We start from the raw sequence: 86,396 nt of genomic DNA, 5'->3' as shown, positions 1-86,396 counted from the left end.
AGTCTCTTCCCTTCCCTGTTGAAGTACAGATGAAAATTCAAACGGAATCAAAGTCCATTACCAAGCCTGCCCTCAACCTCAAAAGACAGCAATTGAAAGAAGAACAAAAAGAACAACAAAGCACAGGCGATCGAAGTGATGTTTCTACTGTCACAAGTGCCACAATGATAAGGCATTTACAAGATGAAATAAAGAAAGAAGATGTGCACGTGATGAACTGGCTGTCTGTGATAGTCGTTCATGGAAAGACAAAAAAAGAATGTGTGGGGAAAGCAACGATTGTCAAAAGGCATTTAAAAGGCGCTGGCATTACATGCCGGCTTCCGGTGGCTGATCAACTAAACCTTTTTTATAAAATGCTTCCTGGTGAAAAGTTAGATATAACCGATAAGAACTGGATTCAAAAAACGACACAAGATGGAGTTGCAGAAGGTCTTTTCGCTGTTAACTCTGATATTGGTTCGAAAATTGGATTCTTTCTCGGTTGGGTTGATCGTTTTCAAGAGCACACAGACTTAGAAAGTGCCATTATGTCCAGCCGTGATTTTGTCTTATTCCATCCTTTCTTAGCGAATCAACAGTTAAAAGGTTCAAAGACACGTTCTCCCCACTGCTTAATCACAGGAGACACAGGAAACGGCAAGTCATATCTGGCAAAATTGATCTTTAACTATATCAGCATGTTAAACATCAAATCTCTGTATATAGACCCTAAAAAAGAAATGAGAAAGTGGATTCAAAGAGTCTTGAATGATGAGTACATTCGAGAGAATTTCCCCTTATATATTGCACATTTAGAGAAATACAACTATATCACGCTAGATCATGAAAATACGCACAACTGGGGAGCGCTTGATCCTGTTTCTTTCCTCCCTCCTATGAAAGCAAAAGAGCTAGTTCAAGTCATTTTTGAACAAGTATATGACTTTAAAGGGAAAGACGATGTGAACACAGCTTTCCTTCGTGCTACGTCAGAAGTAATTGAGTTGAAGCAAAAAGGCGAACAGGTCGGCTCACTTGATATTATTCGGAGGATGCAGAACCATCCGGAAGAAGCTGTACAAAAAGCTGGCGACTATTTAAATGAGGTTGTGTCAGATTCCATTTTGAAACTTTGTATTCATGATGGTTCAAACCCTGCATTGTCACTTGAAAAACGAATCACCATTTTAGAGGTTGAAAATATGGATTTGCCTGATCATGCTGAGCGACTTGAAAACTACACCATATCACAATTAAAGTCTAGTGCCGTCATGTTTGCGCTTGGTAAGTTCTGCGAACTATTCGGTATGAATCAAGATGAACAAACTGTTGAATTTATAGATGAAGCATGGATATTCACCACTTCCCAACAAGGAAAAAAAGTAGAAAGACAAATGCGCCGGATTGGTCGTTCATACAACAATGCGGAATACTTCATTTCCCAATCCACAAAAGACGCTTTGAAAGAAGAAGATTCCGGAAACTTCGGTGTTGCCTTTGCCTTTGACGAACCAAACGAACGTGAAGAAGTGTTGAAGTGGATGAATATGGAGGTCACAAAAGAAAACCAAAAAATGATGGAATCCATGTTCCAAGGTCAATGCTTATTTAAAGATTACTATGGCCGCACCTCCAAAATTTCGATTGAATGCCTATTCGAAGAATGGCAAGGTGCTCTGAAAACAGTTGAGAAAAAAGCCGTCGCATATGCGGAAGAAAAATATTTGTAAAAGGGGTTGAATCGTACATGGAAATAGCTTTCTTAAACTCTCTTGTTGTCACGAGTCCAGGCTTTTATAAAGCTGAAAAAATCACATTGGACGAAGTTAAACAATGGTTGAGACATTATGACGGACGATACAAAAGTTTTATTGGGCATAAATCAACGGCACAGTTTCTTCAAAAATTATTAGGCATCAAGATTGAACAAAACCGAAAGACTTTCAGACATATGAAATATCAAAAAGCCATCTGCTTCTCTTTGTATGAGCGATATCCCGAAAACGTACTGCTAACGCAGAGAGACTTAGAGAAAGCCAGATACCAATTTTATTTATTAACTCGGTTAGATTAGGAGGTGGTTGTAATGAAAAAGAAAAGAATTTTGATTGTGTCGGCTATTGTGTTGCTGTTTTTAACTGTTGCTTCAGCTGTAACAGTATTTTCGGCTGATGGAGATACAACGACGCAGCCAAAAATCGAAAAAGCTGGCGGCGTGGAATTGAAGGTGATGAGGTTTCCTATCTCACGCTATCAAGCGAATAATGAAGCATCTGACGATTTAATCAAGGGGGCGTTTGTTGGACTGACAAACGTCACTTTTTCTTTTGCAGGCAATATTGTCCGTGTGGTTGATGCGGGAATGGATATTTTGTATAACTTGCAACCGATTGACGAGTTCGCAAACTCCATTACAAACGTCTCTAAAACAGTTTATAAAACCCTGAAAAAGAATTTCGGTGAAGCCTTATTCATCCTCACGTGCGCCTATGTTGTCTACCTGTTCTGTGTGAGAGGTAGCGTAAAAGAAGCAATGCGACGGAGTATTCTATTTATTTGTGTCATGGTGATCGGCGGGCTTTGGATGTCAAACGCTGGTTATTACATGAAAGCGTTGAATGCCTTGTCTGTAGAAGCACAAGGAAAGCTTTTAACTGCGGGAAATGGATTGGTGGGCATTGTTCAAGATGAAGGGAATTTTGCTGACAGTTCTGCTATTGAAAAAGGAAAGGAAATGGAAGGCACAGTCGCAGTTATGCGTAATCTATACTTTGACATTGCTTTGATGAAGCCATTTCTAATCGTGAATTTTGGAGAAACAAGTGAAGCAAAAATTAATGAAAAAGGTGATTCGAAAGAGAAATTATCAAGGGTCGATAAATTGCTTTCATACAAGCTGTCAAAAGACGGAGAAAAAGAAAAACAGAAGCATATAAAGGATACTGAAATTGAAGAATATGAAAATGAGTCTATGACCTCTGGGAATGTTTTTAATCAACTCGGAGAATCTTTTATTGCTGTGGTCGCTTCTATTGTCATTGGGATACCATTTTTAGCATTAGCGTTCTTTAACTTCTTGCTCCAAATAATCGCTCTAGTGATTGTATTCTTTGTACCATTCGCTTTCATCTTAGCGTATGTTCCCCAATTAGCTTACTCGGGATTTGTCACCCTTGGACGCTTGGGGAGTGTTTACCTACTAAAAGCAATGTTAGGGGTTATCGTTCTGTTTGTGTACGTGACTTGTTTTATCGTTGACAAGTTAATACCGCCAAATGGTTTTGGAATGTATCTTTTAAATGTTGCTGTCCTTGCCTCAATCTTGTGGATTGGTTTTCACAAGAGGGATGCCATTATCAAGTTTGTGACTGCTGGAAAAGTTGTTTCAGTTGATAATAATATGATGGAAAATATGAGACAAAACATTGTTCAGCCTGCTTGGGAACAAGCAAAAAAAATAGGTGGAACATTGGGTAACGGTGGGGGCGTATTTACTGACTTTGCAAAGAATTTTAAGGGGAGAAAAGATGGTTCGAATGCTGATGGCGTAAATGGTGCTCCAAGTGGAAGTGGTGGTAATTCACCGAGTGGTGCTGCTATGGGGTATGATAATACTCATGCTATTTCAAGAACCCCGCAAAAAGAGACTGCTAACGGAATATCTAATCATAATAGCCGAAACTTAAAACGAAATCCTCAAACTCTGTCGAAAGAACAAGAGAAACAAAAAGAAGCATTTGCGAATGCAAAAGAAAATAAACAGCAATCCCATTTAGATAGATTGAGAAAAGACGGAATAAACTCTCCTATGCTGAAGGACGTTTTGCAAGAAGGTAATGAAGAGTTATCCAAAAGAGCGCCTATATTACAGGATAAAAAGGATGAATCAGCTAGAACAGATCAAAAAGAATATGTTGAACAGCTTCTTAAACAGCCCAATAACCAGCAACAAACTGATAATGCATCATTACAACATGAAGAAGAAACTGCTTCTGATCGAGCACCAGTCTTACAAGAGAGTGATAAAGACACAGAACGTACTGATCAAAAAGCGTATGTTTATGAAGAACAAAACCAGAATCCTGAAACAGATATGCAAAAAGATTTTGAAGTCCAGAAAGATGATTCTGTCTCAAAAAGTGAACCTGTAGCACAAGAGAGATTAGCAGACATCAAACGTTCAGACCAAAAAGTCATAACGAGTCAATCTGAACCACAGAATGGCTTTGAAAGCTCTCAACCTACAAAAGTAGAGAATCAACCTGTTGTCAATAATGAACGAAAAACCAGACCATCTGAACCCGCAAAAGTTCATTCAGATGGTATTCGTGCTGAGAAAAAACAGACGGATGCACCTGCTGAAAGTAAGACTGTTTTAAGAGAAAATCAGCCTTCATCACAAACGATTAAGCGAACTGAACAAAACGTAAATACATTTGAGCAAGTGTCTTTAAATGATATTAGAAGGCGCACCTCGTCAAAAGTTGAAGATCGACTGAGAAGGGATGAAAGAACAAGATGATAAGTAAAAAGGTAGTTCTTCCTTTGGTGTTCTCGGCTCCTTTTATCTTCTTTTTTGTTTTATGTATCGTAGTGGTTATGACGATTTCAAGGGAAAATCAAGTTGGAGACGATTTTATAGGCGGCGGGGATGGCGAATATGAAACGGTCGGTATTGCACCGGAAGTCGAACGATTTAGGGCTGTATTTGAGAAGTACGCACGTCAGGAAGGTGTTTTTGATCAAGTGAATATTATTATGGCGCTCACCATGCAAGAAAGTGGTGGGCGTTCTTTAGATATCATGCAAAGTTCCGAAAGTATCGGCTTACCTCCCAACTCCATAACTGACCCAGAACGTTCGATTGAAGTAGGCATTAAACATTTTAAGAAGGTTTTTAAACAGGCTGGCGGTGATGTTCGTTTAACCTTACAGGCATACAACTTTGGTTCTGGCTTTATAGACTATGTCAAAAAGAATGGCGGGAAATACACAAAGAAATTGGCACTTGATTTCAGCCGATTGCAAGCTTTTAAAATGGGCTGGAAAAGCTACGGTGACCCAAGTTATGTGGACCATGTCATGAGGTATGTGAAAGGCTCTGATAAAAATGTGAAGCCTGTGAATGGTTCTATGGATTTCTATGAAACGGTCATGAAAGAAGCTTTGAAATATGAAGGGCAACCGTATGCCTGGGGTGGTTCAAACCCGAAAACTGGATTTGATTGTTCGGGCCTTGTTCAGTGGTCTTTCGCCAAAGCCGGAATTACTCTTCCGAGAACAGCACAGGAACAACATGGGGCAACAAAGAAAATAAGTGAAAAAGAAGCGACTGCGGGTGACTTAGTGTTCTTTGGTGGCACATATGAAGGAAAAGCCATTACTCACGTCGGCATCTATGTAGGCAATGGCAGAATGTTTAATTCAAATGACAGTGGAATCGAATATTCTGATCTGAAATCAGGTTATTGGAGAGATCACCTTGTATCTTTTGGACGAATTAAATAACTAGGAGTGAAAACATGAAAACACATATTGCATGGACTTCGTCTTGTTTGTTATTAATATTGTTGACGGGATTTTTCACGAATGGACAGCAAACGTATAAGATTGAAAAGTTAAAGGATAAGAATGAAGTTTTGACAGAAAAAATTAAGGAATTGAACCATATAGAATCAACAAGCAGCGCTTCGGAAAACAAGGCATTTTTTGAAGCGTTTTTTAATTACTCGGACATAGATAAGCGATATGAGACAGTTAAGAAGCATACAACTGGAAAAGGATTTGACTATGCATTCCCTTCTCGCTCTGATCAAAAGCACACAGTCAGTGTGCAAAGTGAATTACTTTCTTTAGAGAGTTATTCAAAACCCCTAGATCAATCCCATGAATTGTTTTTGAACATTGTAGAAATCTCAACGACTGCAAATTCAGTTACTACGAATCAAGTGTTAATTGTTCAAACGACTATGAAAAAAGAAAAAGATGGTTGGTTAGTTGATAATGTGCAGGTTAAGGGAAATGGATAAAAGGTGGAAAAAATCGAAATGTTTGTTTATACTAAATATTGAAAAAGGAGGTAATGTTTATTTTGAAAAACCTTTTTATTTTCCTTAGTTTGATGATGATGTTCGTTTTAACTGCGTGCGGCGGCAATAAATATAATGATGCGATTGATGATGTAATCAATCAATATAAAGAATATAAAGGCGATGATACTAGAATAAATGTTTCGAGGGCTAATTCTATAGTTCGGGTTTACGATGGAGGAAAATATATTCAGTTCGCATTTTATATGCCTGATGATTCTTCTCGTGAATTAACTACTTTTAAATACTATGAAAAACTTGGAGACGAGTATAAAGAAATGAGCGACATGCCTGGAAATGGTGAAAATGATCGTCTTGGCTTATCAAAGAAAACACCTGACTATGAAGAAGCCAAAGGTAAAGAAACAAAGTTAGAGGAGTAAACCATGTGTTTGCTCCTCTTTTTTTCTGTTTATAAAAGGATTGCCATGATGATAGCGTCAAGTCGCAGAGTATCGCTCACGTCTGAAATCCAGTTACTATTATTTTAAATAGATAAGGTTAGTGACACCGTTTTATCTTCCGTAATTTCTATAAATAGGAAATTTGCCCTATTGTGTTTGTTAACTTTAACTGTTTAAAATATAAACCGAACGGTCTGTTTAAAAGGGAGATGATAAAAGTGAGCGAAAAACATGTTTTAATTATTGGTGGTGGAATTGCAGGAGTTGCAATGGGGATTTTCTTAAAAAAACAAGGAATTAGTTGCTCCGTGTATGAGGGTTATCCAATTAAAAAAGATGCTGGTGCTGCTTTTGGTATCTTCCCAAATGGAATGAATGTATTAGAATCACTTGGTTTAAAACAAGAAGTGCTAAAGAACAGTTGGTCCATTAAAGTGTATGAAACGATTAATATGTATGGGACTGTTATGTCAACTTTTACTCTAGTGGATGAGGAGAATCATTATTACCCCATGCAATATATAGCTAGGTCAAAATTAATGAACATATTGCTAGAAACAGCGCAAAATGAGGGAGTTTGTATTCATTACGGAAAGAAACTAATAAATTTGCATCAGGATGAAACCTCGGTTACAGCTTATTTTGAGGATGGAACGCAAGAGACAGGAACTGAACTAGTTGGAGCTGATGGTATTCATTCAAAAACAAGGCAAAATATATTTAACCAATGCTCAATGTTTTATGCGGGATACTCAATTATTCAAGGAATTGTTTCTTCGCAGGATTTATGCGGCAAGAATTATGAGAGTTTTGCAAGTTACGTAAAAGGAAACAATATTATGGGGATAGCAAGATGTCATTCTGGAGATATAGAGAACTATCATTGGGTTTGTTCTGTTTATTCAGACAGAAAAATTTCTTCAAAGGAGCTAGAGCAAAAAACGACCGAAGAGCTGAAGATAGAGTTGCTAAAATTATTTAAGGATTGGAGCGAACCTATTCCTAGTATGATTGAAAATTCAAGGCAAATACATGCAAGAAGCCGATTTGAATTTAAGCCATTAGAAAGTTGGTCAAAAAATAGAGTCGTGTTAATTGGTGACGCTTTGCACGGTATTTCTCCTGATACAGGTCAGGGAGTGTCCCTTGCACTTGAAGATGCAATGTATTTATCCAAATTAATGTCTGAACATGATTATAAAGATGCTTATCATTATTTTGAATTCGATCGTAAAGCTAGGGTTCAAAACATTAGGAAAATGGCTGAGATGGAGAACCCGATGTTATTGGGCTTTGATATCTTTAAAAATCCAACTAATGTGGCTGCAAGTACAATAAGCGCTATATTAGAAAGGAAAGAAACGGTGAACGAGTGACTCAATAAAAAAAGAAGATACCTTTCGGTATCTTCTTTACCTTACTGTGATGATATGATTTTTCTTGAATTTAAATTTATTTTTAGAGATCATTTTTTTGAAAAGTAAAGGACAAAGAATGCTTCCTGCTAATCCCATACATTCGAAGAAAATATTATTTTTGTATTTGAAAATCCAATATCCTGTTGAGCCAATAATAATATCAAAAAAAAAGAATTCTTTTAACTGTTTTTTTGTTAAAGATATGATTAAAACTTTTGTCGGTTTTATTTTAATCATGATAATCATCTCCTTTTCGATCAAATGTATTCAATGAAATTTATATTAGACACATAGTTTAATGAGGAATAAATTCAGAAATTCAACAATAAAAATAAACCGATCGGTTTGTATAAGTACATTGCGAGGAGAGTGAAAATGGCAGAAAACCAAGAAGTCTACACGAAATCGCTTTTAAAGTCTCGATCTTTTATTTTTGTTTTTCTGGCGGGTATGTTTGCTATGCTTGGTTATAGTATGTATTTAATAACGGTATCCTGGTATGTTATCAATGAGTTAAACTCCCCATCATTAGTTGGTCTTACATTGCTTGCTGCAACAATTCCAAGACTAACTATGATGATTTTTAGCGGTGCTTTATCAGATAAATATAAAAAAACTACGATCATGTTCATCACACATATACTTCAAGCGGCGGTTCTATTTTGTTTGTATTTGCTTTTAGTAAGTGGTTCTTTGACATTCATTATATTATTATTGATTTCAGCTTTGTTTGGTTTTCTTGACGCATTTTTTGGCCCTGCAAGTTCATCCCTGATTCCAAAAATCATTCATAAATCGCTTCTACAAAAGGCGAATGCATTTTATCAGGGAGGAAACCAAGTCATGTTTATTATTGGTCCTATTATTGCGGGAGTAGTTATGGAATCAGCTTCAATTAGCCTTAGTTATTTAATTGCCGCATTATTCGTTTTATTGTCTGGTATTCTTATTTATCCAAAACTGATTAATGAGCCTGAATCAGAAAATCAAAAAAATGACCAGGGAACTTGGGAAGATATCAAGGATGGAATCAGATATGTTAATAAAACAAATAATTTAGTCATAGGTATTTTAATATTTATCACATTAGAGCTGTGTGTGATAGGACCTTTAGAAATCGGAATACCATTATTAGTAAAATCATTCAATGGAACCCCTATACAATTGAGTCTGTTAGAATCAGGATTGGGTGTCGGAATGGTCATAGGGTCAGCTATATTATCTATCTGGGTATTTAAACGGAATAGAGGTGCAGTAACGGTTTACGGGCTATTACTTATTTCTGTATTCATGATTTTGTTTAGTCTAGCTAATAGTCTGCTTATTCTTATACTTTTTTCAGTACTAATTGGATTTAGTGCTATGTTAATCTTTATCCCGTTTTATACAATAGCCCAAGAAAGCACTCGACCGAATATGATGGGAAGGGTCATGAGTATTGTGTTTTTAGCATCACATGGATTTAACCCTGTGGCCTTTGCTATTATTACCCCGTTAGCTGCCATCGGAATCGATATTCAAGCAGTTATGTTAGCAGCTGGAATTGTTTGTTTAATAGCGGGGATCATTATATTTTTCAATTCTAGGTCTTATCAGAAATTTTAAAGGGCTTTGCAAAATGAACGTGTTTTGATTTAAATATGGTAAAATGACGAAAAAAGGACTGAGTAAAGACGTCTATAATGAAAGGATAGGGAGTATGACAAGTAACTCATCTGGAAAAGGAAAAAGCAAAAGTACAAAGACAAAAAAAGAGTTGATAAACGTTGCTCGCGACTTATTCGCAAAAAAGGGTTATTCAGAAACGTCTATTAGAGATATTCTAACTGCAGCCAACATCAGTAAAGGGAATCTTTATCATCATTTTAAAGGGAAAGAGTTTTTATTTCTGCACATTATGGAAGAAGACACTCAGGAGTGGGTTAATCTTTGGACTGAAAAAAAAAGGCAATATAAAAACGCGATTGAAAAACTGTATGGTTTAGCAGAATTTATGATTGATATTAATATTAATTACTCTTTATTAAATGCCAGTGAGGAATTTTTCACTAGTGCTTTTTCATCTGAAGAAGTAGTGGAGCGACTAACTAAATTAGACGACCAATACTATGTGATTATGGAAGATATCTTGAGAGAAGGCATCAACGATGGAAGTTGGGTTATTGATAACATACAAATCACTTCAAAAATTCTTGCCGGATTATTTTACAGTATAGATACATTATATCGGAATGATTCCATTCAACAAAAAAAAGAGATGCTGACAGAGGCAACGAAGATTTTTATTAAAGGCATTAAATAGAAATTTTGCGAACTGTAAAATAACTTGACTATAGGAGCTTTATAATTTAAAAATCCCCTCATTTAGTTTAAAATAAACCGTACGGTCTGTTTATAATCTCTTTGATATAACTGATTGAGTTTTAAATAGAAAATAGTGATGGGGGGGGAGTACGTTTTGAACTATATACCATGTATCATTACAATAGGAAACTTTATTTGTGGACTATTGGCTATTTATTCATTATTAGTTCACGATATTTATTCTGCAGTGACTTTTATTTTTACAGGTTTAATTTTGGATTTCTTCGATGGCATGATTGCACGTAAGCTTGATGCTGTTTCTGATATAGGGAGAGAGTTAGACTCATTTGCAGACTTAGTTACCTTCGGTGTAGCACCTTCTATGTTTGCTTATAGTATGGTTCTATCGGCAATACCTTTTATCGGAATTTTATGCGCACTTGCATACAGCATTTGTGGAATGGTTCGGCTTTCGAAATTTAATGTTGAACAAAGCAAGCTTTCGACTTTTATTGGAATGCCGATTCCATTTGCTGCAATCTGCCTTATAATATTAAGCTTTGTAAATAATCCGATTCTATTGGCTCTTGGTACATGCGGATTATCTTATTTAATGATAAGCGAAATTAAATTTCCTCACTTTAAGAAGCATACAGTGGAAAAATTGGAGACAAGAAGATGGAATTAATCCAACAAATCATTGCAGACTATGGATACGTAGCTATATTTTTAATGTTGGTTCTTGGAATTGTAGGATTACCGATACCCGATGAGATCATGATGACAATTGTCGGTTACTTTACTAATATTGATGTGTTGAATTATCCGCTGGCCATTATAATCAGTTTTTTCGGAGCGATGCTAGGCATGATGATTAGTTATTTGATTGGACGAAAAGCCGGACGCCCTTTTATCGATAAGTATGGAAAATGGGTTGGACTGAAAGAAAAGAGAATGTTAAAAGTTGAAATATGGATGAAGAAATACGGTCCATATTCTCTTATTATCGGTTATTTCATTCCTGGCATTAGACATTTAACCTGTTATTTTTCAGGGATTGGCAAAATGGAGTTAAAGACGTATATCTCGTTTGCAGCTATCGGTGCCTTTTTATGGTGTTTTATTTTTATTACAATCGGTAGACTTATAGGAGTTATTAAAATTTGATACCAAATTTCTTCACCACTTTTTAATGATTTCAAACAGTTAATATCCTTTTGTATTTGAGTAAACTAAAGATAAGTGAAAAAAAGAGAGGCGTTAAGTCTTTCTTTTTTTTGTTTGCAAATGTTACTGTCAAGTCGCAAAAGAATTGCTATGACCGCAAAAAAACCGCAAAGGAGTAGATATAATGTACCCTTTTGCAATTCGTCTTTGTAAAATAAAGGGTGTTCTGACATAATACAATTAATGTAAATATTCACATAATTCACGTAAGGATGGGGGGCTTTTTTTGCGGGGTGTTTTCTTAGATAAAGATAAAATTCCGTACGATATAGTCACAAAAAAGTTAAATGATTGGTATACATCAATAAAAAATGATCAAGTTGAGCAAGCAGAGATTATAAAAAAAGAAGTAGAGAAAGAATTGCTAAACATGGAAGAAAACCAAGATGCTTTGTTATATTATCAGCTATTGGAATTTAGGCACGAGATAATGTTGAGTTATATGGAATCAAAGGAAATAGATGATCTGAACAGTGCTTATGAGACTATAAAAGAGATTGAAGAGCAAGGGCAATTAACCGGAATGCTGGAATACTATTATTATTTTTTTAAAGGTATGTATGAATTTAGACGTAAAGAATTGACTACGGCGATAAGCGCCTATCGAATAGCAGAATCAAAGTTGTCGGAAGTTGAGGACGAAATAGAAAAAGCAGAGTTTTTTTTCAAAGTGTCCTATGTGTATTATTATATGAAACAAACGTATTTCTCCATGAATTATGCAAATCGTGCCCTAAAAATATTCAGAGAGTATGAGGGATATGCTGTTCAAACGTTACGCTGTCAATTCATTGTTGCCGGAAATTATATTGATTCATTGGAATATGAGAAGGCATTACAAGTTTTTTTTGAATCATTGGAGATAGCAAAAGAAATAAATATTGATCATTTAATTGGAATGTCTCATATAAATATCGGTATATGTTTTGATGAATTAGAGGAATATACAAAGGCATCCCGTCACTTGGAATTGTCTTTAGAGTATTTAGAAAAATGCAATAATTCATTTGTGTCGAAAGCGTTATTCATTTTGACACATGTCAAAGCGAAACAGAAGAACTTTAATTTGGCTTTTGAATATTTTGAGAAAGGGAAAATGTATAGTAATAAAAATAATGATAATGAATACGCGGCGAAATTCAAAATATTAGAAGGACTTTACTTTTCAAATGGTGAATATCATCATATTGAAGATGCTTTTACTTATCTAGAATCAAAAAAAATGTATGCTGATGTTGAGAATTACGCCATAGAAGTTGGGGATTACTTTCACCAAACCGGCGATTTGGTGCTTTCAAACCAATATTATCGTTTAAGCATTGAAGCCAGACAAAAAATAAAAAAAGGAGAGATTATCAATGAAAATCACTCGGGCTCTGTTGGCAGTGCTGGTATTGAGTAGTGTTTTAACTTTGAACCATTTGCAAACTAAAATGGAAGCAAATCATGAAATAAAGATCGCATCGGACAGAGTTGCAGCATGATTTTTTGAATTGACAAATTCTAGATTATGGTATAAAATGAAATTTGTAAGACCATACTAAAGATTGGGCGCAATGCCATACGGTTAAAGTAGCACCGTATTCCCTTTCCCCTGGGACATAAAAAAAACTGGGGTGCATCACCCGTCCTGACTAGGGATAGATATATACTAGTCTGCTACTCTAAAAATTGAATTTTTAATATAGCCCTGATTTTTCAGGGCTATATTTTATATAAGGGGAAAATGATGGATAAAGACACTTTTGCTAATTTGACTTCTAAACCAAGCTTTGATCAAATTTCTATTCAATTACTTCAAGAATATTATGAAGCATATTTAACACCATATGTTTTCAAGTATGATGTGAATTTAAATGGTAAACATCAGACAATAGAATTGAAGTTTAATAGGGACAATTTTTGTCATTTGCTTGGTATAACGAAAATAGCGGAAGAGTCAAAAAATGTTCCTGAAAGATTGGTTAGAAATTATAAAGGGAATAGAGGCTACGATGGAATAAAAAAAGGTTGGATTACAAAGAAAAAATTAAATTTGCTACATAAATCTCGTTATAAAGATATGAAGAGAAAAATGGTTTGGTTTTATCTTGTTCATCGTCTACTTCAGTCACCTAAAGCCATTGATTATAAATACCAAGTGAATCAGATTGCTTCAGTTGATATAATTTTTTTTGATGAAATTCAAAAGGCTTTTATTCACTTAGGTATCTTGAAGAAAAAAGGCAAAGTTCCCAATGTATATGTTCCGTCAACTTTTTTAGTAGAACCTATAACTCAAAATAATGACGGTAAAAAGTTTATTGATGGTCAGCCTATTATTAGTGTAACTAGGTATGAAAAAACCTTAGCGAAAAAATAAACTGGTTGAAAAAATCTAATTATTTTGATGTTTAACGAACCGAAATTACTCGATATGTTATTCTTTAAAGTTTGCTATCTCTAACCTGCGATGAATTAAATTCTCATCCAGGCTTTTTTATTTGGTACAATTCATTCGTGCCAATGACATATGATCATTTATTAGTGGGGTATTTCAAGCCTCGTCCCGTGCCCATTTACTGCCCAGAATTAACAACAAATCATGAAAATAAGTGTAAATGAAATAACTTAATGCTATAAATAAAGGCTTTTGTAACCCATGACACGTTTTTACTAGGTTGAGGGCCTAGTGGGTGAATAACCCGTGGAGGTTCAAGTCCTCTCGGCCGCATCCCAATAATACCAAGGGTTTTAGACCTTTGGTATTTTTTTGTTTATTTTTAAATGATCTACTGGTGTCTCTACAATGATGATGGTTTATTTGTTTATACTGAAATAATTTATTATTCACCGCATGCAATAGTGGTTATAACCATTTCACTAAAGCAGGAGGCGGCGGAGATGGCGAATATGAAACGGTTGGCATTGCACCGGGAAGTGGAAAGAATTTTAGGGCTGTGTTTGAAAAATACGCCCGTAAGAAAGGTGTTATTGACCAAGTGAATATTATTATGGCGCTCACCATGCAGGAAAGTGGTGGGCGTTCTTTAGATATTATGCAAAGTTCCGGAAGTATTGGCTTACCTTCTAACTCCATAACTGACCTAGAATACTCGATTGAAGTCACTGATTATCTTCATGAACAAGGAAATTTAATGCTCTCTAATGAATATTATCGTATGAGTATTGAAGCAATACGAGATTATTTTGTTATACCGGATTTTTACAAAACAATGTCTTAAGTTATCATTGATTTGGGTGCCCAATTAGTGCCCTGAATTCATGAAAATGATAAAATAAGTGTAAATAAAAGTGGCTATTTAAAATTAGAATCAATTCATTATCGTAAAATAACTAATCGGCGAAGAAAGGATGATCAGTCAAATGAAAACATTAGTTATCGTTATACATCCTAATTTGGAAACGTCTGTTGTCAACAAAACCTGGATGAATCGTTTAAAGCAAGAGAATGACATTACGGTTCATGACCTGTACGGTGAATACCCTAATTTTATCATTGATGTAGAAAAAGAGCAGCAGCTCCTGTTAGATCATGAGCGTATCGTTTTTCAGTTCCCGATGTATTGGTACAGCAGTCCCGCGTTACTCAAACAATGGGAAGATGATGTGTTAACACATGGCTGGGCTTTTGGAACTGGAGGAACGAAATTGCATGGAAAAGAACTACTCTTAGCTATCTCCCTAGGTGCACAGGAATCTGATTATCAAGCAGGCGGAGAATATAATATCACGATCAGCGAGCTTACCAGACCGTTTCAAGTCACTGCTAACTATATAGGAATGCGTTTTCTTCCTGCGTTTACACAATATGGGGCACTTCACCTTTCAAAAGAAGAGGTTAAGAACAGTGCTGAGAAATTGGTTGACTATCTTAAGGCTGAGCATTGATCCGGTATTCGCGAGGGAAGCTGAAACAAATGAAGTGTAGTGAAAATAAGGGTTTGTGATAGATTTTAATTATTTTAATCAAACTTTATTTCAAAGTTTCATCGAATACTGAATGCAGGGGGGCATAGAGCGAGGGCTTAACATTAATGACAGCAGGGCAATGAGTACATATTTCTTGATGAAATGTAGAGTTCCTTGGTCCTTAATAGGTGCCCAATTTGTGCCCAGAATTCATGAAAAATGATGAAAATAAGTATAAATAAAATAAACAGATGCTTTGAATAAAAGCTTTTGTAACTCATGATATGTTTTTACTAGGTTGAGGGACTCGAATTAACAAAGAAGATACCAAACTATATTGGTATCTTCTTTTTTTTTGCATCAGAGTTATTAAATCTTTTTATATTGATGATGTTAAATTAATGTCCCATTTTTTAACACTAACGATGTGACTTATATGATAATTATATACAAAAATCACTTATATCTAGGAAATTAAACAAATTTACACAAAAAAGTATAAAATAATCTTTACAAATTACGACAAATACTTAATGTTTTTTGTAATCAACCCTTATTTTGTGACAAATATATCAACATTTGGTCACCTTGAAAAATATTCATAAATTGTATATATTTAATTCGAGAGGAGGCCATATAAAGAACGAATATTCCGATTTATGAAAAATTTATCGGGAGGTAGATTCATAAAACAATTAAATAGTGGGAGTGAGAGTCTATGAGAAAGGGCTTTGTGCCTAAAGCTTACATACTGAATCTTAGGAAAACCCTAATGATTCTTGCAGTCTTGTTATTGATTGCTGGCAATGTGTTGACAGTTTTGCCGAATCATATTCATGCTGAAGATAATACAAAGGTAACTCAAGCTGCAGAAAATACTTGCCCAGCCCCAGTTGCATTGATCAATGGGGGCTTTGAACAACCTAAAGCAAGAAATGTTGGGGATAAAGGTTCCACGGGAACTGACCCATACTGGATGTACTTTTTCGAAAATGAAGTTCCAGGTTGGGAAACAGATGCGTCCGACAACCGGATACAAATTATGCAAAATTCTAACGAATTTAAGGTGGGGCCTGAGACTGACAGAATGTCTGTTGTTGCTGCAGAAGGGACACAATACGCAGAATTAAACGCCAATGAACCAGCGATGTTATACCAAGATGTAAATACAACTCCAGGACAAACCATCTATTGGCGACTGGCTCATCGCGGGGAACTTGGCTATGATACTATGCAGATTCGAATAGGATCAGTGAATACTCCAGTTGATACACTTCCGGTTATTCAAAAAATGAGTAGTACATATGATAAATGGTACTATTATACGGGAACTTACACGGTGCCTGCAGGACAAACTAAAACAAGATTTGGTTTTGAGGCAGTTACAGCTTCGAGTGGTAGTGCAATGGCTGGAAATTTATTGGATGATATATTCCTTGGAACAGAACCATGTGTGACGGCAAATAAGTCAGTCTCTCCACAAGGCGAGGTGCATCCTGGAGATGAATTAACATATGCAGTCCAAGTCAAAAACCAAGGCGGAGACGTTGCTTCTGATGCAAGCTTTTCCGACGCAATTCCAGAGGGAACTGAATATGTTCCTGGATCATTAAAATTAATTAACGGTTCGACAACAAAGAATTTAACTGATGCATCCGATGATGATGAAGGCAATTTTGATGGTAATAAAGTAAATATTGCATTAGGAGATCTACCTAACACGAACAACTTGCCTAATGGAATGACTGTACAGTTTAAAGTGAAAGCTAAGACAGGTTATGTCGGCAAAGAAATTTCTAACAAAGCGCAAATAAACTATGACAGTTTATTAACGAATACAAGTAAAAAAACTGAATCAAACGAAGTAACGACTCCGGTTGTTTTTAAAGATCCTGTACTTGAATCAAAGAAAACATCTGCTATTAAGGCAAAAGCGGATGGAAACCAAGACACGGATCACCCAGAAGTTGGAGATACGCTTTCTTACAAGATTCAGACCCGAAATACTATTGAAGACAGTCAGGTGAAAAACGTTGCCATTTCAGATGCGGTGCCAGAAGGCTTAGAATATGTTCCGGGTACTTTACAAGTAGATGGCACATCAGTCAGTGATGCTCAGGATGATGACAAGGGACAGTATGCTGATGGGAAAGTATCAGGACAGATTGGTAATATAAGCGATACCGAATGGCATAATGTGACTTTTGAAGCGAAAGTGAAGTCTGGTCAAGCAGGAAAGGATATTATCAATAAGGCAAGCATTTCAGGAGATAATATTGAGACTCCGGATACACCGAGTAATGAAGTCAAAGTTTATCCGAGGAACCCTTCCTTAGAGTCAAAGAAAACATCAGCAATTAAGGAAAAAGTGGAAGGAAACAAATATCCGGATCACCCAGAAGTCGGAGACACGCTTCTTTACACAATCCAAACACGGAATACTGAAGAAGACAGTGAGGCGAAAAACCTTACAATCTCGGATACACTACCAGATGGTCTTGAATATATTCCAGGCACTCTGAAAGTAGACGGTACAGCAGTCAGCGACGCCAAAGACGATGACAAAGGTGATGTGACAGACGGTAAAGTGTCAGGCCAAATTGGTGATGTGACTGATACTGAATGGCATAATGTGACCTTTGAAGCGAAAGTAAAGGCCGGACAAGCTGGTGAAACAATTCAAAATACGGCTAGCGTTACTGGCAGCAACGTCGACACACCAGATAAGCCGAGCAATGATACCGAGATTTATCCAAGAAAACCGAATGTAGAATCGAAGAAAACTGCAAGCCTTCAGGAAAAAGCAGAGGGCAATAAAGATGAGAAACATCCAGAAGTAGGAGATACACTTCTTTATACAATCGAAACGAGAAACACAATTGAAGACAGTCTGCTGAAAGATCTCGTCATTTCAGATGAACTTCCGGACGGATTAGAATACGTTTCGGGCTCACTCAAAGTAGACAATAAAGGAGTCAGTGACGCCAAAGACGACGATAAAGGTGATGTGACAGATAGCAAAGTGTCAGGTCAAATTGGTGATGTGACTGACACAGAATGGCATACTGTTACCTTTGAAGCGAAAGTGAAAGCTGGCCAAGCTGGTGAAACGATTCAAAATACGGCTAGCGTTACTGGCAGCAACGTCGACACCCCGGATACACCAAAAAATGAAGTTGAAGTTTATCCGAGGAATCCTGCCTTAGAGTCAAAGAAAACTGCAAGTATTCAAGCAAAAGCAGAGGGCAATAAAGAAGAGAATCAGACACAAGTGGGAGATACACTTCTTTATACGATCCAGACAAGAAACACAATTGAGGATAGTCTGGTGAAAAATCTTGTCATCTCAGATGAACTTCCAGAAGGCCTAGAGTATGTTTCTGGAACGCTAAAAGTAGACAATAAAGCCGTCAGCGACGCCCAAGATGATGATAAAGGCGCTATGACAGACGGCAAAGTATCGGGTCAAATTGGTGATGTGACTGATACAGAATGGCATACTGTAACCTTTGAAGTGAAAGTGAAAGCTGGCCAAAGAGATCAGAAAATTGTGAATACCGCCAGCGTCACAGGTGACAATGTTGATAAACCAGATACACCAAGCCATGAGGTCAAAGTTTACCCGAAAAATCCAGTCTTAGAGTCAGAGAAGACAGCAAAGAATCTGGATTCCGATAAAGAGAAGTATGAAGCAGGAGATACGATTGTTTACACTATCAAAACAAGAAATACAGTAGCAGACAGTAAAGTAACTGATCTCGTCATCTCAGATAAACTGCCGGAAGGCTTAGAATATGTTCCAGGCACACTAAAAGTAGACAATAAAGAAGTCAGTGATGCCCGAGATGATGATAAAGGCGATGTGACAGACGGCAAAGTATCAGGCCAGTTTGGCGATGTGACTGATACAGAATGGCATACTGTTACATTTGAAGCGAAAGTAAAAGCTGGTCAAGCAGACAAAAAAATTGTCAATACGGCGAGCATTAGCGGTGATAATACTGATAAACCGGATACACCAAGCCAAGAGGTCAAGGTTTCTCCGAAAGATCCAGTTCTGAAGTCGGAAAAGTCAGTGAAAAATCTAGATTCAGATAAAGGGAAATATGAAGCGGGAGATACAGTTGTTTACACGATCAAAACAAGAAATACAGTAGCGGATAGTAAAGTAACTGATCTTGTCATCTCAGATAAACTCCCAGCCGGATTAAAGTATGTCGAAGGCAGCTTGAAAGCGAGCAACGGTGGAGAAGCAACCATCAAGGACGGCAAAATCACAGCTAACTTTGGTGACGTGACTGATACCGAGTGGCGTAGTGTGACATTCCAAGCGAAAATTGAGTCCGGATATGCGGAAAAAACGATTAAAAACGTGGCAACCGTTGACGGCGGCAATATCGACACACCAGATACACCGGGAACAGACATGAAAGTTGATCCTAAGGAACCAAAACTAGAATCAAAGAAAACAGCCTCCATTAAGGAAAAAGCTGATGGAAATAAAGATGAGGACCATCCGGAATCTGGCGACACGCTTCTTTACACAATCCAAACCCGGAACACGGTTGATGACAGCCTTGTCAAAGATCTTGTCATCTCGGATTCTCTTCCGGAAGGATTAGAATATGTTGCAGGAACATTGAAAGTGGATGGTACAGCAGTAAGTGATGATCAAGACGATGATCATGGATATTATGCCGACGGTAAGACGTCAGGAGAGTTTGGCAATGTGACCGATACGAAATGGCACTCTGTGACATTTGAAGCAAAAGTGAAGTCTGGTCAAGCAGGTAAAGATATCGTCAACACTGCAAACATCAGCAGTGACAATATCAAGACCCCTGACCAACCGAGCCATGAAGTGAAGGTATATCCACGAAATCCTGTTTTAGAATCTGAAAAGACAGTGAAGAACTTGGATTCAGATAAGGAAAAGTATGAAGCAGGGGATACGGTAGTCTACACCATTAAAACCCGAAATACAGTATCCGACGGTAAAGTAGAAAATCTGGTGATTTCAGATGATCTTCCAGCCGGATTGAAGTATGTCGAAGGCAGCTTGAAAGCGAGCAATGGTGGAGAAGCAACAATCAAGGATGGCAAAATCACAGCAAACTTTGGTGAAGTTACAGACACGGAATGGCATACTGTGACATTCCAAGCGAAAATTGAGTCTGGATATGAAGGCAAAACCATTACAAACGTGGCAACTGTAAATGGCAGCAGTATTGATAAGCCTGATAAACCGAAAGCAGAGATGAATGTTGTATCGAAAGGTTCCGAGAAACCAAATGAACCTGCTAAGCCAAGCAAACCAACGCCAGAAAAAACAGATGGAAAGACAAATGCAGGAAAAGAACTTCCAAATACAGCGACAAATACGTATAATCTGATCCTTGTTGGTTTGGTATTGTTAGTAGCAGGAACTGCACTTTGGTACTTTAGAAGAAAAAGAAATGCCTGATGTTGTATGAAGAAATATCTTCCTATATGCATCATTATTGCCGGACTCGCTTTTATAGGTTACGGAGTCTGGGAAGTGTTGGACAGCAGTCATAAAACAGAACAAACTTTAGATGAGGCAAAACTTGCACTAAAGAGCCCTTCTGGAAAAAAAGAAGGCTCAGATAAAGAAGGATTTAAGCCTAAGTTCGGAGAGGCAGTTGGCATTCTGGAGATTCCAAAGATCGACGCCGAGCTTCCGATTGTAGAGGGAACCGATGCGGATGATTTGGTAAAAGGAGTCGGCCACTACAAAGGCAGTTATTATCCAGATGAAAACGGGCAGATTGTTCTATCAGGTCATCGGGATACCGTCTTCCGCCGAACGGGAGAACTGAAAAAAGGTGATCAATTAAAGGTTAAGCTGCCATATGGAAGTTTTTCATATGAAATAGACAAAACAAAAATTGTAGACCAAACAGATAAGTCTATTATTACGCTGCAGCATGATAAAGAGGAGCTTATCCTTACTACTTGTTATCCCTTTTCATATATCGGTAATGCGCCAAAACGATATATTATTTATGGAAAACGGATATGAGAACAAAAATTAGGCTGACGATCATTTTCGTCAGCCTTTTATGAGTAAGCGTGTTATTAACTAATCTCATAGATATGGTCACTCTTTAAAAAGAACGCTACTCCATTTTTACTCCTCAATATGAATAAATAAATATAAAATGTCATAATCCAAATAAATAAACACTGATATATAAAGGTTTTGTAACAGAAAACACAGATTCACTTTATTGAGGGCCTAGTGGGTGAATAACCCGTGGAGATTCAAGTCCTCTCGGCCGCATCCCAATAATACCAAGGGTTTAACCACCTTTGGTATTATTTTTTTATGCGGAAAATACGGCTATGGATGAAGACTTACTCACCAACTCACCAGTACTTAAAGAGTAAGACATCCAAACGGTGGCAGTTTCCTACTATTTATTAGGAAAAAGATGTCCGTAAATATTCATTGTAAAAGAAACGGGACTATGTCCTAATCGTTCAAAAAAATAAAGGGTGGTACATACTATACATGACTAACATGCATTGACCATTTCCTTCTTTTTCAGCGCCCGATTGTTGAAGAACATAAGCTAATACAACTGACTCGACTTCTAAAGTTTGCTCCATTCTTTATTCAAACAACTCATCCACAACATGTTTTAAAATCTCGTAAGACTGAATTTCCTTGCTCAATTCGTAAATATTAGACAACACAATTAATTCATCTGCTTGATACATTTGTTGGAATTCAATTAGTTCGCGACGAATTGTGTCTGGATCACCCATGATTGTATACCCCAGTCGACGATGGAGAATTTCTAATTCAAACTGTGATAACGATTCTAGGAAGTTTTCAGTGGGTGGAATAAGCTTACTTAAATTATTTGTATAAATATCAATATACACCTGCAAATGACTGGCAGAAATAAAAGATGCCTCTTCCATAGATTCTGCTGCAATCACATTAATACAAGCGATCACATAAGGCTCTTGTAAATAAGAAGACGGTTGGAAATGTTCTCGATAAATAGCGAGCGCTTCTTCCATCGCATGAGGTGAAAATTGAGCGCCAAATGCATAGGGTAAACCAAGCTTTGCAGCAATTTCCGCTGAATCCGTTGAGGATCCTAATACAAAAACAGGCACATGCGTTCCAATACCCGGATAAGCGCGAACCTCTCCCTGCACACTCTTATCCCCAACAAAACGCAAAATATCATTTACTTCTCTTTCAAAGAAAAACACGCCATTATGGTTGGAACGACGAATCACATCGGCCGTTTTTTGATCTGTTCCCGGTGCGCGTCCTAATGCCAAATCTACACGATTTGGATATAATGTTTCAAGTGTTCCAAATTGCTCCGCTACAACTAATGGGGAATGATTTGGCAACATAATGCCTCCTGAACCTACGCGGATGTCCTTTGTATTTGCTAATATATGTTGTACAATTGATACGGTTGCTGCACTTGCATAAGCGTCGTGATTATGGTGCTCTGCAAACCAAATCCGTTTATAGCCCATATGATCTACAGCTTTAGCTAATGACACTGCAGAATCAATCCCTTGTTTCATTGTTTCTCCTTGTCTTAATGGAGCAACTGATAAAACAGATATATCAAATTTCTTCATAATTTCACCTCTAATTATAATGAACTTATACAAAATCAATGGAAAAAACCATTTTAAATAAATGTCTCATATTAAATGGTGTACATTCCTCTTTTGATTTGTACGCAAATAAATATATACTTTCTCAATCGATCAATACATAGGGAAAATAAAGTGATTTCACAATATCACTTTATTTTTAAAGTTTTAAGCAAACATAAACAAATTGTACAGCGAACAAACTATGTAAAATACATCTTATTTTTTCAGAAAGGATACAAGAAAATGATTGATGAAATAGATAAAAAAATACTTGATGAACTGTCTAAAAATAGTCGCATTACAATGAAAAAATTAGGGGAAAAAGTACATCTCACTGCACCAGCAGCCGCATCAAGAGTAGTAAAGTTATTAGACAATGACATAATAAAAGGATGCAGTATTGAAGTGAATCAAGTGAAATTAGGCTTCTCTGTACATGCTTTTCTTAATATTTATATCGAAAAAATCCATCATCAACCCTATTTAGCCTTTATAGAAACACAAGGTAACTTTGTAATAAACAATTATAAAGTTAGTGGAGACGGTTGCTATTTGCTTGAATGTAAATTTCCTTCAAACGAGGTATTAGATCAATTTTTAAATGACTTAAACAAACATGCAAACTATAAAGTGTCGATTGTTATTGGTAAATAGTTACCTTTATAAAACGGAGATGTGTGGTCATATAACATGATATATATCTGCTCTAAAAAAGCCCTAGTTTGGATATGAAACTTACCAAGCTAGGGCTTTTTTTATACATATGGAACTGCAGCTGCTGGCTATGTTAAGTGTACTCTCTCCCTGATCTTCATTGTAATTTGGCTATTATGACTTACTTTCACTACAATTTTTTATCTGTTTGATCTAGTTGAACGTTAATTCCTTTCGAAAATAAAGTCAAAGAGTTAAAACACTTTTTTTTATCTATGTATTTGAACACTGCTGATAGTATACACTTAACTCTGTCGAAGTAAGACAAATAAAAAAGAAAGTGAGTTGTAAATATGAATATTACACAAATTCGAAATGCAACAATTGTTGTAAATTACGCAAATAAAAAATTTTTAATAGATCCTATGTTAGCAGAGAAAGGTACGTACGCTACTTTTCCTGAAACTATCAGACAAGATTTATTTAATCCTTTGGTGAGTTTGCCAACATCAATTGATAACATTCTGGATGGCGTAGATGCAGTAATTGTTACTCATCTACACCTAGATCACTTTGATGATGTGGCAAAAAACGTATTGCCAAAAAACATCAAAATGTTTGTTCAAAATGAAGCAGATGCAAAAGAAGTAAAAGCAAGTGGTTTCAAAAATGTAGAAGTACTGCAACAAGACACTGTTTTTGAAGGGATCCAATTAGTAAAAACAAAAGGTGAACATGGCAGAGGAGAAGAGTTATTAAACTTAATGGGTGAAGTTTGTGGAATAGTATTCAAGCACCCAAGTGAAAAAGTTTTATATGTAGCTGGGGATACAGTTTGGTATGATGCTATCGAAGACGAGATTCATACACATCAACCAGAAATCATTGTGGTTAATGGGGGAGACAATCAAAGATTAGATTTAGGTTCACTCATCATGGGTAAAGAAGACATCTATGAAGTTCACAAGGCTGCTCCTCATGCTAAGATTATATCTGTTCATATGGAAGCTGTTAACCATTGGACACTATCTAGAGAAGAATTAAAAAACTTTAGTAAAGAAAAAGGATTCTCAAGACATATTTTAGTACCAGAAGATGGCGAGTCTTACACATTTTAATATAAATACCGAAAAATAATATTGTCTTGTTCATATTTAAAAATAAGAAATAGAAGAAGCTCATCATTATAAAAAATAATCATGAGCTTCTTCTCATAATGAATTAATTAAATTTTAAATATATCGAAAATGCAAAATATACGGAATAACAAAAATGGAATGTTCCAATGATGACAAAAAAACTTGAAAGCAACAAAGATTTGTCGTTAGGAGGTAGAATTCATGGTAATGACAAAAAAAGATACAAATATATCAACACAGCAGCCTGTTTGGTTACAAGATTATATTGATTCACCAGAAAAACAAAACCAACTTTATAAAAAAACATTAAAAATCTTGATTTTTTCACAAATATTTGGGGGAGCAGGACTTGGTGCTGGGATAACAGTTGGGGCGCTTCTTGCACAAGATATGATAGGATCGGAAAATGTAGCAGGAATTCCAACTGCCCTCTTTACTTTTGGATCTGCCGTAGCTGCCCTACTTATAGGAGCATCCTCACAACGTTTTGGCCGTAGAGCTGGACTTGCAGGTGGTTTCCTTATAGGTGGATTAGGCGCTATAGGTGTTATAATTGCGGCTTTAATCAACAGCGTTGCCCTATTATTTGTTTCCCTTCTTATTTATGGAGCAGGTATGGCTTCTAATCTTCAAGTTCGGTATGCTGGGACAGACCTTGCAAATGAGAAGCAACGGGCAACTGCTGCAAGCATGGCCTTGGTTTCTACTACTTTAGGAGCTGTAGTGGGCCCTAACTTAGTTAATACGATGGGAGAATTTGCAGATTCAATTGGTGTTCCCAATTTAGCTGGTCCGTTTATCATGTCAGGAGCAGCTTTTATAATTGCTGGATTTATTCTCTTCATTTTTCTTCGTCCAGATCCGCTGTTTGTATCTACAGCTATTGCGAATGCTGAGAAAAAAGACGATAAAGTACAAATAGGAGGAAGTCTAAAAAATCCTGCCATAAACAAAAAAGGAATAATGGTAGGAGCTGTAATTATGATTTTAGCTCAACTAATCATGACAGCGATTATGACAATGACACCAGTTCACATGGGTCATCACGGTCATGGTTTAAGCGAAGTGGGTTTAGTGATAGGGCTCCATATTGCAGCGATGTATCTTCCTTCACCATTGACTGGTTTATTAGTAGATAAGTATGGTCGCACTACTATGGCTATTGCTTCAGGTGCTACACTTCTTGCCGCTGGATTGGTGGCAGCTATTGCACCGGCAGACTCATTATCATTACTAATCCTAGCACTAGTATTACTAGGGGTAGGTTGGAACTTTGGTTTACTAACGGGAACTGCCCTCATTATAGATTCAACACATCCATCTCTACGAGCAAAAACACAAGGAACATTCGATGTTTTAGTAGCACTATCAGGAGCAGCAGGTGGAGCCTTGTCAGGAATGGTTGTCGCACATTCTAGTTATACAATATTATCAATTTCTGGAGCCGTTTTGTCATTGTTACTTGTTCCTGTAGTTATTTGGTATTTTAAAGGGAATCAGGTAAAAGCATAAGTTATATAATTTGCTAAGGCGGCAACGGAACCTCCTTTTTTTATTTCTTATAGTAAGGAGTTGACAGGGCATTAGTGCATGTGTGTAACTACACAATTATTTAGTTGTTCGTTTACAGTCTAAAAAAAGTGCCCGTTTTTCCCAAAAACGAATATAAAACGTTGAAAATGAGTGTAAGGAATGATATCAACAGGTTTTTTTGTAACTGATGATAAGCATCCGCTTTAATGAGGGATTCGAAGTAATAAAAAATACCAAGTCAAATTGGATTTTTTTGTTTTTTCTTTAGAGTTATTAAATTCCCTCTTAGGAGTACTGTGACTTGTCATCAAACACAAGTCATGATTTACTTCTTTTTGAGGAACTTCCTTATTTCGAAACCTTTTGTTGATTGATAACGTAGACTCTTAATAAAACATGAAGTTTTGTTATTGATTATGAAAGGAGAGTTAAAATGGATTACATTTATAAGGAAAAGAAAAATGGAAATCGTTTAATATCAATCAGAGATAAATGGGAGAATGCACTTATTGAGTTTGAGCAAAAAGGTAATCAAATTGATATAGTGATCAATTATCGTAACGAGAAAACAACTAAGTTTTCGTTGCCAATCGAGACTTTTGAGAGAGTATATCATGATATTAAAAATAAGTAGGAGAGACAGATAATAATACAGTTTGAAAGATTAAATTGTTTGTAAAACTATAGATAATATGGAGCTATTAAAGGATCAAATACTGGCTATTTTAATAGACATGGCACCACTGGCGAGTAGGATAACCAATTCTGGTAGACATAGATACTCGAACCAATATCGCTCATATTATAAAAGAAATTTGTAATGAAAAAAGACAACGATATGTTGTCCTTTTTTTGTCTTAGAAAGCCTCATTATTCTTCTTTAAGTTAAGCCCGAGAATTGTTAGCAAGGAGAAAAATAAAACAAATAAAGGTAATATGAAGTATGTAACATAAGGGGTATTAACAAAATCACCAATTATTAAAGATAATCCTAGAATTGAATAATAAGAAATAGCAATTTTTGAATTATTTTTAAATCCAGCCTTAAAAACTAACCACATGTATTTATCTTTATTAGTTTTAACAAGTAAAGCACACATAATACTCATAAAACCTAAGAGAGATAATCCCAACTTTTGCACCTCCTATTATTATTTTTAATAATAATACTATCATAATATTCCAAGGAAGTCTCTCTGTAATGGATCAAATTGGTTTGTGATTGTAAACAAGTTGGATCTCTGAATGTTTTTGGTTATTTTAGCAGACCTGCCACCAGTGACACGTGCAATATCATAAAAATATCCAGTGGTTTGAACAGTTCTCATTTTATTGAGGTACTTGAAGAAAGAGCATATAAAATATTGAAAAAAGGTAGTAATATTTATTTTGAAGTACCTTTTTATTTTCGATGCTCAAGTTGAGCAGCAGAGATTTTAAGTAGCGTATTTTCAATAACCTATTTGCAAAGTGAACATAAAACTAAGATCAAAGTGGCTGCAGATAGGGTAAGGGGCATAGGTTACTAAAATAAATTAAAAAAAGCTTAATCTTTTTGATTAAGCTTTTTTTAAAAGTTCTGTTAAAGTTTAATGTTGATTTACAGTCTAAGTAAAACTCTTCTCAAACTTTATTCATTTTAATAAACCATATTTATTTTTAATCACGGTTATTAGAGCTATTACTATAGTGTCTAGGCGAAAATACGTTTTTTAATGCACTTATTATTCCAGGCACTAGAAAGAAGGCGCCAAAAAAGACAGTAAGTAAATTTAATTGTGGTGTTTCATAAAAAGTAAACCATTCTATAAAAATTGACGATTCCGTAATTCTCCCAAATAGTGTTCCATCAATCTCTCTATAATTAGGTAACCATCCTGTTGTTTCAAATGCAATAAAAATGATCTGTGACAATAAAAACACACCAATTTGAGAAACCCAATATTTTTTCAGAAATGGAACACTTTTTTGCTTTTCAGCCAACTAATATCCCTCCCTGCATTAGATACCATTTTATATTGATATACGGAAAATCAAAGAACAAGTTTCAAAATTTAACATATTTTTCTATTGTTTATTTTCTTATTGAACTCAACTGCATGTTTAGTTTAATAACAAATGCGGTGTCGTCTGCAGAGCTTTATTCGAAACCAGTAGCGGTTATTACAGCTTCATGTGATGGGGAAAATGCGCATTAAGCATTACAACTCAATCTAAGTATGTTAAATGTGAATGTATTCAATGGTGGAGCGTTATTAATTTCACGAGCAAACAATAAATTGAACGAAGACGGGGAATTTATAGATAATGAGGTTAATTCCTCACTAGAGTTATTAATATCTAAATTGCTTGAAGAAGTCAAAAAGAAAGGTTCTTTTTAGAACAGGTGTTTAGATAAATAAAAAGGACAAAGGGTAATTGCCAGCAGATTAGTTAGTATGCTAAGTTTTTTGTTTTCTCCGATCTGCTCGGTTTTCAGCTCCAGATAACAAAGACTTTGCTTCAAATACCTTCATTGTCCAATCCTTTCAGTGATTTTATATCTAAATTTACCATGGAATAGATATGATAGTTTCAAAAATTGTTTTAGAGAAGTCACGAATGTTAAATCGTTTAATCCATAATGAGAAGTGGAGAAGTATAGGGGTGTTAATTGCTCACCAATTATTAACATAATTCATACAAGCTTATGACATGATGTAAAAAGGAGTTAGAAAGTGTAATGAAAATAAGCTTTCACAACCTGTTAAAGATTTACTATGTTAAGGGCCTAGTGGGTGAATAACCCGTGGAGGTTCAAGTCCTCTCGGGCGATCCCATTAATACCAGGGGTTCCATCACCTTTGGTATTATTTTTTTGTTGCAAGTGTATGTAGCATTAAAAAAAGTGCTGACCCCTGCACAACACTTGTTGCGCGAGTCTGCACTTTTATTCTTCAAGATACACTGTCCCTTATCTCGATTAAGGGAGGGTATTTAATCCGTTTTTAGCCGCACTGATACTTGGCTTTTAGGAGCTTTTTTTAAATGGCTAAAACCAACAAATTTTTTGCCTTCTTCATCCCATAGTCGGAATTTTAACGACTTAAGACTTGTTCCCAGTGTAATGGTCGGAACGTTTTGCAATGGTTCAGTGTTGTTATGTACTTCTTCAAGCTTATAGTTTGGGACTCTCGGGCTTAAATGATGGACATGATGGAAACCGATATTGCCTGTTAGCCATTGCATGATTCTTGGAAGCTTATAAAAAGAGCTTCCTTCCACTGCTGCTTTTACATATTCCCAATGCTCATCTTCTTCAAAATAAGAATCCTCAAACGTATGCTGAATATAAAACATCCAAATTCCGAGGGTTCCCGATATCATGAAAATTGGCGCTTGAACCAGCAGGAAGTTTTGCCAGCCGATAGCCCAACATAAAAGTGCTGCCAAAGCGACGATACCCAGGTTCGTTACATACGTATTCATCCGTTCTTTGCGTTTTGCCCCTTTACGATTAAAACGATTGGTAATCCCGAAGACGTAAATCGGCCCAATAATAAACATGACAAACGGATTTCTGTACAAACGGTACATGATTTTTGTCTTCGTTGAGGCTTCCTTATACTCCTCAACGGTCAGTACCCAAATATCGCCTGTACCGCGTTTGTCCAGGTTGCTGCTTGTCGCATGATGGACAGAGTGGTCGTGTGCCCAATGATCAAAAGGATGCAGAGTCAGAATTCCTGTTATTGTTCCAAGGATTCGATTCGCCCTTCTGTTCTTAAAAAAGGAATAGTGGCAGCAATCATGAAAAATGATGAAGGTTCTCACCAAAAACCCGGCCGCAACGACAGAAATTGCTAGTGTAAGGAAATAAGAAATTGACAAGCTCTTATATGCCAAAAACCATAACAGGAAAAATGGTACCAATGTGTTAATGATTTGAAAAATGCTTTTTTGTAAATCGGACTTTTCGTAAGGGGTAACCAGTTTTCTCAAAGTCCTTAGGTTTTCTTTACTCATTTATTAAAGTTTCCCCTTCCCTAATGTTCTTAATCTCAGTATAGAAAACGTTTTATTCCCTTTGAAGTCCCAGCTGTCATACTCCATATATGATAAGTATCATGGTTTTGTTATAACTTTCCAGCCGGCTAAGGATCCTTTTCAAAAGCTGTTAAATGGAGCGATTTTTCAATCCGTCTGTAAAATAATCGGAAATGTGAAACTGATTTCCATCTTAATTAAATCTTTATTAGCAGAGACAGCCTGGAAACAAAAGTTGTATAAAGATTATACCCATCTCTTTATCGAGCCAAACTCTCTCCCTGCTCTCCTATGGGAATCGGTTTATTTAGACTGTGAACCTTGATTGAGAAACAAACATGGTAATGAAGAAAAGGAAGATGATTTGAGATCAAGTTTTAATTTTTATGAGGATCTTGGCAAAATGGGGATATACCATGGTGACGTTTGCACATCTGCAGAAATAAAGCTTTACCAGTGAACAGCCCTGGTTTTAGCACTTGAGCCGAGCTTTGTAAAGAAATCCTTAACAATCAATAATGAAGTACGATTAAGCAAAGAAAAAGGGTTGAAGACACTCGCGATTCATTTTCACGGTGTTTTCAAACCATAGTAATTGAAGGCCTCTTTTTCTGCATGTTTAACAAATAATGCCACGAATAAAACAATAATATTAATTTGCATTTATTTCCGTTTCGTGTTATTCTAAAGAAGAATTATTTTTGTTCGTGTAAAGGATGAATATTGACTTTTCGTCTTGATGATACTTTGGGCAGGGATAGTAATTAAATGTGTGGTAACACACTAGGAGGCAACAAAAATGGAACAAGGTACAGTTAAATGGTTTAATGCAGAAAAAGGTTTTGGATTTATCGAACGTGAAAATGGAGACGACGTATTCGTACACTTCTCTGCAATCCAAGGTGACGGATTCAAATCTTTAGACGAAGGTCAAAAAGTAACGTTTGACGTTGAGCAAGGTGCTCGTGGAGCTCAAGCTGCTAACGTTCAAAAAGCTGCTTAATCTTAAAACGTTTATAGAAACAGGCTCTTTATATAGGGGCCTGTTTTTTTACGTTCTCTATAATACTAAAACTCAATAAAAAACCCTACTCAACGTGCGAGTAGGGAGATGTTACAAGGTAATAGCAAAAGATTTAACGCTTCAAAGGTTTGTTTATAGTATAACACACTGGATTGACAATATGCGGAATGTATATAAATTATTTATTTTTCTTTTCGAATACAAGTACATACTATTCTTTCTTTTTTCACTAACCTGTGGAGATCGGTTTATTTAGACCGTGGACATTGCTTGATTGAGACCATTAATACGAATTGAATGTTGAGTGTCAAAATTTTGAAAAGGATTTGGAAAGTGGTAATGAAGAAAAGGAAGATAATTTGTGGCCAAATATTTTTGGCGAACAGGGATAAACAATGAGTAACAGTTTGGAGACATCTGCAGAAACAGCTGAACTTTTTAAAAAAAATTTTGGGTTTTCAAACCGTAGATATTAATAAGCTCTCTTAGACCATGCTATACATTCGATGCGGTATTATTGACATTTTCTATTTAGCTTACCGCTTATGCACAGTATCCACACCTTTAACAAATATGCCATGACTAAAATGATAATATTTAATTGCAGTTATTTCTGAATCGTGTTATGATAAAGAAAGATTATTTTTGTTCGTGTAAAGGATAGTATGAATATTGACTTTTCGTCTTGATGATACTTTGGGCAGGGATAGTAATTAAATGTGTGGTAACACACTAGGAGGCAATAAAAATGGAACAAGGTACAGTTAAATGGTTTAATGCAGAAAAAGGTTTTGGATTTATCGAACGTGAAAACGGAGACGACGTATTCGTACACTTCTCTGCAATCCAAGGTGACGGATTCAAATCGTTAGACGAAGGTCAAAAAGTAACATTTGACGTTGAGCAAGGTGCTCGTGGAGCTCAAGCTGCTAACGTTCAAAAAGCTTCTTAATCTTAAAACGTTTATAGAAACAGGCTCTTATATTAAGAGCCTGTTTTTTTGCGTTCTCTGTATAATACTCAATAAAAAACCCTACTCAACGTTCGAGTAGGGAGATGGTACAAGGTAATAGAAAAAAGATGTAACGCTTCAAAGGTTTCTTTACAAGTATAACATAATGGATTGACAATATGCGGTAATGTATATAAGTTATTGATTTCTTTTCAAACATACCTACATCTTATCAGGAAGCAAACGGTTACGAAAAATTTTAAAAATCATAGCCAACTCTATGTGTCGTGTACCAACCGCCAAAAGCGCCACGCTAAACGGGAGTCATCCATGATAATTCCGACACTCTCCTTCCTTTTAATCCATCACCTCAGATGAATTTTATGTATATTCTCTTATTACCAACGGTGAACAAAAAGGACCATCCCTTTTGTAAAGAATCATCCTTTTTTAAGTATTCTTGAAATGAACATAACAGGTGATCCATCTGCAAGATTTCCACCCACTTCATTTTTTTCATAAGACTCCGTCTTATTTTTATCGTTGACCATATTTTATGAAAAGAACAATTTTCTGTCGCAGTGGATATAGGAAATTCCTAAAGATAGAGGGGAGATTGATTGATTTTTTTCTAGAAATAATCACTTAGCTATTCCTAACACGATGAAAGCCCTACCTCTCTTCCATCCTTACGGCTCCTTGTCCGTGCCAGTGTGAATCAGGATTACAAAAATCAAGTGACTATTTTATCGAGTTTTTGATAAAACTTCAAATGTTTGTAGAAGAAATTTAAACAATAAAAATGAATTAGCTGTAGGAATAACAAAAGAGGTTAATGTTCTAAAAGTACGTTGAAGAAGTAGAACGTCTGAAATGATTCCATTTAATCATAACATTCTGAAAAATCCAGGATGTTTATTGGAATGCCATACGTTTTCTATAATTAACTTTAACAGAAACTTTTTATTTGATTTTCAGTGATTCCTTTAATTACTTCCAGTTCACTAATCAAAAATTCATATGCATTATCCAACATTTTTTTTTCGCTTGAATTAAGTGCTTTTTCTTTCTTCATACGCATTAAATCACGTACAACTTCAGCACCTTCTTGTATTTCACCCGTTTTTATTTTGTTCGTGTTTACTTGATACCTTTGTTTCCAAGGCAGTAACCTATCTGATTCACCATGCTGAAAAATGTGTATAATACGTTTTAAAGCAAGTATATCAGTAACTGGTCGTATACTTGAACTCAATATTTTACGCGTTGGAATCATAACTGTCATATTACTGATTGACATTTTTATGACATAATACTGTTGTTTTTCCTCTAAAAATTCTTTTTCTTCAATGGCTTCAATTATTCCTGCGCCGTGCATTGGATAAACAATGTTATCGCCAATTTGAAACATATCATCCACCTCCATATATGGTAACCTTTTTAAGCTTACCATATATGGAGGTGTAATATCAAATATTTAATAATAACATGATAATATTTTTATTGTCAATAACTTTTTAAAAAATTAAATCGAGCAAAAACAACATCAAAACAATAGGCTACGTGTCGTATTCCCCAATAAAGGAAATGTCATTTGGTCCATGTATATCTTGAAACCTCGCCGATTTAACATAGATCAGTTTTCATTGAAAATGTGTTATGAAATCTCCTTTAGGAATTCAAGACTTGGCATCAATGACATGTTTGTTGGTTTATATTGGCACAAATTTAGTCGAGGAGTAGACCATGTGTTTACTCCTCGTCCTGAAGCTACTTCTGTATGATTTGAATAAGGTTGCCGCATGTATCGTCGAATACAGCTATTGTGACTTCTCCCATTTTTATTGGCTCCATAGTGAACTTCACGCCTTTTTCCTTTAATCGTTTGTACTCTTTTTGAATATCTGTAACGCCAAACATTGTTGCTGGGAAGCCCTCGGCGAATATCTTCTTTTGATACTCCTTAGCGGCAGGATGTTCATTTGGTTCGAGTAAAAGCTCGGTTCCGTCTTGATCATCTTGAGAAACAAGCGTTATCCACCTGAATTTCCCCATGGGAACGTCCTCCTTTTTTACAAACCCCAGTTTTTCTGTATAAAACTCCAGTGCCTTGTCTTGGTCTTGTACGAATATACTGGTAACAATGATTTTCATACTGTTTTTGCCTCCTTTGATATGTATGACGCATGGTACTGGCTGCAAGCAAACAACCCACACATTTGTCAGAAGTCCTGTTCCGAGTGTCATGAAACAAACGTATTCCTCCATGAATTAGGGAACGTGCACTCAAAACTAAAGAGCGTATTAAAAAGAAGCTACTAACAAAGACTTTATTTACTTTAACCTAGGTTGAAGCTAAATGACAAAATTATGTTGATTTGAAATACTTTAGGGAAGGGGATTTAATTACCGATAAAAGTCATGATAAAAATACTCAGCGAAATTTTTTTCTAATGGTGAAACTCAACTTCTATGAACTTAATGGGGTTATTTACTAATATGTAAATTTATGTATTGATAGTAAGGGGTGAAAAATATTACTTATAGCCCGTGATTTGGCTGCATAATCTTTCTCTGAATATAAAATGGAAAAAGGCAGTGCACGTTTATAGGTACATGTATAAAAAAAGGAGCCATAACAATGTTAAAAAGATTTCTTCTGGTTTTACTTACACTGATTATGTCTATAGTTGTTATACTAGTGGCTGCTAAAGATTCCCCTGGAGATAATGTCATTTCATTTGATGAGCCTATGATCTTAATGATATCCATTGGAATTGTTGTATTCTTATTCATCCCTCCATTAGCCTTGTCCTTTTTTGGAAACATGGTTGTAAGAATAATATCAGGAGTATACCAGTGTTTTATCGTTTTCACTTTTCTAGGGATGATTCCAATTGGATTTCTTATTCCCAATGGCTTTTTGACAATTCTTGTTTCTGTTTTAGGAACTTTAGTCAGCATAATTAGTGTTGTAGTAACCTTATTAATTGATAGGAATAAAGAAGTTAAATCTTAATATTGAAAAGCTTATCGCTCTTATCGAGGAAAGAGGCCTTTCATTGATCAGTGACATTAACATGATCGTGATAAAATGCTTTTGCTCCTTGGCACTCATTGTCATGCAAATCAGCAACAGCCTCAAATGCTTTTCTTAGATTTATCATTTGATTTTTCAATTCTTTATAATCTTTTGCTTGATTAAATGAGGAGGGTCCTGATGACAAATCGTAGAACGAATCCTAAGGTTGATGAATTTTTAAGTAAAGCTGAAAAGTGGAAGGAAGAATATGAGCGGTTGAGAGATATCGTTCTTGATTGTGAGCTGACTGAAGAATTTAAGTGGATGCATCCTTGCTATACGTTTAATAAGAAAAACGTCGTTTTAATACATGGATTTAAAGGATATTGTGCGCTTCTGTTCCACAAAGGCGCCTTGTTACAGGATCCTCATGGGATTCTCATCCAACAAACGGAGAATGTACACGCGGCGCGCCAGATTCGGTTCACCAATGTTCAAGAAATAGCTGAAATGGAACCCATCTTGAAAGCCTATATTAAGGAAGCCATTGAAGCTGAAAAAGCCGGTTTGGAAGTGAATGTTAAAAAGAATACGGAATACATCATTCCAGAAGAACTTCAACATAAATTCGATGAATTTCCTGCTTTGAAAACGGCTTTTGAAGCATTGACCCCGGGACGGCAAAGAGCATACATTCTTTATTTTTCTCAAGCCAAACAACCCAAAACTCGAGAGTCAAGGATTGAAAAATATATGAAGAAAATTCTCGCTGGAAAGGGATTAAAGGATTAGTATATTCGTCAGGAAGGCATTTTGATAAGTGAGATTTCTATGAATCTGTCATGAAAGAAGCATTGAAGGATGAAGGCAATACCAAGAATTTTGAGTTCCTTGGTATTTCTTGTGTCACAAAAAAATACAGAGGGGCGGTTCAAAGTATGAAAGAACCGCCCCTTATTTTGTTTGGCATTTTCGTTTAAATAAACCGATAACTGATTAATGAATAGCCATTATGTCAATGAGGCGCTTGATTTTTTCACTGTCTCCTGTATCAACGTGCACTGTTTTTGCATTTTTTATTATATCCTCAGTCACTTCCCGCATTACGCCTTTACTTACATCATCTGAGGAATCCCAGCGTAAAGGAACATTGTATACTTTAATCGTGCCATCGCCATTACCGCTATAAGTTACTGATCCATCCACTAAACGAGAGCCTGCTAACTGGATAACATCTTCCGGATAGCCAGCACTGGTTTCATCATTCGGATTGATTGGTTCGCCAGCCGAAATATGCCGAACATTCAGTTCATCTATCTCTTGATTTGCTCCAAGCTGCAACCAAACTCTGGCATATTCGATTTGCTCAGAAGAATATTCCGCCAATACATTGTCTTTTTCGCTGTTCGCCTCGTTTTTTTCTCCTTCTGAAGAGGTTTCTTTTGATTCATCCGTTGAGGATTCCTTTGAAGCATTTTCATTTGAATTCTTTGTTACGGATTCTTTTGATCCTGTTGTTGCCTCTGATTCATCCTTAGCTATTTGGTTGCTATCGTCAGTCTCATTATTATTTTCTTCAGATTGTAATGAAGAATCATTATTTGATTTTTCTTCCTTACCGCCCATACATCCAACGAGCAATAAGACGAGCAGCATCAGGACAGCATTACAATAAAAAATATTTCTCAGTTTCTTCATTATTTCATTCCTCCCCCTCATCAACAGCCTTACATGCTTTTCTTAAATTATTCAGTTGATTTTTCAATTGGTTATACCTAATATTACCATGGAATAGAAATGAAGTTCGAAAAAATTATAGGAGAGGTAACGAATGCTAGATCAATCGAGTAAATCTCGACAGCTTTTTGAAATGATGACCACACGATATACGGGTGGCATTTCATTGAGGAATTCCCTACCTTTTATCAACTATATTGAATGCTTTTTATTTATTTCATCATTTGGTGATGTACTAGAGTGTGTTAATATGCGGTCTAATATTTGTTCTGTAAATGGCATAAAGGAATTAAGGATTATCCCCCCTAAACAAACGGTTAATAAAGTCCCGACGCCAACTGGCCCATTTACAATGATTGCAGCTATCAAGAATAAGAGGTAAATGAATGTTCTCGAAAAAAAGATATTTGTTCTGGTTAATTCTTTTATGATGAATGTCAATCGGTCAATTGGAATCGGTGCAAAATTTGTGTGCAAATAGGTTGCAGTTCCTAATCCTATAACAACTAAGCCGATTCCAAAACAAATCACTTTGCTGTACCATAGGTCAGGTGTTAACAAATTGTGCAATAAAAAAAGCCACATATCAATGCCAATCCCCGTTATAAATGCTGTTAACATCCCCAAAACTTCTGGTCTTTGTTTTTTCAAAAATGAATTACAACATATCAATATAAATGCTATTATGATTTCCCAACTTCCCACTGTAAGCCCCACATTTTTAGACAGTCCTACTACAACTGCATCAAAGGGTGAAGTTCCAAGGTCTGATTGGATCGTGAAAGAAATACCCAGGGTTAAAATGAAAATTCCTAATACATAAACAATATATTTCACTGTACTCGACCTCTTTTTTGTTCATTTTATTGCAAATACAACAAAATTAATTTATATTTAATATATGGCATCTTTGTTGTATTTGCAACAAAGATATGTACTAAGGAGGTCATGATGAAGGAAATTCTTCGCGAAATCGGAATGATTGCCAGGGCATTAGATTCGATAAGCAATATAGGATTTAAAGAATATAACCTCACAAAAGGGCAGTATTTGTACCTTGTCCGAATATGTGAAAACCCAGGAATCATTCAAGAAAAATTAGCTGAAATGATTAAAGTAGACCGAACAACAGCGGCTCGTGCCATAAAAAAGCTTGAAATGAATGGTTTTATTAAAAAGATGGATGATGATCATAACAAAAAGATCAAAAAACTCTTTCCAACAGAAAAAGGGAAGGATGTGTTTCCAGTTATAAAAAGAGAAAATGATCATTCGAATAGTGTCGCATTAGCGGGATTTTCTGAAAAAGAAGCAGAAACCATTTTTCACCTTCTTCAAAGAATAAGAAAAAATGTAGAAGTTGATTGGGAATATGTAAAAAAGGGGAACAAGAGAGATTATTAATTTTAAAAGGAGCATATAAGAGCATGAGTATAAAACTAAAAAAGTGCAGCCATGAAGATTTAAAAATACTCCAAGAAATAAGTATTGAAACATTCAATGATACATTCAGGGACCAGAATTCGCCAGAAAATATGAAAGCTTATTTGGAACGTGCATTTCATTCTAAACAGTTGGAAAAGGAATTATCCAATACCTCTTCACAATTCTTTTTTGTTTATTTGAATCATGAAGTCGCTGGATATTTAAAGATCAATACCGATGAGGCTCAGTCTGAAGAAATGGGTGATGAATCACTAGAAATCGAGAGGATTTATATCAAGAACAAATTTCAAAAACATGGTCTTGGCAAACATCTGTTCAATAAAGCTGTGGAAATTGCGCTGGATTCTAATAAAAAGAAAATCTGGCTAGGCGTATGGAAAAAAAATGAAAATGCTATTGCTTTTTATGAAAAGATGGGGTTTGTTCAAACTGGAGTCCACTCTTTTTATATGGGTGATGAAGAACAAATAGACTTTATCATGATCAAAACACTCGTATAACTCTTTATGAAAGGCGGGTTTATATGTATATTCCAAAATACTATAAGGTGACAAATGTTGATGACATTTGGGACTTTGTTCAAAACAACTCATTTGGCACAATTGTCACAACAGCACAAGGGAAACCAATTGCCACCCATTTGCCATTGCAGTTAATAAAAGAGGGAGATACTTACTATATCACGGGGCATATTGCTTATGGGAATCCTCAATGGAGAACATTTGAAGCCTGTGAAGATGTGCTTGTTATGTTTCAGGGACCGCACGCCTATATCTCTTCCTCTTGGTATGAAAAGGAAAATGTCCCAACGTGGAACTATAAAGCCGTACATGTATACGGTACAGCCAGCATCTTGAACGAAGAAGAGTTAAAACATGACCTGACAATGTTGCTGCAAACATACGAAAAACACCGTAAGAATCCAGTTTTATGGGATAAGCTTTCTCCTCAGCTCTTAGAAAGCCAACTGAAAGGTATTGTCGGATTTAAGATGAAGGTGGGAGAAATTCAGGCTTCCTATAAATTAAGTCAGAACCGAAATGAAAAGGATTATATGAATATCATTGATCAATTAAGAAATGAAGGAGATTCAAACTCAAAACAAATGGCAGAACTGATGGAAAAGCGATTAAAAGATGAAATATAAGTCCACTTTTATTAGCGAACTTTGGATTATTGAATAGTAATCAAATTTTTGATTCTACGCCTTCAACTTGTGTGAAAGTTCAAGGAACACTTGATGTTTTTAATTCTATTAGCGGGTGCTTCTGGCGGGGCTCTTTCGGGGGTATTGATCTTTAATACAAGTTTGCCCTGCTATCTCGGAGTGATTGACTCTAATCTATTTTTTTATGCACTTCACGTATAGCATTTCCTATTAATTTCTCATCAGGTTTAACAAGTGACAATAGTAATAGAAGTAATCGGCACCTAGTTTGGGACAAGTTCCAAACAAAAGAACAAAACAGCGGGTGACAAATGCTTCCCACTGTTTTGTCTGTTACTTAGCTGATATTTTCTTTAATCGTTTTGGAAAATGTGATTGATTTATTCTCGCTAACAAATGTTGAGCCTAAAAGGAGTGCGCCACCTAGCATTTGAACAATGGTCATTTGTTCTTGCAGGATAATGGCAGAAATTAATATAGCTACAAATGGATCAACATAGCTTAGCATAGCAATACTCTGTCCTTTTAATTTTTGCATACCCGAGAAAAATAACCAAAATCCAATCCCAGTGTTTACAATCCCTAAAATGATGATAAAAGGAACGGATGATCCAGATACTCCAAAGATACCGAATCCTTCTGTGAAAAACACATATGGCAAGAGCAGGAATGCTGTTAATCCAAGTTGGATGATTGTAATCTCCAGCCTGCCCACGCGGTGTATAAATTTATTTAGTAACATCAATGCAGCGTAACATGCAGCCGCAACTAATCCAAAAAAGATCCCAAGCAAATCATCTGTTCCAGAAGCACTTATGCCATTTCCAACAATCAATACCATGCCTATGATCGCTACACCAATACACACCATTTTTTTGATAGATAATTCTTCCTTAAGGACAAATGGTGAGAGGATCATGACAAACACAGGTGCAAAGTAATACCCTAGTGTGGCATTAGTAAGTGTTGTATGATTGTACGATTGATAAAGAAAGATCCAATTTCCCCCTAATGCAATACCAGAAAGAAATAAAGTATAAGCATTCGCTTTGACTAATTTCCATGGAATGGTTTTCTTCATCATCATGAACACGACTATTAAAAATAGACATCCAATTGAACTGCTTAGTAAAGCTGTTTCACTCGAAGATAAATCAATGTATCTTACAACTAAACCCATTGTGCCGAAAATGATCATTGATAATATAAACTGAATCTTAGATTTCATTGTCTACTCCTTCGAATCTGCGAAACAGCTTATATTTCACAGATTCTTAATCTGTTTTATATATAAGCTTATTCACTGCTGATTCAACAGCTGGAGTAAACGGCGGTGGCGGTGAAGTTGAAAATGGCTTCCAAGTGTATAGAGTTGTATTTGAGTGTGGCATGCGAATCCCCCTATTGATATGCGTATTTTTGAAAAACTGGATATGACGAAAAGATGGTTATACTAGACTATACATGAAATTTTTTCCTGAAAGATGTGAATGTTTCATATTTGATTACGGCTCAAAAAATAACATCTTTTGGATAATTACTCTCCCTACACAAAAAGGAACCCTTGTCGCAGAACGGTTTTGCTAAGGTCTCTTTTCCGGAGTACTTTTTCTGCATTGACTTTTCAGATGTAAAAAAATACAACTTATTTACTTTTATCATACTATAATAGGCTATATCAATAGGATCGGAGTGTGATTGGATGCAAACGAAAAAAGTTTATCTTTATGTATGTAATACAATGTCAGACTGGGAATATGGATATTTGATTGCTGAACTAAACTCAGGAAGATATTTCAAAAAAGATGCAGCACCTTTAAAAGTAGTTACAGTAGGAGCTAATCAAGAAATGGTTACTACGATGGGAGGTCTGAGCATAAAACCAGATATTTCTGTTGATGATTGTACCCTTGAGAATAAAGATCTTTTCATTTTACCTGGAGGGAATACTTGGGGAGAAGATATTCATCAGCCTATCTTGAAAAAAGTTGGCGAAGCTTTAGAACTTGGCACTATTGTTGCTGCAATTTGCGGTGCAACGGAGGGCCTCGCGAATATGGGATACCTAGATTCTAGAAAGCATACAAGCAATGATGTAGCGTATCTTAAAATGGTCTGCCCTCATTATAAAGGAGTAACATTTTATGAGAGGGAGCCTGCGGTATCTGATGAGAATTTGATTACTGCATCAGGAGTAGCTCCTCTGGAATTTGCGATGGAAGTACTGAAAAAATTAGATGTATTTGCGCCAGATACATTATATTCATGGTATAACCTCAATAAGACTCATCAGCCTGAATACTTCTACCAATTAATGAATTCAATAGAGAGATGATCGAAATCATTCAACTGAGTTTTTCGATGATAAACTTATTTTAATAACACTAAGAATTGATGTATTGTAATAAAAAGCCTCTTAACCCGAAACTGATTGAAACATCTAGGTTCCTCCACCTCCATTGTTATGTGGCATACATGCCCTTAACACCACTACTACGGAGTATAAAGAAAATAAGCTTTGATTTAGGGGACTAGTAGGTGAATAATCCGTGAAAGTTCAAGTCCTTCGGCCGAATCAAAGATACCAAGGATTGTAGACCCCTGGTATCTTTTAATGTTCTCTTTAGACTTTGCAGTTTTTTCGTTACAACATTCAGTAAAAGTGAAATGGAATAAACAAAGGTTTTCCCCGTTTTTGCATAGTCTTTCTTACTTTGCGAATCGCCGAGCAGCTGCCACGCACAATATAACAGCGATATTCACTGCTACGAGTGCCCAGCCCACTTTCTCGTGCAGAATCACTGAGGCAAGCAGAAGTCCAAAGAAGGGCTGGAGGAGCTGCAGCTGTCCAACCGCCGCAATACCGCCTTGGGCGAGACCCCGATACCAGAACACAAAACCGATCAGCATGCTGAATAAGGATACATACGCAAGACTAAGCAGTGCAGGAACGCCGACACCCGACCATGAGTCCGGCGTAAAATAGAATGACAATGGCAGCATAAGAGGAAGCGACAGAACGAGAGCCCAAGAGATCACCTGCCAGTTTCCCAGCCGCCGTGAGAGCCGTGCTCCTTCTGCATAACCGAGTCCGCATACGACGATAGAAGCCAGCATGTACGCGTCGCCGATCGGGGAGGATACTCCGCCTTGGATGAGGGCGAATCCTGCTACTAGTAAGCTGCCTGCAGCCGAGAAAATCCAGAAGGCTGGCCGGGGGCGTTCTCCTCCGCGCAATACGCCGAAGATCGCTGTCGCGAGCGGAAGAAGTCCAATGAAAACAATGGCATGGGCGGATGTGACATACTGAAGCGCCAAGGCTGTCAGCAATGGGAAACCGACCACCACGCCGAACGCTACCACCAATAGCGCAGTTATGTCACCTTTGGCAGGTCGCTGCTGCCGGAAGATGAAAAGGAGCGCTCCAGCCAGTACACCAGCTATCGCAGCGCGGCATACGGTGAGGAACAACGGATCGAAGTCCGCCACAGCCAAGCGGGTCGCAGGCAGCGAGCCGCTGAAAATGAGCACCCCCAGAAAACCATTCATCCAGCCATTTGTTGCTTTGTTCATTTACAATCACTCCATCATATGTTTCTTCTCACAAGATCATTTTTTCTCTGTCAAAACCTGTATTTAAGGATTACAATGACTATAAACTGTAATTGACCTTTTAAAAACAGCCAGTTTTCATAAAAAAATGCATACCAGTTAGGGGAAACGAGCAAATGGATATCACGCCTTTTTTAAATAGAAATCTGGATATTCCGCTTTATCAGCAGCTTTATCAGTATTTCAAAGAAAACATGCATCAAAGGCGTATTCAAAAAGGAATGAAACTGCCATCAAAGAGGCTTCTGGCGAGTCAGCTTTCCATCAGTCAAACGACTGTTGAGCGTGCCTATGAACAGCTTGCTGCTGAAGGCTATATTGTGAGCAAGCCAAGAAGCGGATGGTTTGCTGATTACAATGATGCTGATTTTGTCCATAGTAAAATGCTTAGCACATCACCAGCGAGACAAAAAGCGCAGAAAAATGAACAATGGATTGATTTTCACTATGGAAATGTAGATTCTTCTCACTTCCCTTTTTCCGCTTGGCGAAAAAGTATGGTCAATAGTTTAGACCAATATGGCCAAGAGCTTTATCGGCCAGGAAATGCTCTAGGGGAGCTTGAGCTGAGAACACTTATTGCAGAGTACCTGTATCAATCACGCGGAGTTCATTGTGTCCCTGAACAAGTGATCATAGGTGCCGGGAACCCTTTTCTTCTGCAAATCTTGTGCCAGGTTTTTGAACCGGATATTTTCATAGGATATGAGGATCCGGGTTATCCAAGAGCTAGGAAGATTTTTGAAGCCAATCGTATGAATATCGTTCCTATACCGGTCGACGATGAAGGAATTTGTATACAGAAGATCAAAGAACATCAGCCAACCCTTGTTTATGTCACGCCTTCCCATCAATTTACGCTGGGAACAATCATGACGATTAACAGAAGAATGCAGCTTCTCAAATGGGCGGCAGACAATCAATCATTCATCATAGAGGACGATTATGACGGGGAATTTAGATACACAGGACAGCCGGTCCCCTCCTTGCAAGGGCTTGATCAGCATAACCGTGTCATTTATATGGGCACTTTCTCTAAATCTCTTCTTCCTTCGCTGCGTATCAGCTATATGATTCTCCCTTCGCCTCTTTTGGAAAAAGGCCATGACATCACTTCTTTATATAAGCAAACAGTGTCCTGCCACAGTCAGCTGACGCTGGCTCAATTTATAAAAAATGGAGAGTGGCAAAAACACATCAACAGAATGAGAAAGCTATACCGAAAGAAAAGGGCCATTTTATTAGAGACTGTGCAAAGAGAATTAGGAAAACACGTCAGGATTCGAGGGGAAAATTCTGGACTTCGAATCTTACTAGATGTTTTCTTGCCATTCAGTGAAAAAGAGTTAATTGAGAAGGCAAAGGAATATGGAGTCAAAATTTATCCTGTTTCTCTTTCTTATCAAAAACATCCTCCTACAAAAACGGTTTCACTTGGATTTGCAGGGGTCTCGGAAGTCAACATACGAGAAGGCATAAAAAAGCTGAAAGCTGCTTGGGAGATATAAGGGAGTTTTCAGGTTTGCCATTTGATATTCCTTCAGGTTGAATAAAAGAGCGAGTGACGGCGATTAACAATGTTGGCGGAAAAATCATACGAAAACGGTTTTTGCATTTTGCCTTTAATCAAAAAAAATTGATTAATTGTATTGAATTTCATGAAAATTTATGATTGTAATGAATACATCAAAAAAAATTGATTTAAGAGGGTGATATGATGAATGATACGAAATTAGAACTGCTTCAGAATTATGAAAAAGCATTTAAAGCTCTTGCAGATCAAAAACGGTTAGAAATCATGTATGAACTTTGTCAAAGAGGAAAAACCTGTGTTTGTGATTTGACTGAGATTTTTAACATGACACAATCAAAGCTTTCATATCATCTGAAAATATTGCTGGACGCGAACTTAATTACTAAAGAAGTTAAGGGTACATGGAGCTATTATGATTTAAATAATCCTGAGTTAAATCAATTGCTGTCAGAAGAGCTTTGTTGTGTATTTAGAAAGAGCGGGGAAGGAAGCTGCAGTTAAATTTTAACCATTAAATCAAAATTTCTTGATGAATATCAATAAGGGGGAATCATTATGAAGTATGTTCATGTAGGAGTTAATGTAACCAATTTAGGGGAATCGATCAGATTCTATGAAAAAGTTTTTGGAGTGAAACCTGTAAAAGTAAAAACAGACTATGCAAAATTTCTGTTAGATAAACCTGGATTGAATTTTACGTTGAATGTTCGTGATGAGGTACAGGGGAACCAAGTGAATCATTTTGGATTCCAAGTGGATAGTTTAGATGAAGTTTTGAGACATAAGGAGCGGCTTGAAAAAGAAGGCTTTTTTGCACGTAAGGAAATGAATACAACATGCTGTTATGCAGTCCAAGATAAATTCTGGGTTACAGATCCCGACGGAAATGAATGGGAGTTTTTCTATACCAAGCCGAATAATGATGACCAAAAACAAGATTCTCCCTCTTGTTGTGTAACACCTGAGTGAAAGTGTTATTCATTTAGATGAAGGTCAAAATTTCCGCCGGCTAGGCAAATCCGATGAGTGGGTAAACATAAACGTTAAGCTCGATTAGCTGAGCATAGTAAAAAGGAGCAGCACTTGTTGCTCTTTTTCACCTTTCTTTTTTTCATCATTTTTATATCCTCAGCTTCACCTAGGGGTGGTTCGGCTTGAGGCAAATGAAGCGACAACAATGAAGAAGTCTATAAAAACAACGATTCACATAAATACTATGATATTTTCTACCTTTTTTGATCGTTTACCGTTTTTTAAGAATTTCTTTTCGGCTTATACTTCGCCCCAAGGGAAGAAGTCCGCTAGGTTATGAACAAGTAAAAGCAAGTTCTGGAACTTATCAGAGGAATTCATTTATTGGTTTACTATTGGGAAACATACAAATACCTTCTGAATATGGTCTTTAGTACAAATAACTCTATTATGGTATATTTAAATAAGACTAAATATTCGAAACGAGGAATGATATGAATAAGAACAAAAAACAAAAGCATATTAAAATAAAAAGGATACTGCAAGTCATAATGGTTATTATTGGAGGAATTATAGCGGCATATGGACTGGAAACCGTATTGATTCCAAACAGTGTGTCTGATGGAGGGGTGACAGGCCTTAGTATCGTTGGTTCACAGCTATTTGATTTGCCATTAGGAGTCCTTATTGCAGCTTTAAATATCCCGTTTGTCTGGTTAGGATATAAGCAAATCGGGAAAGACTTTGCATTATTATCCATTATCGGAATCGTATCACTTGCCGCTGGTACAATGTTTTTTCACCACACTCCAGCTATCATAGAGGGGGATACCTTGTTAATAACCGTTGTTGGCGGAATTATCCTTGGATTGGGAATGGGGTTGGCCTTACGTAATGGCGGCGCATTGGATGGAATTGATATGCTCGCTGTGCTGCTATCTCGAAAATTGCCATTTGGAACGAGCGATCTCATTTTATTCTTAAACCTTTTTGTGTTTATTTTTGTATCGATTGTATTTGGCTTACAAGGGGCATTACTGTCAGTTATTGCTTACTACATTGCGTCTAAAGTCATACATATTGTTGAGGAAGGCTTAAGTGGTTCTAAAACCTTTCAAATTATTTCAACTCAGCCTGAATTAATGGTAGAGACAATACGTGATCAGTTAGGTCGGAGTGCTACCTATAAAGAAGCTTATGGCGGTTTTTCCCACGAGAAATTTAAAGAAATTACTTGTGTCATCAACCGCCTGGAAGAAACAAAACTAAAGGAAATTATTAATGAAATTGATAAAAATGCCTTTGTTACCGTATATGACGTAGCTGAAGTGAAGGGCAGTAATTTTAGAAGGCATACGAGTCATTAGAGAAAAACACAACGTCTAACCCAAAAGCGAGATACCGCTTTTAAAGTAAGTCTCAGAAATTTTATATTAAATTGATTTTGTCATTCGCTCAGAAAACTGTACTGGAATTACATTGCCTCCTGTCTCGTATAATGAGAATAGGAGGCTTTTTTGTATCAGGTTATGCTTAAATGGGGGGATTTATCTGAATATTGAGCTGCAAGAAATAGATATGTTACAAGCGGATTCGGGTCCTTATGGGATAGCGGTTTCTCGTGAAGGAAATGTATGGTTTACTCAACATAAAGCAAATAAAATCAGTTGTCTTCATCAAGATGGAACAATCAAAGAATTTATTGTTCCAACTCCTGATGCACGAGTGCTGTGTTTGACCATATCTTCAATAGGTGATATTTGGTTTACTGAAAACGGGACTGATAAAATTGGAAGGCTTTCAGCAACGGGTGTATTTACAGAGTACCCATTACCCCATGCACATTCAGCGCCTTATGGAATTACTGAAGATCTTCACGGTGATATTTGGTTTACTGAAATGAATGGAAATTGCATAGGGAGATTGACAGCAGAAGGCGTGATTCATGAATACGAACTGCCGAATAAAGAATCATATCCTTCTTTTATTACGTTGGGGCCCGATGACTCACTTTGGTTCACTGAAAATCAAAACAATGCGATCGGCAAGATAACCCGAACAGGAGAAATAACGGAATACCCCATCCCAACACCGGGAGCAGCGCCAGTAGGTCTTGCAAACGGAAATGATGGTGCCCTTTGGTTTACAGAAATAATGGGAAATAAAATAGGAAGAATCACGATGTCCGGCGAAATAACGGAATATGATATTCCTACACCAAATGCCCGGCCTCATGCTATTGCTGCGGGAGTCGAATCGGATTTATGGTTTACTGAATGGGGAGCAAATAAAATAGGAAGGTTCACGAAAGAGAGAACCTTTGAAGAATATACAATCCAAACCCCTAATGGCGAACCTCACGGAATTGGCTGTGACAAAGAAGGCTGCGTATGGTTCGCATTAGAGTGTAATAAAATCGGTATGTTACGCTTTCTGAAATAAACATTGAGGTTTAGTCTAAGAACAATGCATGATTTAAAAAGCCATACCTAGAACATTGTATGCTTTTTCATCTCCCTGAAATAATGGTACATTAACTGAAACTGAGGTTTCATCAACGTAGATTTTCAAAAAATTAAGTACTTATAGTTCTTTTACCATGACCTTCTCGCCGTTATAATCGAGCTCGCCATTAAATGTAAAACCGAATTTTTGATACAGGCGCAAAGCATGAATGTTGTTCTCAAAAATGCTTAAATAAATTCTGTTACATGTATATTGCTCAGCAAGGTGATGAATAAGAGCTTCAAGCATCATGCTTCCTAATCCTTGACCTTGAAAACGCTCGTCAATGAAAAATCGGTCAAGCCACACTCTTCCGTTTTTATTTTCTTCATTAATTTCAGGAAACCATCCATACATAGCAAAACCGACTAACTCTCCTTCGTAATAAAGTCCAGCAGGTTTATAATACTGACATTTTGTTGCATCCTCTAGACATTGCTTCGTTGATTCTATATATGATATTTGGCTCTTGTGAACATGAAGAGACAGAATAGATTCACGATTCTCTTCAGTTACCGCCTTTATCTCAATATTCATAGTCATTATCCTTTTATCTCTTTATCTGAAAAGGACAGAAGCTTTTCAGATCAATTGTTACGCTTTCATCCACATCATGTAGTCTTATAAAAAACAATGAGTTCTGTAGTTAATCCCTAACTTTACAATTTGAACAAAACCTTCATTAAATCCTTTTTAAAGCCTTTAACTGATAGCTCATCTAACATCACTTCTTTTCATGGGTTTGTCGCGGCAGCTGAGGAGCTGCTCTTTTTTTGTAAACCTGTATGGGAGTCTTGCGGTACACTAGGTGCTCTTTCATAAATTAGTTTTACCTATTGAAATTCATCTCAATTGAAGCTTGTCCTGAACACTTTTTTATGGTGAGCATCTTCTTTTTATTGATGAACAGGTGAATTTTCTGAGCAAAAATCCAATTTTTCCGGAAGTTTCGGTAAAAAACGAAACTTTTAGCGCGTGTATTTTACTTTATAATGTAAGCGGTTTCTCCTATAGTATACTTATACTATCGTACATCATTTGAGTGAAACACAGGAAGGATAGAAAAACAGATGAGATACATGAATACTAGACAAAAAGACATTTTGTATCTGTTGTTATCTGAACCTGATGACTATTTAGTCGTGCAAGATTTCGCCGACAGGGTAAAGTGTTCTGAAAAAACGATCAGGAATGATCTGAAAACAATCGAAGGTTATCTGCATGAACATTCCCCTGCTCAGCTCATTCGCAAACCAGGATTAGGTGTCTATTTAAATATAGAAGAACATGAAAGGGCCCGGTTAACTCAACAATTAGGTACTGAACATTTTGGCTCAAAGCACCAGTCCGATGAAGAAAGAATTCTGCAAATCGCTTATCAATTATTAATGAACCCAAAACATGTGTCAGCAAAAGAAATTGCCGCTCAGCATTTTTTGAATAAGTCTTCCATTAAAAGGGATTTACATGAAATTGAAGGGTGGCTAAAGCGATTTGATCTCAAATTGGTGTCAAAGCAGCGGCTCGGTTTAAAGATCGAGGGAAATGAAAGAAATAAAAGAAAAGCCTTAGCCAGAATCTCTGATTTGATTGATAATCCAGAGTTTACAAGTCAATTTATCAAAAGCAAGTTCTTAAGTCATGAAGTGAAATTTGTGGCGAATGAATTCAAAACATTGCAAAAGCACCATTCTATCTATTTCACAGATGAAACCTTCGAGAATCTATTATTGCATACATTGCTGATGATACGCCGAATCAAAATGAAGCAGCCCATCTCGATTTCGCCAACAGAAATGGCAGCAGTAGAAAAGAAGAAAGAATATCAGTGGGCAATGACATGTTTAAAACGGCTGGAAGCGGTTTTTGCCATCCGCTTCCCTAAAGAAGAAGCCGTGTATGTAACGTTGCATATACTCGGCGGAAAAGTTCGTTTTCGAGCTCAGGGAGAAGAGAAAAAGATTCTGGAAAATCCCTTGCTTCCCATGGTTGTGCGGCATTTAATCGATCGTGTATCAGAGCTGAAAATGCTTGATTTTCATCGTGATCAGGATTTGATCAACGGATTGAACATCCATCTCAATACAGTGCTAAACCGGCTGAATTACGATCTTTCTGTATCAAATCCAATGCTAAATGACATAAAAAAAATGTACCCTTATCTGTTTCATATGATCATTGACGTTCTGGAAGATATCAATCAAACGTTTGCTCTTTCTATTCCTGAGGAAGAGGCCGCTTATCTGACATTGCATTTTCAAGCTGCGGTCGAACGTTTGCACCACAGCAGCGAGAAGCGTAAAAAGGCAATCATCGTCTGCCACATGGGCATTGGAATGTCACAATTGCTGCGAACAAAAATTGAACGGAAATTTCATCAAATCGCGGTGAAGGCCTGTATTGCAAAAGCTGATTTAGCAGATTACACAACAAAGCATGGGGACGTAGATCTTGTCATTTCCACGATAGCGTTGGAACATGTGCCGATTCCTCATATTGTTGTATCACCGCTGTTGGAGCCTTCTGATGAGAAGAAACTAAGTGCATTTATGGATCAGGTTGACGTATCGCAACGCCAAACACAAAAAACGTTTAAGATGCTGAACAATACGACTCCTTTCTTAGTTTTTTTGCAGCAAGAGTCAGTTCATCGCTACAAGCTGATTGAACAAATGGCAATGGTTTTATACGAGAAAGGCTATGTGGAAAAGGAGTATGCCATTCATGCTGTGATGAGAGAAAAAATGTCGGCGACAAACATTGGAGCTGGCATTGCGATTCCTCATGCAAACTCTAAATTCATTAAACAATCAGCGATTGCGATTGCCACATTAAAAGAGCCGCTTGATTGGGGGGCCGAAAAAGTGTCACTCGTCTTTATGCTGGCTGTCAAACACGAGGATCAAAACATGACAAAGCAATTGTTCCATGAACTGTCATATCTAAGTGAGCAGCCGGCATTCATTCATAAGCTGACGAAAGAAACAAATGTTATGAGATTTTTATCTTATTTGGATTATTAAAAGCGGGGCTTTGATGTCCTGCTTTTTTTTGTATATGGAAAAATGCCAGTTTTTCCGGAATTAACGGTAAAAAACAGCGCTTTTACAAGCGTGATTTTGATATACAGTTGTTACAGGCCTTATGATTCATACTTTAAAGGAGGACTCGTATGAAACTGTTAGCGATTACATCATGTCCGAATGGAATTGCCCATACATATATGGCGGCTGAAAATCTGCAAAAAGCTGCCGACAGATTAGGCGTCCAAATGAAAGTCGAGACCCAAGGCGGAATCGGGGTAGAAAATGAGCTGACCGGAGAGGAGATTCGTGAAGCAGACGCGATCATTATCGCTGCAGACCGCTCGGTAAACAAAGACCGGTTTATAGGAAAAAAGCTGTTGTCTGTCGGGGTTCAGGATGGTATCCGCAAACCGGAAGAATTAATTCAAGAAGCACTTAGCAGCGATGTGCCGGTCTACCGTTCAGCTTCAAAATCGGAAGCCGGCAATCAACAGGAGAAAAAACAAAATCCGATTTACCGTCATTTAATGAACGGTGTTTCTTTTATGGTTCCATTCATCGTCGTCGGAGGATTATTGATAGCGGTTGCATTGACGCTTGGAGGTGAGAAAACACCGAAAGGCTTAGTCATTCCGGATGAATCTTTTTGGAAAACGATTGAACAGATCGGAAGTGCCTCATTCTCATTTATGATCCCGATTTTGGCCGGATATATCGCGTACAGCATCGCTGATAAGCCCGGGCTTGTACCAGGCATGATCGGCGGATACATTGCAGCGACGGGAAGCTTTTACGGGAGTGCAAGCGGCGCCGGTTTTCTCGGCGGCATCATCGCCGGGTTTTTGGCGGGGTATGCTGCCCTTTGGATCAAAAAAATGAAGGTTCCAAAGGCGATTCAGCCGATTATGCCGATTATTATTATTCCAGTGTTCGCTTCACTAATTGTAGGTTTGGCGTTTGTGTTTTTGATCGGTGCACCTGTAGCCCAAATTTTCGAATCTTTAACGGTATGGCTGGCGGGTATGAAAGGTTCGAGCTCCATCCTGCTGGCATTGATTTTAGGCGCAATGATTTCATTTGATATGGGAGGTCCCGTAAACAAAGTGGCATTCCTGTTTGGATCGGCCATGATCGGAGAAGGAAACTATGAAATTATGGGACCGATTGCCGTCGCCATTTGTATACCGCCGATCGGCCTTGGGATTGCAACGTTTTTTGGAAAAAGAAAATTTCAGGAGTCGGAAAGAGAAATGGGAAAAGCATCATTTACCATGGGGCTTTTCGGCATCACTGAAGGAGCCATTCCATTCGCGGCACAGGATCCGCTTCGCGTCATTCCGGGGATTATGGCAGGTTCTATGACTGGTTCTGTGATCGCTATGATCGGCAATGTCGGAGACAGAGTAGCACACGGCGGGCCCATAGTTGCAGTACTAGGCGCCGTTGATCATGTATTGATGTTTTTTATTGCAGTGATTGCCGGATCTCTTACCACCGCTCTTTTAGTTAATGTACTAAAAAAAGATATTCCGGTTTCTTCACCCGCCGGGCTGAGTGAAGCTGCAGCAGCGAATGACGTTCCGCAACAGCACAATGAAGCGGAAAGCAGACAGATGGAGAAGACGGATATTCACAAGCTGACAGACATTATGAGTTTAGATCTAATTGAACCAACTTTATCAGGCGAAACCAGAGGTGACATTATTGATGAAATGATTCAAAAATTGTCCCGAACAGGTATGCTGCATTCAGAGAGCGGTTTTAAACAAGCGATCATGAATCGCGAACAAGAGGGGACAACGGCGATTGGCATGAATATCGCGATTCCGCACGGGAAGTCTGATGCGGTCAAGAAGCCCAGTGTGGCATTCGGAATCAAACAATCAGGCATTGACTGGAACAGTCTTGATGGATCAGAAGCAAAGTTAATCTTTATGATCGCTGTACCGAAAGATAGCGGAGGGAACCAGCATCTGAAACTGCTGCAAATGCTATCTCGAAAACTGATGGATGACAGCTATAGGGAAAGGCTGCTCTCTGTGCAGACAAAAGAAGAAGCATACAAACTCCTGGATGAAATCATATAAAGGGGAGGATTTCATGATGGCTGAACCGCTATTTTTCAAGCCAGTTTTCAAAGAAAAGATTTGGGGCGGCACCGCTTTAACAGCTTTCGGCTATGACATTCCGTCAGAACGGACGGCAGAATGCTGGGCTTTTGCAGCACATCAAAATGGACAAAGCATTGTTCAAAACGGGATATACAAGGGGCTTACGCTCAGCGAATTATGGGACCATCATCGGCATTTATTCGGACATCTGAAGGGGGACCGCTTCCCTCTTCTCACAAAAATACTGGATGCCAATCAAGACTTATCCGTTCAGGTGCATCCGAAAGGTGAGTATGCAAAAATGCGTGAAAAAGGGGAGCTCGGAAAAACGGAATGCTGGTATATCATAGACTGCCAAGAAGATGCAGAAATCGTTTATGGCCACAACGCAAAAACAAAGGAAGAACTGATCTCGATGATAGAAGTTGGAAAATGGGACGAGTTCCTGCGCCGCGTAAAGGTAAAACCGGGGGATTTCTTCTATGTGCCAAGCGGCACCGTTCATGCGATTGGGAAAGGCATTCTCATTTTAGAGACGCAGCAGAATTCCGATACTACCTACAGATTATATGATTATGGCCGAAAAGATACAGAAGGCAATTTGCGCGAGCTCCATTTGGAAAAGAGCATAGATGTGATAGACGTACCATTTGCACCGGATCAGCAAACGGTTCAATATGAACAAACAGATGATTTGCACAGAGCCGTATTGATAGAGTGCCCTTATTTTTCAGTGGAAAAGTGGGATTTAACAGGATCAGCAAGTTTAAAACAGCAAAAATCATTCCATCTTGTCAGTGTCATCGAAGGAGAAGGCAGGATAATCTCCGGAGACCGTACATATGACTTTAAAAAAGGAGATCATATGTTGCTGCCTTACGGGTTTGGGGAATTCAAACTCACAGGGGATGCGGAGTGTATCGTATCTCATCTGTAAAATAAAACTTTATACCAGTTTCATTTTTGATATAAAGAACGAACCAAAGTGATCTCATTTTGAGCTAAATGAATAGTTAAATATAAAAAGATACCACTGGTATCTTTTTTCACGCTTCAATCTTATTTGAGCAAAGAGAAGACGAAATGTGTTTCTGAATGATTTGTTTGTAAAAAAACAAGCTATCCTATTATAAACGCAGGTTTTTTATTTCATGTGCAAAATCATCTTTGAGCTGTCACGTTCGCTATTTCAAATGTTTCTTTCCCGAAACCCAACATTTGATCTGATAAGTTTTATAGGTAAGAATGGAAAGGATGATCTACATGAAATATGATAAAGTATTTTTAATGCGTTAGTTGTTGAAGGAATATTTTGATAAGAGGTGTATTTATGAAGTTTGATGAATTTGCGATTGGACAAGTATTTCATACAAAGTCTTTTAGGGTAACAAAAGAAAATGTAATGAGGTTTGCGGAAGAATTTGACCCTCAATATATGCATGTAGATGAGGAAAAAGCGAATCAAGGCAGATTTAATGGAATCATCGCTTCTGGAATACAAACGTTAGCCATTTCTTTTAAGCTGTGGATTGAAGAGGGTTACTATGGCGACGATATTATCGCTGGAACAGAGATGAATCATATTAAATTCATAAAACCCGTGTATCCAGACGATGAATTGCATTCAGTTGTTGAGGTGGTAGATAAGAAACCAAAGAAAAGTGGAACGGGAATACTTACTGTATTGATATTTACTTATAATCATAAAGAAGAGAAAGTATTTGAAGGTGAGTTATCAGTATTGATTAAGCAGTGACTAATGTAACATTAAAGGCTTCTCATCATCAACTACCTATTGATATGGATATCAATGTTAAAGGCTCATCTTAGAAAGAAACATACCAAATCATATTGGTATGTTTTTTTATTCATGCACTTTTTTATGGAACCTGTCATTCCTGCAATGCCAGGAAGCACAGTACCGATACCTTGCATCAAGGCGGTAAAGCAAAGAGAATGGGCGGTTTGACAGAAAAGAAAATTAGAACTTTCTAATCTCCTTTACCATCTCCTTTTTGCTTCCTTTTATGTAGGTGAAACACACCCCGCCGACAGTAACTATTCCGCCTAGCAGTGAAATAAATGCAGGCATTTCGCCTATCCACACCCAGGAAATCACCAGTGTCAAAGCAGGTGTTACATAAAGTGAAGTCGTTGCTTCAGAAGGACCGACGATTGAAGTTACGTATGCAAGCGCAAAGTATGGGATAACCGTCGGGAATAAACCTAAGTAAACGATAGACAATGTGGAATTCATTGAGGCGAGTATAAACTCTCCCCATAAACCTGGAAGAAAAACAAGCATTGGTATGACTGCACCCCAAATTGTGAACGTTACAAATGGAATAAATCCATACTTTTTTATATAGCGGGCTTGAAAAACGAAATAAATACTCTCTGCAAAAGCTGCCAGCAGGATGAACAAAATCCCTTTCATAGAATGCGTATGATCTCCTGTGCCAAATGAAATAAATGACACACCTAATAAACTAATGATAGAGCCAATCCATTTAGAAAAACCAAAATGTTCACCAAAAAACAGTCGAGACAACACCGCAGAAAAGATCGGTGCTGTGGTTACGAGTAAGCTTGCAATCCCGGCACTAACTGTTTTTTCGCCGATATTAAGCAAAAGGTGATATAGTGCAAAACCTAAAAATCCTAATAATAAGATGACAGGGACATCTTTCATGTCAGGTAAGCGCATTTTAGTCAGCGCAGCAAAAAGTAACAACGCCATAGATCCGATTAACAAACGTAATAAAGCAAGGTGTTCTGGTGTGTAGTATTCCAAACCTACACGAATTCCAGGAAAAGCTGATGCCCACAAACCGATCATAAGACTGTAAGATATAATCAGTTGAACAGTTTTCTTTTTCATGATCTTCACTCCTTCTCTACAAAAACCAACCAGTGATTTAGTGTGTTATATACTAATAGAGATTTGATAAAATGACTTCAACCAGTTACGCAATTTATGACCCAACCACTTAGTAGAAGGAGACTGCTTTTGATGAGCTTTACAGAAGAAAAAACGAATAGAAAGCTTCCCAAGTACTTACAAATCATTGACTATATAAAAGAGAAAATAGGAAATGGAGAGTGGCCGATTGGAAGTAAGATTCCTAGTCAGCGAACGCTTGCAAAAGAATTTCAGGTAAATCGAAGCACGGTTATCACAGCGTTAGAGGAATTGATGGCAGATGGATTGATTGAAGGCAGAATGGGTAAAGGGACAGTTGTCATCAACAATACTTGGACACTGTTGGCTAAGAATTCTGCACCTAATTGGGAGAAATATGTAACTTCTGGAATCCAGCAGCCAAGCCGAAGAATTGTTCAAGAAATCAATAAATCAGAATCAAATTCTGATCTTATACAGCTCAGCAAAGGAGAACTTTCAAATGAGATTTTTCCTTTGTCTGCTATGAAAGAGATTATGGGCAAGGTATCTCAAAATATAGAGGCGTTCGGATATGAGGAACCAAAAGGATACTTACCCTTAAGAGAGGCATTGAGTGTTTATTTAAAAACAATCGGGATTCAGGCTTCTCCTTCATCCATTCTTATTGTTTCAGGAGCACTGCAAGCCTTACAGCTTATATCAATGGGGCTTTTGCAAAGAGGATCAACTGTTTTTCTTGATCAGCCATCTTATCTTTATTCATTACATGTATTTCAATCAGCCGGAATGAATCTGACCGGACTTCCTATGGATAAAGAGGGGCTTTTGCCAAACCATATTCATATGACAAAGGGAGAACGGGGGAGAGCCATATTATATACAAACCCTTGTTTTCATAATCCGACTGGTATCTTAATGTCAGAAGAGCGCCGGAAAGAAATCCTTGCAGCAAGCGAGGAAACACAGCTTCCCATTATTGAAGACGACATATATCGTGAGCTGTGGATAGATGAAAACCCGCCATATCCTATTAAAACAATAGATAAAAACGGCCATGTGCTATATGTAGGAAGTTTATCGAAAACGTTAAGCCCCGGCTTAAGGATTGGATGGATAGTCGGACCGGAACCAGTGATTGAACGTTTATCCGACATTAAAATGCAGACAGATTACGGATCCAGTTCGTTATCTCAAAGAGTTGCGGCGGAATGGTTCACATCTGGCCAATATCAGCGGCATTTAGAACGTGTGAGACATCAATTAAAGATAAGAAGGCAATTTGTTACGAGCGCTTTAGAAACCAATATGAAGAATGCAGCTGTTTGGACTATTCCAAAAGGGGGATTCTTTATCTGGTTAAAAATTTTGCCTTCGATATCTATGAAATTACTTTATAAAAAAGCCTTAACAAAAGGGATTCTTCTCAATCTTGGCAGTATCTATGCTCAGGAAAAAGGCAATTATATTCGCTTGTCATACGCTTATGCATCCCTTGAAGATCTCCAAAAGGGAATTTATGAATTAAGTTTGATGATTAAGGAACTTGCAAGTAAATAAATATGCATTCAATGTTGAGAACCTATCTATCAAGCAATGTTGGTATGTTTTTATTTTTATGCGTTCTTAGAAATGTAAGATGAATATGTAGAGGAGTAGGTATCTCCTCATCTTACTGGCTTTTCAAAAAAACAGAAGTGTCCCTTAAAAGAGGGGAATTCTTTTATGGAAAGAATAAAAGAGAGAAAGTGATAGGAGGGTACAGTTTGCAGGAGGTAAAGAAAGAACAATATAGTGATGTCAAAGCATTGATCCATCATAAAGAAACATGTTGCCCGACATTTGTTTATTCAATATTAGAACAAACCATTCCAGGAGTTGTTTATGCAGATGATCAATCATTTCTGATAGGAACCAGTTCAGGAATTTATTATGTTGCAGGGGTTGAAAGGAATCAAAATGTCAACGAATGTATCGTTGAATTACACAAAAAGAGAGCAGAAACCAAAAAAAGATTTACGCTGTATTCTCCCAATCGTTCATGGGACAGCGTAATAAAAACTGTATTGCGTGATGAATTGAACCAAATGATGCGATATGCGCTTTCTCAACAAATTTCTGCCAAAAAGGCTTTTCAGCTTCCAAAGGGATTTACATTAAAAAAGATAAATGAAGATATCATTTCAACCAGCACTGAATTTCATAAAGCTTATTATGAGGAGTATTGGGGTTCAGTCTCGAATTTTTTAAAAAACGGATTTGGATTCGCTGTTTTGTATGACAATCATGTTGTCAGTGAGTGCACTTCCATATTTCTAGGCGGCGATCATGCGGAAATGGATATCTATACAAGCGAAGAATATAGAGGGATGGGGTTCGCTTATATTGCTGGGAGTACGTTTATAAATAATTGTCTCGAAAAAGGCGTCACCCCTAGCTGGGATTGTGATGTCAGCAACAAATCATCTATTCATTTAGCAAAAAAACTTGGATTTGAGATATCGACCAAATACTCCATCTTTTTTAAAAAATCAGGTTGAAAAAACCCTTCTTAGGAAGGGTCTTTTCTTGAGCACCAAGCTGACGGAGAATACCGTATTTATCCACATGAACCCTTTTCTCCATTTTAAAATGAATAGGATTCGCCATCATCCGGTACCAGGTACATGAGATGACATGCCTTTTTCATGAATAAAGTTTTTTAATTCTTCTCTAGATAACGCCCAATGGTTGACAGTCTCCATATCAATGAAATCCCTTTATATAAAAGCTTTATCAAAAGGGATTCTTCTCAATCTCGGCAGTATCTATGCTCAGGAAAAAGGGGATTATGTTCGCTTATCATATGCTTATGCATCGCTTGAAGACCTTCAAAAGGGGATTTATGAATTGGGTTTGATGATTAAAGAATTGGCAAGGAAGTAAGGTGAAAGAAAAAAAGTTGGAGCCGGGCTAAAAGATCACACACCAAACATATAGGTTCTTATGAAACAAGCGGTGATGGCACACCAATTAACATCTGCTTCAGTGGAAAATTCCACTATTTTTTAAAAACTGTTGACATTTGAACATCCATATTTTATCATTATCTCATATTCAAGATATTTTAATTCGAGATAAATAGCCATGACCAAGCGTAAACCTGCTTGTATATAGAATCTCAATCCTTCTAATGTGATTTTTTTTAAAATAATATCTCGAATTCGAGATAAAAGAGGAGTGGCGTAAATGGCTGAATTTTCACAGCTAGTCAAAGAAAGAAGATCTGCAAGCAACTTCCTATCGGATCATCCAATCACGAAAGAAGAACTTAATGAGATGTTTGAATGGGTTGCATTGGCTCCATCGGCTTTTAATTTACAGCATACAAAATATGTGACGGTTCTAGACCCGGGTGTAAAAGAAAAGCTGAAACAGGCCGCAAACGGACAATATAAAGTGTTTAGCTCATCTGCGGTTCTTTTGGTATTAGGAGATAAGCAGGCATATCAGCAAGCAGCTGACATCTATGAAGGATTAAAGGTGTTGGGGGTGCTAAATAAGCAAGAGTATGACCACATGGTTCAAGACACCGTTTCATTTTATGAAAACAAAGGAGAACAATTTAAGAGGGATGAGGCGATAAGGAATGCTTCACTTTCTGCGATGATGTTTATGCTGAGTGCTAAGGAAAAGGGCTGGGACACCTGCCCTATGATCGGCTTTGATGCTGAAGCAGTGAAACGGATTTTGAATATAGATGATCAATTTGAGGTTGTCATGATGATTACAATTGGGAAAGAAAAAACAGAGAGCAGAAGGCCGCGCGGTTACCGGAAACCTGTAAATGAGTTTTGTTGAGTATATCTAAATGAACATGTGAAGGAGCGGGTAAAAATGGCTAAAAAAACGATGGGAATACATCATATTACAGCAATTGTCGGTCACCCTCAAGAGAACGCAGATTTTTACGCAGGAGTCCTGGGGCTTCGATTGGTCAAGCAAACTGTCAATTTTGATGATCCAGGTACGTATCATCTTTATTTTGGAAATGAAGGCGGGAAGCCGGGAACAATCATCACCTTCTTTCCGTGGGCAGGAGCCCGCCAAGGCATCATTGGGGACGGTCAAGTTGGCGTGACTTCTTATGTCGTGCCGAAGGGAGCTATGGCTTTTTGGGAAAAGAGACTTAAAAAGTTCAACGTTCCATACACCAAAATCGAGCGTTTTGGAGAACAATATATAGAATTTGATGATCCGCACGGTCTGCACTTAGAAATCGTGGAAAGAGAAGAAGGAGAAGCCAATACGTGGACGTTTGGAGATATAACACCTGATGTTGCCATTAAAGGCTTTGGCGGTGCAACCCTGTTATCAGCACAGCCTGATAAAACCGCTGAGCTATTAGAAAATATCATGGGACTGGAACAAGTCGGCAAGGAAGGAGACTTCGTTCGTTTTCGTTCTGCCGGTGATATCGGAAATGTGATTGACCTTAAATTAACGCCTATTGGCCGCGGACAAATGGGAGTCGGCACGGTGCATCACATCGCTTGGCGTGCTAGCGATGACGAAGATCAATTAGATTGGCAAAGATATATTGCTTCTCACGGATACGGTGTGACTCCTGTTCAGGATAGAAATTATTTTAATGCGGTTTACTTCAGAGAACATGGGGAAATCCTGTTCGAAATCGCAACTGATCCGCCGGGCTTTGCTCATGATGAATCACCAGAAACAATGGGTGGAAGGTTGATGCTGCCTGTGCAGTATGAACCGCATCGAACACAAATTGAACAAGGGCTGCTGCCGTTTGTAGTGAGAGAGTTAGACGGATTGTAATAACGCATGAAGAGAAATAAAGAGACATATATTCAACAGATGACCGCTGGAAGTTACTGGAGGTAAATAACAAGACGTGCTGCCTTTCAGCACATCATGTTACATCAAAAATAAGGAGAGATAAAAATGGAAGATGCAGGACTATTGCTTATTCGTATTATGATTGGTGTGGTGTTTCTGTTTTATGGATCACAAAAAGTATTCGGCTGGTTTGGCGGATACGGGATTAAAGGAACCGGACAATGGTTCGAGTCAATTGGGGTTAAACCAGGTAACGCCGCGGCCGCTTTATCAGGTCTTGGGGAATTAGTAAGCGGAATTTTATTTATTTTAGGTGTATTCCTCCCGCTTGGAGCTGCTATCATAACGATCATTATGTTAGGTGCCATCGTAAAAGTCCATGGAGCGAAAGGATTTGCGAATGGCGCGGGCGGTTTTGAATATAACGTGGTGCTGATTGCAGTCTCCATCGGGGTTGCACTCATCGGTTCAGGGGCTTACGCTTTGCATTTTTAATATGAAAGTATGTAAGAACAGTTACCGGCAAGCGGTAACTGTTCTTTTGTTTTGCCATTTTCATGCAAACTTGCAGGTACCCTGCAAAGCAAAAAAGCGGATATCATAAATATAAATGTGTATAGTGAATGATACGTATCGATGCTTGGTCATGAAAAACAGACCAATTTGAAGGAGTAAATGGATGAAAGAGATGACAGAATTACATTCATTAGATGCTATAGAGGCTTTTATTATGCAGCATCAATTCAGTTTTATCTATATATCAAGACCCGGCTGTACAGTATGTCATGCTGTTCTGCCGCAGCTCAGAATATTATTGGATCAGTTTCCAAACATCACATTGGGGCATATCAATGCTGACGATGTAGAAGAGGTCGCCGGCCGATTTTCGGTCTTCACCGTCCCTGTGCTTCTTTTGTTTATCGATGGGACTGAGTTTCTGAGAGAAGCTCGTTTTGTTCATTTTGAACAGCTCGAAGAAAGGCTAAAAAGGGTTTATCGTTTATATGAAGATGAATAAAGCTTTACGCTTTCCAAATGAAAAGGAGCTCTCTGAAATGGGGCTGGAGCAAATGAATCAATATGTTCTGTATCATACATGAGGATCAATCAGGGGATATAAATGATTTCCTCATTTCATCATATCTTCAGCAGTCATCTAGTAGAATATCATTGGGCTTGCATAGAAACATCACATCAAACACCAGCAAAATCATTTCTAAACAAACCAATAAGTGAAGCAAAAAAGGGTGTTACAAGGTGTAGCATCCTTTTTGATTTTTTAGAAATAGTAATATTCAAATAATGTAGGAAAGGTGCTTTATTAATGAAGAGCAAAGATATTTAAGAAAGAAGGGCATCATCGTGGGGATCGTCACAAGGGCAGAGGCGGTTCACAGCATCATGGACCAAAAACTTTTCGCCGCGGCAGGGCCATTGCATTTTTAGAGATGGTGCATTTTTTTCTCTTATATCCCTATAGTCTTTTATACTGGTTTGCAGGAAATCTTTTTCTCTTATCGAATGATAGAGAGTCAGAGGCTTAAAACGGGTTATTGAAGAGCTTTTCATTTGTACGCAGTGAGTGTCCGGCATTGGCTGGACTTTTTTTATAAGGAGGAATACAGGATGGCGTTAACTTTGGAAGATATGAATGTGGAAGAGTTTAAAGCATTTCGCGGGATGTCCGTGCAAAATTATGCGAAACAAAACATAGCGTCGGGAACTTGGACAGAAAAAGAGGCGATTGAGAAATCGGAGCAAGCATATGAGAAAATGATTCCGGATGGACGAAACAGCAGCAATCACAACTTTTGGAACATTACAAATGAACAAGGGGAAAGGATAGGCTGGCTCTGGCTATATGCTGATCCGCTCCATCCACAAAAGGAAGCGTTTATTTATTCCTTTGGATTATATGAAGCCTATCACGGAAAAGGGCTGGCTCAATTGGCGCTTCAAACGCTGGATGAAAGAGCAAGAGAGATGGGCGTGGAAAGACTTGCTCTTCATGTGTTTGCGCACAACGAGACAGCCGTCTATCTTTATCAGAAGATGGGCTATGCCATGACTAATATACGTATGCGGAAACAGCTGTGCCGACCCCAGACGCTTACTTAAGCGGCTCTCCGAACACAATATGCCAATGTAGATGTTTAGAGTCCTGGTAAGCGCCTAAGTTGGTGATTACACGGCATGCGCCTTTTTCTTCCGTCACCATGGAAGCGACCTTTTGAATGACACTCATTCATTCAAGAAGCAACTCATGGTCGTTCTCTCCCAGGGTGATCAATGAGGAAATATGTTTCTTAGGGACAGCCACAATATGGACTGGATAAAAAGGCTTTGTATGATAGTATGCCAATACGTTATCTGTCTCTATTACTTTATTCACTTTCGTTTTGCCGCTAAAAACCTCATCACAGTAAAAGTCTTCAGTCATATGATCCAACCTCGCTTTGTTTGTTTGAATTATTCTTCTGCATTTCTTCATCACCTCCCTTCTTTTGCGAGGGATTTCCATTTGAATGATCAAGGGCCGCATCCCCTTGATATTTTTTTGCCCCCTGAACATGAATTATCGCAGGCTTAATCGACGGCTAAAGGAGAGATCTGCTTTAAAAACAGCAAAAAAAAGATTGACCCGTAAAATGTAAGGGGTTACAATTGAAAACAATTAGGAAAGACTTTCCCTCTTATAAATTAATATTATAAATTTATTTAGAGTTTACTTTTATTATCTAATGATAGATAGAGAAAGACTTTCCTTATTTTCGCAGAATGGAGTGATAATCATGGGAAATGTACAGGTTGGGCTATTAGGTGCGGGACGGATGGGAGCTTTTCATGGAGAAAGTATTGCGTTCCGTGTGAAAGGGGCAGATTTGTATGCGATTGCAGATCCGGTTCCGGGGAATGCAGAAGCATTTGCAAAAAAGCTAGGCTCAAATATTAAAGCGTTTACAAATCCGTTAGACATGCTGGAGCACCCGGATATTGATGCGGTCATTATTGCTTCGCCGGCAAGGACGCATGCCGCAAACATTATTGCAGCGGCAAAGAAGGGGAAAGCAGTATTTTGTGAGAAACCGATGGCTGTCACGCTGGAAGAAGCGGATGAAGTCATCAGGGTAGTGAATGAAGAGTCAGTTCCGCTTCAGATCGGTTTTAACAGACGTTTCGCTAAAGGCTTTCGCAGTGCGTATGAGGAAATTCGCGCAGGAAAAATCGGCACGCCCCAGTTAATGCGTTCCATCACAAGAGACCCGGCACTCGGTGATCCGACACCAATTCCTCAATGGACGATCTTCTTAGAGACGCTGATTCATGACTTTGATACGTTACTCTACCTCAATCCAAATGCAAAGCCGATTGAAGTCTATGCCGTTGCTGATGCGTTAGTCAGATCCGATTTTAAAGACAAAGGATTTTTGGATACTGCAGTTGTCACGATCAAATTTGATAACGGAGCAATCGCAACGGCGGAAGCGAACTTCCAAGCCGTTTATGGATATGATGTCCGCGGAGAAGTGTTTGGATCTGAAGGCATGCTGACCATCGGAGATATCCGCCATACAAACATGACAAGGTATAACAAAGACGGAGTCAGCTACAACACGATTCGCTACGACCAGGATTTATTATTTGATGCTTATGTTGATGAATTGCAATCGTTTGTTGATGCCGTTCGAAATCATAAGCCAACCTCAGTAACAGGTGAAGATGCGCGTGCGGCACTTGCCATTGCCGCTGCTTGTATAGAATCTTGCAAAACAAAGCAGCCTGTCACATTAAAAGACGGAGTGCCGCAAACGGTTTGAGGTTTTCATAGAAGAAGCGCCTTTTTAAAAAGAAATTCCTGTCGGCATTCGTTTATACTAGAGAGGATCTATTTTATAAAGGTGGCCTTCTTAATGAAAACAACCATTTATGATGTTGCGAAGGAAGCAAACGTTTCAATCTCTACGGTTTCAAAGGTTCTTAATCATACAGGCAATATAAGTGAAAAAACGAAAAAAAGAATTTGGAAAGTGATTGAGGAACTTCAATATCAGCCAAGTGTTGTGACTTCAACGAGAAAAATGATGAAGACCATTGGGCTGCTCATTCCTGACATCGCTAATCCATTTATGGCCGAGCTGGCCAGAGCAGTGGAGGACAGCGGCCGTAAAAAGGACTTTAGTGTCATCATATGCAGTACGGACAACAATTCGCTGAGAGAAGAAGAATATATCACCATGCTGAAGCAAAAACATGTAGACGGCATTATTGTGGCGACGGGTCTCAAGAACAGTCAGGCGATACGTGAACTGATTGAAAGCGACATGCCTGTTGTCATGCTATCGAGAGATATACCGCATCTGCCTGTAGACACTGTAGTGGCGGATGATTTTAAAGGGGGATATGAGGCAGCCGTCCATTTAGCCCAATTAGGGCATACAAATATAGCGGTCATAGCAGAAAAGATTAACAATACATCAATTAAAAATCGTGTCATCGGCTTTAAAGAAGGACTGCAGGTCTCAGGAATCCAAATCGATGAATCAGCCGTTCTGGACTGTCCGTATGACTTGTCAGCCAGTAAAGACATCAGTTTAAAGCTGCTTCATCAGAAACATAGGCCGACGGCTGTCTTTGTGACGACTGAGTTGCTTGGTTTAGGGGTTTTGCAGGCTGCAAGGCAGCTTCACATTTCTATTCCTTCATCTCTTTCACTGGTTGGATTTGATAACAGCATCTTGGCAAAGATCAGTGATCCTCAGTTAACGACAATCGCACAGCCGACTGAAGAAATGGGAGAAAAGGCAATTGAATTGCTGATAGACGGCATGGCTCATTCAAAGCAAAAGAAAGCGGTACAGCGGGTGATGCTGTCTCCTTCATTAATCGTGCGGGATTCAACGGCCTCACTGTTATAACCCTTTTGGCATAGGGAGATCTTTCTCTAAAAACGGAGGAATCTCCCTTGCTTAAACGTCAAATCGATAAGTTGGAGGTTTCTTGATGACATCCAAAAAGGCCTATATCAGTCTTATTTACTTTTTCGGGGCATTAGGAGGTTTGCTGTTCGGGTACGATACAGGTGTAATATCAGGCGCTCTGCTGTTTATAAGGGAAGACATGGAGCTGACTCCATTTTTAGAAGGATTAGTTGTCAGTGGGGTGCTGATTGGCGCTTTAGTTGGCGCAGCCTTTTGCGGAAGATTTTCCGATCGTTATGGCAGGAAAAAAACCATCATCTGGCTGGGTGTGCTTTTTACAATTGGAGCCATTGGAACAGGCTTGGCTCATAATATCGGAATATTGTTACTATTCAGAATAGAATTGGGCATAGCGGTTGGAGGAGCCTCGGCAATTGTTCCTTTGTATTTATCAGAAATGGCACCTGCCGCGATCAGAGGCAGAATCGCTTCCTTGAATACACTGATGAATTCTTTCGGGATACTCATGGCTTATATTGTGAACTTTGTTTTTTCATCTTCTGGCAGGTGGGATCTGATGCTCCTATTAGCAGTAATTCCCTCCCTCATTCTCATGGCCGGCATGTTTTTTATGCCTGAAAGTCCGCGATGGGTGTTGCAGACAAGGAGTGAGGATGAAGCACGCCATATTTTGCTTCTGACGAGAGATCCGAAAACAATTGATGCTGAGATTCGCAGTATGAAAGAGATCAAGACGGAAGAGCGTGTTTCAATATCAATATTATTATCGCCGGCAATCAGGCCGATCCTATTTATCGGTATTGGGGTCGCCATCTTTCAGCAAGTCATAGGCACAAATACGATTATTTATTATACACCGACCATCTTAGAAAATGCGGGGTTCGGTGCTTCCAGTGCCATTGCAGGGACCATTGGCATCGGCATTATCAATGTCTTATTTACGATCCTCGGCTTGCTGCTGATTGATATGATAGGCCGAAGAAATCTTATGCTGATTGGCAATGTCGGAATGTCTGCGGCACTTGGTATTTTGGGTGTCAGTACGCTTTTCTTTCATGCCCCCGGGTGGCTGCTATTATCCTGTTTATGCTTGTTTATGGTAGCGTATTCAGCGAGCTGGGGAATGGTCGTTTGGGTTGTGCTGGCTGAAATTTTCCCGTTACACATCAGGGGGACGGCATTGGGAATTGCAAGTACCTGTCTGTGGCTGGCAAATATTGCGGTGTCGCTGTCCTTCCCGCTGCTTTTAGATCTGATTGGTACAGGTATATTATTTCTCATGTACGGTGCCATTGGCGCCCTTGCCTTTCTCTTTGTCTATAAATTTGTGCCGGAGACAAAAGGCAAATCATTGGAACAGATTGAAGGAGAAATCATGTCAAAGAATACAGCTTCATCTTTCTAAAAGGGGGATTTCAATATGGCAAGAGAATATGGGTTATGTTTATGGACTTTCGGCAGCATTCCATTTGAACAAAAATGCCGGCTGGCTGCAGAAATCGGAGTAGACGGAGTAGAGGTCGAGGGGGATATTTCTCTGAATCCAAAAGACCTTGCCGAAACACTGGCTGCGCATCATATAAAGGTTTTGTCGGTAACGCCAAGGAATGTGGATATTTCAAGCACGAATGAAGAGGTTCGGTCAAAGGCTGTACAATATTTCTTGGACTTATTGGACTGGGCTGTGGATTTAGGCGCTCCCCGTATCTGTCTTCACGGCGATGTCGGCAAAGTGAGAGGGAGCGGTGATGATGAGAGGGATTGGAGTTTATTGGTCAAAAGCTCTAAAAAGATTATGGCTAAAGCGGAGGAATTACAAATTCAGGTGGTATTCGAAGTATTGAACCGGTACGAAAATCATCAAGTGGTCACTGGCGAAGAAGCTTTACAATTCATACGTGATGTCGGCAGTTCCAATCTCGATGTTCTTCTCGATGCGTATCATATGAACATAGAAGAGGCTGATCCTGTGAAGGCCATTGAATTGACAGGGCAGAAACTCGGAGTCTATCACGTGGCTGATTCAAATCGCCAGGCCATCGGAAACGGCCATGCCAATCTCAAAGAGCAAATCGAAGCACTCCATTCTATCGGTTATAAAGGCCCGATTATTATGGAGATGGTGGCAGCCGGTCCTGATCCTTTTACTCCGGTAAAAGGAAATCACTATCTGGAAGTGGTGACGGGGTACTTTAAGTCATCTCTAGAGACATTAAGGTCATGGGAAGGCTTGAAAATATAAAGAAAAAAGGACAACATGTGTTGTTCTTTTTTAATTGTCAATATTCTATGAAGCTCCTCGCCTGTAACGGCTTAATGAACTTGGCTACGAGGGAGTCAAAATGGCGCGTATTGCAAAAGAGCTGGGAATTTGGAAACATTCTCTGTCCTACCATTTCTCGTCAAAAAAGGATCTGCTGATAGTAGTATACCCCGAGAAGGTTGAAGAAGAAGTGGCGTCTATCATTGATTTTTTAAGTCCCGGAAGCATGTGCTAAATGTAGCCTTTTGCAGGCAATGTCATTTAAGGCTCTATCTTTTGGCGAAGGCTTAAAAAATACCAAGGGCGAACAGCCCTTGGTATCCCTTACACGCTATTGATCCAGCTCTTTCATTCGTTTTGTAAGCTCATTGAATGCCTGATCAAGCTCCTTGTACCCTTTATCATTTGGCGTCATAAAACTAAGCTTTCCCAGCACTTCTTGTCTTTCTGTCTCAAGCTTTAAACGAAGCTCTTCCCTGTCATTTCTTTCTGAAGGAACGTCCTTCAATTGCTTTTCGATGCCATTGTCTGAAATAACGAGTTTACTGTTCGTTGTTTTCTCAAGAAAATAACGATCGTGTGATACCACAATCAGTGTGCCGCTGTATTGTGACAGTGTTTCTTCCAGCTGTTCGCGTGAAGGCAGATCGAGGTGATTGGTCGGTTCATCTAATATCAGCACGTCTTTTTCCTCTAAGATATATGCCATCAGCTTGCACTTTACACGCTCACCCATACTCATATGTTGAATTGGTTCTGTCCATTGAGAAGCTGTAAATCCCAATTGCGTCATGATATTCTGCACGTTTCCTCTCGCCTTGAACGTGTCTTGATAAAATAACTCCTCCGGTGTTTGTGCTAAAGGCAAATCAAATACTTCCTGTGTTAAATAACCGATTTTTGCAGATGGTGATATCCATACCTTTCCCTCTGCCGTTTCCTGTCCAAGAATGACTTTCAATAAGGTTGTTTTTCCGCTGCCGTTTGGGCCTGTAATGGCAACCTTTTCTCCGTGCTGAATCGTAAAGCGGGCGTTTTGAAACAGTGTCTTTTCGCCAAATGACTTCGTCAGATTTTGAACCTCCAAAAACCGTTTTCCTGTTTTATGAGCTGTATCAATTGAAAAACGAACAGTATATTCCGGATCGACAGGTTCAGCCTTTGTTTTTTCGAGTTCTTTTTCAAGCCGCTTTTGTTTCGATTTGATCTGGGCATCTGTGCGCTTTGCTTTTACACGATGGTATTCTTTAAACCCTTCCTTTTTCGTCGATTGTGCGTGGGCTTTTTTCGACCATGAAGTGAGTTCTGTCATTTGTGCTTCAATTCGTTCAATCATTTTCTGCTGTTTTTCATATTCACGCTGCTGTGCCAGTCTTTTCTCTTTCCGGAACTTCATGTAACCAGAGTAATTCCCTTTATATTCAGTCAGCGTGTGGCCCTCGATTGACCATATTTTCGTGGCAACTTCATCTAAGAAATACCGATCGTGCGAAACGAGAATGACAGTGCCGCTAACATTTTTCAGCTGTTGAATGAGAAATTGCAGGCTTATGTCATCAAGATGGTTTGTCGGTTCATCTAGCAGGAACAGGCCTGCATCCTCTGATAGTCCTTTCGCCAGACGTGCTTTCAGTTTTTCTCCGCCGCTTAACTGGCTGAAATCACGGGCTGGCACGCGCCATTTCTCCAGCAGTTTCACTTCGGCAGGTGTCTGATTCTCAAAGGAAAACGATTCAGTCTCCTGTTCAACCAGCACCGTTTTTAAGCCGTGCTGCATCCATTGGATTTGTCCCTGTGACGGAGTTAAGTCCTTGTTGATCAGGTGAAGCAGTGTCGATTTTCCAGCTCCATTTTTACCGATAATTCCAATGATATCGCCTTGCTGAACGCTTGCATGTATGTGATTAAAAATGGTAAGATCCTTCACTTCATAGCTGACGTTTGTAAGTTTTAATTGTTCTTTCATCTATATCCCTCGCTTTAAGGGAGAACAAAAAAATCCTCCCAAATGTTTTGGAAGGATTAGCCGTGCCTTTGCCATGATGAAATAAGCTATTCTTCATAAATAGCGCTTACGTATATAGAAAATGGGCAGACTAATCCTATTTTTTATGATTTGAAATATACGATTTCAAACGTGAAAAATAAGATTAGTTAATCATTGTCCACCCATCATCCCTTCTCAATTTATTACAAACAATATAGCATATTTTTCAATTTGAGCAAAGAAAAATTGGAACTACTCTGGATATTCAATTAAAAAAGCTCCTGCTCTCATTTCTGAGGGCAGGAGCTGTAAGAGGGTTATTGCTGCTTTAATTTTCTTACTTTATAAATCACAATCAGCAAAATAAACCAAACCGGTGTAACAAATAAGGAAACCCGAGTATCCTGTGCTAATGCCAGCACAACAAGGACAAACGCCAGGAACGCTAAAATTAAGTAATTCGTAAATGGATAAAGCGGGAGCTTAAATTTGTTTGCTTTCGCCAATTCAGGTCTTGTTTTACGGTATTTCATATGGCAGATAACGGTAATTCCCCATATGTAGATAAAGCATACGGTGGAAATACTTGTAATCAAGGTGAATACGCCTTCCGGCATGATGTAGTTCAATGTGACACCGATTAAAATCACAATAGCTGAAAAGAACAATGCATTTCTCGGTACCTTGCGCGGTGTCAGTTTTGCCATTGATTCCGGCGCATTCTTATCTTTCGCCAGTGAATAGACCATGCGGCTTGTACTAAATACAGCACTGTTGCATGCTGAGGCAGCTGACGTTAATACAACAAAGTTGATAATGCTTGCCGCCCCGACGATGCCAACCGCGACAAACACCTGTACGAATGGGCTTTCGCTAGGGTTGATGACATCCCATGGATAGATGCTCATAATCACGAGAAGAGCACCGATATAGAAAAGCAGCACCCGGACAGGGATATTGTTGATTGCCTTAGGGATGACTTTTTCAGGGTTTTCTGTTTCACCGGCTGTCAGTCCGACCAGCTCAATGCCGACAAAGGCAAATACAACCATCTGGAACGACAGGATAAACCCGTGCATGCCATTTGGAAACATACCTCCGTGGCTCCAGAGATTTGTGAAACTGGAGACGCCTGAGCTTGTGGAAAACCCTTTAAAGATCATGACAAGGCCAATGACGATCAGCGCCAAAATGGCAATGACTTTAATTAAAGCAAACCAAAATTCTAATTCTCCAAAAAGCTTGACGGTTGCCAAGTTCATAATCAGTAAAATAATCAGAGCGATTAAGCCGGGCACCCATTGCGGCACACCCGGGAGCCAATATTGAGTGTAGAGCCCGACGGCTGTCAGATCAGCCATTGCAATCGAAATCCAGCAGAACCAATAAGTCCAGCCGGTGATAAAGGCTGCCATATCGCCTAAATAGTCTTGTACAAAATCAACAAAAGAGTGATAGTTCAAATTTGATAGCAGCAGTTCACCCAGAGATCTCATAATCAAAAAGCAAATGATCCCTGTGATCATGTAAGCAAATAGAATCGACGGTCCGGCAAAATGAATGGATTTTCCTGAGCCGAGAAATAAGCCCGTTCCAATGGCCCCGCCGATGGCGATGAGCTGGATGTGCCTGTTTTTCAGGCCTCTTTCCAATTTTTGCTGATTTATATTGTCTTTCGTCATGTCGTCTGTCACTTTGTGTGTTCCTCCATTGAAAATTGTTTATTGAGTCAGCAATATATTTTTAATGATTATTATAACACTAAAATTTCGATCTTTTTTACTATACAGGAAATATGGAAGGAAATTTTAAGGTTTATCGATGCTTCACATGATACAAAAAAGCGGCTCAATTGTGGGAGCCGCTTTTGTTTACGCCATTTTATGCTTTTTTCATATACAGATAAAGCCCATAATCAGTCGGAGCAGATGCGTACCCTATCTGACGCAGCATCGCTGTTATGTTGCCGCGGTGGTATGTCCCGTGATTCACAACGTGGGGAACCAGCTCAGAAACAGTCGTTTTCATGATTCCGCCTGAGGGATTTATAATCTGGAGGGGCTTATTGAGCTGTTCTTTTTGCTGTAAAAATAATGTATAGCGCTCCGATAATGTCAGAAACTGTGCTTCCATTTCCTCCATTTCTTTTGCCTCTGTCTGTTCTTTAAGTTGTTCAGCTAACGCCAAAGCATCGGTCATGCTTTGGCCGGAAAACACTTCCATCCAGCCGAGATCAGAAAGATAAACATGAGACAACACATGCGATATCGATGGAAACACGCTTTGAACTTCTTGGTGGTACACCTCTTTTGGAAGCTCTTTTAATCGGTTGAATATTTGCTGATTGGCCCAGACATTATAATCATACAATTTTAATGAAAAATCCGACATGTTAATTTTCCCCTTTCGCGTTTATAGAATCTATTATACACGAACAAGCGTTCTTGTTGTCGTGTTCGTGAATAAAATATGTTGACAGACATAGTTTAGGGGAATAAACTAATTGACATTGGTCATAAAGTTTAGAGGGGTAAACTATAGTGAGGAGGGGCAGATGTTGAATGAACAAAAGCTATGTCAGGCGATAAACCTGTTTGTAGAAGTATTACTTGAAGGGACAGAGTTTGTGCATCGTGAAATCAATCAGGATGTCTTCAAGCATATCTCAAGGGAGCAGGCAGACCTGTTAAAAATTTTAAAAGTCAAGGGCCCAACGTCTCCCGGCAGCCTGGCCATGTATCAAAATGTACATAAAAGCGCGATTTCGAACAGGCTGAAAAAGCTGCTCGATAAGGGATTGGTTGAATGGAATGACTGTCCGGCGAAAAGTGATAAGCGCTCTAAGCTTATTAACATCACAGCCAGCGGTGAAACCATACTGGAAGAATTAGATTCAGCCATTTTTAATGCTCTCAAAGAGCTGATTGATGATATAGATGAGAAACACTTAAATTCTATCATAGAGATCTTCACCATTCTAAAAAGCAAATTTAAAGGAGGAGATTCTGCAGAATGAGAGCAATCATCAAATTCAAGTGGGCCATTGCAGCAGTTATATTAGCACTTACCGTCGTATTGAGTTTGTTTTCTCCGAACTTAACGGAGCTGGCCAATCAAAAGGGGCAGGCCCAGCTTCCTGCTGATGCTGTTTCAGAAAGAGCAAATGCCATTTTAAAACAAGCGGGCGAAGACAATAATTCGCTCAGTATCGTCTTTACATTAGACCACGCTTTGAAGAAAGAAACAGAGGATCAGCTCGAGACAATGATTGATAAAGTCAAAAAGATCGACGGTGTAGAAGAAGTAACGTCTACTCTAACAGCAGAAAAAGAAGTCAAAGACCAATTGATTTCAAAAGACAAGAAAACGATTCTCATTCCTGTCACGATTACAGGTTCTGATAAAAAAGCGGAAAGAATCGCGGATGACATCTATAAAATTATTCCTAATGATTTGACTGCATATATTACGGGAGCCTCTCTCATCAATCAGGATTTCGCTCACAGCTCAGAAGAAGGACTCAAGAAAACGGAAGTGATCACAGTCTGCCTGATCATCGGTTTACTGCTGATCGTGTTCCGATCTGTTGTGACGCCTTTTATCCCGATTGTAGTTGTCGGTTTCTCTTATCTGATCAGTCAATCTATACTGGGCATCCTTGTATACAATGTGGATTTTCCGATCTCGACGTTTACGCAAACCTTCTTAGTTGCCATCCTGTTCGGTATCGGAACAGATTACTGCATTCTGCTTCTTACCCGATTCCGTGAAGAGTTAGCAAACGGGCATGACAAAAAAGAAGCGGCGCTTATCGCTTACCGTACAGGAGGAAAAACCTTATTTATTAGTGGATTTGCGGTATTGGTCGGATTTTCCGCCTTAGGATTTGCGAAGTTTGCGATTTTCCAATCCGCAGTAGGGGTCGCAGTCGGTGTAGGGATCTTAATGATCATTCTCTATACACTGCTGCCATTATTTATGGTAACGCTGGGTGAAAAATTATTTTGGCCTTCTAAGAAAGTGCTGTCGCACAGTGACAACAAATTATGGGCGTTTCTCGGCAGACATTCCGTTATGCGTCCGTTTCTGTTTATTGTCATCACGGTGTTTATCACGCTTCCGTTTATTTTGACCTATGATGACCAGATTTCCTTCGATTCGACTGCGGAAATCAGCAGCGATTATAAATCAGTAAAAGCTCTCGAGGCCATCAAGGATGGATTCGGTGAAGGGAAAGCGTTCCCGATCAATGTTGTCGTAAAAGGAGACAAAGATCTCACAACAGCTGATACAATCCCTTATCTCGGAAATATCAGCAAAGCGATCGAGAAAGTCGAGCATGTTGACTCTGTCTTGACCATCACGCAGCCAACTGGTGAAAAAATCAAAGATTTATATATTGATAAACAGCTAGGCTCAGTTTCAGACGGGCTGGATAAGACGGTAAAAGGAATTGCCGATGTCCAAAGCGGTTTAACTGATATCGAAAACGGGTTGAATCAAATGGCGGGTCAAACCGGCTCAAACTCAAATAGCAGCTCCGGCGGTTCACTGGGTGATGCGGCAGACGGATTGGGCAAAATCAATCAGCAGCTGCAGCTCGTAAGTAAACAGATTTCCCAAACCGGCAATACTGCACAGACCGTGCAGCAGCTTACGGCAATCAGCGGACAGCTTGGACAGATTCAAACCGGACTTGAACAAGCGAACCAGCAGCTCTCAGGCCAGCAGGCGCAAGCTGGAACACTGACAGAAAGCCTGAAGAAGCTTGCAGGGGGCGTGAAGAGTGCAAATGATGGCCTGACGAAAATCTCTGACGGCATGACAGCTTCCAGTGATATGTTAGAGGACATGAGCAAAAGCTCAACCGTAAGGGATACAGGGATATTCATTCCTGATCAAGTCATGAAGGATAAAGACTTTAAGAAGTCAATCGACCAATATTCCTTTGAAGACGGCAAAGGCGTGCAATTAAGCGTCGTCTTGGACTCTAATCCTTATTCAGAACAAGCCATTACAACAATAAACCAAATCAAAAAAGCTGTAGCAAACGAAGTGGACGGCACTCCTCTCGAGGATGCACAGGTCGTATACGGCGGGGTCACGAGTGTGAATGCTGACTTAAAAGAGCTTTCCACAACAGACTTCTCCAGAACAATGGTGATCATGATTATTGGTCTGTTTATTGTGTTAACGATTTTGTTCCGCTCCATGATCATGCCGATTTATATGATCGCGTCACTGCTGCTGACGTATTATACGTCGATATCCATAACAGAATTAATTTTTGTAAACGGCTTAGGTAACGCCGGCGTCAGCTGGGCAGTACCGTTCTTCAGTTTTGTCATATTGATCGCGTTAGGCGTAGATTATTCGATCTTCTTGCTGGACCGATTTAAGGAAGAGGTGCACCTTGGCATTCATCAAGGTGTCATCAGGTCAATGAGCAAAATGGGCTCTGTCATCATCACCGCGGCTATTATTTTGGCCGGTACATTCGCGGCGATGATGCCATCAGGCGTCAATACGCTGATGCAGGTGGCAAGTGTCATCATTATCGGCCTGCTGCTTTACGGCCTTGTCATTCTTCCGCTCTTGATGCCGGCAATCATTGTGACATTTGGAGAAGGAAACTGGTGGCCGTTTGGCAGAAAGAAAAATATAGAATAGAAAAAAAGAGTGGTGACAATTCATTTGTTCATCACTCTTTTTTGTAGATGGAAGAGGCCGTTTTTCGCCTGTCAGCAAGCGATGAAATACATGGAGGAGAAGGGGGAAATCCTCAACTTTTCTACATCTGTTGTCAGGCAAATGTCTCCTGCGTACAGCGTATATGCGGGAACAAAAGGTGCGGTTGAACATTCACCCGTCAGCTAGCCAAAGAATGAGCTGTGAAACAAATCACCATTAATGCGGTTGCACTAGGGCCAGAGAACACCGAGCTGTTTCATGCAGGCAAAACCGAGCAGCAGCTAGAAGGACTGAACAAGTCGACTGCATTGGCGAACTGGAGGATATCGAAAATGTGATTGACTTTTTGGAGAGCGAAAAATCCCAATGGATCACAGGCCAGACGATCCGTGTGCATGGCGGAACTATCTAAAATGAAAAAGCTCCCAAGAGTCATTCTTGGGAGCTTTGTTTTATTTCCATTCTGCAATGGTATCAATCGGCAGACGGTAGGATGCGTATCCTTCGTCCGCAGCTTTTCCGATAGAAAGAAGCATAACAGGCACATAACGCTCTTTGTCTAATCCGAAGGCTTCTGCGATGTTTTCTTTATCGTAGCCGCCGATCGGGTTTGTGTCATAGCCGTGCGCGCGTGCAGTCAGCATAAGCTGCATAGAAACAAGGCCGCCGTCAATCAGGATCGTTTCACGGTTTACCTGTGCAGGAAGTTTTTCAAAATGAGCAGTCAGGGCAGCGATTTGTCTGTCTTTTACCTCCTGCGGCATGTAACCGAGCTCAACGGCTTTTGAATAGATGTCTTCTAAATAGTCTGCATTGTTCATGTCTGCAAAAACAGCGATGACGGCAGATGAAGTTGTGACCTGTGTTTGGTTAAAGCTTGCTAGCGGTGCGAGCTTCTCTTTTCCTTCCGGGCTGTCGATGACGAGAAAACGCCATGGCTGCGCGTTGACAGAGGATGGTGCAGTTGTAGCTTCCTCTAGGATTTCTGTCATTTCTTCTTTGCTGATTTTCACTGTCGGATCATAATTGCGAATGGAACGGCGTCCTTTCATAATCTCCATAAAATCGTTTGTTTTAATCATGTTGATACACTCCTTTTAAGCTTCAATATTATCTAGGTTGTTTCGCATGCGCCCAAGCATATCAATAAGCACGCGGCGCTCTTCAGCACTTACATTAGCGAGCATTTCTTTCATGAAACGCTCCTTTTCTTTCTTAGAAGACTCGATTCGTTTTCTTCCTTGATCTGTTAACCGCACAAGGGTAATCCGGTTGTCTTCGGGCTTGCGCCGTCTTGATACCATGCCTTTGGCTTCAAGCTGTTTTAGGTGTCTTGTGACGGCCGCGCTATCGATATTGACTTTCTTTTGAAGGTCGCTTTGACTAATCTCATCCGCATGATAAAGCAATGTCAGCAATTCCAAACGAGATTGGCTGATGCCCGTGCATGCCTCGAACTTCACGCCAATCACTTTGTTCACGCCTTGCAGCTGATATAAAATCTCGGCTTCCTCAGAACAAAATGATGCCAAAACCCATCCCTTCTTTCTTGTCAAAAAAAATAATTGATATATCAATGATTGACACGTCAATTAATATACAACGATTGATTTCAATTTGCAAGCCTTTTGCACATTTGAAAAACCTCCCAACATATAAGTTGGGAGGTTCTTGTTATCCTTGCGGCTCAGGATAAAACATCAGCAGAAAAAAGCTGGCCGTTTCCTGTGATGAATTGATGTAGCTGTGCGGTGTGGATCCCGTAAACTGCAAGGCGTCTCCGGAAACAAGCGTATGCTTCTGGTCCTGCAGATTGACGGTTAACTCGCCCTCTTTAATTAAAATGTATTCTTCTCCTAAATGTGTTTTTGCTTCATGTATGCACCCCGGTTTCAGATCGACAACATAAATTTCAAACTTTGTTTCAGGATTGTAGGGAAAAAAGGGGTAAACGATGTAGTTTTCTTCATTATCTGTAACAGGTTCAATATCTTTGAGATTAATTTTTCTTACTTTCGGCTTGTCTTCTTTCAGAAAAACAGAAAAAGATACTTGCAGCCCATTTGCGATCTTCCAGAGAGTGGTGACAGTCGGGGTCGATTTTTCTTTCTCAATTTGTCCGAGCATCGCTTTGCTGACGCCTGTTAACTCAGAAACTTGATCAAGAGTCAGGTTTCTGCTTTTTCTGAGTTTGGCAAGATTCTTTGCGATAATGGCTTGGATATCATCCATACATGTATCTCCTTACGTCATATTCGCTTTATTATAGCATATTAAAATCAGCTCTTACATACTGTTGTAAGCTATAATGTATATGTGTATAATATGTTAGACTAGGAGGGGGAACAGAATGATATCAGAGAAGGAACTAACTCATATCCAAACATGCGAGCCATCGTTCATACAAGGGTTTAAAGATTGTGTCCCGACGCTAATCGGCTATATCAGTATAGGTTTGGCTGCCGGTATCGTGGGGATTGCCTCGCATTTAAGTGTCCTTGAAATTACACTGTTGTCAGGTTTGGTTTTTGCAGGCGGCGCCCAGTTCATTATCTGTGCTTTGTTAGCAGCAAACAGTCCGATGTCCGCTATTATCCTGACAACATTTATTGTGAATTTACGAAATTTTCTATTAAGTGCTGCGCTTGCTCCTCATTTTTCAAAGTATTCGCTAGTGAAAAATGTGGGGATCGGCATAATGGTGACAGATGAGTCCTTTGGTGTTGCTTCAAATAAGATTGTAAAAAAAGAACCGATTAGTGATCGATGGATGTTCGGTTTAAATCTCACTGCATATGCGTGCTGGGTGCTTTCTTGTGTGGCAGGTGCAGTCTTTGGTAAATGGATTACCGATCCGGAAATGTTCGGACTCGACTTTGCGGTGACGGCTATGTTTTTAGCATTGCTGATTTTGCAGATGGAACATGTTGTGCCTGCAAAGGTTAAACACTATGTATCTCTCATCATTTATATGGTGATTGCGATGATTATTTTCTCTTTCATTATGCCGTCTCATCTCGCTGTCATCATGTCAACGATCATCGTAGCAACAATCGGGGTGGTGACAGATAAATGAGCATAAATGCATACATCCTGATGGTGATTATCGGCTGCGCGCTGGTCACAATGATTCCCCGCGTGGTTCCATTTTTAGTTGTCCGGAATATTTCCTTGCCGGTGCCTGTGCTGAAATGGCTCTCCTATGTGCCGGTTTGTATATTGACGGCACTTGTTGTGAAGGATTGCATGATTCATTCCAATGATTCTCTTACATTGAATTGGCAGGTCACTGTTGTATTGGTTCCTACTCTATTGATTGCATTGAAAACAAAAAGTTTATCTATGACAGTTATCAGCGGTGTTGTTCTTATGGCCGGCTTGCGCTTATGGGTATAAAACAGCTGTTTACATTTACATTAAAACCACGATATCAGGGGGAAGCAGACCCTGGTATTTTTTGTGTCTATGATTCAATCTTTAAGCGGCTTTCACTGGCTGAAAGTTATGGTACAATATACAAATGTTTTACAGCTTCAATCAATTGTTGGAGTGACATCTATTGAAAATAAATACTAGATTAAAGGGAAGGTTTTGATAGAATGCTGCAAAATCCAACTGGAAAAGAGCGTTTGGCATTGGCGTTTCTGCTCGGCATGCTTGCTATATTGGGCCCGCTTAATATAGATATGTATTTGCCTAGTTTTCCTGACATTGCTGATGATTTATTGGCCAGTGCCTCGCTTGTACAGTTAAGTTTAACAGCCTGTCTGATCGGGCTTACCATAGGCCAAGTAATTGTCGGGCCGGTCAGTGATGCGCAGGGAAGACGGAAACCGCTATTAATCTGTATTTTCTTATTTGCGTTATCTTCTCTGTTCTGTGCGCTTTCACCAAACATTACAACACTGGTGGCAGCCCGTTTTTTACAGGGGATTACGGCCTCTGCGGGACTTGTGCTGTCTCGGGCAATCGTGCGGGATGTGTTTACAGGGAGAGAGCTTTCTAAATTTTTCTCACTGTTAATGGTGATTACTGCAGTCGCGCCAATGATTGCGCCAATGACAGGCGGTGCTCTTTTATTGCTGCCGTTTGCAACGTGGCATACGATTTTTCACTTTTTAACGATCATCGGATTTGTACTTGTACTGATTATTGCGCTGAAGTTAAAAGAAACATTGCCGCCGGAAAAGCGGATTCCAAGCTCAATCGGAACATCTGTCAGAACGATGGGGAGCCTGCTGAAGGATCGTTCTTTTATGGGCTACGCGTTAACTGTCGGATTTATTCACGGAGGAAGCTTTGCTTATGTATCCGGTACGCCTTTTGTATACCAGGATATTTACGGGGTGTCGCCGCAGGTGTTTAGTATTTTATTCGGCATTAACGGCCTGGCGATTATTACGGGAAGTTTTATGATCGGGCGCTTTGGCGGAATCATTCATGAAAAAAGCCTGCTCCGCATGGCGGTCATTACAGCTATGATTGCGACTGCTGTGCTATTAACGATGACGATGATTCACGGCCCTCTCGCTGCATTAGTCATCTCTATTTTTGTCTATATGATTACGATCGGCATGGTTCTGACGAGCACGTTTACGCTGGCCATGGAAAAACAGGGGCACCGCGCCGGAAGTGCAAGTGCGCTGCTGGGAATGCTCCCGCTGCTCCTTGGCTCCATCGTTTCGCCGCTTGTGGGCATTGATGAGACGACAGCTGTTCCGATGGGAGCGATCATGTTTGTTACAGCAGTTATCGGTTCGCTCGCCTTTTTTAGATTAACAAAGGAGAGCGTGAAGCAAAATTAATCAAAAAAACCTGACGGCATGTCAGGTTTTTTTTGATCTCATTAAAATAGCAAAAGCAGGCCGGCGATGGCCGGAGTCAAAAAGATTGCTGATTTCAAGACGGCCTTTGGCATGAGATTGGTGAATTTCGCGCCAACATACGCACCGCACATGGTTCCGATCAAGACTTTGACCAGCAATACGTAATCAACAAATCCTTCCGAGATATACCCTATGCCTCCGCCTACAGCAAGAGGGATAATGACAAGCATCGTCGTTCCGACAGAATGACGAATGGACAGGTTCAGCATAATCATTAAACCGATCTGGATAAAAGGAGCAGAACCGATGCCGAATGTGCCGGAAAGTATGCCTGATACGATTCCTAAAATCACGGCTTTTGTATACATTGATACATTGCTTTGATTCACTTGAGGTTTTTCTTTTAAGATAAATAACCTTATTAGAATAAGAATCGCTGATAAAAATAACATTCCCGCTGTCAAATAATGAAGCAAATCGGCCGGAATAAAAGATGTCAGCTTTGCCCCGAAAAATGACCCGACGGCAGCAAAGCATCCGACCGTTAAACCGATTTTCAATTGGATGTTGCCTTCCCGGTAATGGCTGTAGGCCCCTGATAAGCTGGTGAAAGCCATACCGGCGAGGGAAGTGCCTAAAGCTGTATGAATCGGAATATGAAAAACAAGGGTTAAAAGAGCGATAACAAAGCCGGCTCCCCCAGCACCAATAAAGCCTAAAATGATTCCAAGAAGAAACATAACAAGAATAATGAGCATAGCTTTTCCTCCATTGTATACTGAGCTGTAAATGTAATGATCTAGTGATTGTAGCTGAGGCGAACTGTTCGGTAGCACATGAGAGAATCATCTCATTGGTTGACAGTAGTCCGTCGACCGTCGTTTAGTGAAAATATCGTACCGCAAATTTTGGGATTTGACAAGGCAGTTTGTTGCTTCCCTTTATTATCTGTTATATGATTTTGATGAAGAGACAGACCCCTGAATCTATTCAAAAGAGGTATTATGTATATGGATGATTTTAAATTAGACAAGCCGACTCCTTATTACCTGCAATTTTATTTCCAGCTGAAAAAAATGATTTTTAACGGAACTTTTAAGCCGGGGGAACGGATCAATGAAACACAGCTGGCTAAAAGTTTCGGCGTCAGCCGCTCTCCGATACGGGAAGCTATGCGGCTGCTTGAGAAAGACGGCTTGTTACGGGCAGATGACCGGAATGGATTTTCAATCGCTTCTTTAACAGCTAAAGATGTAGATGAAATTTATAAAATCAGAATTCCTCTCGAGCTGCTTGCTGTCGAATTGGTAATAGACAAAGCGAATGACGAAGAGCTTCAAACGCTTGAAACACAGCTTGAAGAAACAGAAAACGCGATTCGTAACGGAGCGGAAGAAACTGAAATGATCAGCTTAAACCAAAAGTTTCATCAGCTGCTTGTCGATTTTAGCCATAACAGACATTTGAAAAATTTGCTTGAGCATGTAAATGATCTGATTCACTTTTGCAGAATCCTTAATTATAAAGGGGACAACCGCCCTGAAACGATCCTGCGTGAACACCGCAGCATATTTGAAGAAGTCAAAAAGAGAAACAAAGAAGCAGCCAAAGAATATATGATGGCTCATTTCAATCATGACTCAGAACATTTGAAGCGTGTGCTTGAAGAAGGAAAAGAAAATTAAATGACATGTACGGATACCAAGGAAGAGTCCTTGGTATTTTTTATTGCTCTCATCCACTTAATAAATCGCAAATCATATATAAGGAAGCCCATTAATAAGATTCTATGATGATTGACTAACGAATAATGGGGGTTAGACATGTTTATCCATATCGTCCGGCCGGGTGATTCTTTGTTTTCCATAGGCAGAAGATACGGTGCTTCTGTTGATCAAATACGGGGTGTGAATGGGTTAGAAGAAACGAATATTGTGCCGGGGCAGGCTCTGCTCATCCCTCTTTATGTATATACAGTACAGCCGGGCGACACGCTCGCAGCTATTGCGGCAAAATCGTTTGTTCCAGCAGAACGGCTAAGAGCCGCCAATCCCGCTATAAACCCAAATGCCTTGCAAGCAGGAATGAGACTAACGATCCCTAATATCTCAAACTATATTGCGGGAACGTTAAGCTTTTACGTGCTCCGTAATCCGGATCTTGATCGCGATTTAATCAATGATTACGCACCGTATTCGTCTTCGATTTCCATTTTCGAATACCATATTGCGCCTAATGGCGACATTGCAAACGAATTGAATGACGCAGCCGCTATTGAAACCACATGGAGAAGACGAGTGACGCCGCTTGCAACAATAACAAATTTAACCTCAGCAGGCTTCAGCACGGAACTCGTACGCCAAGTGTTAAACAATCCAACTGCGAGAACCAATCTGGTTAACAATATTTATAACTTGGTATCCACAAGGGGATATGGCGGCGTGATGATCGATTTTGAAAAAGTGAGCGCCGCAGATCGGGATCTGTTCACAGGATTTTTGCGTCAGCTCAGAGATCGTCTGCAGCCGGGTGGCTATGTGCTGACCATAGCTGTTCCGGCAAAAACAAGTGATGATATTTCATGGCTGAGGGGCTATGATTACGGAGGGATTGGAGCGGTCGTCAATTATATGTTTATCATGGCGTATGACTGGCATCATGCGGGAAGCGAGCCGGGGCCTGTTGCGCCGATTACTGAAATAAGAAGAACAATTGAATTTGCGATTGCTCAGGTGCCGCGGAGAAAAATCATCATCGGTGTCCCGCTCTACGGCTACAATTGGATCATCCCTTATCAGACGGGAACAGTGGCTTCAGCTATTTCAAATCAAAAATCAATTGAAACAGCGATGAGGTACCAAGCACCCATTCAATATTCAAACGAATATCAATCGCCATTTTTTCGCTACAGAGATGAGCAGGGACGGACGCATGAAGTATGGTTTGAAGATGTCAGGAGCATGAGCCAAAAGATGCTGATCGTCCGAGAATATGGATTACAAGCCATTGGCGCCTGGCAGTTAACACTCGGATTCACACCAGCTCCGTGGCTTCTGCGTAAATTTTTTACGATCAGAAAAGTGTAAGGGCACCGAACACGGTGTCTTTTTAGTGATGTTTTAAGCTGCTTCGTGCAGCTCTGAGTTCCAGATAGATTGTCAGTTCACTGACGCTGGCGATATCCTTTATCGTAACAGATTGAAAGCCATAAAACCGCATCAGCCTAAAGTGGCAGAATAATTCGTGCATTTGTCACTTGCATGGCGTCGGTCTCCCCAATTATGATCGATAGTGATAACTAACATCAGTCTAATCAGGCACAAATTGCATATCGTCTTATGAAAGCTTACGGAATACGAGTGAGAGGAAGTTGTCAGAATGAAAAAAGTATTGATCCTAAATTTTCCTGCAGAAGGCCACGTAAATCCTACATTAGGCATTACGAAAGCCTTTGCCGATCGGGGATATGATGTCCACTATATCTCCACTGAAAGGTATAAAGAAAGATTAGAAGCGGTAGGAGCGACTGTCCACCTTCATCAGGATTTGCTGAGGACAGTTCCCGTTCGTACAGGTTTCCCTGACGGTATTCTCTCCTTCTTAAAAATTCATATAAAGACATCTCTGGCCATATTAAATATCGTGAAAAAACTGTCAAAAAGCATTCAGTTTGACTTTGTTTATTATGATAAGTTCGGTGCGGGGGAGCTGGTCAGAGATTATCTCAACATCCCGGGCATCTCTTCATCTGCTTCCTTTTTATTCGATGAAGAGCATTTGAAGATATTGCCTCTGCATCCGGATTCAGAAGTGCCTTTACAATTGGATAAAGAGTGTGAAGATCTATTATTAGAGATGAAACAAAATTACGGTGTATCACCTGAAAATATGGTTCAATTCATGAATAATAAAGGTGGCCTAAATGTAGTGTACACAAGCCGATATTTTCAGCCGGAAAGCCATCGTTTCGGCAGTGAGTTTCTATTTATCGGTCCAAGCTTTCCAAAGAGAGCGGAAAAAACTGATTTCCCGATTGAGAAATTGAAAGGTGAGAAAGTCATCTATATTTCAATGGGAACGGTATTAGACGAAACTGAAGAGTTTTTCAACTTATGTATAGATGCTTTTTCTGATGTCAGGGGCAAGGTCGTGATAGCTGTGGGAGAAAAAGCTGATCTGTCAAGATTAAAGCAAGCGCCGGAAAACTTTATCATTGCTTCATATGTGCCTCAATTGGAAGTGCTGGAACAATCAGACGTTTTCATCACTCACGGAGGAATGAACAGTGTAAATGAAGGCATTCACTTTAACGTTCCTTTAGTTGTAATGCCGCACGATAAGGACCAGCCAATGGTGGCCCAGCGGCTGACTGAATTACAAGCCGGTTATACAGTATCTAAAGACCATGTAACCGCGCAGTCTTTAAAACATGCAGTGGAAGATGTGTTGAATAACGACCGATACAAGGAAGGGATTCAAAAAATCAATCAAAGCTTTCAGGGTTGCATGAATATGGAAGAAGTAATGGAGCAGATCGATCAATTTATAGATCAGAGAAAATAAACAGCAAAAATAAGAAAAAGAGTGAGATTTATATGTTCTCACTCTTTTTTCATTTAGGGTCTTGCTGGCATTACGGAAATAACCGAAGTCAATTTGCGGATCAATGGTTTTGTCAAGAGGATTATAGATGTAAGGGTTCATTTTCTGAGGGCGATGGCAGCAGGAGAAACACTTTCGTATTCATTCACACTCAACGTTATTTTTCATATTATGAATAAGTGTATGGAAAATACAGTTATAAAAGGATGTGAATAGAAAATATATGTCTCGAAAACCGTCACATAGATGCCCTTACTGTGGATCTAACTCTTCAAGCCCCAGTTGTAGAGTAGGCCCTAAAAAAAATCCTGAGCCTAAACATACATGTATGTGCTGCTGTTGTGTAAGGGGAGCAAGAGGGCCGCAGGGACCACGCGGATTACGCGGTATACCAGGCAGTATTGGAGCCACCGGACCACCAGGGCCACCGGGGCTGCCAGGGCTGCCCGGAGCTACAGGGGCCACAGGACCACCAGGACTGGCCGGGGCTACGGGAGCCACAGGAGACGCCGGACCAGCCGGAGCAACGGGAGCCACAGGAGCTACAGGGGACGCCGGACCAGCCGGAGCAACGGGAGCCACAGGAGACGCCGGACCAGCCGGAGCAACGGGAGCCACAGGGGACGCCGGACCAGCCGGAGCAACGGGAGCCACAGGGGACGCCGGACCAGCCGGAGCAACGGGAGCCACAGGGGACGCCGGACCAGCCGGAGCAACGGGAGCCACAGGAGACGCCGGACCAGCCGGAGCAACGGGAGCCACAGGAGCTACAGGGGACGCCGGACCAGCCGGAGCAACGGGAGCCACAGGAGACGCCGGACCAGCCGGAGCAACAGGAGCGACGGGAGCCACAGGAGACGCCGGACCGGCCGGAGCTACAGGAGCGA

The 86,396-nt window shown here is 39.1% G+C and carries 77 protein-coding genes and 10 pseudogenes; 64 read left to right on the top strand and 23 right to left on the bottom strand.

The window, feature by feature from the left end:
• From conE to LJF29_RS19185, 7 genes are all read left to right on the top strand, one after another.
• On the top strand, window positions 1-1,712 hold a 1,712-nt coding region (conE, locus tag LJF29_RS19215), incomplete at its 5' end, for a VirB4-like ATPase ConE (protein WP_229150153.1).
• A gap of 17 nt (window positions 1,713-1,729) precedes the next feature.
• Entirely contained in the window at window positions 1,730-2,056 is a 327-nt protein-coding gene (locus LJF29_RS19210; protein WP_095292607.1) for a YddF family protein, read from the top strand.
• A 3-nt stretch (window positions 2,057-2,059) separates the two neighbouring features.
• Window positions 2,060-4,504, top strand: coding sequence for a CD3337/EF1877 family mobilome membrane protein (locus LJF29_RS19205; RefSeq protein WP_229150152.1), 2,445 nt, complete (start codon window positions 2,060-2,062; stop codon window positions 4,502-4,504).
• On the top strand, window positions 4,501-5,490 hold the full coding sequence (locus LJF29_RS19200) for a bifunctional lytic transglycosylase/C40 family peptidase (protein ID WP_032730587.1): 990 nt from the start codon (window positions 4,501-4,503) through the stop codon (window positions 5,488-5,490). Before LJF29_RS19205 ends, LJF29_RS19200 begins: the two co-directional genes overlap by 4 nt.
• Before the next feature lie 14 nt (window positions 5,491-5,504).
• Window positions 5,505-6,011 (top strand): hypothetical protein, encoded by a 507-nt coding sequence (locus LJF29_RS19195; RefSeq protein WP_072183611.1) that lies wholly within the window; start codon window positions 5,505-5,507, stop codon window positions 6,009-6,011.
• A gap of 62 nt (window positions 6,012-6,073) precedes the next feature.
• On the top strand, window positions 6,074-6,454 hold the full coding sequence (locus LJF29_RS19190) for a cystatin-like fold lipoprotein (protein WP_072183628.1): 381 nt from the start codon (window positions 6,074-6,076) through the stop codon (window positions 6,452-6,454).
• Window positions 6,455-6,693: 239 nt separating this feature from the next.
• Entirely contained in the window at window positions 6,694-7,851 is a 1,158-nt protein-coding gene (locus LJF29_RS19185; protein ID WP_229150151.1) for an FAD-dependent oxidoreductase, read from the top strand.
• 36 nt (window positions 7,852-7,887) lie between these two features.
• Here LJF29_RS19185 and LJF29_RS19180 read toward each other — a convergent pair whose 3' ends face one another.
• Window positions 7,888-8,130 (bottom strand): hypothetical protein, encoded by a 243-nt coding sequence (locus LJF29_RS19180; protein WP_094231424.1) that lies wholly within the window; start codon window positions 8,128-8,130, stop codon window positions 7,888-7,890.
• 138 nt (window positions 8,131-8,268) lie between these two features.
• Here LJF29_RS19180 and LJF29_RS19175 point away from each other — a divergent pair, with 138 nt between their 5' ends.
• The 11 genes and pseudogenes from LJF29_RS19175 to LJF29_RS19130 all read left to right on the top strand — a co-directional run bounded on the left by LJF29_RS19175 (window position 8,269) and on the right by LJF29_RS19130 (window position 21,379).
• A complete protein-coding gene (locus LJF29_RS19175; RefSeq protein ID WP_094231425.1) occupies window positions 8,269-9,498 on the top strand; it encodes an MFS transporter in 1,230 nt (409 codons plus the stop codon).
• 94 nt (window positions 9,499-9,592) lie between these two features.
• Window positions 9,593-10,195, top strand: coding sequence for a TetR/AcrR family transcriptional regulator (locus LJF29_RS19170; RefSeq protein WP_229150150.1), 603 nt, complete (start codon window positions 9,593-9,595; stop codon window positions 10,193-10,195).
• A gap of 156 nt (window positions 10,196-10,351) precedes the next feature.
• The gene (pssA, locus tag LJF29_RS19165; RefSeq protein WP_094231427.1) at window positions 10,352-10,885 is read left to right on the top strand and encodes a CDP-diacylglycerol--serine O-phosphatidyltransferase; all 534 of its coding nucleotides are present in this window, start codon (window positions 10,352-10,354) and stop codon (window positions 10,883-10,885) included.
• A complete protein-coding gene (locus LJF29_RS19160) occupies window positions 10,876-11,364 on the top strand; it encodes a DedA family protein (protein WP_094231428.1) in 489 nt (162 codons plus the stop codon). Before pssA ends, LJF29_RS19160 begins: the two co-directional genes overlap by 10 nt.
• A 286-nt stretch (window positions 11,365-11,650) precedes the next feature.
• On the top strand, window positions 11,651-12,826 hold the full coding sequence (locus LJF29_RS19155; protein ID WP_229150149.1) for a Rap family tetratricopeptide repeat protein: 1,176 nt from the start codon (window positions 11,651-11,653) through the stop codon (window positions 12,824-12,826).
• Between the two features lie 327 nt (window positions 12,827-13,153).
• A complete protein-coding gene (locus LJF29_RS19150; protein WP_229150148.1) occupies window positions 13,154-13,786 on the top strand; it encodes a PBECR4 domain-containing protein in 633 nt (210 codons plus the stop codon).
• Between the two features lie 511 nt (window positions 13,787-14,297).
• A pseudogene (locus tag LJF29_RS19145) lies at window positions 14,298-14,531 on the top strand (lysozyme family protein); the annotation flags it as partial.
• Window positions 14,517-14,606 (top strand): annotated as a pseudogene (locus tag LJF29_RS21355) (hypothetical protein); the annotation flags it as partial. The pseudogenes LJF29_RS19145 and LJF29_RS21355, both read left to right, overlap by 15 nt.
• A 184-nt stretch (window positions 14,607-14,790) precedes the next feature.
• Window positions 14,791-15,315: an NAD(P)H-dependent oxidoreductase gene (locus tag LJF29_RS19140; RefSeq protein WP_229150147.1), complete on the top strand. Its 525-nt coding sequence runs from the start codon at window positions 14,791-14,793 to the stop codon at window positions 15,313-15,315.
• A 739-nt stretch (window positions 15,316-16,054) separates the two neighbouring features.
• Window positions 16,055-20,800 carry an isopeptide-forming domain-containing fimbrial protein gene (locus tag LJF29_RS19135; protein WP_229150146.1) on the top strand — a complete coding sequence of 1,582 codons (4,746 nt, stop codon included), beginning with the start codon at window positions 16,055-16,057 and terminating at the stop codon, window positions 20,798-20,800.
• A 6-nt stretch (window positions 20,801-20,806) separates the two neighbouring features.
• The gene (locus LJF29_RS19130) at window positions 20,807-21,379 is read left to right on the top strand and encodes a class D sortase (RefSeq protein ID WP_229150145.1); all 573 of its coding nucleotides are present in this window, start codon (window positions 20,807-20,809) and stop codon (window positions 21,377-21,379) included.
• 593 nt (window positions 21,380-21,972) lie between these two features.
• Here the strand turns inward: LJF29_RS19130 and LJF29_RS19125 are convergent.
• Complete coding sequence (locus LJF29_RS19125; protein WP_229150144.1) at window positions 21,973-22,974, bottom strand: LLM class flavin-dependent oxidoreductase; 1,002 nt, start codon at window positions 22,972-22,974, stop codon at window positions 21,973-21,975.
• A 264-nt stretch (window positions 22,975-23,238) separates the two neighbouring features.
• On the opposite strand from LJF29_RS19125, the gene lrpA reads away from it, so the two are divergent.
• The 4 genes from lrpA to LJF29_RS19105 all read left to right on the top strand — a co-directional run bounded on the left by lrpA (window position 23,239) and on the right by LJF29_RS19105 (window position 26,955).
• A complete protein-coding gene (lrpA, locus tag LJF29_RS19120; RefSeq protein WP_168747021.1) occupies window positions 23,239-23,649 on the top strand; it encodes a transcriptional regulator LrpA in 411 nt (136 codons plus the stop codon).
• 353 nt (window positions 23,650-24,002) lie between these two features.
• On the top strand, window positions 24,003-24,767 hold the full coding sequence (locus LJF29_RS19115; RefSeq protein WP_229150143.1) for an MBL fold metallo-hydrolase: 765 nt from the start codon (window positions 24,003-24,005) through the stop codon (window positions 24,765-24,767).
• Between the two features lie 222 nt (window positions 24,768-24,989).
• Window positions 24,990-26,300: an MFS transporter gene (locus LJF29_RS19110; protein WP_229150142.1), complete on the top strand. Its 1,311-nt coding sequence runs from the start codon at window positions 24,990-24,992 to the stop codon at window positions 26,298-26,300.
• A 454-nt stretch (window positions 26,301-26,754) separates the two neighbouring features.
• Entirely contained in the window at window positions 26,755-26,955 is a 201-nt protein-coding gene (locus LJF29_RS19105; RefSeq protein ID WP_229150141.1) for a hypothetical protein, read from the top strand.
• Between the two features lie 223 nt (window positions 26,956-27,178).
• Here the strand turns inward: LJF29_RS19105 and LJF29_RS19100 are convergent, their stop codons facing one another.
• On the bottom strand, window positions 27,179-27,454 hold the full coding sequence (locus tag LJF29_RS19100; protein ID WP_229150140.1) for a hypothetical protein: 276 nt from the start codon (window positions 27,452-27,454) through the stop codon (window positions 27,179-27,181).
• Window positions 27,455-27,745: 291 nt separating this feature from the next.
• Here LJF29_RS19100 and LJF29_RS19095 point away from each other — a divergent pair.
• Window positions 27,746-27,850, top strand: a pseudogene (locus LJF29_RS19095) (hypothetical protein); the annotation flags it as partial.
• 130 nt (window positions 27,851-27,980) lie between these two features.
• On the opposite strand, the gene LJF29_RS19090 reads toward LJF29_RS19095, so the two are convergent.
• Both LJF29_RS19090 and LJF29_RS19085 read right to left on the bottom strand, forming a co-directional pair.
• Window positions 27,981-28,304 carry a YfzA family protein gene (locus tag LJF29_RS19090; RefSeq protein ID WP_168747024.1) on the bottom strand — a complete coding sequence of 108 codons (324 nt, stop codon included), beginning with the start codon at window positions 28,302-28,304 and terminating at the stop codon, window positions 27,981-27,983.
• Between the two features lie 993 nt (window positions 28,305-29,297).
• Window positions 29,298-30,326, bottom strand: a complete 1,029-nt coding sequence (locus LJF29_RS19085; protein ID WP_229150139.1) for a fatty acid desaturase — start codon at window positions 30,324-30,326, stop codon at window positions 29,298-29,300.
• A 196-nt stretch (window positions 30,327-30,522) separates the two neighbouring features.
• Here LJF29_RS19085 and LJF29_RS21350 point away from each other — a divergent pair, with 196 nt between their 5' ends.
• The 3 genes from LJF29_RS21350 to cspC (LJF29_RS19075) all read left to right on the top strand — a co-directional run bounded on the left by LJF29_RS21350 (window position 30,523) and on the right by cspC (LJF29_RS19075) (window position 32,323).
• On the top strand, window positions 30,523-30,672 hold the full coding sequence (locus tag LJF29_RS21350; protein ID WP_369012015.1) for a molecular chaperone TorD family protein: 150 nt from the start codon (window positions 30,523-30,525) through the stop codon (window positions 30,670-30,672).
• Between the two features lie 474 nt (window positions 30,673-31,146).
• Window positions 31,147-31,350 (top strand): cold shock protein CspC, encoded by a 204-nt coding sequence (cspC, locus tag LJF29_RS19080; protein ID WP_010333136.1) that lies wholly within the window; start codon window positions 31,147-31,149, stop codon window positions 31,348-31,350.
• A gap of 769 nt (window positions 31,351-32,119) precedes the next feature.
• Window positions 32,120-32,323 carry a cold shock protein CspC gene (gene cspC / locus LJF29_RS19075; RefSeq protein ID WP_010333137.1) on the top strand — a complete coding sequence of 68 codons (204 nt, stop codon included), beginning with the start codon at window positions 32,120-32,122 and terminating at the stop codon, window positions 32,321-32,323.
• A 949-nt stretch (window positions 32,324-33,272) separates the two neighbouring features.
• Here cspC (LJF29_RS19075) and LJF29_RS19070 read toward each other — a convergent pair.
• Both LJF29_RS19070 and LJF29_RS19065 read right to left on the bottom strand, forming a co-directional pair.
• Window positions 33,273-33,734 (bottom strand): CarD family transcriptional regulator, encoded by a 462-nt coding sequence (locus LJF29_RS19070; RefSeq protein WP_229150138.1) that lies wholly within the window; start codon window positions 33,732-33,734, stop codon window positions 33,273-33,275.
• Between the two features lie 359 nt (window positions 33,735-34,093).
• Window positions 34,094-34,477: a VOC family protein gene (locus LJF29_RS19065; protein ID WP_229150137.1), complete on the bottom strand. Its 384-nt coding sequence runs from the start codon at window positions 34,475-34,477 to the stop codon at window positions 34,094-34,096.
• 487 nt (window positions 34,478-34,964) lie between these two features.
• Between LJF29_RS19065 and LJF29_RS19060 the strand changes: the two genes are divergently transcribed.
• Window positions 34,965-35,342: a hypothetical protein gene (locus tag LJF29_RS19060; protein WP_010333140.1), complete on the top strand. Its 378-nt coding sequence runs from the start codon at window positions 34,965-34,967 to the stop codon at window positions 35,340-35,342.
• A 43-nt stretch (window positions 35,343-35,385) separates the two neighbouring features.
• Here LJF29_RS19060 and LJF29_RS21345 read toward each other — a convergent pair.
• A pseudogene (locus LJF29_RS21345) lies at window positions 35,386-35,550 on the bottom strand (hypothetical protein); the annotation flags it as partial.
• Between LJF29_RS21345 and LJF29_RS19050 the strand changes: the two are divergent.
• Window positions 35,544-36,137, top strand: a complete 594-nt coding sequence (locus tag LJF29_RS19050) for a YdeI/OmpD-associated family protein (protein ID WP_229150136.1) — start codon at window positions 35,544-35,546, stop codon at window positions 36,135-36,137. The pseudogene LJF29_RS21345 and the gene LJF29_RS19050 sit on opposite strands and share 7 nt — an antisense overlap.
• Before the next feature lie 204 nt (window positions 36,138-36,341).
• On the opposite strand, the gene LJF29_RS19045 is transcribed toward LJF29_RS19050, so the two are convergent.
• Entirely contained in the window at window positions 36,342-37,043 is a 702-nt protein-coding gene (locus LJF29_RS19045) for a hypothetical protein (RefSeq protein WP_229150135.1), read from the bottom strand.
• A 231-nt stretch (window positions 37,044-37,274) separates the two neighbouring features.
• Complete coding sequence (locus tag LJF29_RS19040; protein ID WP_229150134.1) at window positions 37,275-37,919, bottom strand: YczE/YyaS/YitT family protein; 645 nt, start codon at window positions 37,917-37,919, stop codon at window positions 37,275-37,277.
• Between the two features lie 114 nt (window positions 37,920-38,033).
• Between LJF29_RS19040 and LJF29_RS19035 the strand changes: the two genes are divergently transcribed.
• The 3 genes from LJF29_RS19035 to LJF29_RS19025 are packed head-to-tail and all read left to right on the top strand — an operon-like array spanning window position 38,034 to window position 39,675.
• A complete protein-coding gene (locus LJF29_RS19035; protein WP_229150133.1) occupies window positions 38,034-38,486 on the top strand; it encodes a MarR family winged helix-turn-helix transcriptional regulator in 453 nt (150 codons plus the stop codon).
• A gap of 23 nt (window positions 38,487-38,509) precedes the next feature.
• Window positions 38,510-39,028 (top strand): GNAT family N-acetyltransferase, encoded by a 519-nt coding sequence (locus LJF29_RS19030; RefSeq protein ID WP_229150132.1) that lies wholly within the window; start codon window positions 38,510-38,512, stop codon window positions 39,026-39,028.
• Window positions 39,029-39,051: 23 nt separating this feature from the next.
• Window positions 39,052-39,675, top strand: a complete 624-nt coding sequence (locus tag LJF29_RS19025; RefSeq protein WP_229150131.1) for an FMN-binding negative transcriptional regulator — start codon at window positions 39,052-39,054, stop codon at window positions 39,673-39,675.
• Between the two features lie 358 nt (window positions 39,676-40,033).
• Here LJF29_RS19025 and LJF29_RS19020 read toward each other — a convergent pair whose 3' ends face one another.
• The gene (locus tag LJF29_RS19020) at window positions 40,034-40,924 is read right to left on the bottom strand and encodes a DMT family transporter (protein ID WP_229150130.1); all 891 of its coding nucleotides are present in this window, start codon (window positions 40,922-40,924) and stop codon (window positions 40,034-40,036) included.
• Between the two features lie 474 nt (window positions 40,925-41,398).
• Between LJF29_RS19020 and LJF29_RS19015 the strand changes: the two genes are divergently transcribed.
• On the top strand, window positions 41,399-42,031 hold the full coding sequence (locus LJF29_RS19015) for a type 1 glutamine amidotransferase family protein (RefSeq protein ID WP_229150129.1): 633 nt from the start codon (window positions 41,399-41,401) through the stop codon (window positions 42,029-42,031).
• 374 nt (window positions 42,032-42,405) lie between these two features.
• Here the strand turns inward: LJF29_RS19015 and LJF29_RS19010 are convergent, their stop codons facing one another.
• On the bottom strand, window positions 42,406-43,269 hold the full coding sequence (locus tag LJF29_RS19010) for a DMT family transporter (RefSeq protein ID WP_010333149.1): 864 nt from the start codon (window positions 43,267-43,269) through the stop codon (window positions 42,406-42,408).
• A 155-nt stretch (window positions 43,270-43,424) separates the two neighbouring features.
• On the opposite strand from LJF29_RS19010, the gene LJF29_RS19005 reads away from it, so the two are divergent.
• The 5 genes from LJF29_RS19005 to LJF29_RS18985 all read left to right on the top strand — a co-directional run bounded on the left by LJF29_RS19005 (window position 43,425) and on the right by LJF29_RS18985 (window position 48,256).
• Window positions 43,425-44,816, top strand: coding sequence for a PLP-dependent aminotransferase family protein (locus LJF29_RS19005; protein ID WP_229150128.1), 1,392 nt, complete (start codon window positions 43,425-43,427; stop codon window positions 44,814-44,816).
• A 209-nt stretch (window positions 44,817-45,025) separates the two neighbouring features.
• Complete coding sequence (arsR, locus tag LJF29_RS19000) at window positions 45,026-45,343, top strand: arsenical resistance operon transcriptional regulator ArsR (protein WP_229150127.1); 318 nt, start codon at window positions 45,026-45,028, stop codon at window positions 45,341-45,343.
• 54 nt (window positions 45,344-45,397) lie between these two features.
• Window positions 45,398-45,811, top strand: coding sequence for an ArsI/CadI family heavy metal resistance metalloenzyme (locus tag LJF29_RS18995; protein WP_229150126.1), 414 nt, complete (start codon window positions 45,398-45,400; stop codon window positions 45,809-45,811).
• Window positions 45,812-46,308: 497 nt separating this feature from the next.
• A complete protein-coding gene (locus LJF29_RS18990; protein WP_229150125.1) occupies window positions 46,309-47,181 on the top strand; it encodes a YitT family protein in 873 nt (290 codons plus the stop codon).
• 184 nt (window positions 47,182-47,365) lie between these two features.
• Window positions 47,366-48,256 (top strand): Virginiamycin B lyase, encoded by an 891-nt coding sequence (locus tag LJF29_RS18985; RefSeq protein ID WP_229150154.1) that lies wholly within the window; start codon window positions 47,366-47,368, stop codon window positions 48,254-48,256.
• 141 nt (window positions 48,257-48,397) lie between these two features.
• On the opposite strand, the gene LJF29_RS18980 is transcribed toward LJF29_RS18985, so the two are convergent.
• The gene (locus LJF29_RS18980) at window positions 48,398-48,856 is read right to left on the bottom strand and encodes a GNAT family N-acetyltransferase (protein WP_229150124.1); all 459 of its coding nucleotides are present in this window, start codon (window positions 48,854-48,856) and stop codon (window positions 48,398-48,400) included.
• 533 nt (window positions 48,857-49,389) lie between these two features.
• Between LJF29_RS18980 and LJF29_RS18975 the strand changes: the two genes are divergently transcribed.
• The 4 genes from LJF29_RS18975 to LJF29_RS18960 all read left to right on the top strand — a co-directional run bounded on the left by LJF29_RS18975 (window position 49,390) and on the right by LJF29_RS18960 (window position 55,212).
• Complete coding sequence (locus tag LJF29_RS18975) at window positions 49,390-51,342, top strand: BglG family transcription antiterminator (RefSeq protein ID WP_229150123.1); 1,953 nt, start codon at window positions 49,390-49,392, stop codon at window positions 51,340-51,342.
• 149 nt (window positions 51,343-51,491) lie between these two features.
• Window positions 51,492-53,432 carry a PTS fructose transporter subunit IIABC gene (locus tag LJF29_RS18970; RefSeq protein ID WP_229150122.1) on the top strand — a complete coding sequence of 647 codons (1,941 nt, stop codon included), beginning with the start codon at window positions 51,492-51,494 and terminating at the stop codon, window positions 53,430-53,432.
• Window positions 53,433-53,445: 13 nt separating this feature from the next.
• The gene (gene manA, locus LJF29_RS18965) at window positions 53,446-54,393 is read left to right on the top strand and encodes a mannose-6-phosphate isomerase, class I (RefSeq protein ID WP_229150121.1); all 948 of its coding nucleotides are present in this window, start codon (window positions 53,446-53,448) and stop codon (window positions 54,391-54,393) included.
• A gap of 393 nt (window positions 54,394-54,786) precedes the next feature.
• Window positions 54,787-55,212, top strand: coding sequence for a MaoC family dehydratase (locus LJF29_RS18960; RefSeq protein ID WP_010333159.1), 426 nt, complete (start codon window positions 54,787-54,789; stop codon window positions 55,210-55,212).
• 225 nt (window positions 55,213-55,437) lie between these two features.
• Here the strand turns inward: LJF29_RS18960 and LJF29_RS18955 are convergent, their stop codons facing one another.
• Window positions 55,438-56,337 carry a DMT family transporter gene (locus LJF29_RS18955; RefSeq protein ID WP_229150120.1) on the bottom strand — a complete coding sequence of 300 codons (900 nt, stop codon included), beginning with the start codon at window positions 56,335-56,337 and terminating at the stop codon, window positions 55,438-55,440.
• Window positions 56,338-56,469: 132 nt separating this feature from the next.
• On the opposite strand from LJF29_RS18955, the gene LJF29_RS18950 reads away from it, so the two are divergent.
• On the top strand, window positions 56,470-57,918 hold the full coding sequence (locus LJF29_RS18950; protein ID WP_229150119.1) for a PLP-dependent aminotransferase family protein: 1,449 nt from the start codon (window positions 56,470-56,472) through the stop codon (window positions 57,916-57,918).
• Window positions 57,919-58,124: 206 nt separating this feature from the next.
• The gene (locus LJF29_RS18945; protein ID WP_229150118.1) at window positions 58,125-58,898 is read left to right on the top strand and encodes a GNAT family N-acetyltransferase; all 774 of its coding nucleotides are present in this window, start codon (window positions 58,125-58,127) and stop codon (window positions 58,896-58,898) included.
• Window positions 58,899-58,984: 86 nt separating this feature from the next.
• Here the strand turns inward: LJF29_RS18945 and LJF29_RS18940 are convergent.
• Window positions 58,985-59,102 (bottom strand): annotated as a pseudogene (locus tag LJF29_RS18940) (MBL fold metallo-hydrolase); the annotation flags it as partial.
• On the opposite strand from LJF29_RS18940, the pseudogene LJF29_RS18935 reads away from it, so the two are divergent.
• From LJF29_RS18935 to LJF29_RS18910, 6 genes and pseudogenes are all read left to right on the top strand, one after another.
• Window positions 59,098-59,283: pseudogene (locus LJF29_RS18935) on the top strand (PLP-dependent aminotransferase family protein); the annotation flags it as partial. The pseudogenes LJF29_RS18940 and LJF29_RS18935 sit on opposite strands and share 5 nt — an antisense overlap.
• Window positions 59,284-59,586: 303 nt before the next feature.
• The gene (locus tag LJF29_RS18930; RefSeq protein ID WP_229150117.1) at window positions 59,587-60,198 is read left to right on the top strand and encodes a nitroreductase family protein; all 612 of its coding nucleotides are present in this window, start codon (window positions 59,587-59,589) and stop codon (window positions 60,196-60,198) included.
• A 36-nt stretch (window positions 60,199-60,234) separates the two neighbouring features.
• Window positions 60,235-61,179, top strand: coding sequence for a ring-cleaving dioxygenase (locus LJF29_RS18925; RefSeq protein ID WP_229150116.1), 945 nt, complete (start codon window positions 60,235-60,237; stop codon window positions 61,177-61,179).
• A gap of 126 nt (window positions 61,180-61,305) precedes the next feature.
• Entirely contained in the window at window positions 61,306-61,695 is a 390-nt protein-coding gene (locus tag LJF29_RS18920) for a DoxX family protein (RefSeq protein WP_168747047.1), read from the top strand.
• Window positions 61,696-61,879: 184 nt separating this feature from the next.
• The gene (locus tag LJF29_RS18915; protein WP_229150115.1) at window positions 61,880-62,218 is read left to right on the top strand and encodes a thioredoxin family protein; all 339 of its coding nucleotides are present in this window, start codon (window positions 61,880-61,882) and stop codon (window positions 62,216-62,218) included.
• 608 nt (window positions 62,219-62,826) lie between these two features.
• Window positions 62,827-63,318 carry a GNAT family N-acetyltransferase gene (locus LJF29_RS18910; protein ID WP_229150114.1) on the top strand — a complete coding sequence of 164 codons (492 nt, stop codon included), beginning with the start codon at window positions 62,827-62,829 and terminating at the stop codon, window positions 63,316-63,318.
• Here LJF29_RS18910 and LJF29_RS18905 read toward each other — a convergent pair.
• Window positions 63,311-63,640: pseudogene (locus LJF29_RS18905) on the bottom strand (HIT domain-containing protein). The gene LJF29_RS18910 and the pseudogene LJF29_RS18905 overlap by 8 nt on opposite strands.
• A gap of 352 nt (window positions 63,641-63,992) precedes the next feature.
• Here LJF29_RS18905 and LJF29_RS18900 point away from each other — a divergent pair.
• From LJF29_RS18900 to LJF29_RS18880, 5 genes and pseudogenes are all read left to right on the top strand, one after another.
• Window positions 63,993-65,018, top strand: a complete 1,026-nt coding sequence (locus LJF29_RS18900) for a Gfo/Idh/MocA family oxidoreductase (protein ID WP_229150113.1) — start codon at window positions 63,993-63,995, stop codon at window positions 65,016-65,018.
• A gap of 93 nt (window positions 65,019-65,111) precedes the next feature.
• The gene (locus LJF29_RS18895) at window positions 65,112-66,116 is read left to right on the top strand and encodes a LacI family DNA-binding transcriptional regulator (protein WP_106045782.1); all 1,005 of its coding nucleotides are present in this window, start codon (window positions 65,112-65,114) and stop codon (window positions 66,114-66,116) included.
• Between the two features lie 85 nt (window positions 66,117-66,201).
• On the top strand, window positions 66,202-67,545 hold the full coding sequence (locus LJF29_RS18890; protein ID WP_106045783.1) for a sugar porter family MFS transporter: 1,344 nt from the start codon (window positions 66,202-66,204) through the stop codon (window positions 67,543-67,545).
• A 15-nt stretch (window positions 67,546-67,560) separates the two neighbouring features.
• The gene (locus LJF29_RS18885) at window positions 67,561-68,382 is read left to right on the top strand and encodes a sugar phosphate isomerase/epimerase family protein (RefSeq protein ID WP_229150112.1); all 822 of its coding nucleotides are present in this window, start codon (window positions 67,561-67,563) and stop codon (window positions 68,380-68,382) included.
• A 67-nt stretch (window positions 68,383-68,449) separates the two neighbouring features.
• A pseudogene (locus LJF29_RS18880) lies at window positions 68,450-68,634 on the top strand (TetR/AcrR family transcriptional regulator); the annotation flags it as partial.
• A gap of 100 nt (window positions 68,635-68,734) precedes the next feature.
• Here LJF29_RS18880 and abc-f read toward each other — a convergent pair.
• The 3 genes from abc-f to dinB form a co-directional block, all read right to left on the bottom strand.
• Entirely contained in the window at window positions 68,735-70,369 is a 1,635-nt protein-coding gene (gene abc-f, locus LJF29_RS18875; protein WP_229150111.1) for a ribosomal protection-like ABC-F family protein, read from the bottom strand.
• A 338-nt stretch (window positions 70,370-70,707) separates the two neighbouring features.
• Window positions 70,708-72,084: an amino acid permease gene (locus LJF29_RS18870; protein ID WP_010333171.1), complete on the bottom strand. Its 1,377-nt coding sequence runs from the start codon at window positions 72,082-72,084 to the stop codon at window positions 70,708-70,710.
• A gap of 187 nt (window positions 72,085-72,271) precedes the next feature.
• Window positions 72,272-72,781 (bottom strand): damage-inducible protein DinB, encoded by a 510-nt coding sequence (dinB, locus tag LJF29_RS18865; RefSeq protein ID WP_229150110.1) that lies wholly within the window; start codon window positions 72,779-72,781, stop codon window positions 72,272-72,274.
• A 166-nt stretch (window positions 72,782-72,947) separates the two neighbouring features.
• On the opposite strand from dinB, the gene LJF29_RS18860 reads away from it, so the two are divergent.
• From LJF29_RS18860 to LJF29_RS18850, 3 genes and pseudogenes are all read left to right on the top strand, one after another.
• Window positions 72,948-73,406 (top strand): MarR family transcriptional regulator, encoded by a 459-nt coding sequence (locus LJF29_RS18860; protein ID WP_229150109.1) that lies wholly within the window; start codon window positions 72,948-72,950, stop codon window positions 73,404-73,406.
• Window positions 73,403-76,060: an MMPL family transporter gene (locus LJF29_RS18855; RefSeq protein ID WP_229150108.1), complete on the top strand. Its 2,658-nt coding sequence runs from the start codon at window positions 73,403-73,405 to the stop codon at window positions 76,058-76,060. Before LJF29_RS18860 ends, LJF29_RS18855 begins: the two co-directional genes overlap by 4 nt.
• Before the next feature lie 51 nt (window positions 76,061-76,111).
• Window positions 76,112-76,493 (top strand): annotated as a pseudogene (locus LJF29_RS18850) (SDR family oxidoreductase); the annotation flags it as partial.
• A gap of 40 nt (window positions 76,494-76,533) precedes the next feature.
• Here the strand turns inward: LJF29_RS18850 and LJF29_RS18845 are convergent.
• From LJF29_RS18845 to LJF29_RS18835, 3 genes are all read right to left on the bottom strand, one after another.
• Entirely contained in the window at window positions 76,534-77,163 is a 630-nt protein-coding gene (locus LJF29_RS18845) for a nitroreductase family protein (protein WP_229150107.1), read from the bottom strand.
• A 15-nt stretch (window positions 77,164-77,178) separates the two neighbouring features.
• Window positions 77,179-77,673 carry a MarR family transcriptional regulator gene (locus LJF29_RS18840; protein WP_229150106.1) on the bottom strand — a complete coding sequence of 165 codons (495 nt, stop codon included), beginning with the start codon at window positions 77,671-77,673 and terminating at the stop codon, window positions 77,179-77,181.
• Between the two features lie 82 nt (window positions 77,674-77,755).
• A complete protein-coding gene (locus tag LJF29_RS18835; protein ID WP_010333178.1) occupies window positions 77,756-78,313 on the bottom strand; it encodes a helix-turn-helix domain-containing protein in 558 nt (185 codons plus the stop codon).
• Between the two features lie 118 nt (window positions 78,314-78,431).
• Between LJF29_RS18835 and LJF29_RS18830 the strand changes: the two genes are divergently transcribed.
• From LJF29_RS18830 to LJF29_RS18820, 3 genes are all read left to right on the top strand, one after another.
• Window positions 78,432-79,157 carry an AzlC family ABC transporter permease gene (locus LJF29_RS18830; RefSeq protein ID WP_229150105.1) on the top strand — a complete coding sequence of 242 codons (726 nt, stop codon included), beginning with the start codon at window positions 78,432-78,434 and terminating at the stop codon, window positions 79,155-79,157.
• Window positions 79,154-79,477, top strand: coding sequence for an AzlD domain-containing protein (locus LJF29_RS18825; protein ID WP_229150104.1), 324 nt, complete (start codon window positions 79,154-79,156; stop codon window positions 79,475-79,477). The genes LJF29_RS18830 and LJF29_RS18825 overlap by 4 nt, the downstream gene beginning before the upstream one ends.
• Window positions 79,478-79,680: 203 nt before the next feature.
• Window positions 79,681-80,886, top strand: coding sequence for a Bcr/CflA family efflux MFS transporter (locus tag LJF29_RS18820; RefSeq protein ID WP_229150103.1), 1,206 nt, complete (start codon window positions 79,681-79,683; stop codon window positions 80,884-80,886).
• Between the two features lie 41 nt (window positions 80,887-80,927).
• On the opposite strand, the gene LJF29_RS18815 is transcribed toward LJF29_RS18820, so the two are convergent.
• The gene (locus LJF29_RS18815) at window positions 80,928-81,665 is read right to left on the bottom strand and encodes a sulfite exporter TauE/SafE family protein (RefSeq protein ID WP_229150102.1); all 738 of its coding nucleotides are present in this window, start codon (window positions 81,663-81,665) and stop codon (window positions 80,928-80,930) included.
• A gap of 252 nt (window positions 81,666-81,917) precedes the next feature.
• Here LJF29_RS18815 and LJF29_RS18810 point away from each other — a divergent pair, with 252 nt between their 5' ends.
• The 4 genes and pseudogenes from LJF29_RS18810 to LJF29_RS18795 form a co-directional block, all read left to right on the top strand.
• Window positions 81,918-82,592, top strand: a complete 675-nt coding sequence (locus LJF29_RS18810; protein WP_010333183.1) for a GntR family transcriptional regulator — start codon at window positions 81,918-81,920, stop codon at window positions 82,590-82,592.
• A 138-nt stretch (window positions 82,593-82,730) separates the two neighbouring features.
• Entirely contained in the window at window positions 82,731-83,993 is a 1,263-nt protein-coding gene (locus LJF29_RS18805) for a glycoside hydrolase family 18 protein (protein ID WP_229150101.1), read from the top strand.
• A gap of 292 nt (window positions 83,994-84,285) precedes the next feature.
• Window positions 84,286-85,470, top strand: coding sequence for a macrolide family glycosyltransferase (locus tag LJF29_RS18800; RefSeq protein WP_229150100.1), 1,185 nt, complete (start codon window positions 84,286-84,288; stop codon window positions 85,468-85,470).
• A gap of 367 nt (window positions 85,471-85,837) precedes the next feature.
• A pseudogene (locus LJF29_RS18795) lies at window positions 85,838-86,396 on the top strand (collagen-like protein); the annotation flags it as partial.

Source organism: Bacillus sp. LBG-1-113, from assembly GCF_020708615.1.
Classification (GTDB): domain Bacteria; phylum Bacillota; class Bacilli; order Bacillales; family Bacillaceae; genus Bacillus; species Bacillus mojavensis.
The sequence above is the reverse complement of the archived record's forward strand: the minus strand, read 5'-3'. Positions and strand labels throughout refer to the sequence as shown.

Excerpts from the sequence above, each read along its gene's own strand:
- LJF29_RS19210 (WP_095292607.1), top strand. The coding sequence starts at position 1,730 with ATGGAAATAGCTTTCTTAAACTCTCTTGTTGTCACGAGTCCAGGCTTT.
- LJF29_RS19200 (WP_032730587.1), top strand. The coding sequence starts at position 4,501 with ATGATAAGTAAAAAGGTAGTTCTTCCTTTGGTGTTCTCGGCTCCTTTT.
- LJF29_RS19195 (WP_072183611.1), top strand. The coding sequence starts at position 5,505 with ATGAAAACACATATTGCATGGACTTCGTCTTGTTTGTTATTAATATTG.
- LJF29_RS19180 (WP_094231424.1), bottom strand. The coding sequence starts at position 8,130 with ATGATTAAAATAAAACCGACAAAAGTTTTAATCATATCTTTAACAAAA.
- LJF29_RS19175 (WP_094231425.1), top strand. The coding sequence starts at position 8,269 with ATGGCAGAAAACCAAGAAGTCTACACGAAATCGCTTTTAAAGTCTCGA.
- LJF29_RS19170 (WP_229150150.1), top strand. The coding sequence starts at position 9,593 with ATGACAAGTAACTCATCTGGAAAAGGAAAAAGCAAAAGTACAAAGACA.
- LJF29_RS19160 (WP_094231428.1), top strand. The coding sequence starts at position 10,876 with ATGGAATTAATCCAACAAATCATTGCAGACTATGGATACGTAGCTATA.
- LJF29_RS19150 (WP_229150148.1), top strand. The coding sequence starts at position 13,154 with ATGGATAAAGACACTTTTGCTAATTTGACTTCTAAACCAAGCTTTGAT.
- LJF29_RS19140 (WP_229150147.1), top strand. The coding sequence starts at position 14,791 with ATGAAAACATTAGTTATCGTTATACATCCTAATTTGGAAACGTCTGTT.
- LJF29_RS19135 (WP_229150146.1), top strand. The coding sequence starts at position 16,055 with ATGAGAAAGGGCTTTGTGCCTAAAGCTTACATACTGAATCTTAGGAAA.
- LJF29_RS19130 (WP_229150145.1), top strand. The coding sequence starts at position 20,807 with ATGAAGAAATATCTTCCTATATGCATCATTATTGCCGGACTCGCTTTT.
- LJF29_RS19125 (WP_229150144.1), bottom strand. The coding sequence starts at position 22,974 with ATGAAGAAATTTGATATATCTGTTTTATCAGTTGCTCCATTAAGACAA.
- lrpA (WP_168747021.1), top strand. The coding sequence starts at position 23,239 with ATGATTGATGAAATAGATAAAAAAATACTTGATGAACTGTCTAAAAAT.
- LJF29_RS19115 (WP_229150143.1), top strand. The coding sequence starts at position 24,003 with ATGAATATTACACAAATTCGAAATGCAACAATTGTTGTAAATTACGCA.
- LJF29_RS19110 (WP_229150142.1), top strand. The coding sequence starts at position 24,990 with ATGGTAATGACAAAAAAAGATACAAATATATCAACACAGCAGCCTGTT.
- LJF29_RS19105 (WP_229150141.1), top strand. The coding sequence starts at position 26,755 with ATGGATTACATTTATAAGGAAAAGAAAAATGGAAATCGTTTAATATCA.
- LJF29_RS19085 (WP_229150139.1), bottom strand. The coding sequence starts at position 30,326 with ATGAGTAAAGAAAACCTAAGGACTTTGAGAAAACTGGTTACCCCTTAC.
- cspC (WP_010333136.1), top strand. The coding sequence starts at position 31,147 with ATGGAACAAGGTACAGTTAAATGGTTTAATGCAGAAAAAGGTTTTGGA.
- cspC (WP_010333137.1), top strand. The coding sequence starts at position 32,120 with ATGGAACAAGGTACAGTTAAATGGTTTAATGCAGAAAAAGGTTTTGGA.
- LJF29_RS19070 (WP_229150138.1), bottom strand. The coding sequence starts at position 33,734 with ATGTTTCAAATTGGCGATAACATTGTTTATCCAATGCACGGCGCAGGA.
- LJF29_RS19065 (WP_229150137.1), bottom strand. The coding sequence starts at position 34,477 with ATGAAAATCATTGTTACCAGTATATTCGTACAAGACCAAGACAAGGCA.
- LJF29_RS19060 (WP_010333140.1), top strand. The coding sequence starts at position 34,965 with ATGTTAAAAAGATTTCTTCTGGTTTTACTTACACTGATTATGTCTATA.
- LJF29_RS19050 (WP_229150136.1), top strand. The coding sequence starts at position 35,544 with ATGACAAATCGTAGAACGAATCCTAAGGTTGATGAATTTTTAAGTAAA.
- LJF29_RS19045 (WP_229150135.1), bottom strand. The coding sequence starts at position 37,043 with ATGAAGAAACTGAGAAATATTTTTTATTGTAATGCTGTCCTGATGCTG.
- LJF29_RS19035 (WP_229150133.1), top strand. The coding sequence starts at position 38,034 with ATGAAGGAAATTCTTCGCGAAATCGGAATGATTGCCAGGGCATTAGAT.
- LJF29_RS19030 (WP_229150132.1), top strand. The coding sequence starts at position 38,510 with ATGAGTATAAAACTAAAAAAGTGCAGCCATGAAGATTTAAAAATACTC.
- LJF29_RS19025 (WP_229150131.1), top strand. The coding sequence starts at position 39,052 with ATGTATATTCCAAAATACTATAAGGTGACAAATGTTGATGACATTTGG.
- LJF29_RS19020 (WP_229150130.1), bottom strand. The coding sequence starts at position 40,924 with ATGAAATCTAAGATTCAGTTTATATTATCAATGATCATTTTCGGCACA.
- LJF29_RS19015 (WP_229150129.1), top strand. The coding sequence starts at position 41,399 with ATGCAAACGAAAAAAGTTTATCTTTATGTATGTAATACAATGTCAGAC.
- LJF29_RS19010 (WP_010333149.1), bottom strand. The coding sequence starts at position 43,269 with ATGAACAAAGCAACAAATGGCTGGATGAATGGTTTTCTGGGGGTGCTC.
- LJF29_RS19005 (WP_229150128.1), top strand. The coding sequence starts at position 43,425 with ATGGATATCACGCCTTTTTTAAATAGAAATCTGGATATTCCGCTTTAT.
- arsR (WP_229150127.1), top strand. The coding sequence starts at position 45,026 with ATGAATGATACGAAATTAGAACTGCTTCAGAATTATGAAAAAGCATTT.
- LJF29_RS18995 (WP_229150126.1), top strand. The coding sequence starts at position 45,398 with ATGAAGTATGTTCATGTAGGAGTTAATGTAACCAATTTAGGGGAATCG.
- LJF29_RS18990 (WP_229150125.1), top strand. The coding sequence starts at position 46,309 with ATGAATAAGAACAAAAAACAAAAGCATATTAAAATAAAAAGGATACTG.
- LJF29_RS18980 (WP_229150124.1), bottom strand. The coding sequence starts at position 48,856 with ATGAATATTGAGATAAAGGCGGTAACTGAAGAGAATCGTGAATCTATT.
- LJF29_RS18975 (WP_229150123.1), top strand. The coding sequence starts at position 49,390 with ATGAGATACATGAATACTAGACAAAAAGACATTTTGTATCTGTTGTTA.
- LJF29_RS18970 (WP_229150122.1), top strand. The coding sequence starts at position 51,492 with ATGAAACTGTTAGCGATTACATCATGTCCGAATGGAATTGCCCATACA.
- manA (WP_229150121.1), top strand. The coding sequence starts at position 53,446 with ATGATGGCTGAACCGCTATTTTTCAAGCCAGTTTTCAAAGAAAAGATT.
- LJF29_RS18960 (WP_010333159.1), top strand. The coding sequence starts at position 54,787 with ATGAAGTTTGATGAATTTGCGATTGGACAAGTATTTCATACAAAGTCT.
- LJF29_RS18955 (WP_229150120.1), bottom strand. The coding sequence starts at position 56,337 with ATGAAAAAGAAAACTGTTCAACTGATTATATCTTACAGTCTTATGATC.
- LJF29_RS18950 (WP_229150119.1), top strand. The coding sequence starts at position 56,470 with ATGAGCTTTACAGAAGAAAAAACGAATAGAAAGCTTCCCAAGTACTTA.
- LJF29_RS18930 (WP_229150117.1), top strand. The coding sequence starts at position 59,587 with ATGGCTGAATTTTCACAGCTAGTCAAAGAAAGAAGATCTGCAAGCAAC.
- LJF29_RS18925 (WP_229150116.1), top strand. The coding sequence starts at position 60,235 with ATGGCTAAAAAAACGATGGGAATACATCATATTACAGCAATTGTCGGT.
- LJF29_RS18920 (WP_168747047.1), top strand. The coding sequence starts at position 61,306 with ATGGAAGATGCAGGACTATTGCTTATTCGTATTATGATTGGTGTGGTG.
- LJF29_RS18915 (WP_229150115.1), top strand. The coding sequence starts at position 61,880 with ATGAAAGAGATGACAGAATTACATTCATTAGATGCTATAGAGGCTTTT.
- LJF29_RS18910 (WP_229150114.1), top strand. The coding sequence starts at position 62,827 with ATGGCGTTAACTTTGGAAGATATGAATGTGGAAGAGTTTAAAGCATTT.
- LJF29_RS18900 (WP_229150113.1), top strand. The coding sequence starts at position 63,993 with ATGGGAAATGTACAGGTTGGGCTATTAGGTGCGGGACGGATGGGAGCT.
- LJF29_RS18895 (WP_106045782.1), top strand. The coding sequence starts at position 65,112 with ATGAAAACAACCATTTATGATGTTGCGAAGGAAGCAAACGTTTCAATC.
- LJF29_RS18890 (WP_106045783.1), top strand. The coding sequence starts at position 66,202 with ATGACATCCAAAAAGGCCTATATCAGTCTTATTTACTTTTTCGGGGCA.
- LJF29_RS18885 (WP_229150112.1), top strand. The coding sequence starts at position 67,561 with ATGGCAAGAGAATATGGGTTATGTTTATGGACTTTCGGCAGCATTCCA.
- abc-f (WP_229150111.1), bottom strand. The coding sequence starts at position 70,369 with ATGAAAGAACAATTAAAACTTACAAACGTCAGCTATGAAGTGAAGGAT.
- dinB (WP_229150110.1), bottom strand. The coding sequence starts at position 72,781 with ATGTCGGATTTTTCATTAAAATTGTATGATTATAATGTCTGGGCCAAT.
- LJF29_RS18855 (WP_229150108.1), top strand. The coding sequence starts at position 73,403 with ATGAGAGCAATCATCAAATTCAAGTGGGCCATTGCAGCAGTTATATTA.
- LJF29_RS18845 (WP_229150107.1), bottom strand. The coding sequence starts at position 77,163 with ATGATTAAAACAAACGATTTTATGGAGATTATGAAAGGACGCCGTTCC.
- LJF29_RS18835 (WP_010333178.1), bottom strand. The coding sequence starts at position 78,313 with ATGGATGATATCCAAGCCATTATCGCAAAGAATCTTGCCAAACTCAGA.
- LJF29_RS18830 (WP_229150105.1), top strand. The coding sequence starts at position 78,432 with ATGATATCAGAGAAGGAACTAACTCATATCCAAACATGCGAGCCATCG.
- LJF29_RS18825 (WP_229150104.1), top strand. The coding sequence starts at position 79,154 with ATGAGCATAAATGCATACATCCTGATGGTGATTATCGGCTGCGCGCTG.
- LJF29_RS18820 (WP_229150103.1), top strand. The coding sequence starts at position 79,681 with ATGCTGCAAAATCCAACTGGAAAAGAGCGTTTGGCATTGGCGTTTCTG.
- LJF29_RS18815 (WP_229150102.1), bottom strand. The coding sequence starts at position 81,665 with ATGCTCATTATTCTTGTTATGTTTCTTCTTGGAATCATTTTAGGCTTT.
- LJF29_RS18810 (WP_010333183.1), top strand. The coding sequence starts at position 81,918 with ATGGATGATTTTAAATTAGACAAGCCGACTCCTTATTACCTGCAATTT.
- LJF29_RS18805 (WP_229150101.1), top strand. The coding sequence starts at position 82,731 with ATGTTTATCCATATCGTCCGGCCGGGTGATTCTTTGTTTTCCATAGGC.
- LJF29_RS18800 (WP_229150100.1), top strand. The coding sequence starts at position 84,286 with ATGAAAAAAGTATTGATCCTAAATTTTCCTGCAGAAGGCCACGTAAAT.